Annotated in this window: 85 protein-coding genes, 2 pseudogenes and 1 riboswitch (2 of these 88 cut by a window edge); of the genes and pseudogenes, 38 read left to right on the top strand and 49 right to left on the bottom strand. The window is 62.7% G+C overall.

Annotated features, from left to right (window positions below; genetic code table 11):
- The 13 genes and pseudogenes from JM946_RS09485 to hypB all read left to right on the top strand — a co-directional run.
- Positions 1-118, top strand: partial view of a hypothetical protein gene (locus JM946_RS09485; RefSeq protein WP_203167050.1) — the 3' portion only. It extends 197 nt beyond the left edge of the window; only the last 118 of its 315 coding nucleotides appear in the window; its start codon lies off the left edge, out of view; its stop codon occupies positions 116-118.
- Positions 118-612: a hydrogenase maturation protease gene (locus JM946_RS09480; RefSeq protein WP_203167049.1), complete on the top strand. Its 495-nt coding sequence runs from the start codon at positions 118-120 to the stop codon at positions 610-612. The genes JM946_RS09485 and JM946_RS09480 overlap by 1 nt, the downstream gene beginning before the upstream one ends.
- Before the next feature lie 34 nt (positions 613-646).
- Entirely contained in the window at positions 647-1,606 is a 960-nt protein-coding gene (locus JM946_RS09475; protein ID WP_203167048.1) for a tetratricopeptide repeat protein, read from the top strand.
- Positions 1,596-2,144: a NifU family protein gene (locus JM946_RS09470; RefSeq protein ID WP_203167047.1), complete on the top strand. Its 549-nt coding sequence runs from the start codon at positions 1,596-1,598 to the stop codon at positions 2,142-2,144. Before JM946_RS09475 ends, JM946_RS09470 begins: the two co-directional genes overlap by 11 nt.
- A 6-nt stretch (positions 2,145-2,150) precedes the next feature.
- A pseudogene (locus JM946_RS31555) lies at positions 2,151-2,390 on the top strand (hypothetical protein); the annotation flags it as partial.
- 69 nt (positions 2,391-2,459) lie between these two features.
- A complete protein-coding gene (locus tag JM946_RS09465; RefSeq protein ID WP_203167046.1) occupies positions 2,460-3,320 on the top strand; it encodes an NHL repeat-containing protein in 861 nt (286 codons plus the stop codon).
- Positions 3,317-5,731: a carbamoyltransferase HypF gene (gene hypF, locus JM946_RS09460; protein ID WP_218042724.1), complete on the top strand. Its 2,415-nt coding sequence runs from the start codon at positions 3,317-3,319 to the stop codon at positions 5,729-5,731. The genes JM946_RS09465 and hypF overlap by 4 nt, the downstream gene beginning before the upstream one ends.
- Positions 5,731-6,018, top strand: coding sequence for a HypC/HybG/HupF family hydrogenase formation chaperone (locus JM946_RS31550; protein WP_203167045.1), 288 nt, complete (start codon positions 5,731-5,733; stop codon positions 6,016-6,018). Before hypF ends, JM946_RS31550 begins: the two co-directional genes overlap by 1 nt.
- Positions 6,015-6,704: a D-sedoheptulose-7-phosphate isomerase gene (locus JM946_RS09450; RefSeq protein ID WP_203167044.1), complete on the top strand. Its 690-nt coding sequence runs from the start codon at positions 6,015-6,017 to the stop codon at positions 6,702-6,704. Before JM946_RS31550 ends, JM946_RS09450 begins: the two co-directional genes overlap by 4 nt.
- Positions 6,701-7,831 carry a hydrogenase formation protein HypD gene (gene hypD / locus JM946_RS09445; protein ID WP_203167043.1) on the top strand — a complete coding sequence of 377 codons (1,131 nt, stop codon included), beginning with the start codon at positions 6,701-6,703 and terminating at the stop codon, positions 7,829-7,831. The genes JM946_RS09450 and hypD overlap by 4 nt, the downstream gene beginning before the upstream one ends.
- The gene (gene hypE, locus JM946_RS09440; protein ID WP_322110917.1) at positions 7,824-8,891 is read left to right on the top strand and encodes a hydrogenase expression/formation protein HypE; all 1,068 of its coding nucleotides are present in this window, start codon (positions 7,824-7,826) and stop codon (positions 8,889-8,891) included. Before hypD ends, hypE begins: the two co-directional genes overlap by 8 nt.
- A gap of 12 nt (positions 8,892-8,903) precedes the next feature.
- Positions 8,904-9,242, top strand: coding sequence for a hydrogenase maturation nickel metallochaperone HypA/HybF (locus tag JM946_RS09435; RefSeq protein WP_203167042.1), 339 nt, complete (start codon positions 8,904-8,906; stop codon positions 9,240-9,242).
- A gap of 50 nt (positions 9,243-9,292) precedes the next feature.
- On the top strand, positions 9,293-10,111 hold the full coding sequence (gene hypB / locus JM946_RS09430; RefSeq protein ID WP_218042723.1) for a hydrogenase nickel incorporation protein HypB: 819 nt from the start codon (positions 9,293-9,295) through the stop codon (positions 10,109-10,111).
- A gap of 30 nt (positions 10,112-10,141) precedes the next feature.
- Here hypB and JM946_RS09425 read toward each other — a convergent pair whose 3' ends face one another.
- Positions 10,142-11,626, bottom strand: a complete 1,485-nt coding sequence (locus tag JM946_RS09425; protein WP_203167040.1) for a sensor histidine kinase — start codon at positions 11,624-11,626, stop codon at positions 10,142-10,144.
- A gap of 695 nt (positions 11,627-12,321) precedes the next feature.
- Between JM946_RS09425 and JM946_RS29970 the strand changes: the two genes are divergently transcribed.
- Positions 12,322-12,468 carry a hypothetical protein gene (locus JM946_RS29970; protein ID WP_218042722.1) on the top strand — a complete coding sequence of 49 codons (147 nt, stop codon included), beginning with the start codon at positions 12,322-12,324 and terminating at the stop codon, positions 12,466-12,468.
- Positions 12,469-12,475: 7 nt separating this feature from the next.
- On the opposite strand, the gene JM946_RS09415 is transcribed toward JM946_RS29970, so the two are convergent.
- The 6 genes from JM946_RS09415 to JM946_RS09390 all read right to left on the bottom strand — a co-directional run bounded on the left by JM946_RS09415 (position 12,476) and on the right by JM946_RS09390 (position 19,901).
- The gene (locus tag JM946_RS09415) at positions 12,476-13,492 is read right to left on the bottom strand and encodes a ribonucleotide-diphosphate reductase subunit beta (protein WP_203167038.1); all 1,017 of its coding nucleotides are present in this window, start codon (positions 13,490-13,492) and stop codon (positions 12,476-12,478) included.
- 8 nt (positions 13,493-13,500) lie between these two features.
- Positions 13,501-15,921, bottom strand: a complete 2,421-nt coding sequence (locus JM946_RS09410; protein WP_203167037.1) for a ribonucleoside-diphosphate reductase subunit alpha — start codon at positions 15,919-15,921, stop codon at positions 13,501-13,503.
- Positions 15,922-16,144: 223 nt separating this feature from the next.
- A riboswitch (cobalamin riboswitch) is annotated at positions 16,145-16,379 on the bottom strand.
- Complete coding sequence (locus JM946_RS09405; protein ID WP_230979643.1) at positions 16,342-17,346, bottom strand: ZIP family metal transporter; 1,005 nt, start codon at positions 17,344-17,346, stop codon at positions 16,342-16,344. (Overlaps the previous riboswitch by 38 nt.)
- 68 nt (positions 17,347-17,414) lie before the next feature.
- Complete coding sequence (locus JM946_RS09400; RefSeq protein ID WP_203167035.1) at positions 17,415-18,203, bottom strand: DUF899 domain-containing protein; 789 nt, start codon at positions 18,201-18,203, stop codon at positions 17,415-17,417.
- 64 nt (positions 18,204-18,267) lie between these two features.
- Positions 18,268-18,906 carry a glutathione S-transferase family protein gene (locus JM946_RS09395; RefSeq protein ID WP_203167034.1) on the bottom strand — a complete coding sequence of 213 codons (639 nt, stop codon included), beginning with the start codon at positions 18,904-18,906 and terminating at the stop codon, positions 18,268-18,270.
- A 242-nt stretch (positions 18,907-19,148) separates the two neighbouring features.
- On the bottom strand, positions 19,149-19,901 hold the full coding sequence (locus JM946_RS09390; protein WP_203167033.1) for a class I SAM-dependent methyltransferase: 753 nt from the start codon (positions 19,899-19,901) through the stop codon (positions 19,149-19,151).
- A gap of 93 nt (positions 19,902-19,994) precedes the next feature.
- Here JM946_RS09390 and JM946_RS09385 point away from each other — a divergent pair, with 93 nt between their 5' ends.
- Entirely contained in the window at positions 19,995-20,783 is a 789-nt protein-coding gene (locus JM946_RS09385) for an AraC family transcriptional regulator (protein WP_203167032.1), read from the top strand.
- 37 nt (positions 20,784-20,820) lie between these two features.
- On the opposite strand, the gene JM946_RS09380 is transcribed toward JM946_RS09385, so the two are convergent.
- Positions 20,821-21,747: a ParB N-terminal domain-containing protein gene (locus tag JM946_RS09380; protein WP_203167031.1), complete on the bottom strand. Its 927-nt coding sequence runs from the start codon at positions 21,745-21,747 to the stop codon at positions 20,821-20,823.
- 617 nt (positions 21,748-22,364) lie between these two features.
- On the opposite strand from JM946_RS09380, the gene JM946_RS09375 reads away from it, so the two are divergent.
- On the top strand, positions 22,365-22,982 hold the full coding sequence (locus JM946_RS09375) for a lasso peptide biosynthesis B2 protein (protein ID WP_218042720.1): 618 nt from the start codon (positions 22,365-22,367) through the stop codon (positions 22,980-22,982).
- 15 nt (positions 22,983-22,997) lie between these two features.
- Positions 22,998-24,842 carry an asparagine synthase-related protein gene (locus JM946_RS09370; RefSeq protein ID WP_203167029.1) on the top strand — a complete coding sequence of 615 codons (1,845 nt, stop codon included), beginning with the start codon at positions 22,998-23,000 and terminating at the stop codon, positions 24,840-24,842.
- On the opposite strand, the gene JM946_RS09365 is transcribed toward JM946_RS09370, so the two are convergent.
- The 8 genes from JM946_RS09365 to JM946_RS09335 form a co-directional block, all read right to left on the bottom strand.
- Positions 24,839-25,549 carry an ABC transporter ATP-binding protein gene (locus JM946_RS09365; RefSeq protein WP_203167028.1) on the bottom strand — a complete coding sequence of 237 codons (711 nt, stop codon included), beginning with the start codon at positions 25,547-25,549 and terminating at the stop codon, positions 24,839-24,841. The two genes, JM946_RS09370 and JM946_RS09365, sit on opposite strands and share 4 nt — an antisense overlap.
- A 10-nt stretch (positions 25,550-25,559) precedes the next feature.
- Positions 25,560-26,915: a DUF3526 domain-containing protein gene (locus JM946_RS09360; protein ID WP_203167027.1), complete on the bottom strand. Its 1,356-nt coding sequence runs from the start codon at positions 26,913-26,915 to the stop codon at positions 25,560-25,562.
- A complete protein-coding gene (locus JM946_RS09355) occupies positions 26,912-28,345 on the bottom strand; it encodes a DUF3526 domain-containing protein (RefSeq protein ID WP_203167026.1) in 1,434 nt (477 codons plus the stop codon). The genes JM946_RS09360 and JM946_RS09355 overlap by 4 nt, the downstream gene beginning before the upstream one ends.
- Before the next feature lie 32 nt (positions 28,346-28,377).
- Positions 28,378-30,801 (bottom strand): TonB-dependent receptor plug domain-containing protein, encoded by a 2,424-nt coding sequence (locus JM946_RS09350; RefSeq protein WP_203167025.1) that lies wholly within the window; start codon positions 30,799-30,801, stop codon positions 28,378-28,380.
- Between the two features lie 494 nt (positions 30,802-31,295).
- The gene (locus JM946_RS09345; RefSeq protein WP_218042718.1) at positions 31,296-31,805 is read right to left on the bottom strand and encodes a Fur family transcriptional regulator; all 510 of its coding nucleotides are present in this window, start codon (positions 31,803-31,805) and stop codon (positions 31,296-31,298) included.
- A complete protein-coding gene (locus JM946_RS29965; protein ID WP_218042716.1) occupies positions 31,802-32,140 on the bottom strand; it encodes a hypothetical protein in 339 nt (112 codons plus the stop codon). The genes JM946_RS09345 and JM946_RS29965 overlap by 4 nt, the downstream gene beginning before the upstream one ends.
- 229 nt (positions 32,141-32,369) lie before the next feature.
- Positions 32,370-32,747 (bottom strand): hypothetical protein, encoded by a 378-nt coding sequence (locus JM946_RS09340; RefSeq protein ID WP_203167023.1) that lies wholly within the window; start codon positions 32,745-32,747, stop codon positions 32,370-32,372.
- Between the two features lie 122 nt (positions 32,748-32,869).
- Positions 32,870-34,756 (bottom strand): TonB-dependent receptor domain-containing protein, encoded by a 1,887-nt coding sequence (locus tag JM946_RS09335; protein ID WP_218042714.1) that lies wholly within the window; start codon positions 34,754-34,756, stop codon positions 32,870-32,872.
- A 565-nt stretch (positions 34,757-35,321) separates the two neighbouring features.
- On the opposite strand from JM946_RS09335, the gene JM946_RS29960 reads away from it, so the two are divergent.
- From JM946_RS29960 to JM946_RS09280, 12 genes and pseudogenes are all read left to right on the top strand, one after another.
- A complete protein-coding gene (locus tag JM946_RS29960) occupies positions 35,322-35,750 on the top strand; it encodes a hypothetical protein (protein ID WP_218042712.1) in 429 nt (142 codons plus the stop codon).
- Positions 35,751-35,891: 141 nt separating this feature from the next.
- A complete protein-coding gene (locus tag JM946_RS09325) occupies positions 35,892-38,057 on the top strand; it encodes a TonB-dependent receptor (protein WP_203167020.1) in 2,166 nt (721 codons plus the stop codon).
- A gap of 25 nt (positions 38,058-38,082) precedes the next feature.
- Positions 38,083-38,790: an ABC transporter ATP-binding protein gene (locus tag JM946_RS09320; protein WP_203167019.1), complete on the top strand. Its 708-nt coding sequence runs from the start codon at positions 38,083-38,085 to the stop codon at positions 38,788-38,790.
- Positions 38,787-40,184, top strand: a complete 1,398-nt coding sequence (locus tag JM946_RS09315) for a DUF3526 domain-containing protein (protein WP_203167018.1) — start codon at positions 38,787-38,789, stop codon at positions 40,182-40,184. Before JM946_RS09320 ends, JM946_RS09315 begins: the two co-directional genes overlap by 4 nt.
- Positions 40,181-41,674, top strand: coding sequence for a DUF3526 domain-containing protein (locus tag JM946_RS09310; RefSeq protein ID WP_203167017.1), 1,494 nt, complete (start codon positions 40,181-40,183; stop codon positions 41,672-41,674). The genes JM946_RS09315 and JM946_RS09310 overlap by 4 nt, the downstream gene beginning before the upstream one ends.
- A gap of 82 nt (positions 41,675-41,756) precedes the next feature.
- Complete coding sequence (locus JM946_RS09305) at positions 41,757-42,296, top strand: ZrgA family zinc uptake protein (RefSeq protein WP_203167016.1); 540 nt, start codon at positions 41,757-41,759, stop codon at positions 42,294-42,296.
- The gene (locus tag JM946_RS09300; protein ID WP_203167015.1) at positions 42,293-42,994 is read left to right on the top strand and encodes an ABC transporter ATP-binding protein; all 702 of its coding nucleotides are present in this window, start codon (positions 42,293-42,295) and stop codon (positions 42,992-42,994) included. Before JM946_RS09305 ends, JM946_RS09300 begins: the two co-directional genes overlap by 4 nt.
- Positions 42,991-44,253 carry an ABC transporter permease gene (locus JM946_RS09295; RefSeq protein WP_203167014.1) on the top strand — a complete coding sequence of 421 codons (1,263 nt, stop codon included), beginning with the start codon at positions 42,991-42,993 and terminating at the stop codon, positions 44,251-44,253. Before JM946_RS09300 ends, JM946_RS09295 begins: the two co-directional genes overlap by 4 nt.
- 9 nt (positions 44,254-44,262) lie before the next feature.
- Positions 44,263-44,820 (top strand): DUF3299 domain-containing protein, encoded by a 558-nt coding sequence (locus JM946_RS09290; RefSeq protein ID WP_203167013.1) that lies wholly within the window; start codon positions 44,263-44,265, stop codon positions 44,818-44,820.
- Positions 44,821-45,076: 256 nt separating this feature from the next.
- The gene (locus JM946_RS09285; protein WP_203167012.1) at positions 45,077-47,287 is read left to right on the top strand and encodes a S8 family serine peptidase; all 2,211 of its coding nucleotides are present in this window, start codon (positions 45,077-45,079) and stop codon (positions 47,285-47,287) included.
- A gap of 374 nt (positions 47,288-47,661) precedes the next feature.
- Positions 47,662-47,766, top strand: a pseudogene (locus JM946_RS31545) (ESPR domain-containing protein); the annotation flags it as partial.
- Between the two features lie 57 nt (positions 47,767-47,823).
- Positions 47,824-57,495, top strand: coding sequence for an autotransporter outer membrane beta-barrel domain-containing protein (locus JM946_RS09280; protein ID WP_230979579.1), 9,672 nt, complete (start codon positions 47,824-47,826; stop codon positions 57,493-57,495).
- Between the two features lie 64 nt (positions 57,496-57,559).
- Here the strand turns inward: JM946_RS09280 and JM946_RS09275 are convergent, their stop codons facing one another.
- From JM946_RS09275 to JM946_RS09250, 6 genes are all read right to left on the bottom strand, one after another.
- Positions 57,560-59,044, bottom strand: a complete 1,485-nt coding sequence (locus JM946_RS09275; RefSeq protein WP_203167010.1) for an EAL domain-containing response regulator — start codon at positions 59,042-59,044, stop codon at positions 57,560-57,562.
- Between the two features lie 51 nt (positions 59,045-59,095).
- Positions 59,096-60,766: a CHASE sensor domain-containing protein gene (locus tag JM946_RS09270; protein ID WP_203167009.1), complete on the bottom strand. Its 1,671-nt coding sequence runs from the start codon at positions 60,764-60,766 to the stop codon at positions 59,096-59,098.
- Positions 60,767-60,769: 3 nt separating this feature from the next.
- Positions 60,770-61,282 (bottom strand): YfiR family protein, encoded by a 513-nt coding sequence (locus tag JM946_RS09265; RefSeq protein ID WP_203167008.1) that lies wholly within the window; start codon positions 61,280-61,282, stop codon positions 60,770-60,772.
- A 95-nt stretch (positions 61,283-61,377) separates the two neighbouring features.
- A complete protein-coding gene (locus JM946_RS09260; protein ID WP_203167007.1) occupies positions 61,378-63,369 on the bottom strand; it encodes a TonB-dependent receptor plug domain-containing protein in 1,992 nt (663 codons plus the stop codon).
- Between the two features lie 202 nt (positions 63,370-63,571).
- On the bottom strand, positions 63,572-64,747 hold the full coding sequence (locus tag JM946_RS09255) for an HD domain-containing phosphohydrolase (protein WP_203167006.1): 1,176 nt from the start codon (positions 64,745-64,747) through the stop codon (positions 63,572-63,574).
- On the bottom strand, positions 64,747-65,937 hold the full coding sequence (locus JM946_RS09250) for a response regulator (protein ID WP_203167005.1): 1,191 nt from the start codon (positions 65,935-65,937) through the stop codon (positions 64,747-64,749). The genes JM946_RS09255 and JM946_RS09250 overlap by 1 nt, the downstream gene beginning before the upstream one ends.
- 551 nt (positions 65,938-66,488) lie before the next feature.
- Between JM946_RS09250 and JM946_RS09245 the strand changes: the two genes are divergently transcribed.
- Positions 66,489-67,940, top strand: coding sequence for a hybrid sensor histidine kinase/response regulator (locus tag JM946_RS09245; protein WP_203167004.1), 1,452 nt, complete (start codon positions 66,489-66,491; stop codon positions 67,938-67,940).
- A gap of 4 nt (positions 67,941-67,944) precedes the next feature.
- Here JM946_RS09245 and JM946_RS09240 read toward each other — a convergent pair whose 3' ends face one another.
- A complete protein-coding gene (locus JM946_RS09240) occupies positions 67,945-70,392 on the bottom strand; it encodes a PAS domain-containing hybrid sensor histidine kinase/response regulator (protein ID WP_203167003.1) in 2,448 nt (815 codons plus the stop codon).
- Positions 70,393-70,715: 323 nt separating this feature from the next.
- On the opposite strand from JM946_RS09240, the gene JM946_RS09235 reads away from it, so the two are divergent.
- The 5 genes from JM946_RS09235 (at position 70,716) to JM946_RS09215 (ending at position 76,783) form a co-directional block, all read left to right on the top strand.
- Entirely contained in the window at positions 70,716-71,606 is an 891-nt protein-coding gene (locus JM946_RS09235; RefSeq protein ID WP_203167002.1) for a hypothetical protein, read from the top strand.
- Between the two features lie 92 nt (positions 71,607-71,698).
- On the top strand, positions 71,699-72,781 hold the full coding sequence (locus tag JM946_RS09230) for a DHH family phosphoesterase (RefSeq protein WP_203167001.1): 1,083 nt from the start codon (positions 71,699-71,701) through the stop codon (positions 72,779-72,781).
- Positions 72,778-73,992, top strand: a complete 1,215-nt coding sequence (uvsE, locus tag JM946_RS09225; RefSeq protein ID WP_203167000.1) for a UV DNA damage repair endonuclease UvsE — start codon at positions 72,778-72,780, stop codon at positions 73,990-73,992. The genes JM946_RS09230 and uvsE overlap by 4 nt, the downstream gene beginning before the upstream one ends.
- A 228-nt stretch (positions 73,993-74,220) precedes the next feature.
- Positions 74,221-76,410, top strand: a complete 2,190-nt coding sequence (locus tag JM946_RS09220) for a PAS domain-containing sensor histidine kinase (RefSeq protein ID WP_203166999.1) — start codon at positions 74,221-74,223, stop codon at positions 76,408-76,410.
- Positions 76,403-76,783 (top strand): response regulator, encoded by a 381-nt coding sequence (locus JM946_RS09215; RefSeq protein ID WP_203166998.1) that lies wholly within the window; start codon positions 76,403-76,405, stop codon positions 76,781-76,783. The genes JM946_RS09220 and JM946_RS09215 overlap by 8 nt, the downstream gene beginning before the upstream one ends.
- On the opposite strand, the gene JM946_RS09210 is transcribed toward JM946_RS09215, so the two are convergent.
- Both JM946_RS09210 and JM946_RS09205 read right to left on the bottom strand, forming a co-directional pair.
- Complete coding sequence (locus JM946_RS09210) at positions 76,780-79,407, bottom strand: ATP-binding protein (RefSeq protein ID WP_203166997.1); 2,628 nt, start codon at positions 79,405-79,407, stop codon at positions 76,780-76,782. The genes JM946_RS09215 and JM946_RS09210 overlap by 4 nt on opposite strands.
- Complete coding sequence (locus JM946_RS09205; protein ID WP_203166996.1) at positions 79,404-80,264, bottom strand: CheR family methyltransferase; 861 nt, start codon at positions 80,262-80,264, stop codon at positions 79,404-79,406. Before JM946_RS09205 ends, JM946_RS09210 begins: the two co-directional genes overlap by 4 nt.
- A gap of 588 nt (positions 80,265-80,852) precedes the next feature.
- Between JM946_RS09205 and JM946_RS09200 the strand changes: the two genes are divergently transcribed.
- Positions 80,853-81,083, top strand: coding sequence for a DUF378 domain-containing protein (locus tag JM946_RS09200; RefSeq protein WP_203166995.1), 231 nt, complete (start codon positions 80,853-80,855; stop codon positions 81,081-81,083).
- Positions 81,084-81,222: 139 nt separating this feature from the next.
- Here the strand turns inward: JM946_RS09200 and mhpT are convergent, their stop codons facing one another.
- The 13 genes from mhpT to JM946_RS09135 form a co-directional block, all read right to left on the bottom strand.
- Positions 81,223-82,464, bottom strand: a complete 1,242-nt coding sequence (gene mhpT / locus JM946_RS09195; protein WP_203166994.1) for a 3-(3-hydroxy-phenyl)propionate transporter MhpT — start codon at positions 82,462-82,464, stop codon at positions 81,223-81,225.
- Between the two features lie 31 nt (positions 82,465-82,495).
- The gene (locus tag JM946_RS09190; protein WP_203166993.1) at positions 82,496-82,903 is read right to left on the bottom strand and encodes a RidA family protein; all 408 of its coding nucleotides are present in this window, start codon (positions 82,901-82,903) and stop codon (positions 82,496-82,498) included.
- A complete protein-coding gene (dmpG, locus tag JM946_RS09185; RefSeq protein WP_203166992.1) occupies positions 82,900-83,937 on the bottom strand; it encodes a 4-hydroxy-2-oxovalerate aldolase in 1,038 nt (345 codons plus the stop codon). Before dmpG ends, JM946_RS09190 begins: the two co-directional genes overlap by 4 nt.
- Positions 83,934-84,875: an acetaldehyde dehydrogenase (acetylating) gene (locus JM946_RS09180; RefSeq protein ID WP_203166991.1), complete on the bottom strand. Its 942-nt coding sequence runs from the start codon at positions 84,873-84,875 to the stop codon at positions 83,934-83,936. The genes dmpG and JM946_RS09180 overlap by 4 nt, the downstream gene beginning before the upstream one ends.
- Positions 84,868-85,704 (bottom strand): 2-keto-4-pentenoate hydratase, encoded by an 837-nt coding sequence (locus tag JM946_RS09175; protein ID WP_203166990.1) that lies wholly within the window; start codon positions 85,702-85,704, stop codon positions 84,868-84,870. The genes JM946_RS09180 and JM946_RS09175 overlap by 8 nt, the downstream gene beginning before the upstream one ends.
- Positions 85,692-88,040, bottom strand: a complete 2,349-nt coding sequence (locus JM946_RS09170; RefSeq protein ID WP_203166989.1) for a TonB-dependent receptor — start codon at positions 88,038-88,040, stop codon at positions 85,692-85,694. The genes JM946_RS09175 and JM946_RS09170 overlap by 13 nt, the downstream gene beginning before the upstream one ends.
- 92 nt (positions 88,041-88,132) lie before the next feature.
- The gene (locus tag JM946_RS09165; protein WP_230979638.1) at positions 88,133-88,825 is read right to left on the bottom strand and encodes a class II aldolase/adducin family protein; all 693 of its coding nucleotides are present in this window, start codon (positions 88,823-88,825) and stop codon (positions 88,133-88,135) included.
- Between the two features lie 17 nt (positions 88,826-88,842).
- Positions 88,843-89,094, bottom strand: coding sequence for a hypothetical protein (locus JM946_RS09160; protein WP_203166987.1), 252 nt, complete (start codon positions 89,092-89,094; stop codon positions 88,843-88,845).
- Positions 89,091-89,915, bottom strand: coding sequence for a DODA-type extradiol aromatic ring-opening family dioxygenase (locus JM946_RS09155; RefSeq protein WP_203166986.1), 825 nt, complete (start codon positions 89,913-89,915; stop codon positions 89,091-89,093). The genes JM946_RS09160 and JM946_RS09155 overlap by 4 nt, the downstream gene beginning before the upstream one ends.
- A 6-nt stretch (positions 89,916-89,921) precedes the next feature.
- Complete coding sequence (locus tag JM946_RS09150) at positions 89,922-90,791, bottom strand: alpha/beta fold hydrolase (protein WP_203166985.1); 870 nt, start codon at positions 90,789-90,791, stop codon at positions 89,922-89,924.
- Positions 90,788-91,570, bottom strand: a complete 783-nt coding sequence (locus JM946_RS09145; protein ID WP_203166984.1) for a dienelactone hydrolase family protein — start codon at positions 91,568-91,570, stop codon at positions 90,788-90,790. The genes JM946_RS09150 and JM946_RS09145 overlap by 4 nt, the downstream gene beginning before the upstream one ends.
- Positions 91,567-93,780: a hydantoinase B/oxoprolinase family protein gene (locus JM946_RS09140; RefSeq protein WP_203166983.1), complete on the bottom strand. Its 2,214-nt coding sequence runs from the start codon at positions 93,778-93,780 to the stop codon at positions 91,567-91,569. Before JM946_RS09140 ends, JM946_RS09145 begins: the two co-directional genes overlap by 4 nt.
- Complete coding sequence (locus tag JM946_RS09135; RefSeq protein WP_203166982.1) at positions 93,777-95,867, bottom strand: hydantoinase/oxoprolinase family protein; 2,091 nt, start codon at positions 95,865-95,867, stop codon at positions 93,777-93,779. The genes JM946_RS09140 and JM946_RS09135 overlap by 4 nt, the downstream gene beginning before the upstream one ends.
- A gap of 142 nt (positions 95,868-96,009) precedes the next feature.
- Here JM946_RS09135 and JM946_RS09130 point away from each other — a divergent pair, with 142 nt between their 5' ends.
- The gene (locus JM946_RS09130; RefSeq protein WP_203166981.1) at positions 96,010-96,954 is read left to right on the top strand and encodes a LysR substrate-binding domain-containing protein; all 945 of its coding nucleotides are present in this window, start codon (positions 96,010-96,012) and stop codon (positions 96,952-96,954) included.
- Positions 96,955-97,010: 56 nt separating this feature from the next.
- On the opposite strand, the gene JM946_RS09125 is transcribed toward JM946_RS09130, so the two are convergent.
- From JM946_RS09125 to JM946_RS09095, 7 genes are all read right to left on the bottom strand, one after another.
- Entirely contained in the window at positions 97,011-97,928 is a 918-nt protein-coding gene (locus JM946_RS09125; RefSeq protein ID WP_203166980.1) for a formylglycine-generating enzyme family protein, read from the bottom strand.
- Positions 97,929-97,978: 50 nt separating this feature from the next.
- Positions 97,979-100,747, bottom strand: coding sequence for a TonB-dependent receptor domain-containing protein (locus tag JM946_RS09120; RefSeq protein ID WP_203166979.1), 2,769 nt, complete (start codon positions 100,745-100,747; stop codon positions 97,979-97,981).
- An 89-nt stretch (positions 100,748-100,836) separates the two neighbouring features.
- Positions 100,837-101,946, bottom strand: coding sequence for a FecR family protein (locus JM946_RS09115; protein ID WP_203166978.1), 1,110 nt, complete (start codon positions 101,944-101,946; stop codon positions 100,837-100,839).
- Positions 101,943-102,419: an RNA polymerase sigma factor gene (locus JM946_RS09110; RefSeq protein WP_203166977.1), complete on the bottom strand. Its 477-nt coding sequence runs from the start codon at positions 102,417-102,419 to the stop codon at positions 101,943-101,945. Before JM946_RS09110 ends, JM946_RS09115 begins: the two co-directional genes overlap by 4 nt.
- Before the next feature lie 84 nt (positions 102,420-102,503).
- The gene (locus tag JM946_RS09105) at positions 102,504-104,216 is read right to left on the bottom strand and encodes a sulfatase family protein (protein ID WP_203166976.1); all 1,713 of its coding nucleotides are present in this window, start codon (positions 104,214-104,216) and stop codon (positions 102,504-102,506) included.
- A gap of 11 nt (positions 104,217-104,227) precedes the next feature.
- Entirely contained in the window at positions 104,228-106,138 is a 1,911-nt protein-coding gene (locus tag JM946_RS09100) for a sulfatase-like hydrolase/transferase (RefSeq protein ID WP_203166975.1), read from the bottom strand.
- Complete coding sequence (locus JM946_RS09095) at positions 106,138-107,901, bottom strand: arylsulfatase (RefSeq protein WP_203166974.1); 1,764 nt, start codon at positions 107,899-107,901, stop codon at positions 106,138-106,140. Before JM946_RS09095 ends, JM946_RS09100 begins: the two co-directional genes overlap by 1 nt.
- A 168-nt stretch (positions 107,902-108,069) precedes the next feature.
- On the opposite strand from JM946_RS09095, the gene JM946_RS09090 reads away from it, so the two are divergent.
- A complete protein-coding gene (locus JM946_RS09090) occupies positions 108,070-110,289 on the top strand; it encodes a beta-glucosidase family protein (RefSeq protein ID WP_203166973.1) in 2,220 nt (739 codons plus the stop codon).
- 176 nt (positions 110,290-110,465) lie between these two features.
- Here the strand turns inward: JM946_RS09090 and JM946_RS09085 are convergent, their stop codons facing one another.
- The 4 genes from JM946_RS09085 to JM946_RS09070 form a co-directional block, all read right to left on the bottom strand.
- Positions 110,466-112,673 (bottom strand): xanthine dehydrogenase family protein molybdopterin-binding subunit, encoded by a 2,208-nt coding sequence (locus tag JM946_RS09085; RefSeq protein ID WP_218042708.1) that lies wholly within the window; start codon positions 112,671-112,673, stop codon positions 110,466-110,468.
- Between the two features lie 5 nt (positions 112,674-112,678).
- Positions 112,679-113,143: a (2Fe-2S)-binding protein gene (locus tag JM946_RS09080; protein ID WP_203166971.1), complete on the bottom strand. Its 465-nt coding sequence runs from the start codon at positions 113,141-113,143 to the stop codon at positions 112,679-112,681.
- A 148-nt stretch (positions 113,144-113,291) separates the two neighbouring features.
- Entirely contained in the window at positions 113,292-114,104 is an 813-nt protein-coding gene (locus JM946_RS09075; RefSeq protein ID WP_203166970.1) for an AraC family transcriptional regulator, read from the bottom strand.
- A 145-nt stretch (positions 114,105-114,249) separates the two neighbouring features.
- Positions 114,250-115,343: the 3' portion of an alkene reductase gene (locus tag JM946_RS09070; RefSeq protein ID WP_203167873.1), read on the bottom strand. Its footprint extends 7 nt past the window's final position; only the last 1,094 of its 1,101 coding nucleotides appear in the window; the start codon falls outside the window, past its right edge; the stop codon is at positions 114,250-114,252.

Raw genomic sequence — 115,343 nt, 5'->3', positions numbered from 1 at the left:
GGACAACGCCTCGTGCGCGGATTGCATCTACTTTCTGGCGAATCGCAAGTGGTGCGATCTGCCCGAGCTCGCCGTCCCCGTCGAGCCGGATTGGTACTGCAGATTGTGGCGAGTGTAATGATTGCGATCATCGGTTGTGGCAATCCCACGCGAGGCGACGACGGCATTGGTCCCGAGGTGATTCGATCACTCGCCAAACGAGATTGCGCGGCGTACGCGGGAGTGCGGCTGCTCGATGCGGGGACGGACGGCATGAGCGTCATGTTCGCGGCTCGAGGTTGCCGCACGCTCGTTCTGATCGACGCCTGCCGCACCGGCGCCGAGCCCGGAGCGGTGTTCGAAGTGCCCGGCGCGGAGCTCACACAGCAGTACCAACCTTCGATGAACTTGCATGACTTTCGCTGGGAGCACGCGCTGTTCGCCGGTCAGAAAATCTACGGCGAGCAATTCCCCGCGGACGTTACAGTGTTCCTGGTCGAGGCGGCGACGCTGGACTTCGGTGTCGAACTTTCCCCACATGCGCAGCGTGGGGCGGCGATAGTAGCTGACCGCATTGCTGCACTGGTCCGCTCGCGATGTTTCCCGGAACAGCATGTCACAAGCCCCATCTGACTCAGGTTCAAGCGGTCTTGAAGGGCTGCTCCGTATGGCGCATGCCGCGGCCAATGATCCCACCAGCCCTGCGGCCGAACGCGCGGAGATGCTGGTGGAGATCGCGATGGGCTTGCAGCAGCGACCGAAGACGCCGCGGCATCTCACGTCCGCTGTTGAATTGTATGAACAAGCGCTCTCGCTGTGCCCGCACGAGGCGGAGCTGCTTCGCGCCCGGATCACGGCCCGCAAGGGAACCGCGTTGCAAGCGGTACCCGAGCAGGGCACTGCCTCGCTAGAAGAAGCCCGAGCCGCCTACGAGCAAGCCCTCCCCGTGCTCAACCGTCTCGGTGGGCCGGAAGAGATCGCCGAAGCCGAGATGAATCTTGGTCTGGTGCTTCAATATCTCGCGGGGTACGGTCGCGCCGCCATCACCGAGGCAATTTCTGCCTACCAGCGCGCGCTGCGCACATTCCACCGACAGCGCTTTCCAGCGGAATACGCCATCCTGCAAAACAATCTTGCGACCGCCTTCCTGTCGATGCCAGTGACTGACGAGCGCGCCAAGATTCGCGAGGCGTTGGCCGTGCAATGCTTCGAGGATGCGCTCGAGGTTGTGAATCTCATCGATCATCCCGTCGAGTACGCCATGCTTCAGAACAATCTGGGCAACGCTCTGCAGTATGCGCCCTCGAGTCACCCGGTCGAAAACAACCTGCGTGCAATTGCCGCTTACGATCAAGCATTGAAAGTGCGCTCGCGCGCGAACGCGCCGCTCGAGTACGCCAACACCATCGCCAACAAAGCGAATTGCCTGTGGAACCTGCCGGACGAACTGGAACGCCCCGAAGCAGGCAATCGCGAGAACCTGCGGCATGCGCGGACGTACTACGAGGAGGCTCACGAAATCTTCACCGAGCACGGCGAAGCTGGCAAGGCGCATCAGGTTGCAGAAGCGCTAGCGCAGCTCGCGCATGAATTGGACGGCCTTGGCGAGCAACGCCATGAGCATTGACCGGCGCCCGACGCAACGCGAAGACCTTTCCAGCCTGCTCAAGGACATCGCAAGCCTGGAAGGAATCTTCGCCACCTGGGATGAGGATCATCGCGCTGCTGCCAGCGCTTATCGTCGCGCCATCGATGGGCTGCACGCGGAGGCCTTCAAGCGCCTGATTCGCGCGCTCAAGAGCGAGCCAGCCGCGGTCGCAGCGATCAAGGAAGCCGTGCGCGATGAGGTGGTGTACGCGGTGCTCCGCCATCACGACATCATCAAGCCGAGTGTCAACGAGCGCGTCGAAGCGGCATTGGCTGGCGTTCGACCGATGCTGGCTGCGCACGGCGGAGATGTGCAACTCGTCGCCGTTGAACCGCCGAAGATCGAGCTACAGCTCATTGGCGCCTGTGACGGCTGCGCCGCGTCGGCCCTGACATTTCATGCGGGAATCAAGTCGGCGATCGAGCAAGCGTGCCCGGAGATCACGGAGGTCGTGCACGTCAAAGGCCTGGGTGGCAGCGGGTCGTCCAATTTCGTCAGCCCATTCGCTGCGAAGTGACGGCCGATGAGCTTACGCATTTCGCTGGGACCGCCTCGAGAGCAAGCGCTTATGCTTGGGCCGCAGCCCGCAGCGCAGCCGCTGCTGCGCCCTGAAGGTGCGCAGATCGTGCTAGGTGCGCGCAGCACGCCAGAGGCAGTGGTGAAGCCGCTTGCACCGGACGCGCACACTATGTTCGGGCCGCGCGGCGCCTGCCTCGTCGAACCTGATGGTCCCCTGCTCGTCTGCGATACTGGCCATCATCGGCTGCTGGTTTGGCGGAACGCACCGACGCAAGACCATACGCCGGCCGACTTTGTTATCGGTCAACCCGACATGCGTTCGGAGGGCCGCAACGGGCGCGGCGACGCGCACGCGGCGAGCGTCAACGTGCCGACTGGAATCGCCAGCGACCGTGGGGTGCTCGCGGTCGCGGATGCATGGAATCATCGGGTGCTGCTCTGGCACGAGTTGCCGCGCCAGGCCAATCAGCCTGCCGACGTCGTGCTCGGGCAGGAAGACTTCTCCAGCGCACTCGCAAACCGCGGTCTGCCGATACCGCGAGCGGATACGCTCAACTGGTGTTATGGCGTGGCCATCGTAGATGGGCGCCTGTGGGTTGCAGACACGGGCAATCGGCGTGTGCTGATGTGGCAACAGATACCCACCCGCAACGGCGCGCCGGCGGATCTGGTGCTTGGGCAGCGGGATTTTACGGGTCGCGACCTTCACATGCGTTGGCCGCACGCGATCGCCGGCGTCGGCAATCGATTGTTCATCACCGATGCTGGCGCCAGCCGCGTGATGGTCTACTCTCGCTTCGACCGCAACGATGCCCCTTACGATTTCGTGCTCGGCCAACGCGATTTCGACTCGGTCGAGCACAACCACTCCTCGTACTATCCGACTGCTACGTCGATGAACATGCCATACGGCGTAGCCGTGCAGGACAAACATCTGGTCGTGGCGGATACCGCGAACTCACGCCTGCTCGGGTTCGAGCTGTCGAACCTTGCGATGGGCGCCCCGGCCGATTACCTGTCCGGGCAGAGAGGGTTTACGGAAAAGGGTGAGAACCGCTGGGAGTCACCGTCGCGAGACACGGTGTGCTGGCCTTACGCTGTTGCGGCCTGCGGGCAGACGATCGTTGTCGCTGATAGCGGCAACAACCGAGTGCTGTTCTGGGGCGCCCGATGAGCCCGTCCCTGCCCTCGCATGCAATCACGCCCATCGGCCTGGAAATCCGAGTCCGTGGCCGCGTGCAAGGCGTCGGGTTCCGGCCCACCGTGTGGCGCTTGGCGCGCGACCTGGGTCTCTGCGGTGAGGTGCAAAACGACGCCGAGGGAGTGCTCATTCGCGTCAGCGGAGCGCGCGAGGCGATCTCCTCGTTTCTGGAAAGATTGGAACGAGCAGCGCCGCCGTTGGCGCGCATCGAGCGCATCGAGCCGCAACCCATCGAACCGCTGCTCACAGACGACTTCATAATCGCAGAGTCGCACGAAGGAGTGGTTCGCACGCAGATCGCACCGGATGCCGCCGTATGCGCGGACTGCGCGCGCGAGACTCTCAATCCTTTCGAGCGCCGCTATCGCTATCCCTTCACGAACTGTACGCATTGCGGGCCGCGCCTGAGCATTGTTCATGGCATTCCATATGATCGAACGGCGACCACTATGTCGTCCTTCGCACTGTGCGATTCGTGTGCCGCCGAGTATCGCAATCCAGCGGACCGCCGCTTTCATGCCGAAGCGATCGCGTGCCATCGTTGTGGGCCGCGAGTGAAACTGTTGCGTCTCGACGGCGGCATCGACAGCTTCGAGCGTCACTCCATGCTCGATGAGGTCGATGCGCTGTGCAGTCTCATGCACAAGGGGCATATCGTCGCCCTCAAAGGACTGGGTGGCTATCAGCTCGCATGCGACGCCACTCAGTCGCCGGCAGTGAGTCGGTTGCGAGAACTGAAGCGCCGGGGCGCCAAGCCGTTCGCGCTCATGGCGCGCGACCTCGACGTCATCCGCAAATACTGCGACCCGACGACTGAGGAGATTCGACACCTGAGTAGCGCCGAAGCGGCCATCGTATTGATGCGTGCCGCGGGTCCAGAGCGGTTGCCCGATGCGGTGTCGCCGGGACTCTCGACGCTCGGCTTCATGCTGCCCACCACGCCGCTGCATCTTCTGGTGTTGCGCCGTATGGAGCGACCGGTGGTGATGACCAGCGGCAACCTTGGCGAGCAGCCGCAGATCATCGACGATGCAGCGGCGCTGGAGCGACTTGCCGGAATCGCGGAGTATGCGCTCGTTCACGACCGCAACATTGCCACTCGCGTCGATGACTCAGTGCTGCGCGTGACCGCCAGAGGGGCCCAATTCCTGCGCCGTGCACGCGGATTCGCTCCGGCACCTATTGCGCTGCCGCCGGGTTTCGAATCAACCCGAAATATTTTAGCCATGGGCGGCGATCTGAAATCGACGGTTTGTCTGTTGCAAGACGGTCAAGCGATCCTTTCGCATCACATCGGCAATCTGGACAACGCCGCCACATTCGACGACTACCGGCATACGCTGGGACGGTATGCCGAATTGTTCGATCATGTGCCCGACGCGCTCGCCGCCGACCTGCACCCCGAATACCGCTCATCCAAGCTCGCACGCGAGCGTGCGGATAGCACGGGTTTGCCGCTGTTCGAGGTGCAGCACCATCACGCCCACGTGGCTGCGTGTCTCGTCGACAATGCACGAGCCCTCGCGGCACCGCCGGTGCTGGGCATCGTGCTCGACGGGCTCGGCTGGGGCGCCGACGATACGCTTTGGGGCGGCGAATTCCTGCTTGCCGATTATTCGATTGCACAGCGCCTCGGCACGCTCAAGCCAGTCGCGCTGCTCGGAGGTGATCAGGCAGCACGCGAGCCGTGGCGCAACCTGTATGCGCACCTGCGAGCGCAGATGGGTTGGGGCGAGCTCGCAATGAACTTCTCGGAGCTGCCGCTGTATGAATTCCTCGATCGGCAGCCGCGCTCGATCCTCGATGCCATGTTGAAGAATGCGATCAACGCGCCACTTGCCTCCTCCTGCGGCCGATTGTTCGACGCTGTGGCTGCGGCGCTCGACCTCTGTCGCGAACGACAGAGCTATGAAGGCGAGGCTGCGTGCCGCCTGGAATCGCTCGTGGATGACCGCACGCTGCGCGAGGAAAGCGACGACCTCGCCTACCCCTTCACGTTCCCAACCCTTGCGGGCACTGGATTGCCGTACATCGAACCGCTAGCGATGTGGCGGGCCGTGCTGGGCGATCTGATTCTCGAAACGCCGGCGCCGGTCATCGCGGCACGTTTCCACAAGGGACTGGCCCGAGCGCTCGCAGCGATGGCGACGAAGCTCGCACGCCGCGACTCACAGCGCCCGCTGTTCGATACGGTCGCGCTCTCGGGAGGCTGCTTTCAAAACGTGGTGCTGTTCGAGCAGACCGCGCATCGTCTCGAAGCAGCCGGGTTCACCGTGCTGTCGCATCGCTTGAGCCCCGCGAACGACGGTGGGCTCGCGCTCGGCCAGGCGGCCATTGCGGCCGCGCGGCTGCTGGCGGACGATCACGAGCGAGGGCAGCACTGATGTGTCTCGGAATTCCCGGCAGGATCGTCCGCATCGACGATGTCGATCGTAAGCTTGCGACCGTCGATGTTGCCGGCGTGAAACGCCAGATCAACATCGCCTGCATCGTCAATGAAGCGCACCCGGTGGAACATTGCGTCGGCGCTTGGGTGCTCGTCCACGTCGGATTCGCCATGGCGAGGATCGACGAGCGCGAAGCAGCGCTGACGTTGCAGATCCTCCAGGAGCTCGGCGAAGCGCAAGCCGAACTCGAGGCGATCGCATCATCCCCTGGGAGTTCGCCATGACCGGCTCGGATGACCTCAAGGGCCTGTATCCGTTTCTTCACGGAATCGGCCACTCCGAACCCGACCTGGAAAAGGCGTTGCTGGAGTCGGCGCTGCAGAAGGCACGCGATTCGCGCGCGGCCAATGAGCGTCTGTTTTCGGCGCAGGCCGCCACTCTCGTTCAGGCGGCCAAGGCGCTGGCAAACGTCTATCGCACGGGCGGTCGGCTGTTCTGCATGGGCAACGGCGGCTCGAGTTGCGATGCCGCCCACGTCACCGTCGAATTCCTGCATCCGATCACTGCCGGTCGGCCCGCGCTCCCGGCGATCAATCTTGCAGCGGATACGGCGATGCTCTCGGCGGTCGGCAACGATCTTGGCTTCGAGCACGTGTTCGTGAGACAACTGCTCGCACACGGGCGCGCGGCCGATGCTCTCCTTGGAATCTCCACGAGCGGCAACTCCGCGAACCTGATTGCGGCCTTCACGACCGCCAAGCGGCTCGGCATGGCAACCATCGGACTTGCCGGCGGCGACGGCGGGCGGATGAAGAGCGCCGGAGTCGTGGATCACTGTCTGGTGGTCGAGGCTGACTCGGTGCATCGGGTTCAGGAGTGCCACGTCACCGCCTTCCACATTCTGTGGGATCTGGTGCACACGCTGCTTGCCGACCAGCGCGGATCTGCGGGCACGGGGGCAAGCCCATGAAGTACGTTGATGAATTCCGCGACAGAGACAAAGCTGCGGCGCTCGCCACGGAGATCGAGAAACTGGCGTGCAGCATCGAAGGTGGCTCGACGCCGATTCACATCATGGAAGTCTGCGGCGGGCACACACATTCGATCTTCCGCTACGGCGTAGAGGAGCTGCTGCCCGCGCGCATCGAGCTCATTCACGGCCCGGGCTGTCCTGTGTGCGTGCTGCCGATGGGACGCGTCGATGATTGTGTCGCGATCGCCGAGCAGCCGAACGTGATCTTCACGACCTTCGGCGACGCCATGCGTGTCCCGGGTTCGCGCAAGAGCCTGATGCAGGCACGCGCCGAAGGTGCGGATGTGCGCATGGTTTATTCGCCAATGGATGCGCTTGCACTGGCTCGAGCGCATCCCGATCGCGAAGTCGTGTTCTTCGGCCTGGGTTTCGAGACCACGATGCCGGCCACCGCCTTGACCATATTGCAGGCGGATCGCGAAGCCATCGATAACTTCACGGTGTTTTGCAATCACATCACCATCATCCCGACCATCAAGGCGATTCTCGACAGTCCCGACGTGCGGATCGACGCCTTTCTCGGACCCGGCCACGTTTCCATGGTGATCGGCAGCGCGCCTTATGACTTCATCGCACGCCACTACCGGCGGCCGTTGGTCATCGCGGGCTTCGAGCCCCTCGATGTGCTCCAGTCGATCTGGATGGTTCTGAAGCAGATCAAGGAAGGTCGCTGCGAGATCGAGAACCAGTACGCGCGGGTCGCAGCGGCAGGTGGCAACGTCGCGGCTTTGCAGGCGATCGCGCGCGTGTACGAGTTGCGGCCCTTTTTCGAATGGCGTGGCCTGGGCTCGATCGACCACTCGGGCGTCCGTCTGCGACCGGAATACGCGCGTTTCGATGCCGAGCGCCGCTACGCGATCCCGAACGCGCGTATTGCCGACCCCAAGGCGTGCCAATGCGGCGAGGTTTTGAAGGGGGTGCTCAAACCCTGGCAGTGCAAGGTCTTCGGAACAAGTTGCACACCGCAGACCCCCGCCGGTGCGCTGATGGTTTCTTCGGAAGGCGCGTGCGCCGCGTACTACCAATACAGCAGCGCGAAGCAGCGGACTGGTGCCCGTGGGTAAAACTCACATTCGCCCGCAGCGGGTGCTCGGCAAGTTGCAAGTTGCCACCGTGACGCTGGCCCACGGCGGCGGCGGCAAGGCCATGAAGGATCTCATCGACGATGTGTTCGTCGCTGCGTTCGACAACAGCGACCTCGCCCCGATGGAAGATCAAGCGCGCCTGGACCTGGGCATGCTCGCGGCGGCCGGGGACCGGCTCGCCTTCACCACGGACGCGGTCGTCGTCGATCCGTTGTTCTTCCCTGGGGGTGACATCGGCAAGCTTGCGGTGTGTGGAACCATCAACGATCTCGCCGTGGGCGGCGCCATTCCGCTGTATCTCTCTTGCGCGGCAATCATCGAGGAAGGCACGTCCGTCGAGCTGTTACGGAAGGTTGCTCAATCGATGGCGCATAGCGCGCAACTCGCGGGCGTTCGCATCGTGACCGGGGATACCAAAGTCGTGCCGCGCGGCGCATGCGACAAACTGTTCATTACGGCCTCTGGGCTCGGCGTTATCCCCAAAGGGGTGCAACTCAATGCTCATGCAGCCCGGCCAGGCGACGTCGTGCTGGTGAATGGTTTGCTTGGCGAGCATGGCGCCGCCATTCTCGCCGCGCGCGGTGAGATGGCGCTCGACTGCACGATCGAGAGCGATTGTGCACCTTTGCACGAACTGGTCGCAGCGTTGCTCGCTCGCGCGCCGGGCGTGCGCTGCCTCCGCGACGCTACGCGAGGGGGCATTGCAACGGTGCTCAATGAGATCGCACAAGCCTCTCATGTCGGTATCGAGATCGACGAGGCTCAATGCCCCATGCGTGAGCAAGTCCGCGGGTTCTGCGAAATCCTCGGATTGGATCCGCTCTACCTGGCGAACGAAGGCAAGCTCGTAGCCATCGTCGCGCCCGAGGATGCGGACGCCGCACTGACAGCTTTGCAAGCGCACCCACTCGGCGCCGAGGCGCGCATCGTGGGCCGCGTGACTGAGCTGGAGCCGGGCCGTGTCGTCATGCGAACGCTGCTCGGCGGACATCGCATTGTCGACATGCTCGTGGGCGAACAGCTGCCCCGAATCTGTTGAGGTGCTCGGAAGATGCATGAGCTGGGCATCAGCCGTAACATCGTCGCGATTGTCGCAGAGGCGGCGGCGGGACGTCGGGTGCGGCGAGTGACCGTGGAGATCGGCAAGCTTTCCGGCGTGCTGGCCGATGCGGTTGCGTTCTGTTTTGAAGCCGCCGCGCACGGCACGCCGCTCCAGGGCGCCTCGCTCGACATCGTGGAGATCGAGGGCCGCGCCCGCTGCCTGTCCTGCGGCGTAGAGTTCAACTTGCCGAGCTGGAGCACGCCATGCTCGTGCGGCTCGCAACGGCTGGTGCCTCTGGCCGGTGAAGAATTGAAGATCAAAGCGATGGAAGTGGATGAGGTGCGCTGATGTGCGGTGTATGCGGTTGTGACGATGACGCGGGCGCGACGGCGCTCAACATGCAAACCGGCCAATTGATCGTGCTGGGCTCGCATGAGCACGTGCACGCTGACGGCACTCGCCACAGCCATCCGCCTCACCGCCTGCATCCGGGATCACACCATCTTCACGACCATACGCACGACCATTCGCACGACCACGGATCGAGCACGGTGGTGGAAATCGAGACGCGCATTCTCGCGAAGAACGATGCACTCGCGAGCGCCAATCGCCATTGGTTCAGCTCCCGCAAGGTGTTGTCGATCAATCTCATGAGCAGTCCCGGCGCGGGCAAGACAACGCTGCTCGAACGCACGATTCGGGATCTGGGGAACCGCACTCCGCTGCTGGTCGTGGAAGGCGACCAGGCAACGTCGAACGATGGCGAGCGCATTCGTGCAGCCGGCGCGCCGGTGGTGCAGGTGAATACCGGCACGGGCTGCCATCTGGATGCGCAGATGGTCGCGCGGGGCGTCGAGGAGCTCAATCCGCCAGCGGGGTCGATCCTGATGATCGAAAACGTCGGCAATCTCGTGTGCCCTGCCCTGTTCGACCTGGGGGAACACCGCAAGGTAGCGATCCTTTCGGTCACCGAAGGCGACGACAAGCCGGTCAAGTATCCACACATGTTCCGAGCGGCGGACCTGATCCTGATCAACAAGATCGACCTGCTGCCCTATGTCGATTTCGATCTGAGCCGGGCGCTTGCGCAGGTCCGCGCGGTCAATGCGGACGCCTCCGTTCTGTACACCTCCTCCCGCACCGGCGAGGGCCTGGATGAGTGGTATCGCTGGCTGGAGAGCCAGCGGCAAGCGCTGACTACGAGCGACGCAAACTGAGACGCGCCTAGGTTGCGCAGCTGCGCGAGGTCATTGGCCCACGGCCTGTACCGGCGCCTCCAAGGTCCACGAAGCACCCTCTTCAGGAAAGTCGAGCCGAGCACGACCCTTGAGATCAGCCCCGATCGCCTCGGCGATGAGTCTGGAACCGAAGCCTTTGCGAGTCGGTGGCGCCACCGGGGGGCCGCCGCATTCGCGCCAGGTGAGCCGGAACATTGCATTCGCGGCGCCTCCGGTAACCGACCACTCGATCAGCACCTTACCGGTTTCGGTCGACAGCGCGCCGTATTTAACGGCGTTCGTGCACAGCTCGTGCATTGCCATCGTAATGGCGAGGGCGGCCTTGGCGCCCAGATCAATCATCGGACCGCTGACGTGAATCCGCCGTGACGCCGTGTTGTGAACCGCGATCGCCCCCTCCACGACGTCCATGATGGGCGCAGTGCCCCATTGTGTTTGCGTGAGGATGTTGTGAGCTTTACCGAGCGCGAACAAGCGCTCGTTGATGACCTGCATCGCCTCCTTCGGCGTGGCGGCGTTGCGCAGCGACTGGGCGACGATTGCCTGCACCATCGCGAGCGTGTTCTTGACCCGGTGCGCGAGTTCGCGGTTGAGCAGTTGTTGGCGTGCTTCCGCGCGTTTGCGTTCGGTGAGATCGATGAACGTGCATACAGCGCCCTGAATCTCCCCGTCGCGGACGATCGGCAGGGCCCAGTACTCGACCGAAAAGCTCGTCCCGTCGGCACGAAATAGCAACTCATCGGGCACATGCATGTGCCGCCCCGAGTGCACCGCGCGGTAGATCGGGCAATCCTCTTTTTGGCAAGGCGAACCGTTGGCGCGGGCATGATGAATGATCTCGTGGAGGTCCTTGCCGATCACATCTTCCTCGCGTGCGAACCCGAGCATCTTCAAAAAGCTCGCGTTGCACAGCGTCGTCAGACCATCACGATCGATGCAGTAGACACCGTCGGCCGAGGACTCCAGTAACAGCCGCAGATCGGGCCGGCCGCGGTTGAGCGGCCGTTCCGCTCGCCGGACCGCATCGATGTTCTGAGCGACCACCAGCAGGTGCTGCGCCTTACCCTCGTCGCGAGCTACAGCAATACTGTTGCGCGTCCACACGTGGCTGCCATCCGGCCGCAGGTGACGGCATTCGATCAGCGCGGGAGCGCCGGTGTCGATTGTCCGGATCAGCGCATCCAGTGCGACAGCGAGATCCTCGCTTTGGGTGATGTCGTGGAAGCGCTTCTGCAGGAGTTCCGCGCGGGTGCGCCCGAACATGCTGGCGTACGCTTCGCTGACGAATAGATAGCGGCCGTCGAGATCGATCTGCGCGATCCCGACTCCCGCTTGGTCGAACATTGGTGCGAGGGCATGCTCCGCCCCGCTGAGGTTGGTGGGGATCACCGCTGTCTCCCGCCATACGTAGGCGGCGGCGCCGGCCATCGCATGGGAGGCTTCATCGCGGTCGGCCGAACGGTCGTATTCACGCTGCGCGAGCGGCGCATGCAACGTAGCAAAGGTGCGATATCCAGCAGAATAGTGGTGGGCGGCACGCGTGCGGCACTGCCTGCATCGGCCGGTGAGGTCGCATCAACGGTCGTCCCCTTAGCCGCGCATTGCAGGGCGTACAACGGCCTTCGCGACGAACGGACACTGGCCATCGCCGAACACGATCCTCTCCTCGGACTTTTCGCTGACGTAGCAATCGCCCTGGATCCGCAAGAAAACGTCGCGTTCCAACGCGCGTGGCAGGGAAGCTGCGTTGGCGTGATCCGCCGGCTGTTGCGACATGCTAAATCTCCTGCAAGAGGCCTGCTAGCCTGCCCGGTCCATTTCCTCAGGTGCGCGGACCGATACCTGGGGGACATTGATACCGGCAACGCTGCATGCTGCCGGGGGTGGCTGGTGAATGAAAGTCTTTGAACGCCTTACAAGTTCCCATCCGGTCGACGATGCGTCGACGCCCAATCCGACGAGCTTAGGATGCCGCAGACGTAGGGGTTGCGCCGGGTACGGACGTCGATGCAGTACGAGCCTGCCGGCCCCGACCAAAGCCGAGTCGCTTTCGCTGCAACCCCAGGAGCAGAACAACACTCGCGAGCGCCGCTGATTAGCCAGACCAGTACGCCCAACTGCCCTTGAGCCGTCGCTTTTACGTCAGCTGACTTGGCGTCATTCTCGCGAACGGCGACGCTGCCTTGCGCATGGTCAATATCATCATGGGGATGACCGCCAGGCGCATCAGTGTATTCGGATACCGCAACGCCGTCATCCGTCAGCTGGCGGCGCCTGAAGCGCCAGTGATCTACGGTTACGGCGCGACGTTAGGCGGGGGCCCGCGCCAACGTTGACGCGCCATCAAAAGGCTTCGTCGAAGGCGACCTCGCCCTGCACGCCAACTTGATAAGCCGAGACCCGCCGCTCGAAAAAATTCGTCAGCTCCTGCACGTCCTGCAGTTCCATGAACGCGAAGGGATTGCGGACGTTGTAGCGGGCCGGCAACTGCAACGCACGCAATCGCTGGTCAGCGACGTACTCCAGGTACTGCCGCATTTCGCGCCTGGTGAGCCCGACCACGCCGCCGGACAACACGTCCTCGGCAAAGGCTGCCTCGCACTCGACCGCCTCCTCGATCATGGTTTGCACTTGCTCCGCCCAAGAGGCGTCGAACAGGTGGGGCTCCTCCCGCCGCACGGTGTTGATCACCTCGAAGGCGAACGCCATGTGCGCGCTCTCGTCACGAAACACCCAGTTCGTGCCGGCGGCCAGGCCGGGCAACAACCCACGGGAGCGCAGAAAGTAGACGTAAGCGAACGCGCCGAAGAAGAACAATCCCTCGATGCAGCTGGCGAAACACGTCAGGTTGAGCAGGAAGCGCCGCCTGTCCGCCTCGCTCGCGATCTGTTGCAGTCCGAACACTTCATCAGTCCACTTCTGGCAGAACTGCGCCTTGCGACGGATCGACGGAATGTTCTCGATGGCGGCGAATGCCTGCGCTCGACGTTGCTGATCCGGGACATAGTTATCCAGCAGCGTCAGGTAGAACTGGATGTGCAATGCTTCTTCGAACAACTGGCGCGACAGGTACATCCGCGCCTCGGGCGAGTTGATATGCCGATACAGGCTGATGACCAGATTGTTCGACACGATCGAGTCGCCGGTCGCGAAGAACGCCACCAATCGCTCGATCAAATGCCGGTCGGCCGGCGTCATGCGCTGGCTCAGGTGCCCCAGGTCGATCTGGAAATCGATCTCCTCGACCGTCCATGTGTTCTTGATCGCAGCCCGGTACATTTCATAGAAGCGCGGATAACGCATCGGCCGCAACGTGAGGTCGAAACCGGGGTCGAGCAACGAGGCGTTACGGGAAGTCATGACGGCGCTCACTGGCAGGCCTCGCACATTTCAGGATTTTCCAACGAGCACACCACCGCCGCCGAGTCGCTGACCTGCGCCTGCGTTGCCTGCACGGTCGTCTTGGCGATATTTGTCGCGGGGCGCGAGCGCAGGTAGTAGGTGGTCTTCACGCCGCTCTTCCACGCGTACATGTACATGCTGGAAAGCTGGCCGATGGTGGGATTGGCGATGAACAGGTTCAGCGACTGACTCTGGTCGATGTACGCACCGCGCGCAACGGCCAGATCGATCAGCGCGCGCATGGGGATTTCCCAGGCCGTTCGATAGATCGCACGTAGCGCCTCGGGAATTTCGGCAATGCCCTGCACCGAGCCGTCGGCGAGCTTGATCTGATTGCGGATCTCATCCGTCCACAACCCGAGCTGCTTCAGCTCTTCGACCAGGTAACGGTTCACCTGCAGGAAGTCGCCCGAGAGCGTCTCGCGCTTGAACAGGTTGGACACCTGCGGCTCGATGCACTCGTAGCAACCGGCGATCGACGCGATCGTAGCGGTCGGCGCGATGGCGATCAGCAGGCTGTTGCGCAAGCCATGTGCCTCGATTTCGTCGCGCAGCGCATTCCACAGCGCCAGATCCGATGGCGTCACACTCCAGCTGTCGAACTGCAGCTCCCCGTCCGACGCTCGCGTGTCTTTGAAGGCGTCGTGGGGTCCCAGCTCGCGCGCCAACTCCATCGAGGTTCGCAGCGCGTGAAAGTAGATCGTCTCGGCGATGCGCGTCGAAATTTCCTTCGCCTGCGGGCTGTCGAAGGACAGGCGCAACTGGAAAAACACGTCCTGCAGGCCCATCACGCCCAGTCCGATTGGTCGCCAACGCATGTTCGACGCACGCGCCGTGCCGATCGGATAGAAGTTCAGGTCGATGACGCGATCGAGCTGACGCACGGCGGTCTGCACGGTTTGTGCGAGCTTGTCAAAATCGAACGCACCGTCGGTGAGGTGACGGCCGAGATTGATCGAGCCAAGATTGCACACGGCAGTCTCGCCTTCACTGGTAACTTCGAGGATCTCGGTGCAAAGATTCGACAGGTGGATCGTATTGCCGGCGCGGGCAGTCTGATTGCCAGCACGATTACACTTGTCCTTGAAGGTCATCCAGCCGTTGCCGGTCTGAGCGAGCGTGCGCATCATCCGGGCGTACAGATCGCGGGCACGCACCTGCTTGCGCGCAACACCCTGCGCTTCGGCTTGAATATAGGCCGCTTCGAACGCCTCGCCCCACAAGTCGGGCAGCTGCGGCACGTCCTTGGGATCGAACAGCGACCACATCTCGTCGGCCTCCACGCGACGCATGAACAGATCGCAGATCCAGTTGGCAATATTGATGTGATGCGTACGGCGGCCTTCGTCGCCCGTGTTGTCGCGCAACTCCAGGAACGCTTCGATGTCCGCGTGCCACGGCTCGAGATACACGCAGGCCGCACCCTTGCGCTTGCCGCCTTGATTGACCGCCGCGACCGAGGAATCAAGCGTCTTCAACCACGGCACGATGCCGTTCGACAGGCCGTTGGTCGCGCGAATCAGCGATCCTTCCGAGCGCACGCGGTGCCATGCGACGCCGATGCCGCCGGAGAACTTCGATAACAGCGCGATCTCCTTGTACTTGTCGTAGATGGACTCGAGCGAGTCCGAAGGCGAATCGAGCAGGAAGCAACTCGACAGCTGTTCGTGCCGCGTGCCTGCGTTGAACAGCGTCGGCGAGCTGGGAATGTAGTCGAGCGACGAGAACACATGATACAGGTCGATCGCTTCGTGCACGTTGGTGCTCAACGCGCAAGCAATCCGCATCCAGAACTGCTGCGGAGACTCCAGCGCAAGGCGGCGCGTCGGATGCTTCAGCAAGTAGCGATCGTAGAGCGTCTTCAGGCCGAAGTACTCGAACTCCTGAGTCCGACGGGCGTCGATGGCGTCATTCAGCTTACGAGCATTGCTCTCGACGAAGCTCATCACGCGCTCGTTGATCAGCCCCACATCGAAGCCAAGGCGGATGGACTGCGAGAACGAATACACGCCCATCCCCTGCACTTCCTTGTCGATGAAACCCGCGAGCAGGCGAGCCGCGAGGCGCGAGTACTCCGGCTCTTCGAACGTGAATGAGGCGGCCGTGCGAATCGACAACTCGTCCAGCTCGCGCGTGGTCGCGCCATCGTACAGGCCGGCAATGGTCTTCAACGCGACGCGCATCGGATCGACCGCGTCGAGACCATCGCCACAGCGCCCGACCGCTTTGACGATCTTGTTCACATCGACGGCTTCACGCTCGCCATTGCGTTTCGTCACTCGCATCTGCGTGCGAGCCGAATGCGGTGGTGTGAGATGAAAGTCGGCCTGAGGAGAGTCGGCACGCGCAGGCGCTTTGCCTGCGGTGGCGGGAGCGAGCGTTTCCATCGTGTTCTTGTGTCCCCGAAGCGTTGGGGCTCGCAGCATGAAGGACGACGAACGGCTCTCGCGCGTTGGCACGAACCGGTACGGCGGCCTTCGCTCCCGCGAGCGAAATCGGGTCATCGATGGAGGAATGCAAACAACGGAAGGCGCGATCGCTTGCGAACGTAAGCGATGCGAACATCCGCCAGCCCTTTCCCACGAGAGCCCGACAGCCTGTACGCGCCTCTTCGACGCGCGATCCTCGGCAGGTCTTCGGGCTCATGGGCTTCGGCTAGTCTGGCCGACCTACTTGGCGCCGCTTCCCAGGCTTCTCGAGCCCAGTGCGATTCACGCCGTTCGTTCCCAATTACCGCTGCGGGGCAGCCCCGGAATGCGCGCCAATTCTACGGCGCGGTCACCGGGTTCCCTTTTCAGCCCGCCCCACTAATCTTGGGGTGGGCACCGAGAATGGACACAAGATATTGTGGTTGAGGGTGGGGCGTCAACTGGATTGTGAGGCGACAGGCCACGATGGGATGCGTGGTTGAGCGAGATGGTCGCGCGAGCGAACGTCGCCAACGCACGCTGATCCGGCACAGAAGGTGGCGAGTGCTGTTCGAAGACGGTAATGCCCAACATGCACAGAACGCCCATCGCAACCGTTGCAACCTGTAACGAGTCGTGACGAAAGCCGCGGTGTGAGTGCAGAGAAGGAATGAAGTCGGCCGCCGCGATATAGATGAAGCCGCCCGCCGACACCGGCAAGAGGTACGGCATGAGCGCGTTGGCCGCCTCGGCAATCAGCAGGGTGAAAAGCACTCCCGCGATCACGGTCAACGCACACAGAAAGTTGAGAAACACCGCTCGCCTCGGCGAATAGCCGCCGTGAATCAGTGCACCGACGTCCCCGATCTCTTGCGGAATCTCATGCGCGATGAGCGCCAGCGTGGTCGTGACCCCGACCACCGGGTCCACGCTGAAACTGCCGGCGATCAGGACTCCATCGATGAAATTATGAATGGCGTCGCCAACCAGGTTCATGCGCGCCATCGCGTCGCCGCCACCGTCCGCCGCAGCCGCATCGAAGACATCGTGGCGATGACGCCAGCGCACGACCTTCTCCACGCCGAAGAACATCACCATACCCGCCAGCACGTAGAGGCAGACTTGAAACACCGAGCCAATGCTCTCGACCGCCTCCGGAATCAGGTGCAGAAACGCATCGCCCAACAACACACCGACGGCCAGACTGACCAGCACAGGCACCACGACGCGCAGCCGCGCGGGCCTGATCCACAGAGTGAACGCGCCGATGAGCGAGATCGATGCGACGGTCAGGGCGGCGAGCAGCGGTAGCCCCCAGTGATTGACGAGATCCATGGCAATAACCAACTTCGGCGAATCTTTCGTTGATGTTATACTATAACACCACCCCATCGCAGCCTGCATGATCACCGGGCCGCAGCTGGGTGCACTCGGCTTCGATATCGATGATCCGCGAGTCCGGCCGAATTTTCTCAGCGCTGGCCATACTCATCGTGGCGACGCCACCAGACTCCGGTCTCGTTGCGTCCCTTCGGGGCGCGATCGAGCCAGTGATACACGCCGAACAACGGGTCGAGGCCGCGAGCGTAACTCGAGTATGTGTGGTACACGGCGCCCTCCTCCAGCACGAACGCACTCATGCCAGGCCTGTCGCGATGATATGAGGCCACATCGGTTCCGGACATGGCGGCCAACCTGGCCTCCGCCGAATCGCCCCCACCCTCCTGACCGTTGCGCCACCGGAACAGGTCGCTGCTGGGAGGCTCGCGTTGATAGTTGTATTCGATCTCCCCATCGCGTTGCTGCGACTCGGTGAACCAGACGTTGAAGTCGGCGTTGAAATCGCCCCCGCCGGAGGACGCCCAGGGAAAGGTCCAGCCCAGGCGCCTCTTATACGCCTGCAGCTTCGCGAGGGGCGCACGCGAAACCGCCCAGAACATCACGTCGTGATTGGCCAAGTGGATGTAGGAGCCGTCAAATGCGTCGGCGATCATTGAGCACGACGCGCAGCCCGCCTGCCAGTCAGGCGCGAACATGAAGTGATAGACGATCAGTTGCGAGCGTCCCAGAAACAGGTCCTTGAGCGAGACGCTTCCTTCATCCGCCTCGAAGCGATATTCCTTGTCGATACGGACCCAGGGCAGCTCCCGCCGCTTGCGCGCCACTTCATCGCCGCGCCGGGTCAGCTCCTTTTCTTCCTTGAGCAGCTCGATGCGGGCCTTCAACCACTCTTCGCGCGTTCCGGTCTTGTGTGAAATCATCGCAATTGCTCCTGTCGTGCCGTGCGCCGGTCACGTCGTGTTTTGGTGTACTGATGTCGAGCCTTCAAACCGCCTGGCGAAAGTCGCCGAGCTGAGCGTTCAAAGCGCGTATGTAGGCGGGCCGGGCCGTGCAGCGCTCGAAATAAGCCGCAAGGCGCGGAGCGCGCTTGCGAGCGTCCGCATGGAAGCTCAGCACCGACGCCATCATCAGATCGCCCGCCGTGAAGCGCTCCCCGTCAAGGTACGGTTGGTCGCCCAGTCTTGTCGCCAAAGCGTCGAGCCGTGCGTTCATGAACTCGACCGCGCCTGGCCGGCGCAGTTTCGCCCATTGTTCGTTCGGGAAGATGAAGTCGACGAGGAACACATCCCAGATCGGCGGTTCGACGCTATTGAGCGCGGCGATCAGCCATTGCACGGCCCTGGCGCGTGCCGCCGGCTCTTTCGGCAGCAGAACATCGGACTGTTCCGCAATGTGCAGAACGATGGCGCCCGATTCGAACAGCACCTGCCCGTTCTGCTCGAATACGGGCACCTGCCCGAAGGGCTGCAGCGCGCAGTATTCGGGCTTCTTCTGCTCGCCCTGCTGGAGCAGACGGACCTGATACGGAAGCCCGACCTCCTCCAGGGCCCAGCGCACCCGCAGATCGCGCACCAATCCCTTGGCGAAATCTGGAACATCGTCGAAAGCGGATATGGTGATCAACTTCTATCTCCAGTCTATGCGTGCCCCGAGTTGCCGAGGTCGCGTCGCGGGTTCGTTCGTGAGATAGCGTATGGCGCGGACGGTCGGTTGTGAGAGTGACAAATGTGGCGCGCTTTCGATCGCGATGACTGACGGCCCCCGTGACTAGCTGCGCTCTTGCGATACGGACGGCTGCCCTCCGCGCCGATCTGACGCCGAGCGCGCGAACTCTCGTACCCCGGGGATTCGAATGGTGACAGGCGCTAACGTCGCGATGCACAGAACATGAGCGCACCGTCATCGGTGAATCTATCGAGACGAGCACGATCCAGCAACGTCAGGAGTGCTCGTTCCAGCACCGCGCACCCGCCGATGAGTGCAAGCTGCTCGCGCCCCACCCTTTCAACTTTGGATATATCGATTCCTTGAAGCAGCAGGCGATGCGAGTAGTCGATGCGAAATCCGCCGAGCGCGACAAACGGAGCAGCGAGGCGGACGGCCTGCACACACGGGTTGTGCACAAGACCTCGCCTGCGATCGATGACTTTGAGCCAGCCATCGAAATCCATGGCGACCTGTTGCGAGGGGTGACTAACGTCGTACCAGGTGTCGAGGACGAATACTGCGCGACGCGCAACCCGTGCAGCTTGATAGAGCGCTTGCTCCAGGAACTCGAGGTGATGGGCCACATAGTCGAAGACGACTACATCGTAACTTCCATTCGGGAATGGCAGCGCCTCTGCACGGCCCTGTCGCAAGTCGAGCCCTTGTGCGCGGCCCGCGAGAACCATGGACTCATCCGGCTCGATCCCGGTGCACCTTGAACATCCCGCCGCTGCCGCGGCCCGCAGCAGCGCTCCTTCTCCGCAGCCAACATCGAGCAGCGACTCCGGTACATCGCTGAGCACCCGTTGCAGAAACTCGCGCTTGTAGATCGCATGGGGACGAGCCTGTTCCTCCATCTTCGACCGCACGCTCATCTTCGACGTGCCGGTCCCCGGCGCTGACGGTTGCATACCTTGCTCGTAGTTGTATTGGTTCGAGCAGTCTGGCCAATGCTGTGCGTGTCTGATACAACGGATTGCGACACGCAATATTGGTAATCGGCCATGAAAGCGAACCGCGCGGAGGCTCACTCCCCGCAGGATGGAACTGCCTGCGTAGCAGTGGAAGGGACTTCCTACGCATCAGGTTTTCGAAGTGAATGGCACCACCACGTCAGCGCTCAGCTCATCTATCCGAGTCGGGGTACGATGACGATCCATACCGGGAAAGGGACGTGGGTCATTCCACCGATGCGGGCCTGCTGGCTGCCTGCTCTCGAGGCTCACTGCGTAGAGACCTCGACGCGCCTTGACATGCTCAGCGTGTATTGCAGAGGTGATGTACTGCCGCTTCTGCCGCGCGACACGAGCGTGGTGCAGGTATCGGGATTGCTGCGCGAATTGATCCTCGCCGTGCAGGAGTCCTCGCCTGCCGCCAGCACCGATCAGCGCTTCAGCCGAATGGCAATGGTGCTTGCCGACCAGATCAAGCCGCAGCGGTTTCCCGGTATTTCCATGCCTCCTCCGCTTTCTCTGCGGCTTAGGCGCATTGCCGATGCACTCGCAACCGATCCTGCAGATTCACGAACGTTGCACGCGTGGGCCGAAGAACTAGGTATCTCAACACGCACCCTGGCGCGAACATTCGAAAGGGAGGCGCGGATGACCTTCGTGGAGTATCGGCGACAGGCTCGCCTCTACGCCGCTGTAACGAAACTGGCGGCCGGTGAGCCGGTGAGCTCAGTGGCATACGATGTCGGCTTCAGCTCCACGAGCAATTTCATCACTGCCTTTCGCAAGGCGACCGGTGCCACGCCCATGCGTTATTTTCGCGAGGCGGGCACGCGGGCGTAGCGATTCGAACTCACCGACGCCGAAATGTCATCGGCGCCTACAGCGCCGGCACAGTGATCCTCTGCAAATCCAGCTTCGCCTGCAAAACATAGTTCTTGCGAACAACGGGCACGACTCGCGTCAGGCGAGGATCGAAATAGTCCTTGAACAACGGCGGCCTTGGGGCGCGGAGATAAAACGCTCGATCCTGTTTGACATCCGCAGGCAGCAGGAAATCGGTAGCATCGCCATCGGAGGCATCGGTCAGCAGGCAAGGAACGTGGCTGAATCCCAGTTCACGCAACACGTACACACGGTGCGAGCCATTCGTCAGAACGATCCGCTTACCGAACCGGGTCGCGCTGATCACGTTGTCGCTGAAGCCAAGGTAGATGACGATCGCATGGCTTGCCGCACCGAACGGCTCGTAGTGTTGAATGGTGGCGGGATCGACGGTGACAACATCCAGAAAGCGCAAGTCGTTGGACTCAGAGCCGAAGGTGTAGCCGCTCTCGGCTTGCAAGCAACGAACTGGCGGATGTGAACGACCGCCGCTGCAGGACGCGAGGTCGATGACATCCTGTACGCTCGGAACGCCAGGCAGGGACGCTTTCAGCTGATCCACATGGCGCTGATTGATCGAGTCCTGAAAGACCACCAACGGATCGATCTCCACCATGCACCAACGCCGCGGCACCAGTGAGAGCAATCGGTGCATCGAGGGTCGGCGCAACACTTGCTCGGCCAGAGGCTGCATTTCTTCCGAAAGATCGCGCACCTCGATGCTATCAGCGCTACCTGCTTCATCCTCGATGACGCGAAGCGCCACGGCCCGCGCCTCTCGCCACTCGGCCATCAACGCAGCATCATCGAAGCTCCGCGGCGGACAACGTTCCCTGACGAACCGAATGAACTTCGGCAGTGGGAACAGGCCTTTGAGGATCAGTGTCGGATCGCGTTGATCGGCCTCCATCTCAGTGCTCATTCGGCCACGTCCTGTGTGATTCTCTCCCTGCACCTATGGAATGTTATACCGTAACTCCATCTATCCAACAAGCCAACTCTGTCAGACGCACGTCGGTCGCATGTCACATCTGGACGCCGCTGACCTCACCCCTGCATGAGCGCCGATGCACCTTGCGGATTTATCGACAGTTATCGGCGAATCCGAACACGCGAGTCTGGTTGCCACGCACACCGTCGTCACACGATTGCAGGAGTCGACCCCGCGACTCTCGATAGCCACGCCGGGAGTCCTTAGATTCGGCTTCATGCCCGGCGTTGCTTGCCGGGTATTTCCACGAACCGAAGGAGAAAGTTATGGACGAGCTGATCGAACTGGGCATGGTGGTCGAGGAGACCCAAGCGCATTGGCACGGGACTCTGGTCGAGTTCTTTATCATTCCGACCACATCGCCCTGATGTCTTGCTGATATGAGTGCGTTCCCGAACGCGCCGACGGTGCATGCAAATCATGCACCGTTGTCGACCCTCACTGGAGCAAGAGCCAGCCATGAGCATTTTGCGGTGGCGCCACCTTATCTTCTGTCGCGGCGCGCACATGCATGCCTGAGCGGCGACTCGGTAGTCATATTGGATGAGGTGACAGGCCGATACTTATCGATCGACGGGGAAGCGGCGGCAAGCCTCGGCAACTTCGTTTCAGGCTGGCCGATCGTGTCGAAGAACTGCAGCCCTCCGCCAGTGCTCCAGTCGCTGCTCGATCGCCGCCTGATCACGCAGGATCCGGCGCTGGGAAAATCAGCCGCTCCTGCCACAGTTCAGCTTCCGACGAGCTGGCTGCAAGATACTCAGCCTCGAGGTTGTCCCGAGATTGGAGCGAGCGACTTTGCCAGGTTCTCGCGCGCAACCGCCTATGCCCTGTACAGCAAACGATTCCGGCCGTTCCGGCAGACGGTCTTGCGGGTTCAGAAGAGAAAGCACGCCGCGCAAGGGCGGCAGGTCGACATCGGGCAACTGGCGGCCCTGGTTCGTGTGTTCGACTGGCTGCGACCGCTCGGCTTCAAGAAGACCAACGAGTGCTTCCTGTACTGCCTGGCGCTCAATGAATTCCTGTCGAACTACAGTATCCATCCGACCTGGATATTTGCGGTTCGTGCACGGCCATTCGCGGCTCACTGCTGGTTGCAGTATGGCGATCAGGCCCTGACCGATATCCCGTTCAACTTGCGTCGCATGGTCCCGATTCTTGTTCTGTGACGAGCGCAGCACCAAATGTACCGATACATCGCAGTCTTCTGGAACAGTTCATCGGAGCCGGCAGCGGTGCAGGCCAGGCATGTCACCGAGAGAATTGCGAGCAGGTTTCCAGGCATCGCCTGCGCGTTGCAAGCGGCGGGCGCCGCCATCTACCAGCAAAGCGACGATCAAGCGGTTTTCGAATGTAGCCGCGCGGGTTCGCTCGTGGTCTTGGGGAAGATCTTTACCAAGAACTTCGGCATCGACACCGTGCCAGAGCGCGCCGCGCTCGACACAGCTGCCGCCACAGCGGCCTGCAACAGCCTCGGTCGCGTGCTCGTACAACGCTACTGGGGAAGATATGTCGCCTTCGGCCACGACGCGCCATCGCAGAGATGGTTCGCAGTGCGCGACCCGTCGGGGGACATTCCATGCTACATGATCACCAGCGAACATCTGACGTTGCTGTTCTCCAACATGGAAGATTGTTTGCAACTGCGGTTGAGGAAGTTTTCCATCAACTGGCAATACCTCGCCTACTCGCTTCTGCTTCCCTTTCGAGATGCCCGCCAGACCGGCTTGCGGGAAGTCACGGCAGTTGAAGCCGGAGAGGCGGTCTGGATGGAGAATGGCAAGCCTGCGGCTCGGCATTGCTATTGGGATGTGGTCGCGGCGGCGGCGGACGATCCCATCACGGACTTGAACGAAGCCGTCCGGTTGGCAAGGTCCACGCTGCTCGGCTGCATCGGTGCTTTGGCTAGCCAGCATACGCACATCCAGTTGCGATTGTCCGGTGGGCTGGACTCGTCGATCGTCCTGGCGGGCCTGCTCCGCGCGCCCTCGCAGCCCGAGGTGCAATGCATTCACCTCTACGATTCCGGCATTGGAGCGGATGAGAGAACATTTGCAAGAATGGCGGTAGCAGGCGCCGGCCGGTCCGCCGGCAGGAACTGCGAGCTCCACGAATATGAGCGAACGCCACATTGTTCTCTGGAAGAGCTGCTGAAGTTTCCGCGCACCGCCAGGCCTGCTCACGGTTCCGGTTATATTCTCAATCGCAGCGTCGGCCCTGACGCCGCTTCACTTCGCACGGCCCAATTCACGGGAATCGGCGGCGATGCGGTATTTCTGCGGTTCAAACGCAATGCCGGTGCAATCGACTATGCCTGGCGCCACGGAATCGATTTCAAGTTGCTGCGTGTCGCGTTCGAATCCGCTCAGTCGGGTGACTCCTTTTACGGCGCCCTGAAGGATGCCTTCCGTCACGGCGTGCTCAAGAAATCAGTCAAACTCGACAAGACCTGGGGGAATCCCTGCGAGTGGATTCGCGCTGGCGCCCACCCTGCCGACATGCAGCCCGCCTGGCTGCGACATGCACTCGAGCAAGGTCATGCGGTGTCTCCCAGCAAATTGGCTCACATCGCTGGAATGGTTCCGCCAAAGAATATCTTGGACCCGTTCGAAGGCGCCGGCAGCTGGCATGGCGCTGCGCCCATCGGCGCACAGCCCGTCATCGAGCTGTTCGCTCGCATCCCCCTGTACGTTCTCATGGCGGACGCGGAGGATCGAACGATTGCACGCCGTGCCTTTGCGGGATTGCTGCCGGAGCCCGTGCTTTCTCGCAGGGTGAAGTCTTATCTCGACGATCATTCGGTCACGGTGACCGAACACCATCGGGACTTCATCAGAAGCATGCTGGTCGATGGCATCCTGGCGAAACATGGATTCATCGACAGCGCCGCCGCCGACGCCGGCATACAAAGAGTCAGTCCGGACCATTCCTCACAAGTGCTCGGGATCTTCGGACCGCAGCTCAATATCGAGACGTGGCTCAGAAGGTGGTGGGACCGGCGCGGCGACTTGGAAATGGCGGCCAGCTAGCGCTGCCGCCCCATTTCCTCCAGGTACAGGCTCTCCAGATCGTTCGCCGTGATCTGCGCTGCGTCCAGGGTCCGTCGCAGCCGGCCTGCCTGCATGAGGCCGATGGTGGTGGCCACTTCCCGCGCGCGAAACAGGTCGTGAGTCGCCATCAGGATCGCCGCTCCACGATCGCGCAGACGCACGAGCAGGTCGTGAAATTCAGCCGAAGCCTCGGGGTCGAGACCCGAAGTGGGCTCATCGAGCAGCAGGGCCTTGGCTTGCTTGACGATGGCAAGCGCAATGCCCACCTTCTGTCGCATGCCCTTTGAGTAGTGACCCACCCGCCGGTCGAACGCATCGGAGGCCAAGCCCGCCGCCGCCAGGGAATCGCGCAGGCGCATGGATGAACGTTCCTTCACGCCGGCGAGCCGCGCGAAGTAGTCGAGGTTCTCGTAGCCAGTCAGTTCGTCATAAAGGGCGACCGTCTCTGGTATGTACAGCAGCCGGCGCCGCACCGCTTCGGGCTCTCGCTGAGGGTCGAGACCATCCACCTCGATGGAGCCCGAGGTCGGCTTCAAAAAACCGAGGAACAATTTGATGGTCGTCGACTTGCCGGCGCCGTTCGCCCCGAGCAGGCAATAGATTTCTCCCGCCGCTATCGTGAAGCTCACGTCATGCAGTGCCCGATGAACGCCGTGATCCTTGGTCAAGCCCTTTGCCGACAGCATGCGAGGTCCCTTATGGCGTTGCCGCCCGGGCGCGCAACGCTCCGGCGACGATCAGGATGAGCACAGTAACGATGGCGAGCGCTGCGAAATCCGCCAGCACGCCCGCTTGAAAGGCGCCGCCCGGTTCGCGAAACCGGAAGCGTGGCGCCTCGTCGAGCTCCGCGGGAGTCAGTGGGGCGTCGCGATCCAAGCGATCCTGGGTCCACCGCTGACTTTCCGCTTTGAACTCGAGCGCCTGTTGCTGGAACGCGAGCGCGCGATCGGCGTCCGATCCGGCAATGCGGTCGAGAGCGTCTTGCACAGCGACCGACGGCAGAAAAAATCGCACTCTATCGAGCAGGTGACGACGCGCATCCTTCGCTTGTTGATGCGCCTCGACCATCGGGGCGAGTTCGCGATCCGCGGCGACTCGGTCCGCGTAAAGATCTCGCATCCCATCGGGAATCCTCGGCGCGGGCGAGCGGACCGGTGTTGGATGGGCTGCTCGAAACAGGCGCTGGCGTTCCTGAATCTCGGTCGTTCGAGCCTTGAGCGCAGTGGCGAACCGCATCTCCGAGGGCGGCGGAGCGACCAGATCGACGACTGCAAGCGTCAGCGCTGGCGCCATGACCACGACCGCCAGCCAGATGGCGCCGGCGGCGATCGCTGCCTCGGTTGATCGACGCGCGAACAGGCTGATGATCACCACCACCGCCAGCCAGAAGCAGCCGTAAGCCAAAACCGCCAGCGCCAAAGCTAACAGGCCAGCCAGCTCTCGCGCTCCGGCCCAGGCGGCAGCAACGAGGATGATTGCTGCCGACGGGAGCAGCACCATCAAACCACGCGCCAGCGCCTTGACGGCGATCAACGACCCGACCGCGACAGGCTGCGAAAGCACCATGGCGTCGATGCCGCGCTCGCGCTCGCGCGACCACAAGTCATAAGTCGCGGCGAGCACGACAAGCGGCAGCAAGAAGACGATGACGAAGGCAAGATCGAAGCGGCCGGCGGCGCGCACCGTTGGGTTGCCGATGTCTGCCGACAGTCGGCCGAAGATCTGCGAGCCGGCCGTCACCATGATGTCGGCGGCGAAAGGATAGGCTTCGGCCTGGCCGATCGATAGCGGCGCCATCGGGCCTGTTGGCAGCACGGGGCTCCATCGCGACGTGGCGACCGGCGCCTTCTCGGCGATCCGGCGCACGAACTCCACGCCCTTCTGCTCCTCAGCCTTCACCAGATCGATCGCCGCGTTCCGCTGGCGGACCCAATCCGCGCCATTCCAGGCTGCATAGCCACTGAGCATCAAGAGCAGCAGCAAGAGCGCCGGCACGGCGCGGTCGCGCAAGAGACGACGGACTTCGTACGCGCCAACAGCGAAAGTGCTCATGACAGGCGCCCGAGACGCAGGGCCGAGAGTGTCGCCAAACCGAGGGCGACCACGGCCCAGGCCAGCAGGATCGCGAGGTTCTGTACTTGCGCTGTCGCGACTTCAGCCAGACTCTCCACGCGCGGCGCATAGACGACTTCACGCGTGATGGTCGCAATATCGGCGAGGTGATATCTCTCACCGGGTGGCGGCTTGTGCTCCTTCACCTCGCGGTTCAGCCTCTGTATCAATCGGTAGCGGTAATCCTCAACGCCGCGAAGATAGTTCAAGTGGGCGCCGAAGTCGGTGGCGGCGAAGGCGCGCGACCAGGGTTGCAAGGCGACGGTCGGTGAGATGATTGCGAATGCGCGTTGCGTGGCGTCCTGCCGACGATACACGGCGTACAGACGCTCGAAATGCCGATTGTAGGTGTCCGTGGAGTTCTTCTCGCCAAACTCCAGAGAGACGCCGCGGAAGTTGATCGGCAGGTCCGCAACGTCGCTGACCTTATAGCGCGCCAAGAGCTCGGCCCTGAGGGCGTCCAGCCGCTTGTCGGCGGGGTCATGACCGCTGACGCCATTCTCCGCTTCCTCCGTGACGGCCGCTTTGAACGCCGGGGCGGAAGGCGTCGGCTCCAAGCTCTCGGCTACAGCGGGCGCGACACGCGGAGCAAGCAAGGTTGCCACCGCCCAGAAACCGAGTAGGACGACCAGTGCCGTCCGCGCCGAAGCGAACAGTCCCGAGGCGGCAACGGTGAGTGCGCAGAATGCCAGGAGGTAAAGCGCATAGGCGCCGCCGATGGCCGCGAGCCCTAGCATTTCGGTCTGGCCCACGCCCTGCAGAAGAATCGCTGGAAGGCTCACGCCGATCATGGCGAGCGCAAGCAATCCTGCCGCTGTCGCCAGAGCGATCAACCGCCCTCCGACCAGCGCCGCGGCCGAAGCCCCGGCGCCGAGTTCCTGGCGAAGCCTTTCGCGGGCAACGTCACCGGACATGGTGGCGAAGCCGGCGAGAATGATCAGCAAGGGCGCGACGACTTGCAGCGTCCAGGCTGCCGAGAATCCGCCGAAACGGCTGAGGGCGGCGCCCGCCTCGATCGGCCTGTGCCGGGCGATGTTTTGCGAATGGCCCTCGATAAACACCGAGGAGCCCACGAAGTCGGACAGTCCCGGATCGAAGGCTGCCAGCGGCCGCACCGGCGCGGGCACCGCGCGGCCCACATGGGCGGCGTCGTGAGGATCAATCACGCCCTGGCTGTCCCAAAGCCGCGCCTCCTCTTCTGCCACAGCGCGCCGCTCTTGCGCCTGTGCGGACAGGCGAGCCGCGCTCGTCGCGACCGATGCGCCCGCAAGCAGCAGGACCGTGAGGGCGAGCCAAAGCAACCGCCGCTCGCGCCACATCAGCCTGATCTGCGTCACGGCAACGGCGAAGGTCTGAGACAGCGCCGACATCAGACCGCTGCGCTCTTCATCCCCTGCTCTGCTTACCATTGATGCGTAACGGCCAACGCGATGAAGCGACCGATGGGAGTGGCATTGATAGGATCGAAGCCGGTGCCGCGAAGATTCACGACGAACGGTGGATCTCGATCCAGAAGGTTGTTGACGCTCAGCCCGAGACTGGTCTTTCTTCCCAACGGCGACGCGAAGTCATACGTCACGTTCATATCCACGGTCAGCCAGGAATCCACTTTCGGGTCCAGCAGACTGGACGGATCGCGATAGCTGTCGACGTAGTTCACAAACACCGCTCCCCTCACATCGTGGCGTGTGAAAGTCGCACCACCGCGAACTTTGAGATCCACGGGCAGATACACAAGGTTCAGCGCATCGGCTTCGGGGGCCACGCTGGTCACTCTGCGCGTGGCGTCGATGACGTACTGCCCTGCGATGCTGAACCCAATCCGGCTCTGTCCGACCTCGACGGCATACGACGCATCCAAGTCGAGTCCCCGCTGCGAGGTCTCTGCGATATTCCGCACGCGGTTATCGAGAATGAGCTGCACATCTTGTTCGCTCATGTCGGCAGGGACTGCAAACGGCCCGGCTCGCACCACCAGAAACGAAGCACCCGCCAGCCCGAGCTGACGAAACTCCTCGATCTGGGCCGATCCGGGATTGAAGGTCAGTATCGGCGCATACGGCGCGGTCGACTGCAAAAGAAGCGTCGTGATGTTGCCGGCGAACCCCCGATCGATGCGATCGGAGTAGTCGATGTCATAGTAGTTGGCCTGAACCACGAGATTGGGCGCCCAGTCCGGCTTGATCGTAAACCCGGTGGACCAGGTCTTGGCGCGCTCGGGGCCGAGTTCCGGGTTGCCGCCCGCGGCCTGCATGGTCAGCGTGCGGCCGGTGGGCGAACCTGGATCGGGCAGGTTGAAAACAACGACGCTGGTGCGGTTGGCCTGCATGTCTTCGAACGCCGGAGCTCGGAACGATCGTCCGTAGCTCGCACGAAATAACAGTCCTGAAGCTGCTTCCCAGAGCACGCCGATCTTAGGATTGGTGGTGGAGCCGAAGTCGCTGTAGTCGTCGTAGCGTGCGGCAGCGGTGAGGGACAGGTTGCGCGCGCCCCGCAGGCCTTTCAGCAGCGGAATGTTCAACTCGCCGAATGCGGAAGTGATGTCCCGAGTTGAATCGAACGGCTGTTCGAGGCTCCGGTGATCGAAGAAGTCGTAGCCTTCGCGCCGATAGCTGGCGCCGACGGCGGCCCGCAGGCCGCCCGCTGGCAGCGAGAGCACTTCACCATCCGCAATCAAGTCGAGGTAGCGGATGTCCGAGTTCATATCCGTTGGAGGAGCCGTCGTTACCGAAGTGGCGGTGGTTTCGGTCCGCTCGTATCTCACGTCGCTCTGGCCATAGCCTGCAGTCAACCGAGCCTGCCATTGGCGAGGCAGGTCCAGCGTCAGGCCGGCGAAAAGATCGTACTGCCGGGTCTCGGGTACCAGGTGGGTTGCATCGGTCGGGCTCGAGATCGTGGTATCCATGTCGCGTTCGGCAAAGAAGCCCGACAGGTTGACGGCCAATGCCTCGTTGATGCGCTGGGCACCATCGAGATAGACGCTGTGCCGCTTGGAGCCCGGGTAGAGATCGAACGGACGGGAAGTCACATTCCTCGCGAAATCCCGGTCGGCAGCAGAAAGATTGTCCTGCGACAGGAACTCGTAGCTGGCCAGCGCGTGACCGCCGTCCCACGACCAGCCGGCCGCTTGAGTTGCTTGATACTCCTCGAGATCTCCCGCGGTGACCGTTCCATACCGCAAGCCCGTTTCGTAGCCAGTGAATTCCTTTCTCAGGACGATATTCACGACGCCACCGACGGCATCGGCCCCGTAGATGGCGGAGGCGCCGTCCGTCAGGATCTCCACGCGCTCGACGGCGCTCATGGGAATCAGCGATACGTCGACATACTGGTATCGGTTGGATGAGCTCACCCGGTGCCCGTTGACCAGGGTCAATGTCGTGCCAGTGCCGAGACCGCGCAGATTGATCGTCGATCCCTGACCGAAATTATTCCCGGTGTCGCGATCCACGCCCAGATTGGCGACGTTGGCGCCGTTGGCGCCGCCACCGAAGTTCTGCGGCAGCTTCTCGAAGAACTGCTGCATCGTGGCGACGCCGGTGGCCTCGATGTCCTGCTTGCGGAAAATGATCATCGGCGAGGGCCCTTCGGCGGCGGCACCCCGAATGTGACTTCCGGTGACCACGATTTCCTCGGAAACGTCCTCCGGCACGAGCGATTGCCCCTTGTTGGGGCGCATGGAGGCCGCGCTGCCCTCTTGTGCTACGGCGGACGCGCCTGCAGACAGTACGACCAAGGCGCCAGCAGTCAGTAACGTGTTCAGCCTCGCCCGGCACTTCTTATCCAACGCCGGCCGCGCGACCAACCCCATGTATGGTTGTTTCATTCAGGTTAACTACCGAAAGCAGTCCAATGCGAATTGACGGCGTTATCTGGCCTGGCGCGATCCTGGCGGCATGAGATGACTCGCATCCTTGGAAATGTTACATCATAACAATCGTGTGCAGCTATCGAGACCGGTCTTCGCACCCAGGTCATCCCCTGAAGCCGACAAGGTCGAGCGCTCAGGTCGTGCTACGCTGGCCGGAACTGCAATCTTGTTCGATGTACTTGAATGTTACAACATAACAGCAGCGAGCGGGAGGGCGTCACTGGGGATCTGTCATTTAGTCCGTTGCCGTGCCGAGGACGCCCCACCGCCACGACAGCGGCGGGCACGATGGCCAGCAGCATGCACAGCATTGCAGCGCTCCGTTTATCGGTCGCGCGCGGCGGCGCCGGCGATCGTCATATGGTCGATCTCCGCTCGCATTCGTTATCTGTCGATGAATCGCCGGCGACTCGGCGCCTTGCGATGGATGCTGCCGGGCTGGGGGCCCCTCAGACTCTCTTGTTCTTGGCGCGAGTATGGCAGGCGTCGCAGATGCCCTTGATCTCGATGTCGTCCATCTGGACCGTGAAGCCGGCGGCCCGGGCGCGCTTGGCGACGATCTCGGAGATCACGTCGTCATCGAGCTCCATGACTCGCTGGCAGTCGCGGCAGATCAAGAACTGCCCGACATGGGAATCATGCGGGGATTCGCAGGCCAGATACGCGTTCAGGGCGTCGATGCGGTGAATGAGCCCCGCCTCCAGCAGGAATTCCAGGGCGCGATACACGGTTACGGGCGCGAGCGCCCCTTCACCCTTCTTCAGACTGGCGAGGATGTCGTAGGCCCCGATGGGTGCGTGCCGCTCGAGAATGAGCTCGAGTACCCGGCGCCGAATCGGCGTGAGCTGCAACTGCTGCTCCTCGCAGATGCGCTCCGCGTTACGCATGGCTCGGTTCATACACCGCTGGTGATCGTGCTTGCCGCGGGATTCGGCAAATTTGACGCTGGAAGCTTTCATGAGAATGACATGGATGATGCTGGAGCAATAAGGGGTGGACCGCGAGCCCAGGGAAAAACCGTCGCAGGCGGCGCGAAGCTGCGTTCCTCGACAGGCATGAGGCGCGTGCAGAACGCAGTCGCCCTGCGCGGCATCGACACAGGCTCATCGAACGTAGTGGCTGCTGAAAATGTGCAGCAGTAAGGACAGATCAGACGTTCGCTGCTGACACTGGGCTTGGACTCGTGCTGATGGGCAAAGTGAGCCGACAGGTTCAGCAGGAAAAGCGCGCACAACAACGCCTGCATAGCACGCAGGATTGGCGAGTTGACCCGGAAGTTCTCCAGTATGTTCATGCGGGCCGGCGTCGATGATGCTGGCATTGGCTGCGGGAAGTATAGCATTGGCTGGTTGCCGGCCTGCTTCGGCCCGACCACCGCCTGGTGTGTGACATACGCTGGCTTCGGGCTGTCGCCTGCGTTCGTGAACCGACGCACTGACGATTGCCTCCGCCGCGCAAGGCGCGTACCAGGCTAAGACAATTCTCGAATGACCGAGACGCAGCGCGCGACGTGATAGGCAGCGCTACGTACGAGACAGTACGCCGGGAGATCGCACCAAGAACCGCTGGTTCAGCAGCCTGACCCCGGTGATCTGTATCGCGAATTCTGCCGGAGGGTGCTGCGTGAACAGCACGTAACGGCCAGCGTTGGGCAACAGAACGGGGAAGCGCATCAGCCCTTCTGCGTGCAGCATCAGCCGCTGATGTAATGCACCCGGCAACACGACCTGACCGGGCTGTCGATCGACCGCATCCGTCAATAGCAAGCGCGAGGCGTGCTGCTCCAGGTCCTTGAAGAAGATGCCTCTATCGCGGTCGACACGGAGTAACACCAGCGACATGGATCGATGCAGTCCCGGCGCAGCCTCCAGCACGTGCATCTCACCCTGGCGCTGGTACATACCGACCCACGTGAAATCGGGCGCAGGATCACGCGATTCCGACTGGGGCCGAGTCCCTTCCGCAGCGACAATGTTGAGTGCTTCTCGTCGGGACCGCATGTGCGACCTGTCTGGTCGAATGCTCAGATATCGACGAACAGCGTCGCCGAGTAGCGGCGCCCATCGCTCAGGCTGAAACTGTTGCTGGCGGTCACGTCCCAGAAGAACTGGTCCGTGACGTTGCCCACCCACAAGCGCAAGGTAGCGGGTCTGCCTCCGAACTGCATTCGATAGCGCGCGCCGATGTCCAGGACCGTGTAGTCGGGCAGCACGGCCAACCCATCGTTGGATGCGACTCGCTCACCGTAATTGGCAACGGCGAGATCGACGGAAAGCGCGCGGAATGCTGGCGGACGATACTCGAGGTTGAGTCGTAACAATCGCTCGGTTTGACCGACGGGCTTGCGACCGATGCGTCCCTCCCGCACTGGTTGACCAGTGACGCGCGGTTCCATCAAAACTGCACCGGCAACCAGGCTCCAGTCCGGATGCGGCTTGCCGTTCAGGCTGACCTCCAAGCCGCGATGACGAACCTCGCCGAGCGTGGTGAAGATGTTGCTTTCATTGGTGTTGAAATAGGGTTTCTTCACTTCGAACAGACCGGCGACCAACTTGAGATCCTGGGTCAAGGTCCAGCGCGCTCCACCATCCGTCTGTTGAGTGCGAATCGCGGGCAACGCAGCGTTGCGATTGGCGGCAGTATCGGGTGCGATACCAGTCTCCTCCAGTCCTCGCGTATAGCCCGCATAGAATGCAAGACGCGACGATGCATGGGCCGCAAGCGTCGCACTCACCAGCCATGGATCGTCTTCGGTACCGACTTCCGGCAATCCGGGCTGCTGAATGCGCTTCTCGTATTCGGCGCGCTGCACTCCCACACTTGCCTCGCCCACTCCGCGCCAACGCAATTCATACCCCAGCCCCAGAGTCGTTTGATCCACGAAGTCACGGGTGCGTTCTCGGAACGTAAAGCTGGATGGACGATCGACAGGAACCCGTTCGCCGAGCATGCGAGGCCCCAGGTCGAGCACGGTCGATCCACCGTATGCATTCTCCAGTTCTCGCGCACGGACCGACATATGAATCGTGTGCAGCCGAGGACCGGCCACAAAGCTGCGCGAGGCCCGGATCTCACCGCTCGTAGAGGCGTAGCGCTGCTCTGGATCGGCGATCAAACGTTCGTTGGTCAGACCGCCGCGCTGTGTCCCTGCATAGATATCCGCAAAGCTTTTCAGATCTTCCTGCACAGAGCGGAACACGCCCGCGGCGATAGCCCACGATGCGCCGATGCGAGCCTTGCTCAGCACGCCATACGTGGTGCTGTCCGACTCGTTCTGCGCCCAAGATTGACCGAAATAGCGGCGGCGCTCGATTTCAGGCGGAGCGAACGATCCCGAAGTCACGATGGTGGGGGCGACCTCCTCGTCACGGCCGCGGGTCAGCCCCCAGAATGGAATGACTTCGAAGTTGTCGGTGACCTGCCAGCGCGGGATGAAGGCAGCTCGCAAGTAGTATGCGTCGGCCCCATCATAATATTCCTCGTGCGCGTACGACACGCCGCCGGCGATACCAAACCGCTCCGGGATCAGTGGAATCTTCGCGTCTACTTCGATCGACGGCGCCGCATAAGGATCGAAGCCCGCGGCCACGCTTACGACGTTCGCGTCGTCCACCTTGTGCAATCGATAATCGACGATGCCCGTAGGGGCGGGAAATGGATAACCCTGAGCGGCGATGCCCACATGAATGGTCGAGCCTTCGACCAGGCGGGTCGGCAACCAGGCTTGCCGATCGAAGTACAAGCCTTCCAGGCGCACGTTACCAGCGGCCACCGGAGAGAAGCCTCGCACCCGCGAGGTCGAATACAAACCAATGCTTTCATCGCCCAATGTGGCGCCGAACGCATCTTCCGCCGCGGTGACGGCGTTATCGTCAGCTCGCTGCGCGAATACGAGCTGCGGTAACAGCATCGTTGCAGCATAAAGAAAAGCACGACCCTTCATAGGTCCTCCCACCCACCGCGCCGTCGCACGCGGGCATGGCCAAAGCTCGCCTCCTGCATCGGCAGTCAGGCGACCCACTGATTTTTGTTTGAAGCGCCAAAGCCACGGATCGGCGGGCGCTCTCGGGCCGTACGCGATCAGGCTCGTCGGCAGTTCCGAGCTTCAGGCAGCGGGAGGACCGCGGGAGAGATAGAAAGAGGGTGCCGCTCGACCTGCAACGATCGCATCGTCGAAAGCGACCACCATCGCGGCAACGACGATGTTAGGAGGCACACGCAGTTCTGGGGCCGGAGCGGCACTGCCCGAAAGCGCAGAACAGTGCGCACAATGAGCCGAGTCGGCGTTGCCTGCGTCCGGATCGTTCGCATGCAGATGCATCGCCGCCGCGACCAGCCAGGCACACAGCACAACTGCGAGCGCAACGACATTGTAACGTCGCGCCCGATCGGACGTGCGGAAGAGATGGCCAGATCGCGTCATCGCACCAAAGTGTCGCGCTGAGCTCAGGGGGCCGTCAAGGTCATTTGAATGAATGAGCGCGTCGTTGACCGGAAACAAACGTCTCAGAACGGCGAAGCCTTCCGCGGCACAAACATTGTGGTATTGTCCGCGCCGACCCGGTCGCACAAAAAAATCCATCGTGGGACTTCCGTCCTCATTACTGCCGTCTCACCGCCTGCAACGACGCCTTGCCGTCCTGCTGTCGATGATCCTTTGCCTCTGGATGCTGGCGTCCGCGACGCACTTCCATGTACAGGCGGAAGAGCTCAGCGGTCATCACACCGCAAAAGAGCTGTGCGGATTTTGCGCCTCGCTGCCTGGCGCGGGCGCTGCTCCCGCCGTTTCCGTATTTATCACCACGGCTGAGCGCCAGCAGGTTGCGGCGCCCGCCGAGATTCTGCCAATCGCCCCCTCTCTGCCTGCTGCCTCCTATCAAAGCAGAGCGCCTCCCGTCGTCTGACCGAAGCTGATTCGCGTGCCATTGCACAGACGGGCCCGTGCCGGCTGAGCTGGCCGCTGTTCCATTGGTCGCACCTCTCGGTGACTGTTGCCAGTCCGAGCGGGCACCGATGGTTCGCAACTTCTTTGCAGACGGTGTTTCGTGCGTATTTCATCAAAGCTGATCAAGTCGGCGGCTGTGAGCGTGCCGGCGATTTCTCTCGCGCTCATTGCCACTTCCAACGCCCATGCTCAGGAAGCGGGCAGCACCCTGGAACAGGTGATCGTGACCGGCGTGGCCGATCGCCAGCTGTTGCTGGACGCTCGCACCGACACAGGCAGCCGTCTCGGGCTTACCGCCCGAGAAACCCCGGCCATCGTCGATATCTTGTCCGAACGGCAAATCGCGGAACTCGGCGCCCGCACCAACGTCGAGGCGCTGAACCGCGCGCCCGGAGTGACATCCTCTTTGGTGGCGACGAGCCCCGGCGCACCGACGATGCGGGGGTTCAGCGGCGGGGCGGTGGGCTTGCTCTATGACGGCATGCGAGTGGCGACCCCGGGCATTTTTTCACGCGCCAGCGACAGCTTCATGTTCGAGCGCATCGAGATTCTGAAGGGTCCCGCGTCGGTGCTCTACGGTGAAGGAGCGTTGGCCGGCGCGATCAATCTGGTGCCCAAACAGGCCGAGCTCGGCGCAAACGAAACAAGAGCGCTTGCAAGCTATGGAAGCTTCGAGTCGCTGCGCCTGGCCGGCGATGTCAATCTACCGGTAGGCGACCGCGCGGCGCTTCGTGGAGTCGCGACCCACGGTCGTTCGGAAGGATATGTACGCGATACGGACTCCGAGTTTCTCGCCTCCAGCCTGAGCGCGACACTCAGACCGACGGATCGACTGTTGCTGGAGTTCGCAGCCGACTACAGCGAAGACGATTACGAGACCGCCGATTTCGGCCTCCCCTTGATTCCCCGCGCGCTCGCTCGCGATCCCTCTTCGGCGGCGACCGGACCGGGTGATCTCGTCATCGACCGCTCCTCTCGCAAAACCAACTACAACGTCACCGACGCCGTACTGGCTTCCGACACGCTCTGGCTACGCTCACGCGTGCGCTGGGAGATCAACGATGCGCTGACGTTCAGCAACGATTTCGGCACCTATCGCTCCGACCGGCGCTTCATCAACGCAGAGATCTTCAACTTCAACAACCCGAACGGCCTGCTCGATCGTTCCACGGGCATCGTCACTCACGACATCGAATACACCATCGAGCGCCCCACCCTATCCGGCGATATAACGATCGGCGGCCTGCGCAATCGCTTCGCCATCGGCGCGGAAACCAGTTCGCTCTCGTTCGCCACGCGACGCTATTTCTCCAGCACGACCTCGGTAGATTTGTTCGCGCCAGTGCGCGGCACGTTCCCGGGCGGCACGGGCTCTCTCCCGCCGCCCAATCAGAAATCGGACGTAGACGTCGCGGCCGTGTTCTTCGAGAACGCGCTGAACTTGAGCTCCCGCTGGATCATCGCCGGCGGCCTGCGCCACGACTGGATCGACTTGGATCGGCGCCTGCTCAACTCGGCGCCTTTCGATCGCGAATATAGCGCCCTGTCGTATCGGCTCGGCACTGTGTACGACCTCGCGCCGAAGACCCAGCTGTTTGCCCAGTACAGCAAGGCGGTCGCCCCGATCGGCAATCTGCTGTTGATATCGCTGGCGAACTCGCGTTTCGATCTCAGCGAAGGCGATGCCATCGAGGCGGGCGTCAAGAGCAGCTTCTGGGACGATCGCGTCGACGTGACGCTGGCCGGCTATCGGCTGGTCCAGGACGACATCATCACGCGCGACCCGTCGAATCCGACGTTGAGCGTGCAAGGCGGCCGGCAGTCCTCGCGCGGCGTCGAACTATCGCTGTCGGCAGCCCTTACCTCGCAGCTGCGAATCGACGCGAACTACACCAAGCTCGACGCGCAGTTCGATGAGCTGATCGAAGCGGGCGGTATCAGCCGCGAAGGAAAAACGCCGCCACGCATTCCCGAGACTGTAGCCAACTTATTCGCTTTCTATAGCTTCGATGCGCTCCCTGTAACAGTCAGCGCCGGCCTGCGTCACGCGGGGCGTTTCTATACTGACAACGCAAACACGATCCGCGCGCGCGGCTATACCACCTTCGACGCGGCGGTCGGCTACAAAGTCAGTTTCGGGGAGATCACGCTGCGTGGTCGCAATCTGAGCGACGAGTTCTACGTCGATTACTCCGACGTCTCCTCGACGCAATTCCAGGTCGCGCAGCCGCGCACCGTCGAGATCGCTCTGCTTGCCAGCTTCTGAGATGAACCCAGCGCCTGAGATGAACATGTCCGCACTTCGGCTCGATTCCGTATCCATCTCGTTCGGCCCGCTGCATGCGGTCGAGGATCTGTCCATTCAGCTGCAACCCGGCGAGGTGTATGCGTTACTGGGACCGAACGGCGCCGGCAAGACGACGACGCTGAACATGATTCTGGGCTTCCTGCGGCCGGAGCGCGGATCGATCACAGTCGCGGGGGTGGACGCGTTGACCGATCCACTCGGCGCGCGTGCACGCATCGGATATCTGCCTGAGACCGTGATGCTTCATCCCACGCTCAGTGCGATCGAGAATCTCACTTATTTTGCGCTGCTGGCGGGCCGCAAGATCGATGTGACAACCGCGCGCAAGCTGCTCGGGGAAGCGGGTCTGCAGTCCGACGCACACGAGCGCCATTCCGGCAGCTTCTCCAAAGGCATGCGGCAGAAGGTCGGCGTGGCCATCGCGCTGGCGAAAGAAGCGAACCTGCTGCTGCTCGATGAGCCGACATCCGGGTTGGATGCAAGCGCCGCCAACGATCTCTCGAACGTCATTCGCGCAGCGTCCAGTCGCGGCATCGCGGTACTCATGGCGACGCATGATTTGTTCCGCGTGAAGGATGTGGCGCACCGACTGGGCATTCTGCGCTCGGGAAAGCTGGTCGACGAGCGAGACGCCGCGACGCTCGACCCGGTGGCGCTGGAACAGCTGTATCTGCAGAGGCTGGCATCGTGATCCTGCCGCTGCTTCATCTGGAGATTGCGATGCTCCGGCGGGACCGCCGGGCCTGGTGGTCGTTGCTGGCCCTGGCGATCGTCGTGGTGCTTTCGTGTGTTTCCATCGCGGTCGACAACGTCCGCGTAGATGCCAGCAAGCAGCAAGTGGCGGCGGCCGAGCGTCAGCGCTGGTTGGGCCAAGGCGAAAAGGATCCGCACAGCGCCGCTCACTACAGCATCTTTGCGTTCAAGCGCGCGCCGGCGCTGAGTGCGTTGGATCCTGGTGGCAATCCATTCCTCGGCCAGACCGTCTACCTCGAAGCGCACCATCAAAACGACATGCTCTATCGACCGCAGCAGAACGCCTCGCCGCTGCAGCGGATCGGATTTGCCAGCCCGGCGGCGTTGATCGCCGGCGTGGCGCCGCTCGTCGTGTTTCTGCTCGCGTTCACGCTCGTCGCTCAGGAACGCGAACGGGGTACGACGCGGCTGGCGCTCGGCGCGGCCATTCATCCGAGCATGCTCGTCGTCATCAAGATGCTTGCTGTTTGGGCCAGCACTGCCGGCCTGCTCGTGCTTCCTGTTGCCGTGGTGACTGTCGGCCAGCTCGCGTTTACCGGCCAACTGGATCGGGATGCGCTGCTGCGAGTATTGGCGTGGTCAGCAACGTTTGCGGGCTACCTCGCGGTGCTCGCCGCCATCGGCATCGCAATCTCACTTCGCGCCAGCAACGCAAGATTGGCCATGACGACGCTGTTCGGAGTATGGATCGCGTTCTCACTGGCGCTGCCACGGGCGGCCAGCACTTTCGTGGATACAGCGCAGCCCCTGCCCTCGAGCCAATCGATCCGGCAGCAGATGGCGAGCGAAGCGCCCGCCTTCTGGTCCGATGAGCAAGGGCAGCGAAACAAACAGGAGCTGCTGGCCCGCTATGGCGTGAGCAGCCTGGAAGAGATCCCCAACCCCCGCATGGCCGAGCTCGACTTGATGGAGCGGCACAGCCATGAGGTGTTCGATCGCATCCTCGGTCCCTTCTACGACCAGGTCGAGCGCCAGGATCGCTGGTTCGCCCTGCTCGGCTTTGTCTCGCCCACCATCGCCATACAGGCTGGCTCCGCGGCGCTCGCCGGCACCGACTTCAGCCATCACCGTCATTTCATCGACACGGCCGAGCGCTATCGGCGCGACCTGGTCAATCGCATGAACGCCGATGGCATGGCGCATCGGGCCCACGGCAGCGAGCGGCATACCAACGACGAACGGCTGTGGTCGCAGATTCCAGAGTTCGTCTATGCCGCCCCAAGGTTGGGAACGCCTGCGATGCCCGCATGGCCCGCTTTCGGCGCGCTGCTCGTGTGGCTGGGCATCGCTGCATCCGTGCTCACGATCACCGCTCGGGAGCTGCGCCCATGAGCGCGCCGGCATTTCGCGATCTGTTCGTTTGGGAGTGGCGCCACGTCGGACGTTCGCCGCTGCTGTGGTCCATCGTCGTCATTCTGCTGGCGAGCTTCTGTTGGGGCGCCCTGACCACCGCTTTCAAGCACAACGAGCAGAGCGCCGCCCTGGAGCGCGCACGTGCCGACGATCAAGCTCTCATTGCAAGCACCGCCGAGCGCGCGGTCGCATACCGGGCGAAGATCACCGAGGATGCCGGCCAAGTGGCGTATTGGCAGGATCCGACCAACGTCGCCGGTTACAGCGAATATTTCGTGCGCCGCCATGCGCTCAAACCGCACTTGCCGCTTTCGCCCCTGGCGACTGGAGTGAGCGATCTCGCACCCAGTCGTCTGGAGATCAAGCTGAATACGCCGTTCGGCTTCAACGACACTTACGATTTCGAGAACCCGCGCGGACTCGCGCTCGGACGCTTCGATTTCGCCTTCGCCGTCGTGGTGCTGCTGCCCATCGGATTGCTTCTGCTGTGCGCGTTGCTGATTACCTTCGAACGTGATCGCGGAATGTTGCGATTGGTCGCGGCGCAAGCGGTGGGGCCGCGTCGTTGGATCGGCGCTCGCATGGCGGCCATCCTCGCCTGGTTCGTTCCCGCGGTGCTGCTTGCACAGGTGGTCGCACTAGCGATTGCCGGCGTTCCGTTGGGACAGGTTGCGGCACCGCTGGCGGTCAGCCTGGTACTTACGCTCCTTTATATATTCTTCTGGTCCGGCATTGCGCTGTTCGTGCTGGCGCGCCAACCCTCCGCGGGCGCGGCACTGGGCATGTTCGGCGCGATCTGGGCACTACTCATCATCGGTTTGCCGATGGCGATCTCGGCGCTGGTGGCGACTGTCGATCCACCGCCTTCGGCGGTCGAGTACGTGGATGCTCAACGCAGGGTTCGGGATGAAATCGATGCGGAGCGAGACGCGTTGCTGACGCAGGCCCTCGGCGCTCGCCCCGATCTGGCTGCTCATGTGCACAGAGCGACCAGCCTGGACTACGCCACTCGCCTGAGTTTCCTCGTCCCCGAAATCGAGCGCCGCCTTTCGCCCCAGCGAGTCGCCATGGAGGATCATCGTGTGCGACAGGAGCGTATCGCCTTCGCCACGGGTTTTCTGCTTCCGACCCTCGGCATCGAGTCAGCATTCGCCGCGCTCGCCGGCACCGATCCGGAACGGCAACGCCGATTCGAGCAAGCCGCGCGAGAGTATCAGCAGCAGCTTCGCGCTTGCGTGTATCCGCTGGTGCAGGCGGAGATCACCAAGCCACCGGCGCCGCCGGTGCGCGAGACCCGCGGGCGACTCAATCTTCCGGAGCCGCTCGACTTGCCCGAGTTCTCGATGACGGAAGCATCGAACGCTGAGCGCATTCGCAACGTCCTTCCGTTTGCGTTCTGGCTCGCGCTGCTCGCAACAGTGACATCGATCGCCGGCTGGCGTCGCGCGGATCGATGGCAGGTGACTTGATGGTAGCGGCTGCTCCCGAGATTCCGTCACGCGCAACAGCCGTAACACACGCCTATGTGATACTTCGAGAGGGCCAACGACCATGAGCCGTGGGAAACGGACCTTATTTGTCACATTGTTGTGCGCGACGGCGACCTGCGCCGCCGCCGAAGATGAAATGTTCGAGGATCATCACGCTCATGAGCACGGAGTAGCCACCCTCAACGTGGCAGTCGACGCCTCGCGGCTCGCGTTGCAGTTTCGCTCGCCCGCAATGAACCTGGTCGGTTTCGAGCATCGACCGCGTACGGCACAGGATCAGGCGGCCGTCTCGCAGGCGCTTGAGTGGTTGCGCGATCCGGCTGGGCAGTTTCAGCCATCCGCCGAAGCAAGCTGTCGGGTTGTGAAGTCCGAAGTCACGCCGCCCGATTGGGAGGACCCGAGCGGACATTCCGAGTTCGCCGCCGACTACGAATTCGATTGTCAGAAGCAGGCAGCCCTACAGCATCTGTACGTACGGCTGCTCGAGCATCTCGAGGCGGAAACGAAAATCGAGGCTCAGGTCGCCGCGCCGGACGGACAACACAGCACCGAGCTGACCCGCGCCAACACACGCCTTGTTCTGCGGAAGCCGGTCAGATGATCGAGCTGAACGATGTTCGCTTCAGCTGGTCAGGCGGTGAGCCGCTGCTCGCGATTGCATCGCTGCAGGTAGCGCGTGGCGAGCGGGTCTTCATGCATGGTCCGAGCGGCTCTGGCAAAAGCACTCTGCTCGGCTTGTTGGGCGGCGTCCTGGAGCCACAGCGTGGCAGTGTGCGCATCGATGGCTTCGAGCTCTCCGCCGTGAAGCGGTCACTGCGCGATCGATTTCGCGCAGAGCACATCGGCTTCATCTTTCAAATGTTCAATCTGATTCCCTACCTGAGCGTGCTCGACAACGTTGCGCTTCCGGCACGCTTCTCCGAGCAACGCCGAAAACGCGCGGCTGATATATCGGGCTCGCTCTACGACGAGGCGCGACGCCTGCTCGCGGCGGTGGGCCTGGATCCGACGGTCTATGCCGACCGCCAGGCAACACAGCTCAGCCAGGGCCAGCAACAGAGAGTGGCTGCCGCCCGCGCCCTGTTCGGCCGCCCGCAGCTCATCATCGCGGACGAGCCCACCTCGTCTCTGGATGCCGATACTCGCGAACGTTTTATAACGCTGCTGTCGAGCGAATGCCGCGCGAGCGAGGCGACGCTGATCTTCGTGAGCCACGATGCGAGCCTGCGCTCGCAGTTCGATCGGCAGATCGCGCTCGCGGACATCAACAGCGCGGCACGATTGGAGACCGCGGCATGACTTTGCTGCCGCTCGCCGTACGCAGCCTTTGGAATCGCCGCGCCACTGCCGGGCTGACGATCCTATCGATTGCAATCAGTGTCGCATTGCTGTTGAGCGTGCGCCAATTCAGCGAGCAAGCGCGCAGTGCATTCGCCAGCACCATCTCTGGGACGGACCTGATCGTTGGAGCGCGCAGCGGCGACATCAATCTCCTGCTGTACTCGGTGTTCCATCTTGGCAGCGCGACCAACAATGTTTCCTGGCCGTTCTACGAGCGCCTCGCCAAGCATCGGCAAGTCGCATGGGCCATTCCGCTATCGCTGGGCGACTCGCATCGAGGCTTTCGCGTACTCGGCACCAACGACGACTACTATCGCCACTACCGATTTGGCGACGATCGCAAGATCGAGTTCGCCGCCGGCCGCGCTCCCGCCGATCTGTACGATGCTGTGATCGGCGCGGAGGTCGCGCGGACGCTGGGCTACAAGGCAGGCGAGCAGATCGTGATCGCGCACGGCGCCGGCAGCACCAGCTTCGCCGAGCACGCGGACAAGCCATTCACCGTCGTCGGCGTCATCGCACCTACTGGGACCCCTATCGATCGCACCGTGCATGTGAGTCTCGCGGCGATCCAGGCCATTCATCTGGATTGGCAGTCGGGCATGCCTGCGCCGAAAGGACAGCGTGTCAGCGCGCAAGACGCTCGCCAGCAGGACCTGACTCCGGACTCCGTTACCGCGATTCTGATTGGACTGAAGTCGAAGATCGATACCTTCCAGATCCAGCGCAGCATCAACGAATACCGGGGCGAGCCGCTGCTCGCCATCCTGCCTGGCGTCACGTTGCAAAACCTGTGGAGCATCGTCGGCAATGTCGAAGTGGCGCTGCTGGCCGTCGGCTTGCTGGTCACGGCAGCCGGACTCGTTTGTTTGCTCGTCGCCATCCTCGCGAGCCTCAACGAGCGACGCCGGGAGATGGCCATCCTCCGCTCGGTGGGAGCGAGACCAGCTCACATCTTTGCGCTGCTCGTCAGCGAAGCCGTGGGCGTCGCTGCGCTTGGAATGTTGGTTGGCGTTCTGTGCACGTACCTCGCACTGGCGATTGCACGACCGCTCGTTCAACACACGTATGGGCTGCTGTTGCAGTGGCCGGCCTGGTCGCTCACCGATCTCGCCATTCTGTGCGGCTTCTTGACGGCTGCGACGCTCGCCGGAGCGATTCCGGCCTGGCAAGCCTATCGGCGCTCGCTTGCCGATGGCCTGACCATCAGACTGTAGAGGCAAGACATGAAATGCGCATGGTTGGTCCTGCTGCTCGGCTCACTGCTGCTGCCGTGTGTGTCGCATGCACTCGATCCGCCCAAGCCCGAGTCGAGCGCGAAGAGCGCACCCGGCACGCCTGCAGCGCCACGCGAACTCGGCTGGGAGGATTTGCTTCCGGAGTCCGAGCGCTTCGCGCCACCGCTCAATTCGCAGCGAGTACGACCGCTGTTCGATGACGAATCCGGCCCGGCGGCCGAACAGGAAGGCTCCGCCCAGGTCAACGCCAAGCTCGACGGCCTGACCATCCGCCTGCCGGGTTTCGTCGTGCCGCTCGGCGTCGACAAGGAATATCGGGTCAGCGAGTTTCTGCTGGTGCCGTATTTCGGCGCCTGTCTGCACGTGCCGCCACCGCCTCCCAATCAAATCGTGTACGTGAAGATGGCCCAGCCCATGCGATTGCAGAGCATGTACGAGCCGGTGTGGGTCGTCGGGAAGCTGAGCACCCAGCGGGTGAGCTCGCAGCTGGCGGAAGCGGCTTACTCGATCGCCGGCGTACGCACCGAGAAATACGAGGAGCCCTAGCGAACACAAAACGCTCGCCGCTAACCCCTTCTGATTCGTGAACCGCGTCACGTTTCCGCGATGCTGGCGCGTCGCTTGGGGGATTTGCTGATTGGTAAGCGCAGCCGGAACGCCGATATGTCGGGCCACTTCTACAGTTCAGGCTTCACAGATGCAGATTCACCGCGCCGCGTGGGCGGCGATCATCGGATGCGCAGTTCTAGCGGTGTACCAGGCACCAGCAAGCGCCCAGAATGCTGGCGGACTCCCTACTCGCGTGATCGTCAAGCTGCGGCCCACCACACCACCGGCGGGCGGCTCCGCTCAGCAGGTTCTCGCACAAGAGCGCGCGCGCCCTGCCGACCACGTGCTCGCTTCACTCAACGGGCGAGCAGGTGTTGCACTTTCCTGGGTCCGGTCGCTCGCCGATGGTTCTCACGTGTTCACGCCCGATCAGCTGGCCGGGGATGCCTCGGCTGAAACGATCGCCGCCCGCTTACGTGCCGAGCCGGGAGTCGCGCGGGCGGAAGTCGATGTAACGTTGACCCCGCAAACGACGCCCACTGATCCGTATTGGCCCTCGTTGTGGGCGCTACGGGCGCCGTTGGTCGGCTCCTACGGCGCTGATTTCGAGTCCGCGTGGCAGCTACAGACTGGCGCGAGCAACGTGATTGTCGCTGTCATCGACACGGGTATCCTGCCGCATCCCGATATGGTCGGCGCGCAAGGCACGGGCGCTCTTGCGGATGAGGGCTATGACTTCATCACTGACTGCCGGATCCGCGCGACCTGCCCTGCATCCACTGCCAGTGCGTTGGCGGCCGTCGCGCCGCAGCCGCAAGCGCTCGATCGGGGCGACTGGATATCGGATGCCGACAGGGCCACCGCATTCTTTTCGAACTGCGATCGCGTCTCCAGCAGCTGGCACGGTAGTCACACGAGCGGCACGGTGGCGGCATTGGCGAACACCGAGGGGGTCATAGGAGGCGCGTACGGAGCGAAGATCTTGCCGGTTCGCGTGCTGGGGAAGTGCGGCGGCTACTTGTCCGACGTGACGGAAGCAATCCGATGGGCTGCGGGCGTGCACCCCACGATCACGAACCGGACACCCGCTCGTGTCATCAGTCTGAGCCTCGGCGCGACCGGAGCCTGCGATGCCACCATGCAATCAGCCATCGATGCCGCGACCGCTGCCGGCGCGCTCGTGGTGGTTGCAGCGGGCAACGATGCGGATGACGCAGCCAACTCGATGCTGCCCAGTTGCTCGAACGTCGTTGCAGTCGCGGCGAGCACGATGGGCGGCGACCTGGCCTACTACAGCAATTACAGCAGCAGCCGCATCACCCTCGCCGCGCCGGGTGGAGACATGCGGATCACGCCCACCGCAGGCATTCTTTCTATCTCCAATACTGGCGCGACCACTCACGATGCGAGTGGCTGGTCGTACAAGTTCTCACAAGGCACCAGCATGGCCGCCCCGCATGTCGCGGCCGCTGCGGCGCTGATGGTGAGCAGAAACAGCACCCTTTCCCCTGCCCGCCTGAAAACTCTATTGGCCGCGCCGAGCTCCGTGACCCCGTTTCCGTCCGGCAGCCGTTGCGCCACTGATGCCGTGTGTGGCGCTGGTCTCTTGAACGCACAGCGCGCAGTCAGCAATTCGTTGTCGCCGCTGCATCCGTCGACGGATGAACTTGACTTCGGCTCCATCGCGCTTGGCAGCGTCGCCACTCGGGACTTGCGCATCACGAACGAGTCCACCGCAGCAACTGCAGTTGGATCATCGCGTCTGAGCGGCGCCGCGGGATTTTCGATCACCAGCGATGAGTGCTCCGGCACAACGCTCGCCCCTTCGGGATCCTGCGACATGCAGGTGACTTTCAGCGCCGCGAGCGAAGGTATCGCCGATGGACTGATTGAAGTGCCCACGAGCGCCGGCGCGGAGGCCGCGGTCACAACCGTGCAGCTGACGGCGTTTGCGGGCTCTCGCCTGACTTCCGCTACGCCCACTATCACGTTGAGCAACTGGGAAGTCGGGGAGACGCGCAAAGTCACCGTGACGTTCCAGAGCCGATACGGAGTCAACGAGCAGCTGGGCTCCGTCTATGTATCGGACACCGAGCAGGCGGCCCTCTCTGCGGACAACTGCAGCAACATCGAGCTGCCAGCGGGCGCCACCTGTGCGGTGGAGCTCACTATCACTCCGCTGCGAACTGGAGCCTTCGCGACACAGGTGGTGGCCAACACCGCAGGAGCCAACGATGTTCCCTTTGCTGTCGTGATCGATGGTGAAGTGAACGCAGCTGCGCCTCCGACCCCTGTCGATACGGGCTCTGGCGGAAGTAGTTCCAGAGACACCACGTCGAGCTTGAACAGTTCCGGTGGTGGTGGGGGCGGCGGCGGACTAGCTCCCATGTTTCTATTGCTGCTTGCGAGTATCGCTCTGCTTCCACGGCCTGCCGGCAGACGCCGCTCACGCGGGGCGCGCTGACTCAAGCGCGCCGGCGTGCGCCGGTTGGAGATTTGTCAACGCCCTTTCCGTACCTCGTGGAGCGCCGCGCAGCCAAAAAGCCGCCAAAAAAGGCGTCAAATTGGCGCTAATTGCCGGAGCGAGTGTGACAGAAGGCTCAGAAGCCGCGTCTTCCACCCTCCTACACTGCCCCGTGGTCGTCTAACCAAGGAGCAACTCAGGCGCAACAAGAAGACGACGGCTCATTCGTCACGCGTCTGTAGAGAATCAGGACGCACGGCCGCGGCAGCTCAACGCAATGTCACCGGGTCGTGTGGGGTGCCTCGCCGAGTAACTTGATTGTCGGCGCGCCCGCGTTCGCGAAATCGATTCGTCGCGCGCCCGGGCAGTCGCACATGAATTGTATATTTCGAGTCGTCTGGTCTGAGGCGCAGCGCGCTTGGATTGTTGCTTCCGAGCTTGCTACGCGTCGCAAGGGCCGCTGCACAGAAAAGCGGTCCGCGGGATCCGTAGCGATATTCGACCGCAACGCCGTCGAGCGCCCCACGCCGGCGTTGATGCGGCCACTACGACTGGGTGTTCTCATCGCGCTCGGAACGTTCAACGCTCCGGCACGCGCAGCCGATCTTTATTGGGATGTCAACGGCAGCACGGTCGGGCTCGGCGGCACCGGCGTCTGGGATCTTTCGAGTCTGTTCTGGGGCACGAACAGCGACGGCACCACCCTGCCGTATAGCGCCTGGAACAATCCCGCGCTGGACAATGCCTTCTTCAGCGGCACGGCCGGCACGGTCACCCTGGGTGTGCCGATCACCGCGCACAACCTGCGCTTCCAGGTGAGCAGCTACAGCGTGACCGGCGGCACGCTGACGCTCGCCGGAGCGGCGCCGACCATCTACATGGCCCACAACACGACGCTCAGTTCGACGCTCGCCGGCACCAGCGGCGTGACATTCAATGGGCAAGGCTCGACCAGCAACTACCTGTGGCTGGCCGGCACCAACACGATCACCGGCGGTATCACGCTCACCAACGGCGCCTATCTGGTGGTGACGGGCAGCAACGCCCTCAACGGCGCCAACAACATCGTTACGGTCAACCCCGGCACCATCCTGCGCATCGACCACAACAACGCCTTCGGCGGCGATACGGCGGCGTCGCGTCTCCTGCTCAGCGGCGGTCAGCTCCGGCTCCTGGCCGGTCGCACGCTTGCGCACGACCTGACCCTGACTGGCGGAACCTCGACCATCTACGAGGAAGGCTCCGGGATCGGCACCTGGAACGGCACTGCCGTGCTGACGGCCAGCAGCACATTGAATCTCGGCGCGGAAAGCACGCTGCGGGTCACGGGCAATCTGTCCGACACGGGCGCGAACGTGCTCTCTCTGAACGGCTTCGGCGGCGCGCGCTTGTCGGGCGATCTGAGCTTCTCCGGCAATTTCACCTTATCGGGCGGGGCTACCTGGTTCGATGGCGGCACGCACACCTATACAGGCGAAACCATCCTCACGGGTGGTCAGCTGGTGCTGAACTCCGCGACCACGCGATCACAGTTCACCAACTTCCGCTTCGACGGCACGACCGCCAATCTCCCTCTCATCTATGGCACCGCGGCGGTGCCCAACATCACGTTGCCGCTCGGCAGCGCCGACGGTCAGATCAGCTGGAGCGGCACGGGCGGCTTCTGGGCGCTCGGCGCCGGCCAGGCCGGTGGCGGTTCGGATGTGACGGTCAACCTGGGCGGAGCTTCGGCGCCGCTGACCTGGGGTGTCGGCGGGTTCGTGCCCGATGGGCAGTGGTTGATTCTCGGCACCAACGAAGCTAGCAGCAATGCGCGCCAGATCGATTTCCAGAACCCGATCGATTTGAACGGTGCGGTTCGCACCGTGCGCGTGGACAACGGCAACATCACCGACCACGCCTTGCTCAGCGGGCAGCTGACAGGGACCGGCGGCTTGTTGATCACCAGCGACGGCGCGCTGGAGATGACCCACACCGGCAACAACTACAGCGGCGCCACGATCGTCGGCAATGGGGTGAGCGGCAGCTTCGGCAACCTGATCCTCAGCGCGCCGGGGTCGCTGTCGCCCAACTCCAACCTGCAGATCAACGGCGCAGGCTCCGGCAATCTGGTCCAGCACGGCGGTTACGTGCTGCTGAACGACACCAGTGGCTCATTCACCAGAGCGGTCGGCACCGGAGCAGGTCAAGTGCAGTGGACCGCCTCCGGAGGCTTCGGCGCCATCGGTGCGCCGCAGACCGTCGACCTTGGCGGCGCGGGGGCGACGCTCACCTGGGGCAGCGGCGGCTTCGTGCCGACCGGGCACGCGCTGCGCTTCGGCGGCAACTGGGCGAACTCCACGATCAACTGGCAGAACGGCATCGACCTGGGCGCGGCCGACCGGGTGATCAACGCCAACGAGGGACAGGGCGCCGGGCACGTCAGCACGAGTGACCTGGAAGTGAACCTCAACGGTGTGATCCAGGGGACCGGGGGGCTGATCCTCAATGGCGCCGGCGACGTGGCCCTGAATGCACTCAATACCTACGAGGGCACCACCTGGATCGGCGGCACGAGCGTCAGCGGCGACGGTGACACAAAGTGGGTGTGGGCGAACACGTTGGCCAATACCGGCACGGCCAGTTCGCTCGGTGCGGGCTCGACCGTGGTCTTCGGCTCTCATGCGGGCGGCCTGATCTACACGGGCGGAACCACCAGCACCAACCGCACGCTGGCGCTGCACAGAACGAACAGTGCTCTCCACTATCTGTTCAATCGCGGCAGCGGCGCGCTCACCTGGAGCGGCAACATCACCACCACTGGCTCGGGACTGAACACCCTGAGACTGGGCGGCACGTACACCACCAGCGACGCCGACGGCGATGGCATTGCCGATGCGCCAAACGTCATTTCTGGAATCATTTCGAACGGGACCGGAGTCACGGAGATTCAGGGTTCGACGGGCGGCAACTGCTCTGCCGGCGGCAGCGTCTGGCGTCTGACTGGCGCCAATACCTTCACCGGCAACGTGAATCCCCTGGGTTGCGTCATCGAGGTCACGACCATCGGCAATGCCGGCGCGGCCTCGGCTGTAGGCGCCGGCACTCTGATTGCGGATTTCGTCGGCGGGAACGGCACGCTGCGCTATATCGGCGCAGGCGATACGTCCGACCGCTCGTTCTGGGCTTGGGGCGATTCCCGTCTGGAATCTTCCGGCGCCGGGGCGCTCAACCTCACCAATACCGCGATTGTGGTTTCCCAGAACGCCGGCTTCACCTTCACCCTGGGCGGTACCAACACGGGCGACAACCGTCTGGCAGCGACGCTCGTCGATGGGCCGACACCGGCGGAATTCGCCTCGAGCTGGTTCCGCCTGGTCAAGCAAGGCCCCGGCCTGTGGGCGCTCGTCACTGACAACAACGCACGCGCGAACGCCTATTCCGGCATGACGCGCATCTTCGGCGGCGCGCTGCGGTTAGACAATGCCGGCGCGATCACGGGTGGACTGGGAGTTACGTCCTCGCATGGCGCGACCGGCTCTTCCCAGCGCAGCAGCGTAATCCGCTTCGAAGGCGCCGCGGACGGTAGCGGTGGCGTGCTCGGCCTCACGGCTGCGAGCGGCGGTTTCTTCCGTGGCCTGACGACCATTGGAGGCGAGGCTCTTCAGAGCAACAACGGCACGACGGTCGGCGCCGATCCGGACGGCGCCGGACCGTTGCCTGCGTACGGCATCGAGGCGCTCGACGACGACATCTATGTGCACGGCGTGCGCTGGGTCGGTTCGGGCGGCTTCGCTGCCTGGGATGGCACGCAGACCGTCGATCTGTTCGGCGATGCCCGCGAAGTGACCTGGGGCACTGGCGGCTTCGTGCCAGCGGGCCACCACCTCATGTTCGGCTATGTGACCGCCGACGGCACCGTCGATTTTCGCAATGGCATCAACCTCGGCGCGGCAGTTCGCAACGTCCTCGTGAATGACGGCCTCGCCGAGCGCGATGCCATCATGAGCGGGGTGTTACGCAGCACGTCGGCAGCGGGCGGCTTGACCAAGCTCGGCGCGGGCACGCTCACGCTGACCGCAAACAACACGTATACCGGCTCCACTACGATCAGCGCGGGCACATTGGAGGTCGGCAACGGCGGCACCACCGGCACGCTGGGAAACGGTGCGCAGGCAGACGTCGCCGGCGGCGCGACGCTGGTGGCGAACCGTTCCAACGCCTACACGCTGACCCAGAACGTCAACGGCGACGGCACGCTCGTTCAGCGCGGCTCCGGCACGACGACCATGACGGGGAACAGCAACATCGATCACGTCGTGATCGAGCACGGTCGGCTCGTCACGCCGGGCTCGCTGTCGGTTGACGACATCACGTTCAGCAATGACGGCGGCGCGGCGCTGCAGGTAAGCGGGACGCTGCAGACCGCGGCTGCCGGCGCCACGCTGCTTACCGGCGGTACCGGCGCCGACACGGTGCAGATCAACACGGGCGCAAGTCTGCGGGCGAACGGCAGTCTCGGCGACGGCAACGACACGCTGGATGTCGCCGGAACGTTAGACACCGGCGCAGGCACGCTCGATCTCGGCATCGGCAACGACACGTTCGTCGTCCACGACAGCACAAATGTGATCGGCACCGTGATCGGCGGCGCAGGAGTGGACACACTCAACACCGACATTGCGACCACCGCCAACCTTCAGGTCGTGCAAACGTTCGAAACGCTGACCAAGACCGGCATCGGCACGCTTAACGTCAACGGTCCAGGCACTTCCGATTTCAGCACCATCAACGTCAACGCCGGTACGCTCAACGTTGCCGTAGGCGCCGATATCTCGGCGGCCCCCGCCGGCACGCTCGCCGCCACGGTTGCAACCGGCGCTACGCTCAACGTCAATGGCGCATTCGGCTGCGGCACGGGCAGCGACAGTCTCACCATTGCTGGCAACGTCACCGGCAACGGCACGATCGACCAGTGCGGCGGCGACGATCTGCTGAGGCTGCGCGACGGCGCCAACCTCAGCGGCTACGCGGGTGTGCTCGATGGTGGCGCGCATACGGTCGGTGTCGGAGATACCGTGGAGCTCGACATCACGACGAGCCTCGACTTCGCGCAAGGCACGGTCAGCAACTATGAGAATCTGCTCAAGAGCAACGTCGGCATTGCCACGCTGAGCGGTGCACACGGCTACGACAGCACGACCATCAGCGGCGGCACGCTGAATGTGAACGGCAGCCTCACCACACCAACGATCGCGTTTACCAATGTCACGGGCACGACTGCGCTCACCATCGAGGGCACGGTTCAGGCAAGCGGTCCCACCCAGACCCTGATCAGCGGCAGCACGGGTAACAACTCAGTGACCGTTGCCGCAGGCGGTACGCTGCTCGCAACAGGTGATCTTGGCGCCGGCGACGACACGCTCGATTTGGCCGGCACCCTGAACACGGGCGGCGGTGTCTTCATGCTGGCGGATGGCGACGACCAGTTCGTCATCCATGACGGCACCAATCTCATCGGCACCGTCGATGGCGGCACGGGCTTCGACAGCCTGAACGCGAACATCGCTGGCGTTGCCGAGTTCGGCGCGGTGAGCACCTTCGAGCAGCTGATCAAGAGCGGTGTCGGCACGCTGAACATCAATGGCCCGGCACCCTCGGACTTCGTGTCGGTGGACGTGCAGGCTGGAACACTCAACATCGCACCGGCCGGCTCGTTGAACGGCATGCAAAGCGCCGCCGTCGCGAGCGGTGCGACACTGGTCGTCGACGGCTCGCTCACGTTCACGTCCGGTGCAGATCTTTTCACCGTGGCGGGCGAAGTCAGCGGCCTGAGCACGATCGACATGCTCGACGGCGCGGACACGCTGACGATTCGGGATGGCGCCGACCTGAGTGGCCTCGCCACTTCGATCAGCGGCGGCACTGGAACGGACACGCTGACCGCGGACATCGCCGGCAGCGCCAACCTTGGCGGCGCGATCGACTTCGAGACGCTCATCAAGACCAACGTCGGCACGTTCAACATTCTCGGTCCAGCGGCGTCGCAGTTCGACACTGTGCTCGTGCAGGGAGGCACGTTGCATGTCGGCGCCGGCGCAGTGGTCGATCCGCAGACGACGGTCGTCGATGCCGGCGCAACGATGACGGTCGACGGCACCTACACCGGCACGATCGACGATGACACCTTCACCGTGTCCGGCACGGTCAACGGCATCGGCACGATCGACCTGCTCGCAGGCGACGATGTGCTCACGATCAACGACGGCGGCGACATCAGCGGCTTGACCCATCCGATCGACGGCGGCGCCCACACACCCGCCGGCGATTCAGTCGTGCTCAACTTCACGAGCGGCGGCACGTTGGCCGGCGGCGACGTCATCAACTTCGAAAATCTCGTGAAACAGGGCGCCGGTACCGCGACCCTGACAGCCGCTCACGCGTACAGCGGCGGTAGCGCGGTTCAAGGCGGTGCGCTGACAGTGTCGGGAGTCCTCCAGACGCCAACCGTGTCCCTCGCCGATAACACGGCTCTGAATGTAAATGGCAGCGTGGAAGCGAGCGGCGGATCGATGACCACGATCAACGGTAGCGCCGGCGCCAACGCAATAGCGGTAGGCGTTGACGGAACCCTGCTTGCCACGGGCGATCTCGGTGACGGCGTGGATACGCTCGATGTGTTCGGCACGCTCGACGCGGGGGCCGGCACGTTCCTGCTCGGCGACGGAAACGACAACTTCATCGTCCACGACGCTACGGTGGTCATTGGTACTGTCGATGGTGGCGCGGGCTTCGATACCCGCACTTACGATATCGACACCACTGCGAATGTAGGCGCCCTGGTCAATTTCGAAGGAGTGACCAAGGCCGGTACCGGCGTGCTGAACATCATGGGGCCGGCCGCGACGTCGCTTGGAGCTGTCGACGTGCTCGGCGGCACTTTGAACATTGCTGCAGCGGGCAGCGTGGTCGCGCTCCTCGGCGGCACTCTCGATACCCTGGTCGGTGCCGGCGCCACGCTCCACGTGGACGGCAGCTATGGCTGTGGCAACGGCAACGACACGATGCGCGTGTCCGGGACTGTGTCCGGTAGTGGCGTCGTCGACCTGTGCGGCGGCGAGGACACGTTGACCTTGAGTGACGGCGCCGTGCTGGCGACCACCATCAGCGGCGGCGCGCACGGCAGCGGCGATACGGTGGCGCTCGACATCAGCAGCACCTACAACTTCGACGACAGCGCGACGATCGATTTCGAGAACCTGGTCAAGCAGAACATTGGCAACGCAACTCTGATCGGGACGCAGAACTGGAGCCAGGTCGATATCGCCGGCGGCACTTTGACAGTGAGCGACGTGCTGGAAACTCCGGTCGTGACGCTGGCGGATGACACCACGCTCACTGTGAGCGGCACGCTGCACGCAAGTGGTGCGGGATACGCCATCATCTCTGGCAGCGCAGGCGTGAACACGGTGACTGTGTCCGCTGGAGCGACATTGCGCGCCAGCGGCGACCTGGGCGACGGCGCGGACATGCTCGACGTTGCAGGTTCGCTCGACACCAATGGCGGCGTGTTTTCGCTGGGCGCAGGTGACGATACATTCATGGTTCACGACGGCACGGCAGTGCTTGGCACAGTCGATGGCGGCCTGGGCAACGACCTGCTCAACGTCGAAGTCGGCGCCGGCAATACCGTGCCGCTCGCAAGCATGCTGGGCTTCGAGTCCCTGGGTAAATCGGGGCTTGGAACGCTGCAGATCACTGGTCCGTCCACGTTCATCGACGTCGATGTGACCGCGGGGTTGCTGCAAGTGAGCGCTGGCGGAAGCGTCGCGGCGCAGAACACCACTGTGGCCGCCGGCTCGATTCTGCAGGTGACAGGCAGCTACACAGGCACGGCCGGTAACGACACGATGGTGGTGGCTGGGACGGTGACCGGCGGCGGCACAATCGATCTCGCCGACGGCAGCGACACTTTCACGATCCAGCAAGGTGCCGACTTGTCCGGGCTGAGCGCACCGGTGAACGGTGGCGCAGGCATCGATGCGTTCATTGCAGACATTGCCGGCGACGCTACGTTGGGCGGTGCGATCAACTTCGAGACACTCACCAAGACCAACAGCGGCACCTTGCATGTCGACGGGCCGGCGAGCTCGGCATTCAGTATCGTCAACGTGAACGGCGGCACGCTGGACATCGGCTTGGCCGGCAGCATGAGCGGCGTCGCCACGACCACGATCGACAGTGGCGCCACGCTGCACGTCGACGGGAGCTATGGCGGCAGTTCGGGCAACGACACGTTCGTGCTTTCCGGAACGCTCGCAGGCGCGGGCCCGATCGACCTGGGTGATGGCGACGACGTCTTGACGATCAACACGGGCGCGACGATCGGCTTCACGGGTGTCTTCGATGCAGGAGCCGCGACCGCCGATCGCTTCGTGCTCTCGGGCACGGGCAGCGATGACTTGGACGCGAGCCTGCTCGGCACGGCGTTCCAGAACTTCGACGGGTTCCACAAGGAAGGCGTGGGCACCTGGCGACTGACGGGCACCAGCGATCGTGACTGGACAGTCTCCGAAGGCACATTGATCGGCGACAGCGCGAGCTTCGGCGGCGATATCGCCAACGCGGCAACCGTGATCTTCGATCAGACGGTCGATGGGACGTACGGCGGCGTAGTCTCCGGCAGCGGCACGCTGATCAAGCAGAGTGCTGGCACATTGATCGTGTCGGGCATCCACACATTTACCGGCAGCACGCAGGTCGCCGCCGGGACTCTCCAGGTAGACGGCACGTTGCCGGGCACGACGACAGTCGCGAGCGGCGCGATTCTTTCAGGCATTGGCAGCGTGGCCAATGTCATGACGGTTCCGGGCGGATTCGTGGCACCGGGCAACGCGGCGACGCCGTTCGGAACACTGACGTTGGCGGGCGACTACGCGGGCACCGGCACTATCAGGATCGATACACAACTTGACGATGCAAACTCCGCGACGAGCCGGCTGGTCGTTCGAGGCAGTACGAGTGGCGCCAATTCGACCGTCCTCATCAACCGCATTGGCGGCGACGGCGCGCAGACGGCCGGCGACGGCATCGCGATCATTGAAGTCGGTGGCGCAAGTCCCGCGGACAGCTTCCGTCTCGCGCGACCCGTGCAAGCGGGCGCATACGAGTATCTGCTCTATCAGGGTGGTGTCTCGGATGCGAACGATTGGTTCCTGCGCTCTCAACTCACCGATCCGCAGCTTCCCGATGAAGAACCGTTGCCCGCCTATCGTCCGAGCGTCGCCGGATACGTGCTCGGCCCGCAGGCCAATCTTGAATATGGATTCACTGCGCTCGGCAACTTGCGCGCACGGGTCGGCGACCAGGGGCGCGTGACGGAAGCGAAGCGTGAACGAGCGACGGACGATGTTTGGATGCGTGTGCACGCGGACGAGATCGACGCAGTCGGCAGCCGCTTCCAGGCACTGGATCTGAGCATCCAGACTTTGCAGTTCGGCACGGACATTTATACATATGAAGTGGGCCAGACCGCCGCGCACGTCGGCGTGATGGCGAGCGTCGGCGAAAGCCGCGCAACGTTCTTCGATGCCGCGCGCTCGATCGCGGGTCTGACAACGCGAGCCGGCATCGTAGAAACAGATGCCCAAGGCGCGGGCGTGTACTGGACCGGCTACGGCAAACGCGGCGGCTATTTCGATGTGGCCATGCAGCTTCTGTACAACCGCAACCGCTATCGTGATGCTTACCTCGGAACGGGCAACCAGAGCGGATGGAGCGGGACCGTCTCTGCAGAGATCGGTGCGCCCTTCCCACTCGGTGCGACGCATTGGCGGATGGAGCCGCAACTGCAGCTCGCTTATCAGCGACTCGAGCTCGATGATTTCAGGGATGAAGTCGCGACCATTTCCGAGGTGAAGGACGATGGCTTGCGTGCACGCGCGGGCGTGCAAGTGTTCCGCGTACCCACGTCCTGGTTTGGCATGAACGAAGCGTCGCCCTACGTGGGGCTCGGCGCGCAGCGAGATTTCGCAGACGCGCCCTCGGCCACGATCGGCAGCACTACGATCCGCGAGGAGCTTCCTGACACGACAGCCGATGTGAGCGTCGGGTTCACGGGCAGCATTCAGCCGGGAGTCGCGCTGCACCTCGACGTGCGTTATCAGCAATCGACCGAAGGAGAGAAGGACGGCGTACGCGCGAACTTTGGATTCCGCATGAGCTTCTGAGCCTGCAGGACATGCCATCGTTCGAGCGTTTCGATCGGGCAGCCGATGCCACCGCTGGCGTGCGCTACCCTGCCCGCGCCACGTCAGCGAGTTGGATGCGAAGGGTGTCCGTGAAGGAAGGCCGCTCGCTCATGTCCAGCAGCAGTTGTCGGCAGCGCTCCGGCTCCAGGGGCCGGCTGAAGTAGAAGCCCTGCGCCGCCTCGCAATCGTGTCTCGCGAGTGCATCGAGCTGGAGCGCGGTTTCCACGCCTTCGGCGATGACGGTCAGACGCAAGCTGCGCGCCATCGCCATGATCGCAGCCACGATGGCCTCGTCAGTCGCATCGACGCCGAGCTGCCGAACGAAGCTGCGGTCGATCTTGATCGCATCGATGGGCAGACGACGCAGGTAGGCGAGGCTGGAGTAGCCCGTGCCGAAGTCGTCGATCTGCACGCGCACACCCGCCGCGCGCAGCTGTTCCAGCGTCTGCGTATGTCGCGGCAGATTGGCGATGAATGTGCTTTCTGTAAGTTCTAGCGCCAGCTTGTGTGGCGGCATGCCAGTGTCGCGCAGTATGCGACGGACCTGCTCGGCGAAATTCTCCACCTCCAGTTGCGCCGGGGAGACATTCACTGCAACGCCGACTGTCGGCACGCCCTCCTGCTCCCATCGCATGACCTGCTCGCAAGCGGATCGCAGCACGAATTGACCGAGCGGCACGATCAGTCCGGTTCGCTCGGCGACCGGAATGAACTCCCCCGGAGGGATCTCGCCGAGTTGTGGATGGTGCCAGCGCGCGAGCGCCTCCAAACTGACGATGCGGTGCCCCTTCACTGCCACCACGGGCTGGTAATGCACGCCGATCTGCCCTGCCTGCAGGGCGCCGCGTAGTGCGGCTTGCTTCAGCACATTCCAACGCTTCGATTTCTGTTCGTGTGTGACTGCCGACCCCGCGGTGTTCCTGATGTGCCCGCTCGCCTCGTCGACCTCGGCGTTGCGCAGTTGCAGGGCCTGCAACTCCTTGCCGCGTTCGGCGATCCTGCGTTCGAGCGCGTCGATGCGCCGCTGCTCTTCGCGTGCGACATGCCACTTCTGCGAGAGGCTTGCCGCGAGCTGCATGACCTCGATGCTGTCGAATGGCTTTTTGAGAATGAGCAATTGATCCGAGCGCCGGAGCCGGCCATTGAGATCGTGCCAGCTGTAATCGGAAAACGCAGTGCAGATGACCACTTGCACTTGGGGATCGAGCTTCCAGATTCTCGCGATCGTCTCGACACCGTCGATCCCGGGTGGCATTCGCGTATCCACGAAAGCGAGGGCATAGCGGGCGCCGCTCTCGACCGAACGTCGGACCAGCTCCACCGCCTCTTCGCCCTGAAAGGCGGAGTCCAGCTGGAATTCCGGTCGAACGGCGCTCACCCGCGCCTCGCCGAACAAAGCATTTTCGTGCTCGTTCAAGGCCGAGGTCGCATCATCCACTCGTCCCAGAATCCTGCGAAAGTTCTCATGAATCGCAGGATTGTCGTCGACGAGCAGAATGCGGCGATTGCAATGATCTTCTGAGAACATGAAAACTCTGTCCGAAAAAACTGTGCTCGCCCCATTCCCTGCTCGGCCCCATCACGCAACCGACGGCAAAGCCGCCGTCGGTTCCGTGATGGGCAGCTCGAGAATGAAGGCGGCGCCACACCCGACGCCCTCACTGAAAGCGCGCAGCGAACCACCAAGCTCGCGCGCGGCAAGCGCCCCGCTGTGCAGCCCGAAGCCATGACCATCGCGCCGGGTGGTGAACCCGTGCGCGAAGATTCGCGTCATGTTCTCCGAAGCGATACCGACCCCGTTATCGGCGACGCTGACCTGTATTGTCTCGCCTTCGCGGGAGATTCCGATGGTGATGCGCTTGCCCTCGCGGCGCGCTTCGGTACAGGCAAACTTGGCGTTGCGTATGAGGTTCACCAGAATCTGCAGCACCTTGTGCTTCTCGGTGGTGATGACCGGCACGGCCTGGAAATGCCGGACGATATCGACCTCATGCCGCTGCAGCGCCGTGCTGTTCATGCGCAAGGCATCCTCGATCAGCGCGGCCACATCTACCGACTCCTTCAGCCCGGAGACCGTCGCATAGCTTTGCTGCACGGATACGATTTCCTTGATGTGGTCGACGTTGCTGCGCAGGTGCTCGAGTTCTTTCAGCATGCTGTCGCGCTCGACAAGCAAGTGACCGGCCAGTTGCACGAGGTACTCTGGCAGACGCTTGCCGCGTGCATCGCCGGTAAGATAGCTGCCGAGGTCCGCGGAGTGCTCCTGAATCAGAGCTGTCGCCTTGGACAGGTTCTGTGCGCGTGACTGGGTCACCTGCTCCATGACCGTAGTCACTGAAACATTCACGCTATTCAGCACATTGCCCACGTTGTGAAGAACGCTCACCGCGACTTCGGCCATGCCAGCCTGACGCGAGGTCTCCAGCAGTTGCCTGTGAGTTCTCTCCAACTCGGCTTGCGCCTGCTCGCGCTCAGCCGCTTCCTCGCGCAAATCGCGCGTGCGTTCCTCCACCCGCTGTTCGAGTGAAGATCGCGCGTCCTGCAATGCCTGATCCTGGGCTCGAATCTGATCGAGCATGGCGTTGAACCCGTCGATCAGGCTGCCCAGCTCGTCCTCGCCCTGCTTGCTGGCGCGAATCGAGTAATCGTTCTCCGCCCGCACGCGGCTCATCGTCGCGGCAAGATCGAAGATGGGGCGGGAGATCGCGGTCTGCAACTTCTCCGAGAGCAGAAATGCGACCAGTGACGAGGCGACCAGCACGAGCACACCGATCAACCAATAGCGCCACAGCCTCGCCTGCAACTGCCGCATGTCCGACTGGATGTACAGCGCTCCGGCGGGCTCGCCGGCAATCGCGATCGTCCTGAACAGGCTCAGGTGATCGTCCCGGAACTCGTGGCCATCGGCCTTGGCGCGCTCCGGTACCGATCCGGCTGCATTCGCGTCGCGAACATAGCTCGCGAACAGCGCCCCCTCTCGATAAACAGCAGCGCTCGTGATGTTCCGATGCAGATTCAGCGAGCGCAATGTTTGCTCGGCGGACTGAGGATCGTTGAACGCCAGCGCACCGGTCATGTTGTCGCCCACGATCGCCGCGGTCGAAGACAGCTCGCTGACCATCACCCCGCGAAATGTCACGAATTCGTAGGCGATGAACGCGAGGCAGGCGAGCAGCAGCGCCACGCCGCTGGTGAGCATCGTGACGGCGGTGAGCTTATTCTTGATCGGGATATCGCGGAAGGCGGCCATGCTTCACCGGTGGACGGCAGCCGCAAGCTTCTGCAACTGCGAGCTGATACGGACTTGGGATCGATTGGCGGCGCCCACGTCGATTTCGAAGCGCAGCTTCTCGTCCTGTTCTACGAAACAGATATGCGCGAGCGCCGTTCTGCACGGCTGCGCATCGGTCACCGTGAGCAGTGCAAGCTGTTCGAGCTCGGGGCGCATGCGGGCAAACGTATCGTGCTCTTCCTTAGCGATGAACAACATGTGGACCGTCGCAAGCTCCGCCGGAGCCTTGACCGCGACCACCAGGATCGGCCGTCCACCCACGCGTCGATCCGCCACCAGAGCGGACAACGATGCGCGCAGCGCGGCGCCGCCCAACACTCCCACCTTTATCGGCTCCTCGGGTGTTCTGAACCGCTCCGCGGGCCACTCGACGAAGCGCGTGAAGTTGTATAGGAACGCGGACTTGACCCGATGCTCGCTCACACTCTCAGCGCAGGCGGCCGATGCGAAGCTCAGCGCTGCTGTCGCGACCAACAGGCTTCCTAGCAAGCGCTGCACGGCCGACGTACGCGAACGCCCAGCCTGCCGGCCGGCGCGCGCATCACGACCACTACAGCAAGCTTCTGCAATCACGGCTTCGACCCGAATCGCACCAGCAGGCGGCCCTCGACAGTGCGGCCGTTCTGCTCGATCGTGCTCTGCAGGTGCTCGCTCGACGCTGGATACTCCACTGTCGTGTCGAACAGGTTATAAGCACCCAACGATAGCTCGATGGCACGCGCGAATGGTCGTGCCGTGAGGTGCACATTCGTGAGCAGGAAATCTTCCGATCGGGTGCGAGCCAAAGTGAGGGAGCTGCTGCGATACTGCAGCTCGATGCTGGAGACCAGTCGCTCACCATGCAACGGCATGATGAGGTTGAGCTTCGCCAGGTGCCGCGGCGAGCTGCTCAGCTCGCGCCCTGCCGACTCCACCTCCGATTTCTGGAGTGCGTAACTGCCGCGCAACTGCAGCCCGGACGCGAGCTTGCCCTCCACTTCCACCTCTACACCATGGGAGTGAACATCTCCTTCATTGATGTAAAGCTGTGCTCCGCCCTCGACCGCCTGATACGACGTGATGAGGTCCTGCACCTCGTACTGATAGGCCGAGAGACTGAACCGATACTTGCCGAAGTAGCGCTCGTAAACGACCTCATAAGTATCGATCGTTTCGCTGCTCAGCTGGTGCGGATGCGCACCCTCGTGTTCCGCATGATGCTCCGCGGAGCGCTCGTAAGGATTCGGAGCGCGGAATGCCTCGCCATACAGCAGCTTGACCGCTGAGAGTTCGGTCGGGTTGTAAACGAGACCCACGCGCGGCGTGACGGCTCTTTCCGAGATCGCACTGTAGTCGTCGAGCCGCAACCCGAGCGTCAGGCTCAGATTCTCCCGCAGCTTCGTTTCCGACTGCGCGAACAGACCGTACATACGGCTGGAATGCCTGTCCTCGAGGTGATAATTGCCTGGTTCGCTGATGTCATAAACCAACTGGTCCTCGCGCAGGTGCTCGCGGAACTCGCCCCCAAGCACCAGGGTATGCCGATCGGCGATGCTGGTCGTGAGTTGCGCTTCCGTCCCTACCCATTCACCTACGATGTCATAGCGGGTGATCGTGCGATCGACTGGCTCGCCAGGCGCAGCGAGGTTATAAGGATGGAACCCCTCGTAGGTGTAGTTGTCGTAGAAGGCGCGCGCGCTCAGCTGCAGATCATCACTCAACGGCAGCTGATACTTCACGTCTGCATAGCTGCGCCTGTCGATAGTGCGATTTTCGGGGTCGTTGAAGAGAGTGCCAAAAGGCGCCGTGGGTACGGCCTTCTCGCGATGGTTGTAGTACATCGAGGCGCTGAGGCCGCCGTAACGCAGGCTGGTGAAAAACTTGGATGCCTGCTCGCCATCGAGATCGTCGGCGAAACCATCGTTGCTCGCGCCCGGCGCGTCGCTGATGCGCTGGTCATAAGCGGGGTAGTAGATCCGGCTCGCACCCGCGCTGTCGTAGTGTGACCCGGACATCAGCCAATCGAAGCCACTGGAATGCGTGGTGCCGTAGGTAAGGCGGCCCGAATAAGTGTTCAAGCTGCCGGCGCTGCCCTCCGCCTCCAGACCGCCGACGTGCCGGCCGCGCTTGGTGATGACGTTTACGACGCCGAAAAAAGCACTGCTGCCGTACAGAGACGAGCCTGGTCCGCGGATCACCTCCACTCGCTCGATCAGGTCGACATCGACCATCCAGGTACGATCCACCATGCCCGCGTCGCCGACGTTGTCGTTGATGCGGTGACCGTCGACCAGCACGAGCACCCGCGAGGTGTAGTCGCCAGGGCGCTGAAAGCCACGGAAGCCGAGATAGCCGTAGTTCCGATCGTTGCTTACGAAGAGACCTCGCACGCTGCGCAGAACCTCGTCCAGCGTCCGATGGCCGGACTTGCGGATCTCATCCGCCGTCACGATGCTGATCGAGGACGGCGCTCGCGTGACTGGCTGTTCGTATTTCGAAGCGCTGTAGATCGAGTCGACCTTCAACTCCAGCAACTGCTCGATGCTGAGCTCGGCGAGGTCTTCTGTCTGTGCATTCGCCACGGACGTTACGGCGAGCGCGCAGCTCAAGGCGCAGCGGAGAACGGGCAACCGGCGGATATTCATGCGAGTGGAGCGAGTGACATCGAGCTCGTTGCAACAGATGCTAAGTGCGTCGGATCTTCCACGGCAGCGGCGATTCCCTTAACCAGCACCGAGGAACTTCGCAATGCACACGGGGTGTGATGCAGTTCGCCTATGGCGCTCATCGGATCTCCTCCGGCTTCAGCTCGACCGGCTTGGCCGCCTGAACCAGGACCTTGACTTTTTCCGCCAGCAGGCTCGATCCGAGGTTCCGCAGCCGCTCCAGGAATGTTTCCGACACTTCGAAACCGCGAGGGATCAGCAGCGTGCCCATGTGAGTACGAACGTCGGTGAGAATGGTCATGCCCGGACGGACGTGCCGCAGTGGTATGTTCTGAACTTCGTCCACGCTGGGCACGGAACCGATGAGCGCAGCGAATTTTTCCAGCAACTCCGCGCCGAAGCGTGCCGCCTGCGTACGTAATGTTTGTACCGCTACCTCGGTGCTGTGCCCCTGCGTAAGTAGCGCGTCATAGCCGAGCACGATCAGAAGAATGCGCGCGCCCTGGCCGATCGTGCCGTCGCCCAGTTTCTTCAGGCGCTCCTCGGAGTACTGGGTAGCCATCAGAATCTGCAGGACTGGCTCGAGTCGCGGAATGTGCCCGAGGAGCTTCATGGCGACTTCCGGCGCTGCCGAAACCAGAACCTCTTCTTCAGGCGTGAGACGCTCGCCGTAGTAGACCTTCTCCACTGTTTCCACCGGCAGCGACAGATATCCGATCTGAGACAGCATCGCCGCGGCCTCCAGTTGCCAGAATCCGGGGATGCTCAACGCCTCCGCAAAATTCATCGCGAGCCGCTTGATTCGACTGGCGCGGCCGAAGGCGACGGGATTGGCGATCGCCAGCACATCGAGCAGCGCCTGGATGCAGCCGATCAATGTTTCTTGCATGAGCAGGCGCTCGGCGTTCATCAGTCGATGCTGAATCACGCCGGCCTCGACCGCCGCCTTGATCCGATCCGGCGGACACGGCTTGGTCAGGAACCGGAAGATCTGCCCCTCGTTGATGGCAAGCACGGCGGCGTCACGCCCCGGCTCGCCGGTGAGCAAAATGCGGGTGGCGTCGGGATAGCTGCGCATCACCTTGCGCAGAAACGTGGCGCCATCCATCCCCGGCATGCGCATATCCGACACGACCACGGCGGCTCCGCCGATCTCTTGCAGCTTGCGCAGTCCCTCATCCCCGCTCAGGGCGGTGTGCACCTGATAGTCCCTGCGCAAATGCAACGCCAAGCCTTCGACGACGCGTGCCTCATCGTCCACGCACACGACCGTCGCCTGTTTCTGCTCGCTCATCAATGCCAATCTCCGGATGCCTCGTCGGCGCGCCGCTGGGCCTCGCTCCAGTCGAATGGCGCATGCAACGACTGAAGAAGCTTATTGTTCGATTCGACGTCCGCGCCGGCGGGTCGACCGGCTTGTGCGACGATGGTGTGCGCCATTGCGATGGCGGCCAGCGCATCGAAGTGGGTGTGCTCCACGTGATCCGGCATGTATTGAAATGCCACTGCATCGACGACTCCATGGGGCAGCCCCCACAAGCCGAGCAGGTAAGCCCCGATCTCCGCGTGCGAAGCCCCGATGATCTGACGCTCCGCTATGTGCAGCGGAACGGATTGCGTCCGCGCTGACGCCTGCGCCTCCGTCAACAGTCCCGGACACTCACCGAGCAGGACACGATAGCCAATGTTATGCAGCAGCCCGGCGAGCATCGCATCGTCAGCGAAAGCGGTGCCGGCGCTCAGTGCGTGCGCCGTCGCCGCCAGGCGCTGAGCGCTGGCTTGCAACTGCTCGGGCTGCAGGCCCGGTGCGCTGGCCTCGCGCGGCCATTGGGAGAACACTTCTTCCGAAAGCACCAGATTGCGAACCGCCGCGAAGCCGAGATAAGTGATCGCATCGCTGATGCGGGAGATCCGGCGCGGCAGGCGGAAAAATGAGGAATTCACCACCTGCAGGATCTTGGCGGCGATTCCCGAGTCGGCGGACACGATGCGCGCGACCTCCTGTACCGACGCGTTCTGCCCATTCACCATGGTACGCAGCTGCGAATACACCCGTGGCAGAGTCGGCACGCGGCGCAAGCCTCCTACGATGGCCCGTAACCGTGGCTCCTGCAGCAGGTCGTGCATCTGCACGCATCGGCTGAGCGCATTCTCGATCTGCTGCGGATCGCAGGGCTTGCTGAGATGTTGATGTGCGAGGATCGGCAGGCGGACCGATTTGTCTTGCTCCGCATAGCCTGAAAGCACGATCCGCACGATCTCCGGCCAGCGCTCCGCCACGATGGCGAGCAATTGAGCGCCATCCATCACGGGCATGCGCACGTCCGTCACGATGATGTCGAAGCCGCGATGTTCGATTTCCGTGATGGCGCGTGGACCGCTTTCGACGAACACCATGTCGTAGGCGCCACGCAACGGATGCAGCCGCGCACGCAGGCCATCGAGCAGCGCCCGCTCATCGTCGACAAACAACACGCGTTTCATGAACTCTCATTTGCTCCAGAAGATTTTCGCCGGCGGGCGCACGCACGCGAGTGCGATTCGTCGGCTCGTCAACCGTCGGGAACCGACCGACGCGCGCACTGCGTACCTGCGCGCATGTTTCGAATGTCGGCGGCGCTCGAGCCGACTTGAGCCGCTAGGCGAGAGACTGATGGGGTGACGGGGAGATCGTCTCAGTTGTTATGTCCACGAGACCGTTCGGCGTAGTTGAATTGCCTTCATGCCGCCGCACCGCTGCGCGTTTCTCTCACGCTCCGACTCGTGACTGGATGAACGACACGCGATGAGTATTCCGGTATCTAACATCCTGTTTGCGAACATCCCTTCGAGAAAGTCACATCGGCAGTCAGCTCAAGTCGCGCTCACGCCTGCCGACATCCAATTGCGCTCACCTGCTGCCCTTCCGTGTGCTTGCTCACTCATCCGCAACGGCAAACCTCCATGCACCCCTATCCCGCCTGCATCCGACAGATTGACGCGCGCCGCATCCACTGCAATCGGCAATGCGGTGCAGACTTCGTGAGGGAGATCCGATGAGCGCCGTCCACGCACTGCCCACCGCGCGCATCCTGGTAATCGATGACAACGAATCGATTCACCGGGATTTCCGCCGCATCCTGCTGCCATCGCAGCAGGATGCAGTGGCGCTTGCCGAGCTCGAAGAAACATTGTTCGGCTCGACTCAGCGACTGTCACGGACGGGCTTCGAGCTCGACTCGGCCTACCAGGGCGAGGAAGGACTGGCCATGTCGATCCGCGCGCAGGAAGAAGGCCGGCCGTACTCGATGGCTTTCGTCGACATGCGCATGCCGCCGGGCTGGGACGGTGTGGAGACCATCGCTCGTCTGTGGGAGCGCGACCCGGAGCTGCAGATTGCCATCTGCAGCGCTTATTCCGATTACTCCTGGCAGGAGATGGCGCGCAGGCTCGACTTGCGCGATCGCCTGCTGATCCTGAAGAAGCCGTTCGACAATATCGAGATCTATCAACTTGCAACCGCACTAGTGGCGAAGTGGCGCATGTCCCGCGAAGCAGCGGCGCGCATGGTGCAACTGGAAGCCGCGGTCGAGAAGCGCACCAGCGAGCTCCGCAACGCGAACCAGGAGCTGCAAACACAGATCAGCGAGCGCCGCCGCCTGGAGGGTCAACTCGCGTTACGCCATAAGCTCGAAAGCATCGGCCAACTCGCCGCCGGCGTCGCTCACGAGATCAACACTCCGATTCAATACATCGGTGACAGCATCCATTTCCTGCATGCCGCGTATTCCGATCTCGCGACCCTCCAGGATCAGTACGAAGGGCTGCTCGCGTTGGAGCATGAAAGCGTCAAGGCCGCCGAGATGTGTGCGAACGTCAGACAGGCCCTCGCCGGCACCGACGCGCACTTTCTGCGCAAGGAGATCCCGCTTGCCTGCGAACGGGCGCTCGCGGGAGTCGATCACGTCGCCAGGATCGTGCGCGCCATGAAGGAACTTGCACATCCAAGAACTCACGAACTGGCGCCGGCGGATATCAACGAAGCGATCAAGTCCGCCCTCCTCGTCTCCCACAACGAATACAAATACCTGGCGCAGCTCGAGACCCATCTCGGCGAGCTGCCCGCGGTTGTCTGCAGTGTGAGTGAATTGAGCCAGGTGCTGCTCAACCTGATCGTGAATGCCGCGCATGCCATCGAGGCCGCAGGCAGGGACGTATCGACCGGCCGAATCGTCATCCGCACTGCCCTGGACGGCGACCACGTGACGATCGCCATCAGTGACAACGGCACTGGAATTCCTACGGCCATCGCCGACAAGATCTTCGATCCCTTCTTCACGACCAAGGAGATCGGCAAGGGCACCGGCCAGGGGCTGGCGATCGCCTTCGCGGTCGTCGCGAAGCACCGGGGCACTCTCACGTTTCAAAGCGCCGAGGGTCAGGGCACGACATTCACCGTACGCTTGCCAATCCAGCCGGCCGATGTGGCCGCTGCAGTTTTCGAGTAGTGTGTCAGATGCTGCTTTCTCGGGGCGGATGAGCGTCAGCCCGGCGCATCCGCTGGTCATCGATCAGACGACGCACCATGGGCGCCAGCTCCTCTATGGTGTTTGGTTTCAAGATGACGTCCCGCACTCCGACCTCGCGAGCACACGCAATTTCTTCTGGCCGCAGGCAGCCTGAGGTCAGTACCACGTCGGCATCGGGACGTATGTCGAGCACCTGCCTGGCCAGGTCGACTCCGGATACGCCTGGCATGTTGGAATCGGTGATGATGAGATCGAACGCGGTAGGATCGTCCCGGAACGCGCTGAGCGCTTGCTCCGCCGATGTGTGGCCGATCACTCGGTAGCCGCGACGTTCAAGCAGCCGCTGAGTCAGAAACACCAGCTGCTCTTCGTCATCGATGTACAAGATACGTTCGCCTTGGCCCCGTGCCTCATCGACGGGCGCCAATACTTCCGTTGCGCCAGCGGCCTGGTGAATGGCTGGGAAATACACATGAAAGGTCGTGCCGACGCCAGGCTCGCTATCGACTCGAATCGCCCCGCCGTGCCTGTGAACGATGCCGTGAACGATCGATAGGCCGAGCCCCGTGCCCGTTCCGGAGGGTTTGGTGGTGAAGAATGGCTCGAAGATTCGCGGCAGCGTTGCTGGGTCTATGCCACAGCCGGTGTCATGCACGGACAGCCGGACATACTCGCCAGCGGGCAACTCGACGGTATGCGTGGCACATGCGGTCTCCAGCACCAATCGTTCCAGACGTACATCGATCCGCCCGTTGCGCCCCTCCAAAGCGTGCCACGCATTCGTCGCCAGGTTGAGAATGACTTGGTGAACCTGTGAAGCATCGGCGCGAACGCTCGGCAATGGCGCAGCAGACGAAAATACAATCTCGGCGCCGGCCGGCAGGACCGCGTGGAGCAGGCGCACGACCTCATGCGCAACAACCTCGAGGTCCACGGCCTCCGACGATTGCGCCTGCGGCTGACTGAAAGCCAGGATGCGTTGAACCAGGTCCTTCGCACGTCGGCCCGCTTTCAGGATCTCATCGACACTTTCGTGCACAGTGCTGCCTTCGATGGCGTCCTGTCGCGCAATGTGCGCATTGCCCAGGATCGTCGTCAGGAGATTGTTGAAGTCATGCGCAATCCCGCCGGCGAGTGTTCCCAATGCTTCCATCTTCTGGGCCTGTCGCAGTTGCGCTTCGATTTCGATGCGCGCCGCTTCGGCCTTCTTTCGTTCCGTGATATCCACCAGGACGCCGCGCAGCCGGTGTGGCTTGCCTTCGATGACCTCCACGCTGACGAGATCACGAACCCAAACGATCTGCCCATCACGTGCGCACATCCGGTATTCGATATCGTGTACTTCGCCACGTGCGATGCATTCCATGGTGTGGCTCAGCGTCTGCTCCCGATCCTCGGGATGGATATGATCCGACCAGAATCCTGGCTGGTACCACTGCTGGACGGGGTAGCCCAGCAGACGCTCGGCGAAATCGCTGACGAACGTCAGCTGAAAGCTGCTCGGATCGGCTTCCCAAACGACGCCTTCGATTTCGTTGACGAGCGCCCGGTATCGCTTCTGGGAGGCTTGCAACGCCGCCTCCGCGCGCTTGCGCTCGCTGATATCTATCCCCATGCCGATGACGCATCGCTTCCCGTCATAGTCGATGAGCCGGCCGGTGAAGTAATAGGGTTGTGCGGCGCCGTCCTTGGTCACAAGGTCGGCTTGAATCTCGGCGGGACCGGCCTCGAAGACCTGCGCGATACGCGCTTGCACCCGCTCCACGTCGGCGCCGCTGAAGAACTGCAAGGGATTGAGAGCGGCAATTTCCTGGGAGGTATACCCGCTGACGCGCTCCAGATTGTCATTCCACCGCAGGTAGCGGCCCTGCTCGTCGAAGATGTAGAAAACGCCGGGCAGGCTGTTGACGATCTGGTCTGAGAGATCTCGATCCCTTGCGAGCTGCTCCCGAACAGCCCGGTACTTCGTCACGTCGAAGTATGCGCCCGCGAGCCGCGAGGCCAGCCCAGCCTCATCTCGTATGACGCGACCACGCGCGCGGATCCAGCGCCACGACTCATCCGCGCCCCGCGCCCGGAATTCGGTCTCGAAGATTCCGACGGGATCTTTCAGATAAGACTCGAAGTGTTCCTTGAGCCGCAACGAGTCATCCGGATGCAGCAGATGCCGCCACAGTCTCAATACCCGACTGACGTCGAGTTCCGCGAAGCCGAGCCCACCACGCTTCTGCCGCGAGAACCAAACCCTTTTCAAGTGCAGGTCATAGCTCCACACACCGGCCTCGGAAGCCGCTAAGCCGACCAGCACCCGATTCAGCAATTGTGTGGAGGCCCCCTCGGAGCGGGCAATCTCCAGGAGCAGAGCAGCGGGGCGCCTCCTCCGATGTTCCTGCTGAGCGAGCTGCTCGTAGATCGGGTCGTCAGGATTCACGCGTCATGTCGACTCTGGCCATGGTGAGACAGCAACCATCACAGACTGACGAGAAGGAAGGAGTACGCGAAAACCCTTGTAAGGAATCATCGTCCTCAAAGTGCTGAGTTCTCGATCGTGTGGCCGTTGTGTTTGCTGGTAATACGAACCGAGACCGTCTTTTAATCCAGGAGCGGCACATTTTTACCGCCAACCCGAAATGTGACCGCACTTACATCTAACCGGCGGCGGCCGAGTGCGATCGATGCGAACCGCGCGCCGTGGAAGAAACGAGCCTCTCGCGACGTAGTCCTCCGGACATCACTCTTCATCCGGAGTCTTCGATGAGCGTTCAACGTAGTTTGCTTGCGATCTATTCTCTGATCCTCGCCACGGCCGACGCCGGCGCCAGCGCCGCCGAGACCCGCTCCGCCACCCTGGGCGTGCAAGGCGACGAACTCGGCAATCGCGAGTGGCTGGGCAAGCTCGCCTTCTCGCTGGGCGAACATGCGTGGGTACAAGGAACGTTCGGTAGAACAGATCTGGCGCTGGCCGGGGCGGGCAACAGGCGACTCGCCGGCGCGGCTTTCGGCTTGAGCGGGCAAACGTTCAGCGCTGCCGTCGAGTTCGCACAGCGTTCGGACGATGCGCGGTTCAAACAGCAGACCTGGGTCGCGGCGCTCGACTGGCGTGGTGTGCGGGGTGGCTTCGGCGTGGATGCCCTGGCGCGGTCCACCGATGCGCAGACGACACAAACGATGCGGTCGGGCGGAGCTTTCTCATCGCCCGTGAGCACGACGATCAAAGAGTCCGCGAACGGCACTGGATTCGGCATTCATGGAGATTGGCAGCTGACGGCGCGCGCGAGCATAGTTGCTGGCTTGATGCGCTATCGATATGACTTCGATCTCCGCTCCGACGCGGCTGCACCCTCCTCGCCGCTGTCCTCCCTGCTGGGCTTGAACGCGATTCCTGCCGGCGTGTGGCGCGAACAGGCATTCATCGATCGTTCCTATCGGATCGGAGGCAAATATCACCTGCAACACGCGAGCATCGGGGCTCAATATTTCCGCGATCGCGTCGCGCGTTCGGATGCGACCTCGAGCACCTGGCAGTTGCAAGCTGACCTACCCGTTGGCGAACACTGGCTCGTCAGCCCGCTGATAGGTTATTCCTCGGGTGTCGGATCGGATGCCACGGGCTATGGCGGCCTGAGTCTCAACCTTAGGTGGTAGCTCGTCCGCGGGGCCTTTCAGCGGTAGGGAGCGAGGTTTCGTGGAACTTCGCACAGTCCGGCCCGTTCGATGGCGAGAACGGGAGAACGAGGATGCGCAACCCTCATAGTCCTCCGTCGCCGGACAACGCCGCCGCGGATGCCGAACATCAGCGTGCATTCGCCGCGGGCCTGGCGACGTTCGGAAACGAGCCGGTGCTGATACTGGCTCATCACGATGCGGACGGGCTGGCATCCGCGACGCTCTTTGCGAGAACGCTGCCGGCGATCGGGCGGCAATCCGAAGTTCGCTTGGTTGGGCGCGGCGAGAATCCGTGGTCGGCGGAGATCCGCGCGGAGTTGGCACGTCGAAAGATCGGTGGCCTGATCGTTGTCGATCTGGGCGCGCGCGACGGAGTTCTCCGCGAAGGCACGCCGACTATAGTGGTGGACCACCACGTTCCCCAAGGCGCTCCCGCGGCAGCCACTCTGATCACTGGATTCGGGATGAGCCCGATTCCTACGTCCAGCCTGCTCTCCTATCGATGCGCTTCGATACTGGCGGACGCCACGCACCTGCTCTGGCTCGCTGCAATTGGAATCATTGGCGACATGGCCGAGGGCCTCGGATTCCCGGAGATGGATCAAGCGCGAGCCCGCTATGGATTGACCGTACTGCGAGCAGCGACCACGCTCATCAATCAGCCGCGTCGCTCGTCATCGGGCGATGCCACCCCCGCGCTTGCGCTGCTGCTCAAAGCAAAGCACCCGCGCGAAATCGTTTCGGGCGAACATCCAGAGACCGCGCAACTCATCGCCGCTCGCGACGAAGTCAGAAGCGAGCTCGAGCGCGTGCGCCGAACCGCTCCCCGAGTCAACGCCGAGGTGGCGCTCATACAATTCGCTTCGGCTTGCCAGATTCATCCGCTGATTGCGCAGATGTGGAGCCAAAGGATGAAGCGCCGCGTCGTTATCGCCGCGAATCATGGATTTCGCGCGGGCTGGGTTCACTTCGCGGCCAGAGCGGCCGCAGACGTGGATCTCGTGGCATTCCTTCGCGATCGCGCCCCTGCAGTGACCGACGCCAGCTACGGCGGCGGCCATCGCAAGGCGTCGGGCGGAGCCTTGCAGGTTGCCCGGTGGAACGAGTTCGTTGGCAATCTCGGCTTCGGCGCCGAAGCGCAGGTTGCCGAATGAGCGCCCCGGACTTGAGGCTCGGCTTCGCCGTGAAGGTGCTCGGCCAGCCCGATCTGAAGTCCAATGACTCGCGTCGCTGGGCCAACCACCCGCACTTGAAAGTCTCCCTCGGTTATCTCGACGCGATCTTCGATTATCTCGCCAAACATCAGATCCGCATGTACCGGATGTCTTCGGACCTGGCGCCTTACGCGACCCATCCCGACATGCCGCAGTTTCACGGAATGGTCAAAGAGAGCGCGAGCGAACTGCGCGCGATCGGAGCAAAGGCGCGGCAGCTCGATATCCGGCTGTCATTCCATCCTTCGCAGTACGTCGTTCTCAACAGCCCCGATTCGACATTGACCTTCAAGAGTATCTGGGACCTGACCTCGCAGGCCGAGATGCTCGACCTGATGGAGCTGGGGCCGGAAGCCGTGATGGTGATTCACGTGGGCGGTGTCTATGGCGATCGAGCGGCGAGCAACCAGCGCTGGGTGGAAACCTGGCAGCGTCTGCCGGAACCGGTGCGCCGTCGTATGGTGCTGGAGCACGATGACATCCGCTTCAGCGCCTCCGACACCCTGTGGATCCACGAGCACACCGGCGTGCGGCTGGTCTTCGACCATCAGCACTTCTGGTGCTTGAACCCGGACCGATTGGATCTGCGCAGCACGCTGGCTCGCATGGTGGCCACGTGGCCCGAGGGTGTCCGCCCGAAGATCCACTTCTCCTCGCCACGCACGGAGCTGCGCGAGCTCAAGCGAAAGGATCCCGCGACACGCAAGAACACGATCATCAATGTCGCGCCCGTCTGGACTGGCCACGCCGATTTCTGCCACCCCTTCGAATTCATCTCGTTCATGCGCCTGGCCCAGGGGCTCGACTTCGACGTGATGCTCGAGGCGAAGGCCAAGGATCTTGCGTTGATCCGATTGCGGCCGGATCTGCTTCGCTACGCTCCCGACGTCGCCTCGCGTTTCGGAATACGCGCGGCGGATGCCCAAGAGCTCGAGCGTGAGAAGGACGCATTGATGAGCGAGGGGCCAGAAGGCGACATGGATGCGACGAGCACAGTCGCACCTTCCAAACCGAGCGCCCGCGCCAAAACCGTTCCAACCAAAACGGCTCGCCCCCGTGGCGGCGCGGGTGGCAAGCCGGTCCGGGGCCCTCGCAAGCACCGCGTCGCGAACAAACGAACCGCCCCCACGAGGAGCAAGCAGCAACGCTGAGCCGCCAGGCGCGTGCGGCGCTGATCATACTCGTGTGGCCCAGTTTCCAGTTTCAAGCCTACGTGGGCGGGCACGTACATTTGTGCCGACAGCTTCAGCCGGCAGCAATCGAGGGAGGCCACCATGCTTTGCTGGTAGACTATGCGTGGCCCGCCCTGTGAGCGGCAGACACCTTAGCCGCCGTTGCCTGGCCACTCACTAGTCGAGACCCCGACTGAGGAGACCGACATGTCCAACGTAGAAGAATTCCCGCTGGCTGCCCGGCGCCCCACGGAATATGAGGCGCTGGTCGCGGCGGGCGCGAGCGCGCTCGATGCGATTCCGGGCGCAGTGTATATCTGCGACAACGAGGGCTGGTTGGTCGCGTACAACAGCGAAGCCGCAAAAGTATGGGGTCGCGCTCCCGAGTTGGCCGAAACCAGGGAACGCTTCTGCGGGTCTCATCGCCTGTTCCTGACGGACGGAGCACCGTTGGCGCACGAAGTCTGTCCCATGGCGGAAGCGGTCCGATCGGGCGTCGAGACCAGAAACGCGGAGGTCGTGATAGAACGACCGGATGGTTCCCGGTGCGTCGCGCTCGTGAATATCCGTGCCCTCAAGGATCACCGCGGCAGGATTCAAGGAGCGATCAATTGTTTCCAGGACATCACCGCTCACAAAGCGATCGAAGACGAGCTGCGCCGCAAGCACCAGGATCTGGAAGATTTTTTCGAGAACAGCGCAATCGCGCTGCACGTCGTCAGCGGCGACGGCATCATCCAACGGGCGAATCAGGCCGAGCTGAACTTGCTCGGGTATTCACAGCACGAGTACGTGGGGCGGCACATCGCAGAGTTTCATGCGGATGCGCCGGTGATCGGTGACATCCTGCACCGGCTGGCGAGCGGGGAACAATTGGAGCGCTACGCCGCGCGCCTGCGAGCGAAGGACGGGTCGATCAAGCACGTCCTGATCACGTCCAATTGCCGTTTCGAACACGGACGGATGATCAACACGCGCTGCTTCACTATGGATGTTACGGAGACTTACGAGGCCGAAGCCGCGCGACGCGCGAGCGAAGCCCGCCTGGCGGCAACCTACGAAGCCGCGACAATCGGGATCGCCGAAGTCGACGAACATGGCAGGTTGCTTCGTGTCAACGACGCGTTATGCAAGATGCTGGGGCGCTCCCGCGAAGAACTGCTCACGATGAGCTTCCTCGACTATACGCATGAAAGCTCCCGCGAACAGGACTCGGCGTTTTACGCGCGTCAAATCCGGGGCGAGATCGACAACTACGTCATACGCAAGCAGGCCATCAGGCCCGATGGAACGTCGCTTTACCTCGATGTGTACAGCTCGTCGGTGCGCGGCGCGAATGGTCGCTTCGGTCACGGAGTTCGAGTCGTCCAGGATGTGACGGCTGCAAAGCTCATGGAAGATCGGATCCGTGAGAGCGAACAGCATATGCGCGATCTGCTCGAGGCGCTGCCCGCGGCGGTCTACACGACCGATGCGGAAGGTCGCATCACCTTCTTCAACAAGGCCGCGGTAGAAATGGCTGGTCGGACGCCGCTGGCCGGGCAGCAATGGTGTGTGACTTGGCGCCTGTACACGCCCGAAGGCGTGCCGCTGCCGCACGATCAGTGTCCGATGGCAGTTGCTTTGAAGGAGGATCGTCCGGTCCGGGGTGTGGAGGCCGTGGCGGAGCGCCCTGATGGCAGTCGCGTTCCTTTCATTCCCTACCCGATGCCCCTGCACGATGCGAACGGCAGGCTGACCGGCGCGATCAACATGCTGGTCGACATCACCGAGCGCAAGCATGCCGAGAACCGGCAGAAAACTCTCATCGACGAGCTGAACCATCGCGTAAAGAACACGCTTGCGACGGTGCAGTCGCTGGCGCTGCAAACAGTGAAGCACGCCGGGAGCCTGGCGGATTTCGCAAACAACTTCCAAGCGCGGCTGCTGGCTCTCGCTCGAGCGCACGATTTGCTCACGAAACGCCATTGGCAGAACGCCCCCCTTCGCACGCTGGCAGAAGAGGTGCTTGCCCCGCTGGCCGGTGGTGCGCAGGCACGCATGACCATCGAAGGGCCTTCGATCGACCTCACCCCGCGCGCCGCGTTGAGCTTCACCATGGCGCTCGGCGAGCTTGCGACGAACGCGACGAAGTACGGTGCGCTCTCGTCCGAGAACGGCACTTTGTCGCTTCGATCACAGCGGATCGAGACGGCACAGGGTCCAGCGTTGCGCATCGAATGGCGCGAGCGCGACGGCCCGGCCGTAACACCGCCAACTCGGCGGGGCTTCGGCGTACGATTGATGGAACGCTGCATCGAGACTGATCTCGGTGGTCAGTTCGAACTGGTGTTCGAGCCCAGTGGTGTGTTCTGTCAAATGATCCTGCCCATCGCGAGCTGTGCCGAGAATGGTTGATTTCACCGGCCTGCGGGCGCTGATCGTCGAGGATGAAGGAGCCATCGCGCTGCTCATCGAGGACATGCTGCTGGATCTCGGTTGCGAGATCGCCGCGGCAGCGGCCGAGCTGGGCAAGGCCTGCGAGCTGGCGCGTACGGCTCGAATCGACTTTGCAATCCTGGATCTGAACCTGGCGGGCGTTTCGGCGCTGCCCGTCGCCGAAATCCTGCGCGAACGCGGCATTCCGTTCATGTTCAGCACCGGCTATGGAACGAGCGCAGTATCGGGAGTCTTCGAGCGCTATCCCGTCGTGGCGAAGCCGTTCGTGATGAACGAATTGCGCGACAAGATCGCCGCCGCCCTTGACCTTGCGAAAGGACGCGCTGGCTAGCGATTCTCGCCAGCGGCGCTACGACGGCCCGCTTCGGTCATCAATATCTCGGTGAGTCGCGCAACGCGTAGCGGCTTGGCGACGTGGACGTCGAATCCAGCGGACTTCGCCAGGTGTTTGTCAGTCTCGGATGCATAGCCGGTGACCGCAATGAGTAGCGCGGCGCTCGTTTCAGAGCTCTGGCGAAGCGCGCTCGCGACGTCGTAACCGTTCATATCGGGCAGCCCGATATCGCACAGCACGACATCGGGCTTGAAAGAAGTCGCGGTCTCGATACCAGCGACTGCGGAGTGCGCAACGGCGACTTCGTGGCCGTCGAACCGAAGTGCTTCGGCAAGGGTCACAGCCGCATCCACGTTGTCTTCGATGATCAGTATCCGATGTGCGGCCGCGAGCGCGACTGGCACATCGGGCGCTACGGCATTCGCGTCCTGCAGTGTCGAATCGGAGGCCTCGAGCGGCAGGCGAACCGTGAACTGCGCGCCGCGACCTGGTCCGTCGCTATGCGCCTCCACCGTACCTTCATGCAGCGAAACCAGCGCCCGCACCAGCGCAAGGCCCAGCCCGAGGCCGCTGTTGGTCCGCGCCAGCCCGGTGATGCCCTGACTGAACGGCTGGAACAGACGGTTGAGGAGATCCGCCTCCATGCCGATGCCGTTGTCGGCCACTTTGACCACCGCCGCACCGTGCGCGTGATCGATACGCACCGAGATCGTTACGCGACCCGACGTGTCACAGAACTTCAAGCAGTTGTTCAGCAGGTTGCCGATCACCTGACAAAGCCGAACTCGGTCACCCGCGACCATCACCGGGCTGTTCGGCAGATCCAACTCCAGCGCGATTCCCGCCTGCTCGAACGCCGCTCCAAGGTCCTCGACGCACGTACGCACCACCTCGATCAGATCGAGCAGTTCGCGCTGGATGTGGATCTTGCCTTCGCTGATGCGCGTGATATCCAGCAGATCGTCGATCAAGCGCACCAGATGCATTGCCTGACGCTCGATGATCGCCTGAGCCTTCTGCGCGCTCGAGCTTCCCGGCGGTACCTGCTTCAGAATGACGAGGCTGTTGGTGATAGGCGCCATCGGGTTGCGCAGCTCGTGAGCAAGCACGCCCAGGAATCGGTTCTTGCGCTCGTCGGCATCGACCAGCGCGGCCGCATGCCGCCGCAACTCGTCGCTCTGCTGAATGAGCTCCTCGTTCTGTGCCTGCATCTCCTCGTGCTGAAGCTGCAGTTGTTCGCTTTGCGACTGGATTTCCTCGCTCTGGGCCTGGATCTCCTCGTTCTGGACCTGCAGCTCTTCGTTCTGTGCCTGTATTTTCTCGTTGCTTTCGCGCACTTCGGCGAGCAGCGCCTGAATCGCCTCGACCGAGCGGACCTTCTCCAGCCCGATGCTCAATTGCGTGGCGCTGGCGGCAAGAAACTCGCGTGCGTCCTCGGCAAGCTCGCCCAATGCACCGACCAACAGAACCCCGTGGAGCGCCTCGCCCACCACGAGTGGCAACGCCGCGAGGACGCTGGGCGGCGCCGAGTCGTAGCCCAGTTTGATTTGAAACTCCGAGCGCGCCGGGATGCGGTCGATGTAAATGGGCCGACGTTCCAGCGCCGCCTGCCCTGGAATCCCTTCGCCAATGGCAAACGGCCCCACCTCGGCCGTCGCGTAATGGGCAAAGGGCACCAGCGTGTTCGAATCTTTCGCCCAATAGACGATGCCGACGATCGCGCCGAGATAGCTCGAGATCGCCTGCAGCGCTCGATTCGCCAGCTCCTCGCGCTCGAGAGTCGAGGCAACCGCGCCCGCCAGCGCACCATCTGCGCGTAGACGTTGTTCTCGACGTTCGAGCGCAACCGCAGCGCTACCTATCGCATCCGCAAGACGCCTCATCTCGTCTCTCGATCTGCCCGCCGCCCCGACCAGCGGCGCGAGATCGAGCGCGGGTTTCCAGTTCCCGTTCTTCATTGCGTCGGCGGTGGTCACCAATGCCTGCGCTGGCCCACTCACGGCGCGCGCAGTGAGCACGGCGAGAGGCGTGAGGATGAAGGCAGCCGCAAGCGCCATGGCGACGAGCCCTTTGGAGATACGTTCGCGAACCTGTGCGATTTCAGCTAACGCCGCGGTCGCTTTGCCTGCCTGGATGTCTTGAAATGCGCCTGTAACACCGAACAATTGCTCGCGTAATCGCGCAATGGAAGCCTCGGCCTCCAGATCGACAGGCCCCGTCAGGCGTCTCCGGACGATCGCGCGGGCCTGCAGGAGATACTCGCCCGTGATTGCTTCAATCTGCAGATACGCGCTGCGCCCATCCGCCTCCATCACGGAACGAGCAAGGTCATCCAGCCGGGAGCGTACGCTCGTCACCTGTTCCTCGAACGCTTTCACCCGGGCTGGCTGCGGATCGAGCAGGACCGAACGCAGAGCGATGCCAGTGTTGAAAATGCCTCGTTCGAGCGCGACGGTGCGATCACGCAGCGGCACAACTCGCTGGGAATACGTTTCCTGCATGCGTGCGCTGCTTGCATGCCAACTGAAGAAGACCGCCAACATCGTCGCCACGATGACAAAGAACAAACCGAAGCCGATCGCCAGGCGCTGGGCGATGCTGAGATCAGGCCAGCTTCTCATGAGTGGGTGATTCCAGGGTACAGACGAAAGATTCTTGTCTTGTGGGGCAGCGGCTGCAGACTGGCCGCGAACTGGGGCATCGGCCACTCGGCCTCACCCAGGCAGAGAAATCCGCCGGGACGAATGAAACGGAGCAACGTGGACAAGGTGTGCTCCTGCATCTCGCGTTCGAGATAGATCAGCACGTTGCGACAGCAGACGAGATCGTACTGCCTCTGCAGGGAGGCGGCCGTCAGCGCCGTGATGTCCTGGCGCGTGAAACCGACGCGCCGACGCACAGGATCGCAGACTCTGAAGCGCTGCCCCTCGGGCTCCAGATAGCGCTGTCGCAGCTCCGGCGGCAGTTCATCGAGCGCAGCCTCGTCGTACAGACCCACAGCCGCCGCCGTGAGGGCCTGCGAATCGATATCCATTGCCTCGACCGTTCCGGGCACTCCGGCATCCTCGAGCAACATCGCAAGGGTGTACGGCTCCTCTCCCCGCCCACAGCCGGCGCTCAGGATTTGCAGCGGCGAATCGCAACGCCGGGCCGCCCACTCGGCAATCACCTGCTCGCGCAAAACATCGAAAGTGACCGCGTTCCGATAGAACCGGCTGACCTTGATCGTGACCCTGCTCAACAGGTGCTGCGCTTCATCCGCATCCGCTCGCAGCAGGCGCAGGTAGTCTTCGAAGGTGCGCGTGCGCGCGGAGAGCATCCGGTTCAGGACGCGTCTGCGTACGGTGCCGAGCCGATAGCGCCGGAAATCGACCCCGGAACGCTCGCCCAGCACACCCAGGATGGCGGCAAAGGCATTCTCGTCTTGCGCTGATGGAATCTGCTCCGCGCCGGCGGGCGCAGCCGAGGGCGCTAACATGCTTCGGAGTTACTAATTGTCCTACGATGGATGACGGACTGTAACTCTTTCCGCCCGTCGGTTCCACGCCACCCCCAATCGCAACCTTCGTCGGCACTCGTTGACTGATCGGGATGGAACAAATCTCCCAACACGGGAGTTGGGCCAGTTGGCCTGCAGTTCTGCACCGGCCAGCAAACAAGAAGGCCGGATGCGAACGCCTGGTAGCCACCGGTGCGCCACGCACTTCAGAGGAGCTCATTCAAGCTCAGCTGCCCGAGCGATGCCCAGAACTGTTACGGGGGCGAGCTGGCTGACAGGGTCCAGCAGGACTGGCCGGGGCTGCGCGTCTCTATGCGACCGGGCGAAGCGCACTCTGTTGGGCGCTGTGCACTCTGATCCCGTGCGTCGTCGCACTCCGGCAAGGCGTCGGAAGCTGCCTCACCTCATTTGCTGCACAGACGTACTCGACCACGAGTGCCGTCGCGGAAACATCTTCGGTTGACGCGCATGCACGTTAACTTCGATGTGAAATTCCTCGCCACGCGGAACGGCCATAGCTTCTATACGTTGCACACGGGTCATTCACTCAGTTGCAGAGAGGCATTTATGAAAACCCTGAACTTACTTACGCTGATTCTCACAATCGTGGGCGGGATCAATTGGGGTCTCGTCGGCTTCGCGGAGTTCGATCTGGTCGCCGCGTTGTTCGGACCTGGATCGGGTTTATCTCGTACTGTGTATTCGCTGGTCGGATTGTCGGCCTTGTATCAGCTCATCCCGCTCACCAAGGCATTCAAAATCGACGAGCCACACGCCGAAGCCGCCCACCGCGTCTGAGCAGCGCGAGCGAGCAGTTAACGGGTCGAAACATAGCCTTCGACCCGTTCCTGCAGGCGCGACCTGGCGCCGCAGGCGGGAAGCAGGCGGTAACCTACTCCGGCCTCAGTCACCAGGTGCTGCAGGCTGGACGTTGTTCCTAGTGAGCGGAAGGTTCGGGCGCCGCCTCTCGGCTCAATGAATCCTTCGCAATGTATGTGAGCCAGAACAACGCTGCCCCCGCGGCGATGACCAACGGCACTAGCAATAGAATGACTCGGCCGCTGCTCGCGCCGGCACCTAGCGCCAGGCCCACGAGCAACGGGCCACTGATCGCACCGACACGCCCGACCGCCACGGCCGCTCCTACGCCGGCACCGCGCGCCTGGTGTTGATACAGACGAGGTGCAAGCCCGTACAGCACGAACTGCGAACCGAGCACGAAGTAACCGGCGGCAAGGGCCGCGGCCCACAACGTTTCACGCCCCGATGCGATCGCCAACGCGGACAACGAAACCGCCATGGCCAGATACACAAGAAACATCGGCCAGCGCACCCCGAAGCGATCGCAGGCCCGCCCGATAGTAAAAGAACCGATGATGCTGCCGACGTTGACCACCATGGTCGTGATGAACGCATCCCCGGGCGCAAAGCCCCGGTTGATCACCAACGAGGGCAGCCAGTTGAGCAATAGCGACAACTGCAGCAAAGTCAGCGCAAACACCACCCACAGCAGCACCGTGCGCAGCGCCTGCCCTTCGCCGAACAAATTATGGACATAGCCCGGTGATGCTTGTCGCTGGCGGTCGCCACGCGCGGCGGCAGTCTCCTTCAAACTCAACGCCAACAGCGCCGCGACAATCAGCGGCAACACGCCGCCAATGACAAACAGCCCCTGCCAGCCGATGGCACCGGATGCGAAGCGGGCCAGCAACGCAACCAGCACACCGCCGAGCGGCATTCCGCAGAACATGAGCGACACGGTCCCGGTGACCCTGCCCTTGGCCGCCACTTCCGAGACTACCGCGATGAGATTTGGCATGGCCCCACCGATGCCGAGTCCAGCCAGAAAGCGCATCGCCAATAGCGAGTTCACGTCTCGTGCCAGCGCTGCCGCCAAGGTGAATATACCCAGCACCACTACCGAGCCGATCAACACCGGCTTGCGTCCAAGTCGATCCGCGAGCCAGCCGCCGTAGGCCGCGCCGAAGGCGAGCCCAATCAGGCTGGCACTGAAGATCCAGCCCATCTGTTGTGGCGTCAATTCGATTGCGGCACGAATCGCGGGCGCCATGACGCCGATGATCTGCAGATCGAAGCCCTCCAGCACCGCGACACAGAAGCACAGGACGATGGTGACGGTTCGGTTCGAACCCGAATCGCGATGCTTGATCTCGGACATCAACTCTCCCCGAACTCACAGCGCCCGTGCCTCACGGCGCCAGCGCGATCACATCCAAAGCGTAATGCGCGTTGCCGCCGGGCGCTGCGTTCGCGTTTGCCACGCACACGGCGATCCTCGCTGGCGGATTCTCCGGGAAGAACTCGAGCCAGGCACGATGAAACGGCTTGCGCATCTCCAGATCATGCAGATAAAGCGTGACTTTGACCACATGCGCGAGCGTCGCTCCGGAGGCGCGCAGCACAGCCTCGAGGTTGGACAACGCTTGCACCGCCTGCTCGTAGCCATCGTCGGGCATCGTATTCGTTTTCGGATGCCGACCGCGAATCGCCGAGAGAAACAGGAATCCGCCCGCGCGGACGCCGGGTACCATGCCTGCCATGCGATCGGGCGCATCCGGCGACTGAGGCATCGAGGCGCGATCGAGTTGTGTCGTCATCGGGCGCCCTCGCGTGCGGCGACCAGATCCAAAGCGACGTCCACGATCATGTCCTCCTGCCCGCCAACCATGCGTCGCCGGCCGAGCTCGATCAGCACGTCTCGCGTATCCAGGCCGTGGGACGCCGCCGCCTTCTCCGCGTGCCGCAGAAAGGAGGAATAGACGCCAGCATAGCCAAGTGTCAGCGTCTCGCGATCCACGCGCACTGGCCGATCTTGCAGCGGGCGGACTAGATCTTCGGCCGCATCCATCAACGCAAACAAGTCCGTGCCATGCTGCCAGCCATAAACATTCGCCGTGGCGATAAAAACCTCCAAAGGCGCGTTGCCGGCGCCCGCACCCATGCCTGCGAGGCTCGCATCGACTCGGATCGCGCCGTTCTGGACCGCAACGACGGAGTTGGCGACGGCCAGCGAAAGGTTGTGATGCGCATGTACACCTCGTTGCGTCTCGGGCTTGAGCACCCGGTCATAGGCTTGCAGGCGAGCAGCATAACCATCCATGGTCATTGCACCCCCGCTGTCGGTGACATAAACACAGTGGGCGCCGTAGTCCTCCATCAACTTCGCCTGCTGAGCAAGCGCTTCTGGCGCGGACATATGGCTCATCATCAGAAATCCGGACACGTCCATGCCCAGACTGCGCGCGGCTTCGATGTGCTGTTTAGAAACATCCGCTTCGGTGCAGTGAGTCGCCACTCGCACGGAGCGAACACCCAGATCGTAAGCGCGCTTCAGGTCATCTACCGTGCCGATCCCCGGCAGCAGCAATGTCGTGAGTACGCTGTGTTCGAGCACTTCGGCAACCGCGCCGATCCATTCCCAATCGGTGTGCGCGCCAAAGCCGTAGTTGAATGACGAGCCGCCGAGTCCATCGCCATGCGCGACTTCGATAGCATCCACTTTCGCGGCGTCCAATGCCTTGGCGATTGCCTTGACGTGCTCGATGCCATACTGATGACGGATGGCGTGCATACCGTCACGCAACGTCACATCTTGAATGTAGAGCTTGCTAGTGCGCGGATCGAAGCTCATGCCGCCGCCTTCGCTTGCAAACGAAGCGCAATCTTCTCGGCGGTCTGCAAGGCCGCCGAGGTCATGATGTCCAGATTGCCGGCGTACGCGGGCAAGTAGTGCGCGGCGCCTTGCACCTCGAGAAACGTCGAGACCTTCCAGCCGCTGAACGCCGCGTCCATCTCGGGGATGCGCAAGGGGCTGGCGGCTTCGATGCGCTCGAACTGCACCTGTTGTTTCAGGCGATAGCCAGGCACGTACTTGCGCACTTCCGCCACCATGGTGTCGATGGAGGCTGCGATCGCGGCCGTGTCTGCATCGCCCGTGAGGCAGTAAACCGTGTCGCGCATGATGAGCGGCGGCTCGGCAGGATTGAGCACGATGATGGCTTTGCCGCGCTGTGCTCCGCCCAGTTCCGCAATGGCCCGTGCAGTGGTCTCGGTGAATTCGTCGATGTTCGCTCGGGTGCCCGGGCCCGCCGACTTGGATGCGATCGAAGCCACGATTTCGGCGTAGTGGACCCTGGCTACCCGGCTGATGGCGGCCACGATAGGAATGGTCGCCTGGCCGCCGCAGGTGACCATGTTGACGTTCGGCTCATCCAGACAAGCATCGCCGTTGACCGAGGGGACCACATAGGGCCCGACGGCCGCTGGGGTCAGATCGATCGCGATCTTGCCATGCGCTTTGAGGATTGCGGCGTGATGTCCGTGCGCACTCGCCGAGGTTGCATCGAAGACGATGTCGACGTGCTCGAACTGCGGCATGGCGAGCAACCCTTCGATCCCGCGCGCCGTGGTCGCGACCCCCAAGCGTTCAGCTCGCTTCAAGCCCTCCGAAGCTGCATCGATACCGACGAACGCGCTCATCTTCAGCACGCGCGACAACCGCAGCACTTTGATCATGAGATCGGTGCCGATGTTGCCGGTGCCGATGATTGCGACATGGGTGTCAGGCATCGCCGCTTTCCTCCAGGCCGAACGTCGCCTTGACACTGCCAAGGCCGTCGATGCGGGCTTCGAACTCATCGCCCGGCTTCACACCGACCATCGGGCCAAGCGCCCCCGCCAGCACCACGTCACCACTGCGCAGCGGCTTGCCCAGGCTTGCCGCCGTCTTCGCCAGCCACAGCACCGCGGACAAGGGACTTCCCATGCAAGCCGCGCCGTTGCCCGTCGAAACCACATCGGCTCCTCGCGTCATGCGCATGGTCGCATTGACAACGTCGCATTGGGTGAGCCGACGCAGCTCATGGCCAAGAACAAACATCCCCGACGAGGCATTGTCGGCGATGGTGTCGACCAGCTTGATGTCCCACTGCTGGATGCGCGACCCGACGATCTCGATCGCCGCGACGGCGTAATCGACCGCGGCCAGGACATCCGCGCTGGTGAGCCTGGCATCGTCGAGATCGCGACCCAGGATGAAGGCCACTTCGGCTTCCACCTTTGGCTGATGCAGCCGCCGGTAATCGATCGGCGCGCCCAAGGGCGCATCCATGTCATCGAACAACATTCCGTAATCGGGCTGATCCACACCGAGCTGCCGCTGCACGACGCGCGAGGTGAGACCGATCTTGCGACCGATCACGCGCCGGCCTTCAGCCACAAGGCGCGCCGTCCTCACTTCTTGAACGGCGTACGCGACAGCCACGTCGTCAGCCGGCAGAAGATGACGCACCGGCGCGCAGGGCTGTCCGCTAACCCATGCCTTCTGCAACGCTGCGGCCGCTGCGGCGATTGCCTGCTCGCGCGCCTGACTCATATCGCTGGCTGTTAGAACTGCCATGTCGCGCTCAGGCCCCACTCGGCCGGTCGGCCTGGCGATTGCGACACCGTGCCCAGCACGTTGGTCCGACCGTTGGTGCCGGTCGTGATGTACTCCTCATCGAACACATTGGTGCCGAACGCGGCCACTTTCCAAGCCGCGCCCGAGTCGTATTCCAAGCGCACCGTCATCACTCCATACGACGGCAACAGAATGGAATTCGACGTCGCGTTGTTGGAGAACTGTTGGTCCTTGTATGCGTAATTGGTGCTGAAATTCAGCTCGCCCGTCGTGAGCGGCAGCGAATACTGCGCGCCCGCGGTGTACGTCCACTCCGGCGAGCGGGCCAGTGGCTGCGCGTCGCAACGCTCGAAAGTCAACGGGCCGCCGGGGCAGCTGCCTGGAATGAGCAGCGGGCTGTTGGGCGGCAGCTCGACGTAGTCGATCTTGGTGTAGCCGACGTTCGCACTCAAGGTGAGATTGTCGGTCGCCGCGACCGTGAACTCGCCTTCGAAGCCGTAGATGTCGAGCTTACCGGCGTTCAGGAACAATACCTGCAGCGCGCCTCGCGAGAAGTCGGCGAGTTGCACCACCAGGTCGTCGTACTCCATGAAGAAGCCGGTGAGATTGGCGCGAACCCGGTCATCGAACAGCTGCGAACGAAGCCCGAGCTCGTAATTCACCACCGTCTCGGGATCGAACTTGGTGACTTGGGGCGGCGCCGAGCCGATCGAGGTGATGTCGATGTTGAACCCGCCGGACTTGAATCCTTTCGACACCGTCGCGTACGTCATGAACAGGTCGGTCCATTGATAGTCGAGCGTCAGACGGTAATCGACTGCATCCCAATGGCTGCTGTTGCCCTGGGGCGATCCGCCTGGCGGCAGCTGCGGGGTGAAAATGCCAACCTTGCTGATCAGCACGTCCTTCTCGTCGTAGCTATAGCGCAAGCCGGCCGTCACACGGGCCTTGTCGGTGAATTTGTAGGACGCCTGGCCGAACGCAGCGTAGCTATCGGTGGTCAGTTGCACGTCGGCATCGAATCCGATGCAGCACTCTGCTTGCAACGTCGCCGAATCGCGGGTGAGCTCGCGGTTATACCGCCGCTCCGCCGGCGTCTCGTGGAAGTAATAGAGCCCAACGACCCACTGCAGGTTGTCGTGATCGCCGAGCAGCTGCAGCTCCTGCGAAATCGAATCCATCTCGTTGACGGTGAGATTGGTCTGCGCGCCGAGCTGGCCGTAATCGTCCTGGTCGACGTCGGTGCCGTGGTTGTAGCCGGTGAGCGAGCGCAGCGCCAGCGTGTCGGTGAGCGTCCAGTTGATGTCGGCTGCGAGGAAGGTGTTCTCGGTGCTGCGATGAGCGTTGCAGAGCTGGTCGTTCGGGAACGCGTTCGTCAAAAGATTGGGCGCGTTGCCGAAGCGGCTCGCATCCACCGTCACCCGATCCATGATGCAGGTGTCATAAACCGAGTAGCCGTCCGGCGAAACGAAGTGCGGGTCGTCGATGCCAATCGCCGGTTGTCCGATGCTCTGCAGATAGGCACTGTACGCCGCCACCGGACCGATGGGAAAGCCATTGGGTTGGGTCAGACCGACGCCTGTGATCACGGTCGGAGAACCATTGCTCTTGTTCTTGGTGTAAGCGGCCGTGAGATCGACGGTGAGATCGTCGATTGGCTGCAAACGCAACGCCGTGCGAATGGCATAGTCGTCTTGATTGCCGCGCGCTTCGTCGGTACCGATGATGTCCACGTAACCGTCGCGCTTGAAATACGCCGCCTGGCCACGGAACGCCGCCTTCTCCCCAAGCGGAATGTTGATCAGGCCTTCGATGTCCGTCCGATCGAACGAACCGACCGTGCCGGTGAGCTTGGCTTCGAACACATCCTTCGGCTTGCGTGACATATAGCGGATCGCGCCGCCGGTGGTATTGCGGCCGAAGAGCGTGCCCTGCGGGCCACGCAGCACCTCGATGCGCTCGACATCGAGCAGATTCAGGATCGCGCCGGTGGAGCGTGGATAGTAAATGTCGTCCACGTACAGACCGACGCCCTTCTCGTTGTTCGCACGCCCCGAAGTCTGGCCCACGCCGCGAATCGTAAAATTCGGCGCCGAGTTGCCGACGGGCACCGATCCGCCGATCGATACGTTGGGCAGAAACGTCTGCAGATCGTCGACATTTCTGATGTTGGCTCGCTCGAGATTCTCCGCCGAGAACGCGATGATGGAGACCGGCGTTTGCTGGAGCGATTCGCTGCGCCGCTCTGCGGTGACGATCACCTCCTCCAAGCCGCTGCCACCCGCGGCAGGCTCGGCCGTGCTCTGCGCGTACGCCTGGCCGCCCAGCATCGCCATAGCAGCGACCGATGATAGCTTTCTATACGTCGTGTTCATTCCGCCCCCGTTAACAACTTGCGCGTGCTCGTTCTATTTCCGCGACGTGCGCGTCATTCAGATCGGCATCGCTTCTCGAAGTATTCCCACGCACGCGCTGCTGGCGCCTCGCCCAGCAATGCGGCCACGGTTTTGTCGATCTCTCCGGCCGATAGATACTTCACTTCGCCTAGTGCCCGCGATTGCAGATCCAGGCTCGCATTGACACTTAGATAAATGGAAGTGAGCACTGCATTGCGTACCGAGCTGCCGGTCACGACAGCACCGTGCCCGCGCATCAGGGCTACCGTGTTGCTGCCGAGCTTCGCCGCGAGATCCCGGCCTATCGCGTCGTTGGTCACGAGCAGCGATGTATCGCCGAAATTCTCCGCGATATCCCAGACCGGCACCTTGGCGCCGATCGCGCCGGCGACATGAATCAGGGGGCGGATCGGCGTCGCCGTGACGCCGAATGGAATCAGCTCGTGCGCGTGCGAATGAACCACAGCCTGCACATCAGGACGGGTCTGGTAAATCGCGCCGTGAATAAACCGCTCGAGGTAGGGCGAACGGGCGTCCGAACCGATGACATTGCTCGACAGATCGAACTCCATGATGTCTTCGGCGCTGACCAGCGCCGGGCTGCGCGAGCACGACAGCAGGAATCGATCCGGACGCTCCGGGTGGCGCGCGCTGATATGCCCGAAGGCGTCCACCACTCCCTCGTGAGCGAGGATGTGATTCGCGGTCGCGAGCGCCGCCCGCATGTCGGCTAGCGCGCCCACTATTGCAGCCCTCGCTTGCGATATTCGAGGACGTACTTCACGCCCAGCGTGCCGGCAAAGTTACGAATCAGCAGTGGATGAAGCCCCCACTCGTACAATGTCGCGACATCGCGCGCGATCAGCACATCGCGCTCGCGCTGGTCCAAGTCGAATCCATCGAAGCACGAAGCGTCGTTCGCCTTGAACGCCTCTTGACGCGCGGGCTCCTTGTCAAACCGAAACAAGAAGCCTTCCAGACCGGAGCGGCTCATAGCAGCAGCTCCGTGACGCCGATGCCGGTGTTCCAAGCGGCGACCGGCTCGTACGCCAGCACCTTCGCTCCCTTCGATCGAGCCGCGGCTGCGGCCATGATCCAGTTGCGAATTTCGGCGGCGCCATTACCGGCCGAGTCGATCACTTCATCAGAGTTCCAACTCGCAATCTGTTCGCAACGGCCGGCGGTAAACAGGTCGAGAAACCTTTGGTCGAAGTCGCGATTGATGGTGCCCGTCTGCGGCATTCCCACCCAGTGGCTGAGGCCGCCTGTGCCGACGATGGCGACTCGCTCGATCGCTTGCTGACGACGCAGCACGTCGCCCAGCGCCGCGCCGAAATCGAGACATCGTCGCAACGACGGCAGTGGCGCGATGGTGCAGTTCACGTACAGCGGCAGGATGGGAAGATCCCAGCCGTCCAGCAGCAGCTGCAGCGGACACGAGAAGCTATGGTCGAGCTTCATATCGCGTGCGCTCACCAGATCGAATCCCGCATCGACCATGCCGCCGTGCACGGCCGCGCCAAAGCCGGCATGCCCGCGATAGTCGCGCTTGGGAACGCCGAACTCGCCCCAGCCATCGAAACGCTCGCCCGCGCCGAGCGCGAATATCGGCAGCACGGTGTAGTCGAAGCTCAGGAAATGGTCCGTCGCGATCACGATCAAGACATCTGGCCGGGCCGCCTTCAACGATTCGCCGAGCGTACGAAATCCCGCGAAGACGCGCTGTGCTCTTTCGAGATCGTCGTTGTCGCCCGCGGGCGCGCGCATCATCGCACCCGTGTGAGCCGTCGCCGCCGCCCAAACCAGCTTGCCCATGACGATTCAGTTCCGCTGCAAAAAGTCGATCAGGATGCGATTCACTGCCGCGGCCTGCTCGTACTGCGGCCAGTGGCCCGCGCCTTCCACCAGTTCGAACGACGCGTTCGGCATGATCTCCGCGACGCGCTTGGCCACGCTCCACGGGGTCGTGGGGTTGCGATCGCTCCAGATGATCTTGGTCGGGATCTGAATCCTGGCGAGTTGTTCCTCGGTCAACAGATTCCGTCTGTTGTCCGGCCCGGCTTGCTCGGCCACCAGCTTGGCCATCGCGGCTCGGCTATCCGGCAGCATGAACGCCGTGTAGCGCGTCTCGACCAGCTCGTCAGTGACAATCGACTTGTCCAGCATCAGCCACTCGAGCCGCTCGCGTACCTTCTCTCGGGTCGGCTCTTCGCTGGCCTTCTTGGTGACGGCCTGCACTCGCGCGTGGATCTCCTCGCTTTCCTTGCGGCTGGCTTCATCGTCGAGCAGGAAACCGGCGCCGGTGATGGAGACGAGCGATGCGACTCGCGACGGGTAAAGCTGCGCAAAGTTGAGCGCCGTCCAGCCACCGAGCGACTGCCCGACGAGATGAACCTTCTGCGCCCCGATCGTATCGAGCAAGCGCTTCAGGTGTTCCACGAATAGCGGAGAGTGGTAAGTGACATCGGTAGGCTTGGCCGAGAAGCCGTGCCCGATCGCATCCATGGAAATCGCTCGGAAGCCCGCCGCCGCTACCGGCCTCACGTTGCGAATGAAACCTTCGGCGTGACCGCTCAAGCCGTGCATCATGACCACCGGCACGCCCGTGCCCGATTCGATCACACGCGTGCGCCAGCCACCGGCGTCGTAGTACTTGATCTCGCAGCCCAAGGCATCGGTCCAGAGAGTCATCGTGCGCTCCGATCCGCACGCGTCGCGCCCGGATCCAAATGTTGATGAAAGAAGGAGACAAAGCTGTCGTAGGTGGCGCGCGCCGCCGCTGGGTGGTAGCGCTCGATGGTGCTATCCATGTAGGCGTGTCGCGCGCCGGCGTGAATGTGGAAATCCACGGGATGCGGACAATCGCGCTCCAGCGCTGCTTTCAGCGCGAGCGTCTGCTCGAGCGGGATGGCCTCGTCGTTGTCGCCGAAGTGCAGCTGCAATGGGCAGCCGATCTGTTTCGCCAACACGAGCCGAGAGCGCTCCTTGCCATCGGGTGAATACGCCGGCGGCAAGACGGGAATGGCGTACAGAATCACCGCGCACGCCAAATCCTTCGAGCGCGCGGCCCAAGCGAGCGCGGTGCCGCCGCCGAGGCAGTAACCGATTGCACCGATTCGCGTTCGATCCACGCGCGGCAGGGATTTCAGATACTCGAGCCCTGCCTGCAAATCGGGTACCGCGGTTTCATCCTTGGCGGCCAGGAACGCCTTGCTACGCCTTTCCTCCGGCGTCGAATAATCCTGCGGAGGCCGGCCGCCGATGCGGCTGTACATGTCGACGCTCAACACGACAAATCCTTCGCCTGCGAGCCGGCGCGTTTCCGCCTGGCGATGCTCGGTGACGCCCAGATTTTCAGGGGCCGTCACAATGGCGCCGACCACCCGGTTTCCAGCAGGCTCCGCAAGATAACCCCGAACCAGGTCGCCGCCACTCTGAAAGGTCACCCACCTGGCGCTTGCGTCGTTCATGACGCGACCTCGATATCGAGCAGCGAAGGCTCGCCCTTGCGCCTGACTTCAACGTCGAGCAGCTTCGCGCAGGAAGGACAAGCATGCCGCACGACTTCCAGATCCGCGTGCAAGCGTACTCGCGGTCCCAAGTCACTCGCGCTCGCGACCGACTGCCGCGCGTAGTCCTTCCAATTCTCGTTGGCCGGCGCCAACGGCACGCCGCAATTGCAAACGAAGTAAGTGGAGCCACCCGCTTGAATGAACTTCGCCACGTCTCCGACGATGGCTTTCACAACCGCCTCGGGGCCGATGAGGGGCGCGCGCTCGAGAGTTTTGGCTGCAGGCCATTCGAGGCGCTGTGCGCGTAAGCGGCGACGACGCGCCTGTGTCGCGATGATGTCGAGTTCGTCGTCTCGTGTGATGACGCCGAAGATGGTCTCGGCAACGGCCGCCGAGAACACGCCGCCCTTCACGTCGGCGGCAACGTCCTCGGGCGAACGCTCCAGCGGATCGCCCCAACCGCCACCGGCTGTCGGATTGCACTCGTAGACATCGTCGCGATGGAATTCAAACTCCGGCGGCTTGGCGGTGAAGACGGTGTCCTCGCCTTGTAGCGACGCGAGACTGTCGGGCAGCTCGCCTTTCGCGAGCAACTCGCGAATGTTCGTGTGCCGCAGGAAGCGGCGATGATTGCAGCCGCTCGGATAGCCACCGAACAGGCCGCGAGAGGTGGGCGATTCATAGCCATGACACGCCACCAGCGACTCGACTTCATCGACTCCGTGGAGGATGAACGCCGCGCCCGCGGCCTGCCCGCCGACGTTGCGGCCTGCGCCGCTCGAATCGGTGATGATGCGACGATACAGATAAAGCACCGGCAGCTTGAGCTCGGTCGCTTCCACATTGGGCGCGCGACCCGCAGTGATATTGCGCTGACCTGAAACAGTGATGCCATCGCGATGCTGATAGGCCCCGCCGCCCGACAGCATCACTTCCAGGACCGGCGCGGTCGCCGGTTCGCCGTACTGATTCTTGCCATGAATATGAAACAAGTCCGGGCCGCTCGCCGGCGCCGCCTGCGCCTCGGCGACATACTTCGGATGCGTTGCCATGAGCTTCGACATCACTTCCGTCGTCGTCACCTCCACCAGCCACATCGCACCGAGCGGCCCTTGACTGCACGGCGCGGGGAACTTGCAGGAAACAACCGATCCTTCGCGCGACTTCACCTCGATGGGTCGCAGCAGGCCGTCGTTCCACGGCAAGTCATATGCGATGATGGGCAGAATGCCGGCGTAGATGCCCGCCAACAAACCAGTGCGAGTCGCGTTGATGAAACCCGGCGCCTGATCGTCCGAGCCGGTGTAATCGAACACGATGGAATCGCCCTGTTTGCGCAGCTCGACGTGCACTTTGTAGAGCTTGTTCTGGAAGCCGTCGTGATCGAGAAATGCTTGGGCGCGAAACACGCCGTCGGGCAGCTCCTGCAGGCGCTTGCGCATCTTGGCCTCGGACAGCTCCATCATGCCGTCCATCACGGTCAGCACGGTGTCGATGCCGTACTTCGCGATCGTGTCGTGCAAGCCTTTGACCCCGACGTTGTTGGCCGCCATCAAGCCCTTCAAGTCCAGGCTGATGTTGGTGGGCAGGCGCGACATGCCGGTAATGAAGTTGAGCACGTCGGTGCGCAGCTCGCCGCGATCGACGAGTTTCACAGGCGGGATCAGCATGCCTTCCTGGCGGATGTCTTTCGCCATCGACGCGAATGAGCCGGCCACCATGCCGCCCACGTCGAGCTGGTGCGCGCAGCCGCCCGTCCAGCCGATTCTCTTGCCCTCGTGGAAGATCGGTGCGAGCACGCCCACGTCCGGACAGTGCAACGCGCCCTTGTGCGGATGATTGACGATGAACATGTCGCCGGGATGGATGCCCGGGCTCTGCTCGCAATCCTCGATGACGTGTTTCACCATCAGCGACAGCGATGCCGCATGGAAGGTCACCGTCTTGCCCATCGTGACCACTTCGCCGAACGAGCGGTACAAGCCGGTGTTGAAGTCGGTTGCCTCGTTCACCAGCGAGGAGCCCGACACCGAGGCGAGCGTCACTGCCTGCTCATCGGTGATCGACAACAGTCGATGGCGGATCACTTCGAAGGTGATTGGGTCGACTTCCTTGCGTGAGTACTCGTAAACAGAAGATCGTTCAATATCCAGGCGCTGTGCATTCATGGCGCACCAATCGTCAAAATGATGTTTCCGTAGGGCTCCATCTCGGCGCTCTGCCCCGGCCCGACCACGATGGTCGTATCCGGGCGCTCGATGATGCAGGGCCCGACGAGCCGTGCGCCCGGCCCGACCGATTCGCTGCGGTAGACCTGCGTCGGCAAGAAGCCTCGACCGAAGAAATAAACCTGCCGTCGATCCGAGGGTTGATTGGAGTGCCCGGTGCTCCGCACCTTGCGTGCGCTCGGCTTGATCACCGGCGAGGTGCCTTCGACACGCAACACGGTGAACTCGACGCCCGAGATGCGTAGCGCCGTGTTCTTGCCGTAGATGCGCTCGTACTCCACCTCGAAGGCGTCGACCAGCGAGTCCACCTGGCGGCCATCGATGCGCCCCTCGGGCACGGGCACACTGATCTCATGCACCTGCTGACGGAAGCGCATGCCGACGAAGCGTTGAATCGTGACGCCTTCGCCCAATGCCTCGCGCGCTCGAGCCTCGAGTCCCTCGAATCCGGCGTTGAAGGCTGCAAGGTCGATGTGATCGGAGGCTTTCCGAAATCGCGCCGGTGCGTGCTGACCGAAAGCGATGGAGAACGACCGATGCCGATCGCTCGTGACAGTGCCGTATGCGGAGTGCGCAGGTCCGGTGTTCGGCACCACGACAGTGGCGATGCCGGCAACTTCCGCGTATTGATGAGCATGCGTGGCGCCCGCTCCACCGTACGCCATCAGTACGAAATCGCGAGGATCGAAGCCGGCGCGCAGCGTCACTCGTCGCAACAGATCAGCCATCTGATTGTTTGCGACTTCACGAATGCCCGCTGCCGCTTGCGCCACGTCCATTCCCAACGGCTCAGCGACATACTTTCGGACAGCCTCGTGCGCGGCCTCGACATCGAGACGCATGTTGCCGCCGAGGAAGTACTTCGGATCGATGATGCCCAAGACCACATCTGCGTCGGTGATCGTCGGCTCGACGCCGCCGCGCCCATAGCAGGCCGGACCCGGTGTCGAACCGGCGCTCTCCGGGCCGACGGTCAGGTGGCCGTCTTGCACGCGAGCGATCGAGCCGCCACCCGCGCCGATGGCGGTCACCTTGATGGAAGGCAACGCCACGTGAAAGCGGCCTTCTTCACGAACGGTCTCGAGCAGCGGCTGACCGTTGACGATCAATCCGACATCGAAGCTGGTGCCGCCCATGTCGGCGGTGAGAATGTTCTTGTAGCCAAGCAACTCACCGAGCTTCTGTGACGCGAGCACGCCGCCGGCCGGACCGGAGGTCAACAGGTTGGCTGCTTGAAACGCCGCCTCCGACGCTGGCAGCACGCCGCCGCCGGACTCCATGATGGAGATCGGTCCCTTGAAGCCATAATCCCGTACGGCACGCTCAAGGCCGTTGATGTAGCGATGAATGACCGGCCCGAGATAGGCGTTGATGGACGTCGTCGAAGTCCGCTCGTATTCGCCGATGACCGGCACCAGTAACGAGCTCATCGTAACGAACATGCCAGGCGCCTCTGCTTCGACGATTTGCGCCAGGCGTCGCTCGTGAGCGGGATTGCGGAACGACCAGAGCAGGCAGATCGCGATCGACTCGACCCCTTCAGCCAGCAGTTCGCGAATGGCCTCGCGAGCCTGCGCCTCATCCAGCGGCGCGATCACCTCTCCCTTGTAGTCGACGCGCTCGACGATGCCCCTGACCAGATGCTGAGGAACGATGGGCACCGGCACGCGGCGCTTGGAGAAGTGCGAGATTTCGTGGGTCGGCATACCGATCCAGCCACCCATCGCGCGTTGAATGCGCAACGTATCCTCGAAGCCTCGCGTGGCCAGCAACCCCGTGCGAGCGCCCTTGCGTTCGATGAAGGCGTTGGTCGCCGCCGTGGTACCGTGCGAAAAGTATTGCAGCTTTCCGACCAGCTCGCCGGAGGACAGGCCAAGCGCGCGTGCGGCCAATTCCATCGCATCCAGCACGCCGCGGGTGCGATCCTCCGGCGTCGTCAGCGCCTTGAAGATGCGCACGTCACCGTCGTCGGTGAGCAAGACAAGATCGGTGAACGTCCCACCGATGTCGGTGCCGATATAAGCCACGAACCCCCCTTCGCCATGAACCTGCGGTGGCCGTATGCGAGCGGCCAGCCGCGATGGATTGCAGAATAGGCAGGCGGGGAATAGATTGTCGGGGCTTATCTATAAACGATGTTTATACAACGGCGGTCGCCCGCTCGGACTCATGGACACCAGCATTCAAACCCGGCAATTACTGTATTTCGTCGAGGCCTCGCGCAGCGGCAGCCTGCTCAAGGCAGCCCAGCGACTCGACGTAACGCAGCCAGCTATAACCAGCGCCATTCTCAAGCTGGAAGCCACGCTTGGCGCCAAGCTGCTCGATCGCAGCCGGCAAGGCGTCACTCTGACCGCATACGGGCGCGTTTTCATTCAACACGCGGTCAAGGTGCTGTCGGAATTGAACGTAGGGCTGGCGCGGGTTCAGGCCACGCGCAACGCCGAGTTCGGACATGTCAACGTGGGAGTATTGCCGATTACAGCTTCGCCGCTGCTGCCGCTCGCGCTCGCAAGTTTCAAGCGCACACATCCACGGGTCGTGGTCACCGTCGTACCGAGCCACAACGACAACTTGTTGCCAGCGTTGCGTCTGGGCGAGCTGGATTTCGTCATCGGCTATGCGGGCACCTCCGAGCAGATGGCGGAGCTCGACCATCGCATCCTCTTCAACGAGCGGCTGGTGATCGTCGTGCGCAAGGGGCACCCGCTGACCAGCAAAAGATCGCCTCGACGCAGCGAGTTGCTCGATTATCCGTGGTTCATCGCGCATCCTTATCGAGAGTTTCGCGACCCGGTCAGCGCGCTGTTCGCCGGACAAAAGGTGCCCTTCCCCACCAACTTCATCGAAGGCAACTATCACATTGCCAACGAATTCCTGCGGGAGTCCACCGCCATCGCCGTCCTCCCCCACAACCTCGTGGCGCGCGATCTCGCAGCCGGCGACCTGGTGGAGATCAACACACGTGAGCCGCTAGGTAGCTGCGCCGTGCACATCAGCCGTCGCGATCGCGATGACCTGGCCTCACCAGCAAGAGCATTGATACGCGAGATCGACATGACGGCCACTCAGCTACAGACACGTGGCGCGGTCTTGCCGGTGGATGTGGATTGAACGATGCCGACTCGACACATCCTTCGAAAACCTTCACGGCCGTGAATGGCTGGGAATCACACTCGATCACGCACCACGCAGCGCAATCCGATGTGGCTCGTCGAGGTATCGATGGCATGCGCGTAACGTGCGGCGGGGCGGTACCGCTGACAGTAGTTGGGTGCGCATAAATGCGAACCGCCCTTCAACACTTTGCGCCCGATGCGGGCCAGGGGCATGTCCGGGTCATAGCTGTGCTGCTCGAGCCCGCCCCGGGGGTTTGACGGAATGCAGCAGCGGCCGTGATGTTTGTTATCGAGGCTCGGCAGCGCGTACCAATCGCAAGTCCATTCCCAAACATTGCCGATCATGTCGTAGAGCCCGAACGCATTCGGAGGAAAGGTACGCACGGGCGAGGTGCGCTCCCATCCGTCGAGCAGCTGGTTTTGGTGCGGGAAGTCACCCTGCCAATAGTTCGCCAGCATGCGCCCTTCCGGGGCCAACTCTTCCCCCCACGCAAACTCCGTCTCGAGTCCGCCGCGCGCGGCGTATTCCCATTCGGCTTCAGTTGGCAGCGACTTGCCCGCCCACGCCGCATAGGCATCGGCATCGGCGTAGGCGATGTGCACCACCGGATGATCTTCCAGCCCGGAAAGCGAGCTGCCCTCGCCTAGCGGCTGCTGCCAGCAGGCGCCGAAGCGAAACTGCCACCATCCATGAAACGCATCGGGATTCACCGCGCCTTGCGGTCGCTCGAACACGAGCGAGCCCGCTCGTGCCATCTCTGGTGGCATGCCTGGAAAATCAGCGGGATCGGGCGGCATTTCCGCCAAGGTGCGATAGCCGGTGGCCGCTACGAACGCTGCGAACTGCCGATTGGTCACCGGCGTCTCGTCGATCCAGAAACCATCGACACGCACGCGTCGGCATGGACGCTCCTCGGGGTAGAACCGATCCGAGCCCATGATGAAATCGCCACCGGGAAGCCGGCGCATGCCATGACTGCGTGCGCCGGTATTCATCTCACCGACTTCAAAAGGTCACATCAGAACGACACACCGAAGGTCGCGCCGAAGTAGCGGTTCGCTTCCTTGGGAATCGTCGCCTGCAAGTTGTTGGGCGTGACCAGTGCCGTGGAGAGCGTGGCCATGCGCCCCATCAACGTCACGTAATGCTCGTCGAAAAGATTCTTGACGAAGAACGTAACGCGATAGCGCTCGCTCGGGTCGCGCAGACCGATGCTGGCGTCGACGATCGTGTAGCTGTCATGCACCGTGAGCGGGTCCTGTTCGATGACGAAGTTCATCTTCGACTGGGCATTGCCCGCGAGCTGCACGAAGCTGGTCCAGCTGGTGCCCGGCACATCGAAGTCATAGCGCGCCGTCAGATTGCCGCGCCACTCCGGCGAGTTCGGCAATTGGCCACCGCGCACGTTCTGCACCGGATTCGCCCCCACTGCCGGGCGATAACACAGATTGATCGGCCGCGAGCCGGTGATGACCGGCGCCGCCGCCTGCTCGGACAGCGGACAGTTCAATCCATCGATGTCGACACTGCTGTCGAGATACGTCACGCCGCCGCTCAAGGACAATCCACCGAGGGGACGGAACGCAAACTCCATCTCCACACCCTGCGTCGTCGAGCTGCCCGCATTGGTGGTCGCGAATCTCACGATCCCTAAGTCCGGGTTGCCGCGATTGGCCTGCACCTGCAGATCCTCGTACTGCGCATAGAACAGCGCTGTATTGAGCGACAGCAGGCCATCGAACAGCTGGGATTTGAAGCCCAGCTCCCACGATTCGGCTTCTTCGGGGTTGATGGGCTCCTGGTTCTCGAAAATGGTTGCGAACTCCACTTCGTAGCCGGCGCCCTTGTAGCCGGTGGACCAGGTCAGATAGCCCTGCGCAGCGTCGCTGAACTCATATTTCAAGCCGAGCTTGCCGGTGACCACCGTGTCGTCGGACTTGCCTGTGCCCGAAGAGGGCGTGAATCCCGGCAGCGGCAGATCGCCCGGAACGACACGCTCCGCGGTACGGCGGCCGTCGTAAGTGATCTCTTCGTACTGCAGCCGCGCTCCGGCGAGGCCGGACAGGTTGCCCACAATGGCGAAATCCGTCTGACCGAACAGCGCGACGTTGCGAGTGGTCGTGTTCGCGAGGAAGCCGGCCTGAGAACGATACAAAGGCACATTGCATGGCAGGCCGAACGCTGCCGGCTCGCCGCCCGGCGCGCAACTGCCGACGCGACGCTCGAACCTGCGGTCCAGGTCCAGGTCCAGGAAATAAAGGCCCGCGACGTAGTTGAAACGCTGCTGACCCGGCGAAGTGACGCGGAACTCCTGCGTGAACTGCTGAATGTCGATGCTGCCGTCGTTGATGTCGAACCAACCATTGGTCACGGGCAGATACAACGGCGTCGGCGTATCGAGGCGGTCCACCGGCTGATCGTTCTCGACGAAGAAGTCCTGATACGCGCTCAACGAAGTCAGCGTGACCGCGTCGAGCTCGTAGTTGGCTTCGATGGACAGCGTGGTTTGCTCGGTGCTCGAGGTGGCAATGCGATTGTCGGTCTCGAGCCGGTTGTTGAAACTCGCCACGACCGGCAGCATCAACTGCGCGAGCAGCGGGTTCTCCACGGAAATGATCTGGCTGGAGCAGCAGGTAGTATCGTTCTCGCGATAGTCCGCCATGAACAGCATGTTGAGCCGGTCGGTCGGATCCCACTCGAGCTTGCCGCGAAAGCCCAGGTCCTCGTGGCCGTTCACGTCGCGATCCACCGTGATGTTGCGGATGTGACCGGCAACATCGTTGTAATAGCCGGTGAGTCGTGCGCCCACCGTATCGCTGAGGGGACCGGACACGGAGCCGCGCACGCGATATTCATCTCCCTCGGCCACCGTGACATCCATATCTGCTTCGAAGGTCGTGGACGGCCGTTTCGTGACAACGTTGACCACGCCGCCGATCGAATTCTTGCCGAACAACGTGCCCTGCGGTCCGCGCAGCACCTCGACGCGCTCGATGTCGGCGAGATCGGAAAAGCCCTGCGCGGCGCGCGCGAGCACGATGCCATCGACGACCACCGAGACCGAAGGCTCCAGACCCTGGCCGAACACGGCCGTGCCGATGCCGCGAATACGAAAATTCTTGTTGGCCGGATGCGCGCCTTCGGTGAATGTCAGCGAGGGCGTCATGTTGGTGAGGCTCGCGGTATCGTTGATGCCCGCGCTCGCCAGTTGCGCGCCAGACAATGCCGTGACCGCCACCGGCACGTCCTGGAGACGCTCTTCGCGTTTCTGCGCGGTGACCACGACTTCTTCCAAGGCCGGTTTGTCTTGCGCCGCCGCCGTCATCGCCGCCGCGGACATGAGCGCGCTGGAGAGCGTTCTCATGCGCCGTAGCTTGCGACCGTTCCCCGCCAGGTACACGCTCGAATGTTGTTTCATTTCTGTCTCCGGATTGGGTTGGGCTCCCGAGCACAGCGGCGAGCTCCGCAGACAGATCTCGATGGTGTTGGCGTTGATCTGGCGGAACGTGAGCTGCGAATCGAGGAGCATCTGCTCGAGCGCTGCGGCGATCGTGAACCGGCCGACCAGAGGCGAAGCCTCACGGCCATCGGCGACATCCGAAAAGAAAATGATCTGAATGCCAGATTGTTTGGCGAATGCCTGCAGCGCTCGCGCCAGCGGCTGGCGCTCGATCTGCAGGTCGTGCTCGCGACTGATGGCATCGCTCGCTGCGGCCGTGCCCACGGGCTGCAGCCAGGCAGCTACGCAAGCCACCGCACCGACCGTGAAACTGGTCTGTCGCGGCATATCCCCCTACCGTCTGTTATCGATCGTTCTTCATGGTCGCCTGTCGCGTCCGGTGAACCCGACGATTGCGCTCTCCAACCCGTAGAGCGCTATCGTAAAACTTTGGGCCCCTCCCCGCCCTCCGGCAGCGACACTACGTGATGTCCCGCCGCGCTGGTCGTGACCCGCACTCCCGGAATGTTGGCAATGAATGCGAGGAACGACGCCGAATCGTTCGCTTGAAACACGCCGGTGACCGATTGCGTACGCAGGCGCGGCGACTCGATCAGGATGTGCTGGCGATTGTAACGATTGAACTCTTCGGCCACCTCGGCCAGGCTGCGATTCTCGAACACCAGTTGACGTTGAGTCCACGCAGTCACCGGCGCAATGTCCGCAATGTGCTCGGGTTCGCTCATGCCGGCCTCCGTAACCACCAGCCGCTGTGCTTCGACCAGGAACTCCGTTGCTGGCGCATCGACCGCGACCGCCTCGTGACCTGACGGTTGCGGCTTGCCCGGTTGCTCGGTCATGACCTGCACCTTGCCTTGCACGACCGACACCGTCGTGCGATCGGCGCGCCGGTCGATGTTGAATCGCGTGCCGACCGCGCGCACCACCGCCTTGCCGGTATCGACATCGAAGGGCCGCTGCGAATCGTGCGCCACCTCGAACAGCGCCTCGCCTCGCACCAGCCGAATCAAGCGGCGGCCATCGGTCAACTTCACTTCGATCTCCGACGCGGTATTCAGCGTAATCAAGGAGCCGTCGCCCAACAGTACCGAGCGCTGCTCACCGATCTCGGTCTGAAAACGCTGCGGTGTCCACAGGAGCCAGGCTACTACGAGGACACAGCAGATCGCCGCCACGCTGGCATACGTGAACCTGCGGGCACCCACAGACGCAGACGGACCAGGCGCGCGTGCCATCGGCTGGGAGCGCCCCAGGGGAATGATCTCTGCCGAAGACGCGCGCGCCGCGCGGATCAGCTCGTCGGGCGGTGTGTCCGGCCACTTGCGATGTTTCGATTGCAGCGTGCCCATCATCATGGTCACGCGCAGATAGGCTTCGACCCGCTCCGGCGAGCGGCGCACCCAGGCGGCGAATGCTTCGCGATCCTCTCGCGTGCACGACTCTTCATGCAGCACGATCCACCAATGCGCGGCCTGCTCCGGCACGGTGGCCGATTCGATCGCATCAGGAGAATTCAGGCGCTTCATGACGATACGTCCTGCAACGCCCGCCGGAGAATCTCATAACCGTGCGCCAGCTGCCGCTTCACCTGACGCTCGGTGAGGCCGAGATCCCGAGCGATATCTTTACAACTGCGGTCGTCGCGAAGGCGCAGTAACAATACGGCATGCATCATGGGGGCAACGCTGGCGAGCGCCTCGTCGATACGACGCTGCGACATGCGCGCATCCGCCTCCGCTTCCAGATCCATCCGTTCGGCGGCGAGGCTCGTTTCGTCGAAGCTCGCGCTGTCGAAGGGCTGCTGCCGTTGCTTCCATTCCGAGATCACATGACTCGCGACGCTGATGAGGTAGGCCTCGGGATTGTGTACGTCATCCAGGTCTCGGGCCCGCAATAGCCGCAGGTAGGTTTCCTGGGCCAGATCCTCGATGTCCTGGCGGCGGGCGCGACTGCCCAGGAACCGCAACAGGTTGCGATTCCAGCGCGCGCGCCAACTCATTAATAAGGTGCCATTGCCCATGGTGTCCGCCCTTGCCTACTGTAGAGCGGGAATCGCGAATTTTGGGCCCCGGCGACGGCCTTGTCAGCGTCTCGGTGGGGTTTCCACCGCGTTCGTGCCCCGCCCGACGACCGGCAGCGGCATGAATGGCTTGCCCTGGTCATGCGCCGACTGCTTGGCACGGCTGTCCGGCAGGATGTCATCGAGCCGATCGAGCCGATTGGGCTCCACCAGCCAGGCCTCCGGGTAAGGCGCGGCGCCGGTTCCCTCGCGATGGCGGCGGACACTGCCGATCGACAGGCGCTGCGTGTAAGGGATGGTGTGACGGCCGTTGCGATCGGCCAGTTGCTCGAACAGCGCCTTCCTGAGCTCGATCTTGGCGTCCAGATACGCCGGATCGTTGATCAGGTTGTGCATCTCGTCGGGATCCTTCACCACATCGTACAGCTCGTCGGTATCGTAGATGCCGTAGTACTGGATGTACTTCATGTTGCCCCGCTGGATCGCGAAGGTGCCGGGGGTCATGGGGAACGTCCATTCCCAATAATACTCGTACACGAAATCCTGCGGCTGCCATTGCGCCGCCGGCACGCTGCCCTTGATCAACGGCCAAGCGCTACGCCCTTCGAACTGCGGCGGGCTTGGCACACCGGCGATATCGAGGAACGTCGGCGCGAAATCGAGATTGCGGATGCGTCCTTCATTGGTGACCCCAGCCGGGACGGTGCCGGGTCGATACATGACCATCGGCACACGCACCGAGGGCTGATAGGCATTGCGCTTGTCGATGAGGCCGTGCTCGCCGATCAGAAAGCCGTTGTCGGCGGTGAACACCACGAGCGTGTCCCGCTCGAGGCGATTTTTCTTCAGCCATGCGAGCAGGCGACCGACGCTGTCATCGACCGCCGAGAGCGTCGAATAGTAGTAACGCAGGTACTCCGTCATCTTCATGTCGGAGTTGTAGAAGAAGTCGATGCCGTGCCAGGTGTTGCGCTGGTTGTAGACCCACATCGGCTTGCCGGCGTAGTTCTCCGGCGTGTTGGCGGCGCTTGCCGGGATCTTGAACTCGAAGTCGTCGTACTGATGCGCATGGCGAGGCGCCGGCAGAGGATCGGAATGCACGGCCTTGTGGCTTAGATATAAGAAGAAGGGTTTACCCTTGTTCCGCTCTTTATCCAGCCATTGCAGCGCATAGTCGGTGAGCTCATCGGTGATGTAGCCCTGTTGCGCGACTTCCCGCCCGTCGACATTGAGCGTGTGGGTGCGCCCGGCCTTGACCGCTTCGGGCGACAGGCCCGTCGTCGGATAATAGGAGCCTTGGCCTTTGAAACTCACCCACTTGTCGAACCCGGGGCGCGGTGCGTCCGAGCTCTGTCCCATGTGCCACTTGCCCAGGAACGCGGTCTGATAGCCCGCCTTCTGCAAATAGCTCGGAAAGTAGATGAGCCCCTCTTCCGAGGCGTCGTTGTTATCCACGATCGTGTGATTGCGCGCCGTCTGACCGGTGAGGATGGTGGCGCGACTTGGCGAGCACAATGAAGACGTCACGACAGTGTTCGGGAAGTAACTGCCACCGCGCGCCAGTTGGTCGATGTTCGGAGTCTTCAGGCCCGGCTGCAAGAACCCCATGCCGTCGTAGCGAAGATCGTCGACCAGTATGAAAATGACATTGCTGGGCCGCGTTTGTTGACCATCGCCCGTTTTCGGCGCGGGCTGCGCAGAATGCGCACTGAAACTCAAGGTGGCGATCACGCCGAACAGCGCGCCAAACAAGGTTGCCTTCATCGATCTGCTCATCACGATAATCCTCAAGCCCGGCCCGGCGCCGCGCGCGTGCCTCGTAGCAACCGCTCCAGATCGAAAATCGGTCGGTGCGGATCGTAACTGCCTTCGAGCGTCTGAATCAGATACGTCGCGGCGTTGTTGAGATATTCATTTCTGTCGTCGCCCTCGGTCATCTTGCGCAGGGCAGGCAAGGCGGCGCGCGAGGCCGGCCCGATCCTGGTAAGGGCGTTCACCGCCTGAAGTCGCACCGGCATGCCTTCTGCCGCTTCGAGCAGCGAAGTGAGTGCTGCGAGGCTCTCCTCCTTGTCACCGAGCATGGCACACGCTTCCGCCGCAACGATACGCACTTGCTTGGATGGATCGGAGCGCATTGCCGCCTGGAGTGCAGCAGTCGCGGGCGCCGCGCTCGCCCCCAGCATCAATAGTCCCATCGCGGCCCAGTACCGCACGACTTCGTCGCGATCGTCGAGCGCCTTGCGCAGTGTCGCAAGTTTGCGAGGATCGCGACGTGCCCCCGCCTGCGCCACCCGCATCACACGCTGTAACGGATACGCGCCCTTGCCGCGACTTGGCTCGTAGCCTTCAAGGCTCGAGCCTTCGGGGATAAAGCCATTGTCGTTGATCTTGATCATGTGCGCATCGAGCGCGCTGCGCATCGCCTTGATACGAATGGCGTGTGCGACATCGGCGATTCGATTGTCGATCTGGTCGGGATCCGCGTGCAGATCGTAGAACTCTTCGTACGGGCGCTGCTCGAACGCTCTGCGCTGAGCAGGTGTCAGCTTGCCCGCGCGTTGCAGCTCGTCCCAATCCTGATAGCCCCGCGCCAGCCACGCGAACGCCTGATTCTGCACGGCCGGCAGGAATGGCATGTAGTTGCGGATGTAGCGATAGCGACCGTCGGTTACGGTACGCACGAAGTCATAGCGCTCGTCCATACGATTGCGCATGCCGAAGGCATATGGCTGAGGCTTGGCGGCCGCAGGCCCGAGGAACGCCTTGCCCTGCATGGTGGCTGGAATCGCCAGCCCGGCCAGGGAAAGCAAGGTCGGCGCGAGATCGACGAAGGTCACTGGCGCATCCAAGGTGGCTCCCGGCGCGGCTGGCGCGAGGTGCGCCCACTTGGCTGGAAGATGTACCACCAGTGCACAACGCAGCCCCTCCTCGTAGCAATATCGCTTGGACCTCGGCAGCACACCGCCGTTGTCAGAGTAGTAGAAGACGATGGTGTCCTCCGCAAGCCCGGCGGCCGAGAGCTCGGCGAGCTTCTCGCCGACTTGCGCGTCCATCTTCTCCATCAGGTTGTAGTAGCTGGCGTGATTCTCCCGCATGCCCGGTGTGTCCGGCAGATACGCTGGAATGCGCACATCCTCCGGTTTGATTCGGCCCGGCGTGGGCTTGAACAGCTGCGACTCGTGCGTGGTCTCGAAATTGAACACTGCCATGAACGGCCGGCCGTCGGGACGGTTCTTCCAATGAGCCTCGCGACTGCTCGCGTCCCAGAGCTTTGCGGGATCGGCATCGCAGTTGTAGTCGGTCTTGGCGTTGTTGGTGCAGTAGTAGCCCGCCGAACGCAGCAACTCAGGATATGTACGCAGCATCGCGGGCAACTTGGCTACTGCGCGCATGTGATTGGCGGGCGCGCATGTCTGCGAGTACATGCCGGTAAGAATGGTGAAACGCGATGGGGCGCACACCGGCGCATTCGAATAAACATTCCGATACAGCAAGCCCCTGCTTGCGAGCGCATCGATGTTCGGCGTGTGGGCGAGCCGATCGCCGTACGCGTGAATGAAGGGGTTGTTGTCCTCGCTGACCAGCCAGAGGAAATTCGGTCGCGCGTTGTCGCGCGCTCGAGCGAGCGGAACATTCGAGGCAAGCGCCGCTGTCGCCAGGGCGCCCGCCTTCAGAAACTCTCGGCGCGATCCTGACATCAACGCACTTCCTGCTGTGCCGTGGGTTCCGGAGGCGGAATAAGGTGCGGCGGTATGGGGGCGCGATCCGGACTATCGTCGAAGCGCTCGCGAACTCGAAATCTTTCCGGCGCTTCGGCCAGGGGCGGCGTACTGTACTTGCGCGCCTCGCTCCACCACAGCTGCTTGAGCTCTTCCAGTTTCTCAGGATAGCGTGCGGCAAGATCGGTGCTCTCCGAGAAATCGGTCTCCGTGTTGTACAGCTCCCACTTGTCGGTCGCAAAATCTGTGAGCTGCTTGTGAACAGCCAACGCGCGCCAATGACCCGAAGTGATCGCACGATTGCCGCGCAGCTCGAAATATTGCACGGTGCGTGCACTCGGCGCGTTGGCGGACGTGAAGCTGGCCTGAATCGATTTCCCGGCGACCGGAATCTCTGCGCGGCCATCGAGCGAGGTGGGAAAACTCGTATCGGCCGCCTCGGCGAGCGTCGGTGCGATATCGACGACATCGACATACTGATTGCGAATCGCCCCGCCATCGCGAATGACCTTCGGCCATGACACGATCAGCGGCGTGCGCACGCCGCCCAGATGCGGCCAGAGCTTATAGCGGCGAAACGGTGTGACACCCGCCATGGCCCAGGGCCGCTGATATTCCGACTGGGTCTTGACCGTGCCCAGCTCATCGAGACGCGCGAGCATCTGCTCGGGCGTCAGTGTGTTGGGTCGATACAGCCGTTCGAAAGAACCTTTCTGGCCCGCTTCCGACGCCGCACCGTTATCCGAGAAGAACACGATCAGCGTATTGTCATATTGCCCGGTCGCCTTCAGATGCGCGACCAGCCGGCCGATCTGCTCGTCGGTGTGCGTGAGGAATCCCGCATAGACGGCCATGAAGCGAGCGAAGACTTTCTTCTCCACGTCGGAGAGAGCGCTCCAGGCGCGATCGCCCGGATTGCGCGGCGGCAGAACGGTATTCGCCGGCACGATGCCCATCTGTTTCATGCGCGCGAGCCGTTCCTCGCGCAGCGCGTCCCAACCCTTTTCATAAACGCCTGCGTACGCGTCGGCGTATTGCTTCGGCGCTTGGATCGGAGCATGGGCGGCGCCATACGCCAGATATACGAACGTCGGCTGCCGCGGCCGGCCCGGCTTGGGCGTCAGCGCCGCAATCGCATGATCGGTGATATCGGTCGAAAAGTGATAGCCGGCGGTGTCCGGCGTCGGAATGCGGCGATTGCCTTCGATGAGATTGGGGCGATATTGATCGGTCCAGCCCAGGAAGAAACCATAGAACTGGTCGAAGCCGCGTTGCAGGGGCCACGAAGCGTTGTTGCCCGGCGACCCATCTTCGCTTTCGGGCGCGAGATGCCACTTGCCATAGCCATGCGTCGCGTAACCGGCCCGTTGTAGCACTTGCGCAATGGTCTGCGCGTTCTGCGGCAACTCGCCGCGATCGCGAGTGAAATCGTTCGGGTCGAGTTTGGTCGCGGGCAGATCCGCCATGCGCACCGTCTGCGGATTGCGCCCCGTCATCAGCGCCGCCCGCGTCGGCGAGCATACGGCCTTGGTATCGAATCGGTTGTAACGCAGCCCGCCGGCCGCGATGGAGTCGATCGCTGGAGTGCGGATCTCGGACCCGAACGAACCGATGTCCGAATAACCCACGTCATCGAGCAGGATGACGACGATGTTCGGACGCTGATCGTCCCGAGCGGGCGCGGCCGCCGAGCACAGCTGGGCAATGAACAACAAAGCCAGCGACACCACAGTGCTACGCATTCATCCCCCGAGAAACATGGTTTTGTCGGCGGCAAATTCGTTCCATCGGCAATGGAAGTCAAGGTGGGGGCCCAAAGTCGCGCGCCGGCGCTCTTCCCGATTTGGCCCTGCTGTTTCCGCAGGGCCCCAACAACTATTCCGCTCGAGTCAGCTCAGGGGCAGACATTCATGCAACTCAAAGCGTTTCCGTTGCTGATCGCCACGCTCGGCGCATCGACCGCGCCCTCGATCTATGCCTCCGATGCCAACTCCACCGAAGCTCGCTGGACGCGCGCGGAGAAACGCGCCGCCGCCACGGTCAAGCAAATGACCGCTGAAGAAAAAACCGTGCTCACTCACGGCATCATGCCCCTGCCTGTCGGCCCCAATCCGCCACCGATTCCGGCCGATGCCATCCCTGGAGCCGGTTATGTGGCCGGCATCGAGCGACTCGGTGTGCCAGCGCTGAAAGAGTCGGATGCCAGCCTCGGCGTTGCCTATGTGTTCGGCTTGCGCAAGGACGGCGCGACTGCCTTGCCATCCGGATTGGCGATGGCGTCGACCTGGAATCCCGAACTGCTGCGTGAAGGCGGCCGCATGATCGGTTCGGAGGCGCGCGCCAAAGGCTTCAACGTGCTGCTCGCCGGCGGAGTCAATCTCATGCGAGATCCGCGCAATGGCCGCAACTTCGAGTATTTCGGCGAAGACCCGTGGCTGGCGGGCACCTTGGCAGGCGCGTCGATCGCCGGCGTTCAGTCGAACGATATCATCTCCACGATCAAACATTTTGCCCTGAACGGACAAGAGACCGGCCGCAAGTTCGTGGACGTGAAGATCAGCGAGAGCGCGGCGCGCGAGAGCGACTTGCTTGCGTTTCAGATCGCCATCGAGATCGGTCAGCCGGGATCCGTGATGTGCGCTTACAACCGCGTTCACGGACAGCCAGCGTGCGGCAGCGACTGGCTGCTCAACAAAGTACTCAAGCAAGACTGGGGCTATCGAGGCTTCGTGATGTCCGATTGGGGCGCGGTCGCAAACCTCGAGGCTGCACTGAACGGCCTGGACCAGCAGTCCGGAGCACAGCTCGATCCGCAAGTGTTTTTTGACGAGCCGCTCGCCGACGCCATGAAGAAGGATCCGGCATACGCCGCGCGCGTCGACGATATGAACAAACGCATACTCACTGCGATCTACGCGAATGGACTGGATACGCATCCGGCAACGCCCGGCGGCACCGTCGATCTGCAGGCCAACGCCGCCGTGGCCGAGAACGTGGCCAGGCAAGGCATCGTGTTACTTCGCAACGAGCGCAACACGTTACCTCTTTCTCGCAGCATCAAGCGCATCGCTGTGATCGGTGGTTATGCCGATACGGGCGTGCTATCTGGAGCAGGCTCCAGCCAAGTGCAAGGCGAAGGCGGTCCTGCAGTGTCGATCCCGCTCGGCGGCCACGGCCCATACGCACCGTTTCTCACTCAGGCATACCACCGCTCGGTCCCGCTGGATGCGATCAAAGCGGCGGCCAAGAAAGCAGATGTGCGTTTCCGCGATGGACGTTACGTCAGCGAAGCAGTGACTCGGGCCAGGCAGGCCGACGTTGCTATCGTCTTCGCGACGCAGTGGTCGGCCGAGGGCTTCGATCAACCGGACCTGAGCCTGCCATATGGCCAGGACGCGCTGATCAGCGCCGTAGCGGAAGCCAATCCAAACACCGTCGTCGTACTGGAAACCGGGGGCCCGATTCTCATGCCGTGGCTCGATCATACTGCCGCAGTCGTGCAGGCCTGGTACCCGGGTGCGCGCGGTGGCGAAGCGATCGCGGCTGTATTGTTTGGCGATGTCAATCCGTCGGGACGACTGCCCATCACTTTCCCCGCCAGCGAGAACGATCTGCCACGAACCAAGATCGACGGCTTCGACACCCTCGATCCCGATTTTTCCGGCAGCGCGCCCAGCGCGGATGCCCGCCTCACCGCCGACTATGACATCGAAGGTTCCGACGTCGGATATCGTTGGAATGCGCGCCACGGCCATCAGGCGCTGTTCCCGTTCGGGTATGGACTGTCCTATACGAGCTTTGTTACTTCAGGCCTGAAGACCGACGGCGCGACCGCCAGCTTCGAGGTGAAAAATACCGGCGACCGCCTCGGCGCGACGGTCGCTCAGCTGTATCTGGTCTCGCGGCTTGGCGCGACCAAGCGACGGCTGGTCGGCTATGAGCGCGTCGAACTCGCGGCCGGCGAATCTCGCAAGGTGTCGCTCACCATCGACCGTCGCCTGCTCGCCGACTGGCGCGATGGCTCCTGGCAGATGCCGGCTGGCGCATATGAGTTCGCGCTCGGTGAGCACGCCGAAGCGCTGGGGCCGCCGGTGGTTGCAAACATGAAAGCACGACGCTGGAAGGACTGAACAACGCCGAATCTCCAATCCGACCACTGCGCGACGCCGCCGCCTGCGCTTGCCGCGGCAGAGCGCAATGGCCCCGCATGCCTGATCCACCTCTGCAACCTTCAACCCGGAACCTCACTGGGCCCCAGTTTGCTCCTCCGGCGCGCTGCCGCCTGAATGCGCCTTCGTTGGTTCGTTCACGCGCTTCGCAACTCCTCCGCGTTGATCGGCAGCTTCCGGATCCGCTTACCTGTGGCGGCGAATACCGCGTTGGTAATCGCAGGCGCGATCGCCGAGCAACCTGGCTCGCCGATCCCTCCTGGACTCGCCGTGCTCGGGATGATGTGCACCTCGACGCGCGGCATTTCGTTGATGCGCATGATGCGGTAGTCGAAGAAGTTGCTCTGCTGCACTCGGCCGCGGTCGAACGTGATCTCGTTCCACAGGGCCGCGCTCGCGCCGAATACGACGCCGCTTTCAATCTGCGCGACGATCGTGTCCGGGTTCACCACTTGGCCGCAGTCCAGTGCGCACACGACGCGCTCCAAGCGAACATCACCTTCCTTGCCGACCGATACCTCCGCGATTTGAGCCATGTAGGTGCCGAACACGAACTGCGCCGAGACGCCTCGGCCGAAACGTCGCTCGGAAGAGGAGCGCAGCGGCTCAGCCCATCCTGCTTTCAATGCAGCGAGTTCCAGCACTGCGCGCAGACGCGGCACATCGGCAAGCAGCGCCCGACGGTACTCGACAGGATCTTTTTTCGCCGCCGTCGCCAATTCGTCGAGGAAGCTCTCCACGACCCACACGTTATGTGTGGCGCCGACGCCGCGCCAGTACGCGGTCGCAAATGGCGGCTCGTGTCGCACGTACTCCACGCGGATGTTTGGGATGCCGTACTTGAGATCCCGCGCGCCCTCCACGGCATCCGGGTCGAGTCCATCCTTGAACCAATCCGGCGCGTATCGCGCCGTGATCGAGGACCCAGTGACTCTGTGTGTCCACGCGCTCGGCATCCCATTCTCATCGAGCGAAGCAGCGAGCCGATCGTAGTAATAAGGTCGGAACACGCCGTGCTGGATGTCCTCCTCTCGCGTCCACACGACTTTGAGGGGCTCCTTCATCTGCTTCGCGAACGCAACCGCCTGCGCCACGTAGTCCACTTCGAGACGCCGACCGAAGCCGCCGCCGATATAGTGGTTATGCACTTGAACTTTCTCGAGCGGCAGGCCTGTGATCTTTGCGGCGATGCTTTGGGCGATCGCAGGTACTTGCGTACCGCACCAGATCTCGCAGGCGTCCGAACGAACGTGTACCGTGCAATTCATCGGCTCCATCGTCGCGTGAGCGAGAAAAGGCATCTGGTAGATCGCTTCGAGCTTGCGCCCAGAGTCGGTGATCGTCTGTCTCGCATCGCCGTCGTCGCGCGCAACCACGCCTTCCTTGCTCGATGCAACGGCCATCTCCGCCACGATCGCCGCAGTCGTCAATTTCGCATGCGGTCCGTCAGACCACGTTGGCGCAAGCGCGGCGAGCCCCTGTCGTGCGCTCCACATATGATCGGCGACGACGGCAACGGCATCATCGAGCTTCAACACCTGGTACACGCCTTTAACGCCCAGCGCTTTGGCATCCTCCGTGCTCTTCAGCTTGCCGCCAGGAACCGGGCTGGCGGCGACGGTAGCGATCCTCATGCCGGGCAGCCGCGCGTCGATTCCGAACTTCGCGCTTCCGTTCACCTTGGCGGGCGAATCCAGGCGCTTGTGCGCCTTGCCAATTAGTTTGAAATCGGCAGGCTCTTTGAGTGGAACGATTGACGGCGGCGACAGCTTCGCCGCGGCATCTACGAGCTGACTGTAATCGAGCGTGCGGTTCGTCTCCGGGTGCGTCACCGTGCCATTGCGAGCGACGCAGCTATTGGCGTCAACGCCCCACTCCTGTGCCGCGGCTTCGATGAGTACCATGCGAGCTGCAGCGCCCGCGCGACGTAGCGGTTCCCAGGCACCGCGGACGGATGTTGAGGCGCCCGTGATTTGGCCGCCAAGTATAGGGTCAGCGTATAGATCGTCATTTGCAGGCGCTTGCTCCAGTTTCACCCGCGAGAGATCCACTTCCAGTTCTTCCGCGATCAGCATCGGGATGGACGTGAAAGTGCCCTGGCCCATCTCGACTTTATGCATGACGAGGGTCACGCTGCCTGAACGGTCGATACGAATGAAAGCGTTCGGGTTCAAGCCCGGCGCCTCGCGTGTGACGTCTGCACTCGCTGCGCCAGCAGCAGACTCGGCCGACCTCTCCCTGGGTCCGCCGCGATCGCACCCTGGGATCGTGAATGCAAGAACGAACGCGCCGCCCGCCTGAAGCACCTGGCGACGAGTGGCGGAGCGCGGGGCACTGCCCTTCATGTCTTTCATACCGATGTCACTCTTGTGCCGGCCAGCTTGATCGCAGCGCGAATGCGCGCATAGGTACCGCAGCGACAAAGGTTGCCGGTCATCGCGGCATCGATGTCGGCGTCGCTGGGCTTCTGATTGGTACGAAGCAAGGCCGTCGCGGACATGATCTGGCCCGATTGACAGTAGCCGCACTGAACCACGTCGAGCTCACGCCACGCTTCCTGGACGCGATTGCCGACCGGATCGTGCTCGAGTGCTTCGATCGTCACGATGCGCTTTCCCGCGACGGCCGCCACGGGGGTCACGCAAGAGCGGACCGGTTCGCCGTCGACATGCACCGTGCAGGCGCCGCACATGGAGATCCCACAGCCGAACTTCGTACCCGTCAGCCCCACCACGTCGCGGAGCACCCAGAGAAGCGGCATGTCTTCGGAGACGTCGACCGCGTGCGATTCTCCATTGATGTTGAGCGTAAGCATGATTGGTATATCCGGATGATCGTTGGAGGAAATATGCTGCCGAAGCTAACGATGACGGTTCTTGTATGAGCATGACGCCCGTTGAACAATCGGGCCGCGAGGCAGTCGACGTTCGTGGCCGATCGAGGCCACTGGAGACTGTGCGCCCTCAGCGTTGGTGCATGCGTCGCCACGCACCTGGGCTCATTTGCAAAGAACGCTGGAAGATGCGGGTCATGTGGCTCTGGTCCGCAAAACCACAATCCAATGCCACGTCGGCCAACATTCGGCGAGAGGTCGTGAGCAGTTGCTTCGCCCTTTCTACTCGAAGCTGAAGCAGCCACGCGTGCGGCGACATCCCTGTCGATCCGCGGAATGCTCGCGTGAAATGACGGATCGACAACTCGCAGGCTTTCGCCAAGTCGGCCAGCGTGATGTTGCCGGTGAGATTTTCAGCGATCAGCTCCTTGGCGCGTCGCTCTTGCCAACGCGCCAGCATCCCTGCATGCGCGTCCGATCTCGCGCGCATGCCACCATAGGTATGTGCAACGTGAGTCGCAAGCGCCATCGCGACGTGATCCACAAAGAGTTCGCTCGCCTGTTTGGGCGCCGACAACGCCGGCCGAATCGTCTGCAACAGATGCCGAGCGACTGGATCTTGTAACGCCCTGCCGGGTTCATGGCGAAGCTCGTCGATGGCAGACGAGTTCGCGTCCTCGGCCAGGGCATCGAGCGACCTGCGCGGGATGTAGAGATCCACTGCATGAAACGGATCGCGACGATCGATCGACAGGTTCGTTCTGAGGTCGAAGATGGCGACCGCGCCTGCGTCAAACTCGCGTGGACGGATCAAGCGGCCATCTGTGTACAGGTCGAAGTCCGGACAGGCCCGAAGCTGCAGCGCAATCAGGAATGCATCGTCGCGAATGGGTTCGGTCGTCGCGATATCGTCGGGACCGGCCGCAAGCTCGATGAACGTCATCCCCGATTTGCGCGCGGCGCTCGTCCGCAAGACCGGCGCACATTGCAGCTTCAACGAGTCGGTGAGGGCTCGCAGCCCAGATGATTCTCGTTGTCCGATTTGAGCCCTGTTGTGCCCGCGCATGGCATGTCCTCAGTGGACCCGATCACGCGACCGCCGGCCAATCCGTCAGCCCCTTCTCGGTGCTCCCGTAGAAGGTGGCAGGATCCGGCGGTGTCAGAGGGATGCCTGCACGCAGTCGCTTGACGAGGTCGGGATTCGAAATGAACGGCCGGCCCAAGGCGACGAAGTCGATCTGCCTATTCCTCAAGCGCTGTTCTGCCAACGCTAAATCGTAGCCATTATTGCCGATGAACGAGCCTTCGAAGCGGGTCCGCAAGAGATCCAGATCCACGCCTTCCGGCCAATCACGTTCCGCACCTAGAGCGCCTTCGACGAAGTGCAGATAGGCCAGCCCGAATCGATTCAGTTGCTGGATCAGATAGCCGTAAGTTCCCATCACATCGCTATCCAACGGCGTATCGCCCAGCTGCCTCGTGATCGGCGACAAACGGATGCCCACATGCCCTGCCCCCCAGACCTTCACCACGGCATCGACCACTTCAAGGATCAGCCTCGCCCGCTTCTCGGGCGAGCCGCCATAAGCGTCATCTCGGTGATTGGTAGAGTCTCGGATGAACTGATCGAGCAGGTAGCCGTTCGCAGCGTGGATTTCAACGCCGTCGAAGGCGGCGCGTTTGGCACACTTTGCAGCATGGACGTACTGATGCACGATGCCAGGCATCTCTTCCGTTTCGAGCGCACGCGGCATGGAGGGCTCCACTGAACCGGCGGACGTGAAGACCGTACCGCCGGCACGTATCGCCGATGGAGCGACAGGCGCGGCGCCGCCAGGCTGCAGGTCGACGTGAGAGAGACGACCAACGTGCCACAACTGCAAGAAGATTTTTCCGCCCGCCGCGTGGACAGCGCGTGTGACCTTCTCCCAGCCTTCGACCTGTTGATCGTTCCAGATGCCCGGAGTGCCAGCATACCCTCGGCCTTGCGCCGAAATGTTGACGCCCTCGGTGATGATCAGGCCAGCGCTCGCTCGTTGAGCATAGTACGTGACATGCATGTCTTTCGGGATGCCATCCTCGCCGGCACGCGAGCGGGTCATGGGTGCCATCACAAAACGATTGGCGACGTTTACGGAACCGATCGTCGCCGGCGAAAAAAGATCGATGATCTGCTGGTCGT

The organism is Steroidobacter gossypii, from assembly GCF_016801985.1.
In the GTDB taxonomy this organism is placed as follows: Bacteria; Pseudomonadota; Gammaproteobacteria; order Steroidobacterales; family Steroidobacteraceae; genus Steroidobacter; species Steroidobacter gossypii.
Note: the sequence above shows the minus strand (reverse complement) of the source record. Positions and strands in the feature narration are given on the sequence as shown.

Coding starts and splice junctions, on each gene's coding strand:
- JM946_RS09480 (WP_203167049.1), top strand. CDS start 118: ATGATTGCGATCATCGGTTGTGGCAATCCCACGCGAGGCGACGACGGC.
- JM946_RS09475 (WP_203167048.1), top strand. CDS start 647: ATGGCGCATGCCGCGGCCAATGATCCCACCAGCCCTGCGGCCGAACGC.
- JM946_RS09470 (WP_203167047.1), top strand. CDS start 1,596: ATGAGCATTGACCGGCGCCCGACGCAACGCGAAGACCTTTCCAGCCTG.
- JM946_RS09465 (WP_203167046.1), top strand. CDS start 2,460: ATGCGTTCGGAGGGCCGCAACGGGCGCGGCGACGCGCACGCGGCGAGC.
- hypF (WP_218042724.1), top strand. CDS start 3,317: ATGAGCCCGTCCCTGCCCTCGCATGCAATCACGCCCATCGGCCTGGAA.
- JM946_RS31550 (WP_203167045.1), top strand. CDS start 5,731: ATGTGTCTCGGAATTCCCGGCAGGATCGTCCGCATCGACGATGTCGAT.
- JM946_RS09450 (WP_203167044.1), top strand. CDS start 6,015: ATGACCGGCTCGGATGACCTCAAGGGCCTGTATCCGTTTCTTCACGGA.
- hypD (WP_203167043.1), top strand. CDS start 6,701: ATGAAGTACGTTGATGAATTCCGCGACAGAGACAAAGCTGCGGCGCTC.
- JM946_RS09435 (WP_203167042.1), top strand. CDS start 8,904: ATGCATGAGCTGGGCATCAGCCGTAACATCGTCGCGATTGTCGCAGAG.
- hypB (WP_218042723.1), top strand. CDS start 9,293: ATGCAAACCGGCCAATTGATCGTGCTGGGCTCGCATGAGCACGTGCAC.
- JM946_RS29970 (WP_218042722.1), top strand. CDS start 12,322: ATGGTCAATATCATCATGGGGATGACCGCCAGGCGCATCAGTGTATTC.
- JM946_RS09415 (WP_203167038.1), bottom strand. CDS start 13,492: ATGACTTCCCGTAACGCCTCGTTGCTCGACCCCGGTTTCGACCTCACG.
- JM946_RS09410 (WP_203167037.1), bottom strand. CDS start 15,921: ATGGAAACGCTCGCTCCCGCCACCGCAGGCAAAGCGCCTGCGCGTGCC.
- JM946_RS09405 (WP_230979643.1), bottom strand. CDS start 17,346: ATGCAGGCTGCGATGGGGTGGTGTTATAGTATAACATCAACGAAAGAT.
- JM946_RS09400 (WP_203167035.1), bottom strand. CDS start 18,203: ATGATTTCACACAAGACCGGAACGCGCGAAGAGTGGTTGAAGGCCCGC.
- JM946_RS09390 (WP_203167033.1), bottom strand. CDS start 19,901: ATGCAACCGTCAGCGCCGGGGACCGGCACGTCGAAGATGAGCGTGCGG.
- JM946_RS09385 (WP_203167032.1), top strand. CDS start 19,995: ATGAAAGCGAACCGCGCGGAGGCTCACTCCCCGCAGGATGGAACTGCC.
- JM946_RS09380 (WP_203167031.1), bottom strand. CDS start 21,747: ATGAGCACTGAGATGGAGGCCGATCAACGCGATCCGACACTGATCCTC.
- JM946_RS09370 (WP_203167029.1), top strand. CDS start 22,998: ATGTACCGATACATCGCAGTCTTCTGGAACAGTTCATCGGAGCCGGCA.
- JM946_RS09365 (WP_203167028.1), bottom strand. CDS start 25,549: ATGCTGTCGGCAAAGGGCTTGACCAAGGATCACGGCGTTCATCGGGCA.
- JM946_RS09360 (WP_203167027.1), bottom strand. CDS start 26,915: ATGAGCACTTTCGCTGTTGGCGCGTACGAAGTCCGTCGTCTCTTGCGC.
- JM946_RS09355 (WP_203167026.1), bottom strand. CDS start 28,345: ATGTCGGCGCTGTCTCAGACCTTCGCCGTTGCCGTGACGCAGATCAGG.
- JM946_RS09350 (WP_203167025.1), bottom strand. CDS start 30,801: ATGAAACAACCATACATGGGGTTGGTCGCGCGGCCGGCGTTGGATAAG.
- JM946_RS09345 (WP_218042718.1), bottom strand. CDS start 31,805: ATGAAAGCTTCCAGCGTCAAATTTGCCGAATCCCGCGGCAAGCACGAT.
- JM946_RS29965 (WP_218042716.1), bottom strand. CDS start 32,140: ATGAACATACTGGAGAACTTCCGGGTCAACTCGCCAATCCTGCGTGCT.
- JM946_RS09340 (WP_203167023.1), bottom strand. CDS start 32,747: ATGTACCAGCGCCAGGGTGAGATGCACGTGCTGGAGGCTGCGCCGGGA.
- JM946_RS09335 (WP_218042714.1), bottom strand. CDS start 34,756: ATGCTGTTACCGCAGCTCGTATTCGCGCAGCGAGCTGACGATAACGCC.
- JM946_RS29960 (WP_218042712.1), top strand. CDS start 35,322: ATGAGCGCGTCGTTGACCGGAAACAAACGTCTCAGAACGGCGAAGCCT.
- JM946_RS09320 (WP_203167019.1), top strand. CDS start 38,083: ATGTCCGCACTTCGGCTCGATTCCGTATCCATCTCGTTCGGCCCGCTG.
- JM946_RS09310 (WP_203167017.1), top strand. CDS start 40,181: ATGAGCGCGCCGGCATTTCGCGATCTGTTCGTTTGGGAGTGGCGCCAC.
- JM946_RS09305 (WP_203167016.1), top strand. CDS start 41,757: ATGAGCCGTGGGAAACGGACCTTATTTGTCACATTGTTGTGCGCGACG.
- JM946_RS09300 (WP_203167015.1), top strand. CDS start 42,293: ATGATCGAGCTGAACGATGTTCGCTTCAGCTGGTCAGGCGGTGAGCCG.
- JM946_RS09295 (WP_203167014.1), top strand. CDS start 42,991: ATGACTTTGCTGCCGCTCGCCGTACGCAGCCTTTGGAATCGCCGCGCC.
- JM946_RS09290 (WP_203167013.1), top strand. CDS start 44,263: ATGAAATGCGCATGGTTGGTCCTGCTGCTCGGCTCACTGCTGCTGCCG.
- JM946_RS09280 (WP_230979579.1), top strand. CDS start 47,824: ATGCGGCCACTACGACTGGGTGTTCTCATCGCGCTCGGAACGTTCAAC.
- JM946_RS09275 (WP_203167010.1), bottom strand. CDS start 59,044: ATGTTCTCAGAAGATCATTGCAATCGCCGCATTCTGCTCGTCGACGAC.
- JM946_RS09270 (WP_203167009.1), bottom strand. CDS start 60,766: ATGGCCGCCTTCCGCGATATCCCGATCAAGAATAAGCTCACCGCCGTC.
- JM946_RS09255 (WP_203167006.1), bottom strand. CDS start 64,747: ATGAGCGAGCAGAAACAGGCGACGGTCGTGTGCGTGGACGATGAGGCA.
- JM946_RS09250 (WP_203167005.1), bottom strand. CDS start 65,937: ATGAAACGCGTGTTGTTTGTCGACGATGAGCGGGCGCTGCTCGATGGC.
- JM946_RS09245 (WP_203167004.1), top strand. CDS start 66,489: ATGAGCGCCGTCCACGCACTGCCCACCGCGCGCATCCTGGTAATCGAT.
- JM946_RS09235 (WP_203167002.1), top strand. CDS start 70,716: ATGAGCGTTCAACGTAGTTTGCTTGCGATCTATTCTCTGATCCTCGCC.
- JM946_RS09230 (WP_203167001.1), top strand. CDS start 71,699: ATGCGCAACCCTCATAGTCCTCCGTCGCCGGACAACGCCGCCGCGGAT.
- uvsE (WP_203167000.1), top strand. CDS start 72,778: ATGAGCGCCCCGGACTTGAGGCTCGGCTTCGCCGTGAAGGTGCTCGGC.
- JM946_RS09220 (WP_203166999.1), top strand. CDS start 74,221: ATGTCCAACGTAGAAGAATTCCCGCTGGCTGCCCGGCGCCCCACGGAA.
- JM946_RS09215 (WP_203166998.1), top strand. CDS start 76,403: ATGGTTGATTTCACCGGCCTGCGGGCGCTGATCGTCGAGGATGAAGGA.
- JM946_RS09210 (WP_203166997.1), bottom strand. CDS start 79,407: ATGAGAAGCTGGCCTGATCTCAGCATCGCCCAGCGCCTGGCGATCGGC.
- JM946_RS09205 (WP_203166996.1), bottom strand. CDS start 80,264: ATGTTAGCGCCCTCGGCTGCGCCCGCCGGCGCGGAGCAGATTCCATCA.
- JM946_RS09200 (WP_203166995.1), top strand. CDS start 80,853: ATGAAAACCCTGAACTTACTTACGCTGATTCTCACAATCGTGGGCGGG.
- mhpT (WP_203166994.1), bottom strand. CDS start 82,464: ATGTCCGAGATCAAGCATCGCGATTCGGGTTCGAACCGAACCGTCACC.
- JM946_RS09190 (WP_203166993.1), bottom strand. CDS start 82,903: ATGACGACACAACTCGATCGCGCCTCGATGCCTCAGTCGCCGGATGCG.
- dmpG (WP_203166992.1), bottom strand. CDS start 83,937: ATGAGCTTCGATCCGCGCACTAGCAAGCTCTACATTCAAGATGTGACG.
- JM946_RS09180 (WP_203166991.1), bottom strand. CDS start 84,875: ATGCCTGACACCCATGTCGCAATCATCGGCACCGGCAACATCGGCACC.
- JM946_RS09175 (WP_203166990.1), bottom strand. CDS start 85,704: ATGGCAGTTCTAACAGCCAGCGATATGAGTCAGGCGCGCGAGCAGGCA.
- JM946_RS09170 (WP_203166989.1), bottom strand. CDS start 88,040: ATGGCGATGCTGGGCGGCCAGGCGTACGCGCAGAGCACGGCCGAGCCT.
- JM946_RS09165 (WP_230979638.1), bottom strand. CDS start 88,825: ATGCGGGCGGCGCTCGCGACCGCGAATCACATCCTCGCTCACGAGGGA.
- JM946_RS09160 (WP_203166987.1), bottom strand. CDS start 89,094: ATGAGCCGCTCCGGTCTGGAAGGCTTCTTGTTTCGGTTTGACAAGGAG.
- JM946_RS09155 (WP_203166986.1), bottom strand. CDS start 89,915: ATGGGCAAGCTGGTTTGGGCGGCGGCGACGGCTCACACGGGTGCGATG.
- JM946_RS09150 (WP_203166985.1), bottom strand. CDS start 90,791: ATGACTCTCTGGACCGATGCCTTGGGCTGCGAGATCAAGTACTACGAC.
- JM946_RS09145 (WP_203166984.1), bottom strand. CDS start 91,570: ATGAACGACGCAAGCGCCAGGTGGGTGACCTTTCAGAGTGGCGGCGAC.
- JM946_RS09140 (WP_203166983.1), bottom strand. CDS start 93,780: ATGAATGCACAGCGCCTGGATATTGAACGATCTTCTGTTTACGAGTAC.
- JM946_RS09130 (WP_203166981.1), top strand. CDS start 96,010: ATGGACACCAGCATTCAAACCCGGCAATTACTGTATTTCGTCGAGGCC.
- JM946_RS09125 (WP_203166980.1), bottom strand. CDS start 97,928: ATGCGCCGGCTTCCCGGTGGCGATTTCATCATGGGCTCGGATCGGTTC.
- JM946_RS09120 (WP_203166979.1), bottom strand. CDS start 100,747: ATGCCGCGACAGACCAGTTTCACGGTCGGTGCGGTGGCTTGCGTAGCT.
- JM946_RS09115 (WP_203166978.1), bottom strand. CDS start 101,946: ATGAAGCGCCTGAATTCTCCTGATGCGATCGAATCGGCCACCGTGCCG.
- JM946_RS09110 (WP_203166977.1), bottom strand. CDS start 102,419: ATGAGTTGGCGCGCGCGCTGGAATCGCAACCTGTTGCGGTTCCTGGGC.
- JM946_RS09105 (WP_203166976.1), bottom strand. CDS start 104,216: ATGAGCAGATCGATGAAGGCAACCTTGTTTGGCGCGCTGTTCGGCGTG.
- JM946_RS09100 (WP_203166975.1), bottom strand. CDS start 106,138: ATGTCAGGATCGCGCCGAGAGTTTCTGAAGGCGGGCGCCCTGGCGACA.
- JM946_RS09095 (WP_203166974.1), bottom strand. CDS start 107,901: ATGCGTAGCACTGTGGTGTCGCTGGCTTTGTTGTTCATTGCCCAGCTG.
- JM946_RS09090 (WP_203166973.1), top strand. CDS start 108,070: ATGCAACTCAAAGCGTTTCCGTTGCTGATCGCCACGCTCGGCGCATCG.
- JM946_RS09085 (WP_218042708.1), bottom strand. CDS start 112,673: ATGAAGGGCAGTGCCCCGCGCTCCGCCACTCGTCGCCAGGTGCTTCAG.
- JM946_RS09080 (WP_203166971.1), bottom strand. CDS start 113,143: ATGCTTACGCTCAACATCAATGGAGAATCGCACGCGGTCGACGTCTCC.
- JM946_RS09075 (WP_203166970.1), bottom strand. CDS start 114,104: ATGACGTTCATCGAGCTTGCGGCCGGTCCCGACGATATCGCGACGACC.